Source organism: Thermodesulfobacteriota bacterium (genome assembly GCA_040754335.1).
Taxonomy (GTDB): Bacteria; Desulfobacterota_D; UBA1144; order Nemesobacterales; family UBA2774; genus 2-12-FULL-53-21.
The window spans coordinates 287,336-402,678 of the sequence record JBFMCV010000001.1; the positions used below are offsets into that span (position 1 = coordinate 287,336).

A 115,343-nucleotide genomic window follows, 5' to 3' on the forward strand; every position below is an offset into this window, starting at 1 on the left:
GGTCGTTTCCGCGGGGAGCTTCTTCAGCTCCGCCTTGCTCACCTCTTCGGGGTTCATGTTCTGCATGATGAGCCCCATGTTGGCGCACGAGGCTGATGCAAGCATAAGGAGAAAGAGCGCGATGGTCTCTATCTTCGGTCTCATAATCCGATACATAATATAACTCAACGGGGATTGATTGGTGAGGGGGATTCGGGTCCGGCATGAGGTAGATTATCAAGCGTCCTGTGCCTGGTGTAATATAGAATGTATATTCCCGGGCTCAATCCGATGGCCGGTCAAAAACTTGAAGTCAGCTCGTTCAGAAGGCTCCTCGCGTGGTTCGGCACCACACGCCCCGGCGCGTCGCATTATATATTATCCGTCAATTATTGAAGGAGTAGTGACTGATGGAAATTCTATTTTATTTGCAAGACTTATGCGTAGGAGGGGTATTAAGACAGCTCTCCCAACTCGTTGTCAACCTTGACCGCAGGGGACACGGCATATCGGTAGTCGCATTGTATACCTCAGATGCGGATTGGGAGCATCTGTGGAGCGCCAGGTCCATAAATATTGAAACTCTTTTTTCCATCAAGCCTTACACGGCCGTTCCCGGGCCCATAACATTAATTAAAGCCACATCGAGATTAAGAGAGATAATAAAAAGGGAAAAACCGGAAATTCTGTACTCTTTTGGCGGTCATGCTCCTAGGATTCTTTCGTGGCTTGCTGCGGGAACATTGCCGGATATTAAACTCGTCTGGAGGTACAGGGGCGCTGGTGACAAGCTCTTGCTTCGCAACAACGATCTCAATTATAAAGCCATGTTGTTCATCGAGGAATATATCTCCACCACTGTACCTCTGGCTGTATACAATTCAGATGCGAGTTTCTCTTTTGGTGAAGGGATAAACCATAATTTTAAAAAAAAGCTGGTGATCAAGAACGGATTCGATACCGATAAATTCAAACCCGATCCGGATGCGAGGAATCTGATACGTCGGGAGTGGGGAGTTGCAAAAGATGAAAAGCTTATAGGTATTGTGGGGCGCGTAATTCCCGTCAAGGGGTATGATGTATTTATCAAAGCCGCGGCCTCTGTTCTAAAAATGCGAAAGGATGTACGTTTCGTCTGCGTTGGTAGAGGTGATAAAAGTTATAAGAGGGTTTTGGAGGACTTGAGCCGGGAACTGAAATTGAGTACATATCTGGTATGGGCCGGGGTAAGGAGCGACATGACTTCTGTGTTTAATTCTATGGATATCCTTTGCTCCGCTTCTTATGCGGGGGGCTTTCAGGACGTAATAGGGGAAGCCATGGCATGCGGCGTCCCCTGTGTAGTGACGGATGTGGGGGATTCCGCGAAGATAGTGGGCGATACTGGAATCGTGGTGCCTCACGACAAACCCGAAATGCTCGCGAGGGGGATCTTGACTATGATCGATAGACTTCCGGAGATCGAGCCTCAAGACATACGTGCCAGAATAATGGAAAATTTCACTGTCGTAAGAATGGTCGATCAAACTGAAACGGCTCTTCGGGATTTGTTAGATGGGGCATAGAGCCGGATCTCTTGAAATCCGAACGGAAATAATATGGCAGCTCCGTCCGCTGAAGACAACTCGTTCAAAAGGCTCCTCGCGTGGTTCGGCTCCACGAGGGCGGGGGCGTGGACTATGATAAATGTTGCGTCCCACATCGATAGATGGCTGATAAGAGCATCGGGCGGTCGGCTTAACATGACGTTCGCCTGGCCGTGCTTGCTGCTGACCACTAAGGGAGCAAAGACCGGAAGGCCGAGGACGATGCCCCTCCTTTATTTCCGGGACGGAGATAACATCGTGATTATCGCGTCCAAGGGCGGAAACCTCCGCCATCCGGCCTGGTATCTGAATCTACGTGCCAATCCCGAAGTAGAAATCTTCGTAGACGGGAAATCGGGCCGGTACATCGCAAGGGACGCTATCGGAGAGGAGCGCGAGAGGCTCTGGAACAAGACCCTCGGGGTCTACTCGGGTTACGAGAAATATCAGAGAAGGGCAGGGGGGAGGGAGATTCCGGTCGTGGTGCTTGAACCTCAGTATCGCTGATAGAGCGTGCTGATTTAACCCCCGGTCACTTCTCCGGCAGGGTCGAGACGAAGTCCACGCACCTGTCGACCCACACTTTCAAATCCACGTCCTCCTTGTAGCCAGCGGGCTCGACATAGACGTACCCCTTCATCGGCTTCCCAGTGAAGTCCATAGGCCGCACGTTAGGCTGTGACAGCGAGGCCTCGTACTGGGCGGGTCCCACCCTGGCCATGAGCAGGTCGCCCAAGACGCCCAAGCACATGTTGCCGTTCAGCATGAATGCTATGCCCCCGAACATTTTCCTTTCTTTGAATTGACCGCTTCTGTTGATAATCTCCCGTATCCTGCCGGCTAGTTTTTCGTCGTATGCCATGAGCTGACCTCCGGAATCGATGCTAGGGGTTTAATTGTACACGGTTCTTCGGCGGTTTTTCCCCCAGAATCCTGCTTTTAGGGACCGCGCCGGACTTTCGGTTTATGAGATTTTGCATACGGTTGAGGGGGATGGGCTTCGAAGCTCGCGCATGTATTTACAAGATTTATAGTTGTAAATACATACCCGTTTATCCATCGTTGTTTTTCACGCTTAGTACCGTGTTTGCTGCGTCGGTTTATAACTTCCTTCATTAAGGACTAGGAGCTAACATCCTGTCTTTTCTTGACAATCCGGATGCCGCCCGATAATAACAATAATGATTATCATTATCAATATTAACGAACTGCTTCCCGATCCCCGAATATGGGGGAGGGGCCTTATATGCAATCAAAAAATCCGCCCGTGAACTTGCTCATCGGGCGCTGAAGGTGGAGGGGATTATGAGTATGTCGATTTGCCGTATAGCCGCACTGATGGCTGTCTCTTTATGGGTTTGCCAGGCGTTTCCCGCTATAGCGGATGAGTTGGAGTCTCTCTCGGGGTATCGGGTCTCCGATGCGGCCCCGACAGAGCCCGCTACATCGGATACCGGCGATAAAACCGGGTCAAACGGGTCTGAAGAAACCTCAGGCGAAGTACAACTCCCCGAAGTTACAGTCTCTGGCCAAAAAGAGGACGCCGGAGAAACAGAAGGTTATATAACTGAGGATGCAACGACCGCTACAAAAACAGATATGCCTATCTTCGATACACCTGTGTCGATTCAGGTAGTGCCTCAGGATGTGCTTCAAGACCAGCAGGCGATACGCGTGCGTGATGCCGTGAAAAATGTAAGCGGCGTATACGTGAGACCTGCGGGCGGCGATAATTTTGAGGACTTCTTCGTGCGGGGATTCCCTCTCAATTTCCAAATTTTCCGGGACGGTTTCAGGACGCGAGGCTTTAACTTGAATCTGTCCTCAGTCGAGAGGGTGGAGGTTCTCAAAGGACCCGCGGCTGTGCTCTACGGCAGAGTGGAGCCGGGGGGGCTTATCAATCTGATAAGCAAAGAGCCGCTCCCTGTCGCCCACTACTCGGTCGAGCAACAGTTTGGCTCCTATGAACTCTTCCGAACTACGGCTGACCTGACGGGACCGCTTTTGAAGGAAAACGCATTGCTCTACCGTTTCAACTTCAATTACGAGAACTCGGAGTCATTCAGAGATTTCGTGGATTCTGAGGAATTTTATATCGCGCCGACGCTTGTCTGGAATATCGGTGACAGTACTTATTTGCGATTCAGCCTTGAATACCTGAACGGTCATAGCGTTCCTGACCGCGGCCTGATCGCCCTCGGCGACCGTCCGGCTCCACTACCGATAAGCCGGTACTTGGGCGAGCCGTTCAATGGTGAAAAATTGGAAGACTTGCTCCTGACCTTTCTCGGAAAGCATGATTTTAATGAGAACTGGACGCTCCGCCTCCGCTTCAGCTTTGAGAAACCGGAGAACCACCCTGTTGAAGTTTTCCCCACTGACTTTTTTCTCGAAGACGGCCAGAGCGTTGAGAGGTTCTTTTTCGAAGAAGTCGATGACGGACGATTTTATTACGCCACCGCCGAGCTAGTCGGACGGTTTAATACGTGGTGCATCCGGCACAATGTACTCTTCGGCGTCGAGTACTATGACAACGATATAGATTTCAAATTCGCATTTACGGATTTTCCCCCTATCAACATCTATGATCCTGTATATGGCGCGCCGCGTCCGGATGTGACGCTCGCCCCGGGCGACAGGGGGCTTAAATGGTATGGCGTTTACGCGCAGGATCAGGTTTACATACTGGAGAATTTAATCCTGCTCGCGGGGATACGATACGACTATACTGAGTCGTTTTTCAACTGTTGCGGAGAGGATGCCGTAAAGGTGAAGGATAAGCCCGATGACTGGAGTCCTCGCGTAGGTTTGCTCTGGCAGCCCATGCCCTGGCTGTCGCTCTACGGCAATTACACCGATTCTTTCTCCGCTACCGATGTTTTCAACAACAGCTTCAGCGGCGAGCCGCTCGAACCTGAAACCGCTACGCAGTATGAGGCGGGCATGAAAGCGGAATTCTTCGAGAGCAGACTTATGGGCACGCTGGCGTTTTACCGCTTGACCAAGAAGAACATTCTGACGGACGACCCGGAGCATCCGGGCTTCCTGCTCAACATCGGCGAAGCCCGGAGCCAGGGCATAGAGCTCGACGTGACGGGAAATATCACTCCTGCGGTTAGCGTCATAGCTTCTTATGCATACACGGACACGGAGATTCTCGAAGACAACACCGGCAACGAGGGAAACCGCCTGCCGGGTGTGCCGGAAAACGGCGGCAGCGTATTCGGAAAGTACGAATTCCTGACGGGGGTCCTTCGGGGGCTTAGTCTCGGGAGCGGGGTGTTTTTCGTAGGCGAGCGCGAAGGGGACGCTGCAAACAGTTTTGAAGTGCCGAGTTACACTCGGATCGATCTGCTCGGGTCGTACAGATACTCCATCAAGAAATTCGGCGGCATCGACATCACCGCTCAGATCAACATCGAGAACCTCTTCGATGAGAGATATTTTCTGGGGGCGCAGGACAGGAGCTCTATACTGCCGGGCGCGCCGCGCACCGTTCTTGCCGCGGTAGGCGTCGAGTTCTGATTATGCGATCGGCTTCGTTTTGGGGAAGATGTGACGGTTTGAAGCTCACGGTGAATTCGACGAATCTCTTCGACAAGACGTCCGTCGCCCGCACCGCAGCCTATTGTTGTTCGTACGGGAGCAAGCTCAATGTCCTAGGGACTCTGAGCTACAACTGGTGATTGTTTGAAAAGAGGGAGGGACGGTCGACATGCTCAGCGCTAAGACAGTCAAAATCTGGTACGTCACTCACAAGTGGACGAGCCTCATATGCACGGCGTTCCTTCTTATGCTGTGCGTGACCGGGCTCCCGCTCATCTTCTATCACGAGCTTTCGCACCTGTTATGGGAGGAGATCGAGCCCGTAAGCATGCCTCCCGGTACGCCTAATGCGAGCCTCGACAGCATCGTCGAGGCGGGATTGAATAGATATCCGGATGAATTCGTGCGTTTCCTCATCTGGGACCAGGACGAGCCCGACCTGGTTTACCTTACGCTGGTCCCGTCACTCAACGCTCCTCCCGATGTATTCCGCTCGCTTGCGGTGGATGCACGCACGGCCGAGGTGCTCGCCGAGCCTAAATTCACGGAAGGGGTAATGTACTTCATCCTCAAGCTCCATACGGACATGTTCGCGGGCCCGTACGGGATGCTTTTTCTCGGATTCATGGGGTTGCTCTTCGTAGTATCACTCGTTTCAGGCGCCGTCGTTTACTTCCCCTTCATGCGGAAGCTCGATTTCGGCATCGTGAGGAAAGACGGGACGGCTCGTATAAAGTGGCTCGACCTCCATAATCTCCTGGGCATCGTGACGCTCATGTGGGTGTTCGTCGTGGGAGGGACAGGCGTCATCAACACTCTCTCCGACGTGGTGATCAAGGCATGGCAGTTCGGCCAGCTCGCCGAGATGACGGCACCTTATAAAGGGAAGCCGCTGCCCCAGAAATTCGCGTCCCTCGATAAGGCGATGGACGTCGCGAGGGAAGCGGTGCCCGGAATGACGCCCGAATTCGTAGCCTTCCCGGGCTCTCCGTTCTCGAGCAACCACCATTATGCGGTATTCATGAGCGGTACCACACCCCTCACGTCCCGGCTGCTCAGACCTGCGCTGATTGACGCCGAGACTGGGGAGCTTACGGACTCGCGGTATATGCCCTGGTACGTGGCGGCACTGCTCATATCCCAGCCCCTCCACTTCGGCGATTACGGTGGAATGCCGATGAAGGTCGTATGGGCTGTTCTCGACGTCATCACTATCGTTGTCCTTGCAAGCGGGCTCTACCTCTGGCTCACTCGCCGCAAGAAGCCGATAGAGGAGAGGATCGCCGAGCTCGAGATCGAAGAGTCCGGGTCGCGAACAATTGCGGCGGGGAGGCCCGTCGGATGAAGCAGTCAACACCAAAGAAGAGACCGATCTTTCTTCACGTATTCGGCATACCGATCCTGCTCGCGGCGCTGAGCGCATTTGGTCTTGTCTCCGCGCTGCTCGGGAACGGTATCTGGGACATGCTTTCGTGGATCACCCTTGGAATCCCTGTCGCAGTCATTGTGCGGCACGTATGGTTCGGCGGTTCACGGAAGAATCATATCAACTGGTTACGGATGAGGAGGTGATGAGTCGTAGAAAACATTATCGAAGTTATCCGGTACGACGTAGTTTCCCGCATAGCGAAATAAGCCGAATATCGAAAATCTGAAACGGATCAAAGCTATGTTCCATAAGGGTGAGGCTGACTCAAGAAGAATCTAAGTTGAGGAGGTCTTGACATGGAATTAGCAGTACGGTTTACCTTAGTCGTTTCAATGCTCGTTTTAATGTTGATCCCGCTTAGGGCGTCCGCGCAGGAGGTTCAGCAGAATGACAATTTGAAAGAAGCCGCTTCTCAGATGGTTGTGACGGATGGGGAGGGCGATAAGGCTCGGAGCGCGGAAAGCACAGGAGGAATCAAGCTCCCCGAGGTGGTGGTTGAAGACAGTGAAGAATCGGACGAGGGAGGCTTTACCGCGGAAGACTCCCAAAGCGGCACAAAAACGGACACGCCGCTCATCGAAGTCCCGCAATCGATATCGGTAGTGACCGAAGAGCAGATTCAAAAGCAGGAGGCACAGTCAGTAGGCGCTGCTCTCCGTTATACGCCGGGTGTAAATTCCGAAGCCTTCGGCTCTGATTCGAGGTATGACTGGATATACATACGCGGCTTTCTGGCGCCGAAGTTCCTGGACGGGCTCCAGCTCCCTTACGGTGTAGGTTACGGTGACCCCAGGGTCGAGCCATACGGGCTTGAGCGCATAGAGATTCTAAAGGGGCCTTCCTCCTCGCTTTACGGGCAGGTCCCTCCCGGCGGTCTTGTCAGCATGATAAGCAAGAGGCCGACACCAGTACCGCTCCGCGAGGTTGTGCTCCAGTACGGGAGCTACGACCGGTATCAGGGCGCTTTCGACCTCGGAGGGCCGATCGATGATAGGGGACAGCTCCTATACCGCTTTACGGGGCTTCTCAGGAGAAGCGATACGCAGATCGATTATACGGAGGACAACCGCATTTTCCTCGCCCCGGCGTTTACTTTCAGGCCTACATGCAACACGACGATCACGCTGCTCAGTTATTTCCAGAAAGATGACAACAAGGGGCTCGGTCTCGAGTTCCTTCCTTCGCAGGGCACACTCTTTCCGAACCCGAACGGTAAGATACCGACGAGCAGGTTCGTGGGAGAGCCCGATTTCAACAGGTTCGACAGGACGCAGTATGCGATCGGGTACGAGCTCGAGCACAGGTTCAACGATATATTCACGGTCCGGCAGAACTTCCGTTACCTGACGTCCGACGCCGACCCGGAGAACGCCGTTATCGGTGCGGGCCTACAACCCGACCTCCGCACGCTCAATCGCGCTATATATCAGATCGAAGAGGACCTGGATTCGCTCGCCATAGATACGGAAGGCATCGCTTCATTTGCGACAGGCCCTGTGAAGCACATCGTGCTGGCGGGGTTCGACTACTACTGGCTCAGGAGCGACTACAGCCTGGGCTTCGGCGCTGCGCCTACTTTAGACATATTCGACCCCGTCTACGGGCAGCCTTTCACGACCCCGCCCACCATAACGCGCACCATTCAAAAACAAAACCAGTTCGGCCTCTATCTCCAGGACCAGATTTTCTTCAAGGGGTTCGTCCTCACGCTCACGGGACGCGAAGACTGGGTAGACGACAACACGAATAATTTGCTCGCTGATACGAAAACGAAGCAGGACGACAGCGCTTTCTCCGGACGCGCAGGTCTCAACTACGTCTTCGATTTCGGTCTCGCGCCCTATATATCGTTCGCCCAATCGTTCCAGCAGGAGCTGGGTACGACGTTCGAGGGCGAACCTTTCAAGCCGAGCAAGGGGAAGGAGTACGAGGCGGGGATTAAATACCAGCCCGAGTGGTTCCCCGGCATCTTCGCCGCGGCGGTATACGAAATAAAGCAGAAGAACGTGCTGACGCCCGACCCGGAAAACGAGTTCTTCAGCGTACAGACGGGAAAGGTCCGCGTACGCGGATTCGAGCTCGAAGGCACAGCGAGCCCGGCGCCGGGGTTCAATCTCACGGGGGGCTATTCGTACACTGATGCTGTAATCACCGGCAGCACCGTGCCCGAGGAGAAAGGCAAGCAGCTCCCGCAGGTGCCTAAAGACCAGTGGTCGGTGTGGGCGGATTACACATTGCAGCAGACTGTGCTAAAAGGGTTCGGTCTCGGCGCGGGCGTACGCTACATGGGAGACAGCTATCCGGATGCGGCCAACTCCTTCAAGATACCGTCTTTTACTCTCGCCGACGCTGCGGTTTACTATAATTTCGGCGGTATCACGCCCAAATTAGGCGGCTTAAACCTGGCGGTGAATGCGCAGAACCTCTTTGACAAGGAATATGTGTCGTCCTGTAACGGCGTCGACTACTGTTACTACGGCTCGCGCCGTCTTATTCTGGCGACTCTCACATTCGACTGGTGATTTCTATCTTTGTGCGTTTGAGAACATCCGGCGCCGGTATCGAGCATTCCGGCACCGGATTTACGTTCAATACTTTCTCCGTCCTCTTTCCAAAAATTATTTGAGATGTGATAGTGGAGCGAGACGGGGATTTGCTTTAGTGTGTATGCCGGATTCTATCCGGCTCTCTTATGTCGCTGAAGGGTCCGGCTAGCCGTTCGTGAGGTCGAACCTTATCGGCACAACTACCCAGCTCGAAATTGCGCGGCCGTTCTTCTTTCCGGGGATGAATATCCATTCTCTGACCGCGTCGAGAGCGGAATTGTCGAGCACTTCGTATCCGGACGATTTGCGTATCTCTATCTTCCCCACATTCCCGCTCTCCATTACGAATACGTCGAGGACGACGAGCCCCTCGTACCCGTGCCGCTTGGCGATCCTCGGATAGGCTGGCTTCGGGTTGACGCCGTAGTTCGGGTATCCGATTTCGGTGCCCTGGCCCGTGCCCTTCGTGTCGAGCCCCGTGCCGCTGTCTCCGAGTCCGCTCTCACTAGCCTTGCCGTCGGGCGATACGTTTGCATTCTCGAATGCGTTTGCGGACGGAACTGCGCTTGTTATGGCCGTCTCTGTGTTGACAGGGTCTTTATCGAGGCTTATGATCTCTTTCTTCTCGGCTTTCGTTACGGGTTTTTTCTTTGCGGCTTTCTTTACGGTCTTCTTTTCAGGAGCCTTCTCCGTTTTCTTTTCGGGCTCGGGTTTTTTCATCGCCGCGGGCTCGAGAGAGTCCCCCTTTCCCTTTCCCGGGTCTTTATACTGCGTCGTTACGCCGACCATGAGAGGCCGGGCGATTTCGTCGGGTTCTTCCGGCGAGAGAGAAACGAATGCAGCGAAGACCGCGGCGTGCAGTATCAAAGAAAGTATGATGAATGTTCCTATCCGCGAAGAGGGCATACGGCTTTCTCCGGGCTCAGGGCGCTTCCGCTTTCTCTGCGGCTATGGCTATTTCTTTGGCCCCGGCTTCTTTCGCCTGGCTTATCAGTTTCACCGCGTCCCCGAGGAGCGCGTCCTTGTCTCCTTCGAGGATCACCACCTTGGTATTGCTTTCGGCGAGGGCCTTTTTGAGTTCCTGCTCGAAAGTGTCCCTGCTCGTTTCTTTCTGGTTTACGTAAGTCTTTCCGTCGGTCGTCAGCGTGACGACCACGTTTCTCGCTACCGTGTCGGTCTTGGATACCTCAGGGAGGTTGATGTTTGCGCCCGACTCGATCAGAGCCGAGCTCGTGATCATGAAGATTATAAGCAGCACGAGAAATATGTCGGTAAGCGGGGTGATGTTGATTTCCGCTACGATGTCCTCGTCCGTCTTTTCGTCAAATTTCCCGATCGCCATTTCCTGATCTCCCCTGCTTGTAAGCCTGCACGAATTTGGAGTGGTTGATCTTGAGCTCCGCGTTTATGGCGGCCACCCTGACCTGAAGGTAGTTATATGCGATTACCGCTATAATGGCTACCACGAGCCCTGCGGCCGTGGCGACGAGCGCTTCGGATATGCCGCCCGCGACCACGGAGAACCCCCCTGTGCCGGCTATCGACATATTGTGGAAGGACTTGATTATACCGACGACCGTGCCGAAAAGGCCGATGAAAGGGGCGCTGCTGCCGATGGTCCCGAGGAGCCAGATGTTTTGCTTAAGGTCCTGGACCTCTTCGTATCTGTTTTCTTCCAGCTTTTCTGAAACGTCTGCGGGATTGGCTGTTTTTTCATCCGCGAGTATGGAATGATAAATCCTCGCCTGAAGGCTCTTCCTGTGTTTGTTGCAGACCGAAAGCGCCGCGCCGAAGTCCCCCCTCGTCATCGGAGGGACTACGAGGCTCGTAAGCTTTCTTGTAGTGGACGCTACCCCGCTCAGGGCGAACATTCTTTCGCCGAGTATAGCTACCATTATTACCGAGCACAGTATGAGAGGGTAGGTCGCTATCCATCCCTGCTGTATGAGCTCAATTAAATTCATACTCTGCATAATCCGTCACCTCATAATTCCCGTTTCGTTTTGTTGGTGTTAATTCTCTGACGACATCCGGATACTATGATAATCATATCCGATACATCCTGTTCCTCAATCGCCCGGTCGTATTCTGTGAAATTGTTCGAGCTTCCATCTGCGGTTTCGGAGGCGGTATGTGATTGATCTGCGACTCCGCCGAGGGAGCGTTTTTCCGGCTGCCAGTACGCAATTCAGATCATGAATGTATCTATAATCAGGATGCATTATTTTGGAACGTATTATCTGATATTGAATATCATTATCGGTAGAATTAAGATACATGAGTGCGGACTTATGTCAATATCGAGTCCGGAATTTCGATAGACTGAAGTCATTTATTCCGGAGGCTGTTCGAGGACCGACAATGCCGGCCGTATCTATCACAACATTTCAGATCAATTTCACCCAGTTCCCCGAACGCGGAAAGGGATAGAACCCACTTCGATCATTCGAGATTCTTCACTAGACCGAGTGCTGGCATGCATGTTGCACGATAGACAATGCGTGGCTGCCGTTACTTAAAGTGCAATCGGCCGAGCCCGTTTAAAATCACAATTACAGGAGGTACAGAGATGCCGTACCGTAAAAGATCGGATTTGCCCGAATCGGTCAAGAGCAGTCTCCCGAAACATGCGCTCGATATATATATCGAGGCCTATAACAATGCATGGGAAGAATACGTTGACCCGGCGGATAGACGCGGCGATGACTCACGCGAAGAAGTGGCCCACAAGGTTGCGTGGGCGGCCGTGAAAAAGAAATACGAGAAAAAGAGCGGCCGGTGGGTCACCAAAGAGGCGTGATTATTTCATCCATTGAAGAACGGACGGCGATATTACATTGGAATTCGTCTTCTGCCTAACATTTATTCACTGTTTATATAGTTCGATTATATCCAATGTTTACTGTCCGATATTAAACAACCGGAGTTAATTCCGGGCGCCCGCGGCGTGTCGAAACTGGTTATAACTAGCTCTGCATATTAAATATTACATGCCACACCCGAACATTGGCATACATGTTGCGTCGAAGTATCGGCATGAGAAAGACAATAAGCATTAAGGACATGGCGGCGATTCTCGGTTTATCGATGACTTTTCTTGTGGCCGCACTGCTTGCGTTCACTTTCCTGATGATGACGCTCATTCTCGTAGTGCTGGGTTTTTCGGGATTAGGGGGAACTGTTTCCGGAATAGCGAAAGTTCTCCTGCTTGTATTCCCTGCGCTCTTTGTAATCTCAGTGATTCTCGGATGGCGAGGCGCTTGGAGCCGGAGCGCTTGGGGCAATGTAACGAATAACTTATCGAAGCCGAAGAAATGGGAGGTGAAATAGATGAACTGGAATCAGGTACAAGGTAACTGGAAGCAGATGAGATGGAAGGCGAAAGAGCAGTGGGGAAGGCTGACGGATGACGATCTCGACATCATTAACGGCAGACGCGATCAGCTCATAGGGAAGCTCCAGGAGAAGTACGGATACTCAAAGGAGCAGGCCGAAAAGGCAGCGGATTATTGGTCAAAGAAGCATTGAGCCCTATTTACCCCATACCTCTGGCCGCTCTTTCTCCCCAAACCCGGGGGAAAGGGCGGCTTCATTCGTTGAGGCATGGTCGATTTGCCCCTCGAATATTTTGATTTGCAGGCAGTGAGCTGAACCTATATGAGCGGAGTAAGAAATTCGTCCTCGCTGTTCACGAGATTCGCCAAATATGCATCAACGGCCATGGGCCATCCGGCGGCTTTCATGGTGGCCATCATCATAATCGCTGTTTGGATCCTGACGGGTCCTTTGCTCGGGTTCAGCAATACCTGGCAGCTTATTATTAATACAGGGACGACGATCGTCACTTTCCTGATGGTGTTTCTGATCCAGAATACTCAGAACAGGGATACTATCGCAATTCAGGTAAAGCTCGATGAGCTGATACGTGCGATAGAAAACGCTAACAATGCGCTTCTGGACCTCGAGGAATTGGACGAAAAGGATCTGGAACGGATCAGGGCGGACTACGAAGAGCTCGCAAGAATCGCAAAAGAGAAATTGAGCGACACAGGAAAGAAACAATAAACCGACGTACGACCGGACGGAGTGGAAAATTTGCGTGCCGTAACGAATACGCGGTATGCTGCCGCGGCCCTCGACTGTCGGATATACAACAATCCCCGCCGTTTGAATCCACACCGGAATTTAACCAACTTAAATTTCAATCTCGAGTCGGAATGATATATCCGCCCGGTATCACACAATATTAATCATATCTCCATTTCTGGTACGGATTTTGCCATAGGTATATTCCAGATATTGATCATAGGTTTTTCGCTCTGGACTCTGACCTGCTGCCGAAGAAGCGCTTCTCGCAATCGATTGGGAGAGCGGATGTTTCTTCCGCAGCACGGTCAAAGGCAAAAAGTACGGAGGTGCAATATGCTGAAAAAATATTTGCTCCTGATTGCGGCACTGATATTTCTGGCCGGGACAGCCGGATGCAATAACGGCGGTAATAAGAGTAGTGGGGAAGTTATAGATGACGCCGTTATTACATCCAACGTTAAAACGAAGCTATTTGCTGATCAGGATGTGAGCGGCTTCGATGTAGATGTTGATACGGATAAGGGTGTGGTCAAATTAAGCGGAGTTGTGGATTCTCAATTGGAGTCTAATAAAGCCGAAAGCATCGCACGAAAAGTAGAGGGTGTGGTCTCGGTCGAGAACAATTTGAAGATCAACACAAGCGGAGAGGAATAGAAGGAAACTGCGTGTGCCGGTCCCGGTCGAAGCCGGTTTCTAAGAGCTCTGCGCCCGAGATCGGTTTTCATGATTTAAAGCTTAGGAATTCGATATGCAGTTAAATCTGGAGTTGACCCCTCTCGTCTCGTTGGCAGCCGGGATATTGATACTGATATCCTCGAGGATATTGAATCAGGTGATAGCTGTTTACTTGATCGCAGTCGAGATAATGTGATTCATCAAGTGATATCGGCCGTCGGTCCGGTAGCTCCTTATTAAGATGAGGCAATGAAGTGAGGAATCTCGATTCCTTATTATGCTCGAAAAGGGAGGTGTTAAATATGTTGAGCTGGGCGGCAACATTTCTTGTAATCGCTATAATAGCCGCGGTTCTCGGGTTCACGGGTATTGCCGGCGCGGCGGCGGGTATTGCAAAAATATTGTTCGTAATATTCCTCGTGATCTTCGTAGTATCGCTCATATTCGGCAGACGCGCGGTCTAGAACGACTGTTTTATTTTTCCTAAGGTGCTCGGGAAAAGGCGGCCGCATGTGGCCTTAACCGTCCGGACGGAGCGTCGCAGAAAAATACCCCGCCGCGTTCGCAGCCTGTGAGAGCGCTATTAATAAAGATAGAAAGGTCTTGTTGCGGCACGGAGTATTCCAGGGATAAAATATCAGTCCGGTGTAAAAGCTCATAGGCTCGATCTTCATTCCCTCGGGGCTGCGGCTTGCACGGATATTGTGAAATCTGTGAGCGCCTTGTCCGTAATTAAAATGCTGCTTCACGAATTTGTCAAAAGTCAGCGGGTGGGCGTGGCGCACGAGAGCCTCAGGGGCATAAACAGTCTTGTATCCGAGGTGGAGGTACCTGTCGCAGAATTCCCTGTCCTCGGCTGCGGCGAGCGGGAAAGTGGTGTCGAATCCACCGACTTTATGGAACTGCTCACGGGAGAGCGCCATGTTGTTAGATGCGATAAATTTTGCGTCCTCTCTATTGTAGTAAGAATAGAGGAAGTCGGTAATAAGCTGGCTAGCCGTCGAATAGGTGTTGTCGGGCAGATCGTTTTCCGTGCGTCCCGCGACCAGCATTTCCGGATCCGGATTTAAGGCCTCTTCCAGTTTCGTGAGCCACTGCCGGGAGGGTTTGCAGTCGTCGTCCGTGAAGGCGAGGAATTTACCGCGCGACTCCCGGGCGCCCCTGTTTCGCGCCGCCGCGGGACCCGCATTATCCTGCCTTAGAAGTCTGATGTCTATCCTTTTCCGGAACGCATTGACGATTTCTTCAAGCGAGGTCTTGCTTCCGTCATCGACCACCACGACCTCGAAGCCGTCCTTGGGATCGGCGAGGTCCGCAACCGAATCGAGACATTCCTTGAGCTGCTTCGGACGTCCGTACGTAGGTATGATGACTGTGAACGAATATTTGTCTCGGATCATTGCCTCAACACAGTATGCGTGATGTACACTCTCGGGAAATGCGGCCTGGCAGAAGCTCTGTCGGCGCCGGCGCGGCTTCGCCCGCTTCTTCGAATGCCGAAACCCGCACGGAGTCCGCGCGATGCCGTGTATTCAGTGCCGGGTACTGTGTCCATTGCTCGTATACAGGAATTATAATTACTTTGTTGCTCATCTCAATTTCTTCCTCCAGCGGTCCCGTAGAACATTCCCGAGAATAAGGCCCGGAGCTCCCTGATAGTAAATTCGCCCGTGACGACGCAGAACGTAATTATGCCAGTGGATGCCAGTATTATCTTTACAACGACGAATATGCCCTGCGTGTCCCATAACCGGACGGCGTAATACGCCGCGCTCGAGATTATGATGCTCCTGAGTAAAGTCCTCGCAGGGGGGTGGATCCGCCAGAGATAATAAACGGCCGAAAGCGTTGCGATGGCGCCCGCCCAGGCAAGGAATGTGTAGACGCTCGATGCCCCTATCATGCCGAACCGCGGGATCACGAGAAAATAGAAGAGAATGGATACAGGGACTATCGGCCCCGCGAGCAGAAGCGGCAAGCCAGGTTTTCCGCTCGCGGTGAGCACCGCATAGTTTACGGATATTAAGACGGTCGCAACGGAGCCGAATATCAGGACCGACAAAATTTGAGCCGTGCCGCCGTACTCGTCGCCGAATATAAGTCTTACCAGCTCGTGTGAGCAGCCCGCGGTCATAGCTGCGAACGGTATTAGCAAGACTGCGATGCGGTGAGATGTCGTTATAAGGTGCGTAATGGTCTCTCTGTTCCCGGTGCCGATTGCCCTCGTTAGAGTCGAGAGAAGCAGAGGAGTGTAGGAGAGCGCGAACAGACCGGGTATGATTGCGAGGTTCTGTGCGGCCACATAAATGCCCGCCTGCTCGGCGGTGCCGCCGAGGGCCTTGACGAGAAGCAGATCCAGCTTGTCGAATAGCCTCATCCCAGCTGCGAATAAAAATAACGGTGTTACGTAACCCCACAGTCTCCCCGCCTGGAAGCTGGAATGCCCGAAAATCGGCGCTCTGACGTAAGAGCGTACGATTATCAATTCGATGAGTGAAGAAATTATAATACCGATAATCGCCCCCTCGACCGAGAGCCCGATGCTGACGAGTATCACGATCAGGACCATGCGGCTTATCCACCTTACCGAGCTTGTGAAGGCTCTCTCTTTGAATTTCCCTATTCCGATAAGGATTTGGCGGTGAGCGGTGGAGAGGACGAAAATTGGTATATCTATCGCCATGAGCGAAAGGTATGAGCCTAGCCTGGGTGCGTCGAGGAGTCCGGCAATTTCGTTTGAAAATATCCACAGCGCTGCTACAGCAGCCGCACTGACGAGTAAATATAACTTGAGCACCGTGGTTGCAATGGGCTCCCAATGCTCCGCCTCGCCTATGAACTTGATGCTGGTTCCCCCGAAGATCTGGCAGATGCTGTACTCGATCCAGATGACTATGCTTACGACCAGCCCGTAGATTCCGTAGCTCTCGGGTCCGAGGCTCCGGGTCAGGAAAATTGTCGTAATGAGTCCGGTGGGTATAAGAAGCGATTCCGCAAGAAACACGCGGATCGCGCCGTCGAGCATATGGTGAGTGCTTTTCGAGCGCTCTTTGTCATGGTCGTGGTTGCTCATAGACGGTCAACGTATCGTATTTGAGATCTGCGGCCGGGGCGAATGCGCCTGGCAGGGCACGCATTTCATTTGTTCGGTTATAAAAAAATAGAGAGGCTTCCCCCGTGCTGTTAGCAAATCCGTCCTCCGCATCGTCCGGTAATCCTGTCAGACATCGAGCTTGCGTCCTGTCATTGCGTCCGGGACCGGCTCTCCCAGAAGCGTAAGTAAAGTCGGAGCTATGTCCAGCACCTCGATGTCGCCCGCTTTTCCTCGCGTATTCACCGAAGGGCCCGCAAGGGCGAAAAATCCGTACGAGGAATGGTCGCTTCTCCTGAAGAATTCGGGTTTTTTCTGCCTCAGCTCTGCATCAGGATGCTTTACCCGCTCCATGAATCTCCCGGGCTTCCATTCGACGAAGATGTCAGGGAGGGACTCGTGGGGAGCGCAATTAAAAAGCTCGACGGTCTTATTGACAGAGGCAGCGGCGGGCTCGCCGGTAGCGGGGTCCGTGAGCCTGTATAATTCATGCACGATCCTGTCGACAAGGGCGTTGTATTCATCGCCGGGTTCGACGGTTCCCTGAGGATCCCGCCCTTTCAAGTTGATGCGTATGAAGCTCGTATACGAGACGGGTATGGAGAAGGCAGTGGTCCGCCCCCAGTCAGTTCCTTTTTTGAACATGTCGGAAACCAATTTTTCTCTCTCTTCCCTCGGCATACGCTTGCTTAACGCGATGCGGACCCGCTCCGGGAGCAGCTTGCGGGCTATATCCAGAGGGCTCAGGGAAAATTTCCCCGGCCCGGGTGAGACCTGATAGCCGAGCTCCCTGCAGAAGGCTTCCGCCAGTGCGGCGTTCGGGTAGTCGTCTTCCATGCCGACTGAAGAAACAATGCATATATTCGGGTTCTCATAACGGCCCGATATCAGACCTATTTCGGCGTCGATAGCCTTATATATTTCCCTGATGGCGTGTGTCAGCTCGCAGTCTCTGTCGCCGTTTGCTCTGTTTTTCGGATGGTATTTCCAGAATTGGTGGTTTGCCGCATGAGATTCGGCGAAGATCATCAGCGACAGGTCGAATTTATCCCGATCGATGAGATAGCGGCACATCTCGCCCTTTGTTCTTACATTGTGCAGCAGTCTCTTATAGATCTCCAGGTCCTGCTCATACGTGCTTACGTGATTCTCTCTCGTCGTCAGCTTTGATCCGAACTTGCTTCTTACATCGTCTATAATACCGGGCGGCTCGGATGCGGTGACGAAATGGTACGGGTCCCAGTTATGGTGGGTCGCCCAGTTCGAGACCTGAATACCCGGAAGTCCCTCGTATAGACGTGTGTCCGCGGCATCGATAATAAGAGACTTTTTGTGCTTCCCTTTCAAATGCGTCCAGAAAGGGGGCGCGTTGATATCCATCCCGGTAACGGATCCAAGCTCATATGTTCCGGGTTTTAATTGCCTGAAGTAATGATAACCGTGTCTGCTCCGGGACATGCCGCTCAGGAGCGAGATCCATACCCCGTGCTCCGTAACGAGCTCGGGCCCAGCCGTTCTGCCATAGACGCCGCTCTTCATCACTGAGGCGATATTCGGCAGGTGACCCTGACCTGACCACTCTTCGATGAATCCAGGGTCACCGGCATCGATGCCTATTATGACTAGCGGAGGGAGTTCCATATCGGACGTCATGTAATTGACCTCAATTATATATGTTTTTGATTCTCTTTCAATTTGTAATGTCTTGTGGTTATTAAGGCCCTTAATCAGTGCTGGCAAACGCCTTTTTTCCCATGCGGGACGGGCTTGAAGTAGAGGAGCTTGCGAAGAATGTATTTCTCGGGCTCGAAAAGCCCGGGGTCGCCGTTCCGGTCAGAAACCGATTTCACTGAGCCTTTTCTCACGTATTCGAGCCCGATGCCGTCACCGGCGGTGCTATGCTTCTCGCTCATATACCGTCTAAGCTCGAAATACGGGATCGAGTATCCTTTTTCCTTGAAAGTCCTCAGACGCGGGTCCGAGGAATTCTTTATTTCCACGAGGTCGGTTTGATAATCGGTCAGATAATAGGGATGATTTATCAGCAGGTGATTGGAAGTCCCGCCCTCCGTGCGCAAGTTGCTGAACATCGACCATGACGTCTGTGTCTTGAGCCCTATGTAGGGGCTTATCCCGTTAATGAGGACGAGGATGGGGAACAATGCTAATAGCTTATATCCGGGAACGAAATACCGGGTTTCATCCCAGACGGGTTTCTCCCTTCTCGACACAAGCAGAAATATCGCGATAATAAAGATGCCGTATATCCACCAGAGCCCGAGGAAAGCGTAATAAAGCCTCGTTCTCCCGAACGTCCCCAGCTCTCTCAGCTCCGGGTATTGCTCGACGCTCGGATAGGTGAGCCTTGCATATATAAAGAGGCCCAGGCACAAAGCGCCCGATATTATCAGGACCGGCAGGCGCGCCTTTTTAATCAGTCCACGCTCGAGCGTGTGTCTATATAATCCCGGAAACGGCGTGCCGTTCCACCACTTCCGGAGCTGCTCTGAAAAATTGTCGGGTGCGAACAGGAACAGCAATGCGTACATGACGGCCGAAAAGTTGTAAAATTCCCCCGTGCCGAGTATGAAGTGAAAGAAGAGGGCGATGATTATGCCGAGCGTCCGCGTCCTGCGTATTATAAGGGAAACGGGTATGATGAGCTCGACTGCGAGCGCACCGTAAATTGCGAAGTACTCTGTGAAGAGCGAAGATCGAAAGAGACCCGAAGCGCCTGTCATCAGCAGGTATAATTTGGTCCCGCAGCTGACACCTGGGTCGAGCCAGTCGGTATTGAGCTTGTGAAAGAAGGCAAGCAGGTAAAGCAATATGATCTCTAGCCGCACCGCCGGAGCGAACGTATCGAAGAGTTCGGATTTCTCGATATTTATTTTCCCCGATGAAATCATCAGTGTCAGCGCTGTAGTTAAAATTGTCAGGTTTACTATAGTAGCGAACAGCCAGTGGTTCGGGATCCACGGCATCTTTTCAAAAGCATCTGCAAGTTGGAGGAGGATCAGCACGCATAACCTGTACGGCGAGGAGGGTTTCAGAAGAACAATAACGGCTGAGACTCCTAGCGCGAAGGAGACAGTGGAGTCGAGCCAGATGTTCCATTTGCCGAGATGGAAGATTACGGCTGCCGCCCAGAGGAATGAAAATATTGCAAACCTGCCGTCCGGATGGGATTTCTCCGTCATCGCCGTATACGGCGCCGGTTTATTCATGAATGATCCGATCAGGCCCTCCCGTATGCCTCGAGGCTAAAATGAGTCCGGTTCAAACAAAAAAGTTATTTAGATGCCGCATATAGTCTCTCGTATATATCGAGCAGCTTGTTCAAAAAAGTCTGTTCGCCGAATCTTGATTCCGCTCTGATTCGTCCCTCCCTCCCGAGTGATGCGGACAGATCCTTGTCCTTGAGCAGGAGGAGCAGCTTTTCGGCAAGAGCGTCTACATCGCCCGGGGGCACCAGAAACCCGCTCTTTCCGTCCTCGACTATCTCTCTCAGTCCCCCCGAGCCGCTCGCGACCACAGCCGTCCCCCTCATAGCCGCCTCGACAGCCGTGATACCGAAAGGCTCGGCCCATAGTGATGGCACCGCCTGGACCCATGCACTGTTGAAAGCCTCGTCGATTTTAGGATTTGGCAGACGGCCAAGGAGTGTAACTTTCGAAGCCAGTCTCAAATCTGAAATCATGAGCTTTATTTTCTCTCTTTCAGGTCCCTCACCGGCGATCAGAAGCCTGGCTGATGGCACCATACCGGCTGTTTTCGCGAAGGCGCGGAGCAATACGTCGACGCCTTTTTCCCGCACGAGACGCCCGGCGAATGAGACGGTCGGTCTCTCGTCTAATGAGGCTCTATCGGGTTTTGACGGCATACCGTAGTGCAGCACCTCCACCCCGCCGATGCCGTTCTGTAATAGTGTATCCCTGACCGACTCGCTGTTGGCCAGTATTGCGTTGAATGAGCTACGCCATTGTCCGAATAGTTTCAGTTGAACCATAAGAGGCGCCCAGTCTCTCACGGGAAGGCATCCGTTCCTGTAGCACGGCATACCCGCCCTCACCGTACAGAGGCTTCCGTCAGGGAGTAGTTTCGTCCCCGTGGGGCAGACGGGGCGGTACCATGCTACGTGATAGAGGGACGGTATGTTTTTCAGGAGCGGCAGTATGAGCGGCGAGAGCTGGGTCAGGAATATCTTGACATGGATTATATCGGGCCTGAATTCTCTTATTACTTTCCTGAGCGAGAGATATGCCCAGGGATTGAAGGTCTGTAGCAGCGTGCGGAACGGGGAAGCGGTGCCGGGACATGTGTAGTCCGCTTCATTATTCATATACCCGTTCTTCACGCTGCTCGTGAATAATCTCGCGTCGTGTCCTCTTTCTCTCAGCACTTGACGGAGCCTCAACATCTGTATCTCTGCCCCGCCCAGAGGAATCCCGTAATCATTGACGAGCAGGATTTTCATATCCTGAATCCTGGGACTCTTTCTCATAGATTCGATACACGTTTTATATCCTGATCTGTGATGTATTTAAATCTGTCGAATTCAAAGCTGTTTATTCTCTTCTGCACGGTTCCGAACCCGGCGGCATAGCCCCATAACTTTCCGATGAAGTGAGCTGTGAGCCCCGTAATGATGATCGGCAGTGCTGCGGGAATGAGCTCGTTCCGCTTTCCCGCGCGCCTGATGGCGTGCAATGTGCCCTGGAAGTGTTTAAGGATGATCAGTGGCTCAAGGAGCGCGTAAAGAAACCGTTTCGCCGGCGACCATCTTTTATAATGGGCGAGGGCGGCCGTATATATCTGTCCGTTATAAAACAGGTCTAATAGAATGGATACGGTCTTCGATACGTTGACGTGATTGACCCCGGCTTTGCCCTCCATGTAGAGGCGGTAGCCCTGCGACCGGAGGTCCATGTTCATTATATTTGTTCTTATGAGCATATACCTGAGGTCGCTCCCGTATTCGAGGAGTATGGAGCGTTTGTACGAGACGTTGTGTCCAGGGAGGTCGTCGGTTTCGCCTGACTCCACAGGCTCGGAATAACGTCCATAGGTCATGTACTGCTGCGCACGGCTGTTTGTGCTTCCGGGGTTGGCGTTCTTGATGACGCTGCCCACGCCAGCCCAGGGCCCTTCGTGGGCTTCTATTAAAGCCTCGGCCCACTGCGGCTCGGGGAATGCGTGGTTCTCGCCGAAAGCGACGACAGGCGCGCCCGCCCGGTTCACGGCGCTCACCCAGGCGTCATAGAGACCGTGGTCGAGGTCGGCTTCCATGAGGATTACGTCGTAAAAGTCACTGAAACCAGCCCGATCCGATTCGGGCACGTCCATTTGCGGAGATATGATTATGACTTCCAGATGTTCCTTTACCGTTTGCCTCCTCAGGTATTTGACGGTCGTGCGTATGGATTCGTAGCTGCCTATGGTCGTGATTATTACCGACATCAGCGGGGACTTTTTCTGGCTCATTCCGTACCTCGCATATTTATTGCCACAATCCTAATAGCTGCTCACAGCCTTATTTCCGGTTTTCTCATAATGAAATCATGCGGCCCGACCTCGCTGATTCTTCCGCCGCTTCGAGTATTGTGATACACCTGAGTCCGTCGGAGAGGTCGGGACTGACGCCGCGGTTTTCCCTCACGGCGGACGCGAAATGACCGATCGCCGTCTCGAATGAAGGCTCTTTACCCGGGCACAGCAGCTTGTCCTTGAAGCTCACGGGGTTCCGGAGCAGAGAACGCGCCGCCTGTTTTAGATACGACAGCCTTCCCCGCCGGGCTGACTCGCCGGATTCTATTCTGACATTGAGCGAGCCGTACCTGTCGGCTGTGAGCTTCCCCCCTGTGCCGTATACCTTTATCTTGTCTTCGTCGACGGAATTGATGGAGAAGTAGGATTGGACATGGATACCGCCTGATGTTTTATATTCGAGCATTGCGTTATCGTCCTCGGTCCTGTGCGAGCTTGTACGGGCGAATATTTGGGTGATCTCGTCATTCAGTATAAACCGTACCAGATCGATATGGTGCGATGCGAGATCTAGGAGCGCCCCTCCTCCGGTGCTCCTGAGCTTTTTCCATTCCGGGAGCTCCCTGCCCGAAGACGTGAACACCGTCCGCATAAAGACCGCGTCCCCGATCGCCCCCGATCCGATGTCCTCCCTGAGAGCCCGGTATACGGGGTTGAAGCGGAGGTTAAATCCCGCCATGCCCGCGAGACCGCTCTTTTTCCATGTCCTCACGACTTCCTCGGCCTGGGTGCTGTTAATAGCGATCGGTTTTTCGAGATAGACGTGCTTGCCGTACTCAAACGCAGCCACCGCAGCCTCCGAGTGCAAGTGGTTGGGCAGGCAGATGATGACGGCGCTGATGTCCGGCTCGCGGAGGAGCTCTTTGTAGTCCGTGTGGAGCGCCGCCCCTGGGGCGGACACTCCGGCCTTTTCTCTCCTCACCGCGTCTGGCTCGGCGATCGCGGCCAGTCTCAGGCCGGGAATCTTGCTCAGAAAATTAAGGTAAACAAGGCTGGCGATACGCCCGCACCCGATGAGACCGACGTTCACGTTCTGCGTCATATATCTAAGCTGTCCCGATTTAATGAAATTATAAGCGCCGTCATTAATTAAGCCCGCTTTCATTCTACCTTAGTCGGGGTTTATTTTACAGGCTGCGCGGTCGCGGATGACATTGCGGATGCAAATAACAGAGGGGCAGGGCGGTTATGGAGCCGGCGAGAGGGTTCGAACCTTCGGCCCGCTCATTACGACGGCTGCAATAAGAGAGAATAGATTTATTTCCGGAACCTGTTTGTAACTCAGTCCACCATGAGCATGCCGCCGTTTACATGTATCGTCTGGCCGGTGATGAATGTGCTCGCATCTGAGGCCAGAAACACAGTCGTCCCGGCCAAGTCTTCAGCCATGCCCATGCGTCCCATTGGGATGTATTTTACGAATTGGTACAGCAGATCCCGGTGGTCTGCGTGCATAGGCGTGTCGACCGCTCCCGGGGCGATGTTGTTAACGCGAACTCCTTTGGGAGCCACGTCCTGGGCCGCAGCCCTGGTCAAGGTCTGAAGGGCCGCTTTCGAAGAGCAATAGTCCACACCTCCGCCGTCCTGGTTGAAAACCGAAGCCCGGGACGACCACGAGCTCCCGATATTAATTACGCTGCCCCGCCCGGCTTTCACCATCTCTTTAAGTACCGCCTTCATTATCCTCATCGGGGCCCGGACGTTTACCGAGTAAATATCATCCCAGGTCTTGTCGTCGACCGTGAGCATATCGGCGAAAGTCATGAACCCTGCGTTATTGATAAGCACGTCGATCCTGCGGCTCATATCCATAGCTGCGTTTACGATCAACTCAGGCGCGTCCTCAGCCGTCACGTCCGTAACGACAGTTCTTGCTTTGCGCCCTGTCGCGCGTACCGTATCCGCTGCAGCATCGAGATCGCCGGGACTCCTGCCCACAAGGACGAGGTCACTCCCCTGATAAGCGAGCGCCTGGGATAAAGTCAGGCCTATCCCCTTTCCTGCGCCTGTAACTATGCTGCAGTAACCGTTCAAGTCGAATAGATTCTTAGAAACGTCCGGTACGGGAAGGGCCATTATTGTATCCCCCTTGAAACGAATTGCGCATATGCAATTCGTAATTGGATTTTAGCGTTACATTATACAAGACTAAAATGAAATTTTTTCAAATTCTTGCTTGTTCTGAGACAGGATGTGGAAAAAAACCGCTTTAGTTGCTTAATGAATGTGTTGTAAATTCCTATGATAACTTGGAGCCGACGAGAGGATTTGAACCTCCGACCTGCTCATTACGAGTGAGCTGCTCTACCACTGAGCTACGTCGGCCTGGTTGTGAGCGTTATATTATACGGTGTAGCGGGATTTTTTCAAAAAAGGGAATGCGGATGTCGCGATCTTACTTGTCCTCGCATACCCATTGGTAGCTGTAAGAGATATCGTACATGTTGTTGCTCTTGTCCCTCGCGTGTCCGCATACGACGTCGGCGTCGAGAGTGAGCTCCCCGCCTTCGTCGGAGATAAAGAATTCATACTGCGGGCTGCACTGGCCGCTGCACCTCTTGTAAAGGTCCTGTCCGTCGGTGCCCTTGCCTCTCGAAAAGTTCGAGAACCAGTCCTGAACTTCGGACATCGAGCCGAACTTTTTGTCGTATTCGAACGGAGTCTTCTCCGTCTGCTCCAGTAAGGCCTGGCACTTGGCGTAGTCGGAATAGCTTGTCAGAAACTTCTGGGGCACGGCTTTAAAGACAATGACCGGCTTGGGCACGAGCTCGCATCCAGCCGGGCACATGTCGGCCGGCTTCTCGGCGTTGGGTATGCCGGCTTGCGCTTTTTGCAGTATGGCGCCGGATTCGTATCTCACGGACCCCGGTTTATTGCTTTCGTTTGCGAAGAGGGATGCAGTCGCGTGGGTTGTCTCTTCCACGATGTCCTTCTCAATATTCGAACACTTGGTTTCCTCCGCCACGGCGGTGTAAAGCTGGAAGAGGAAAGTGAAAAGGAGAGCCGGCGGAATGAATAACAGCGTTTTACTTATTCTGTATGTCATATAAGTTACTCCTGTGTTCTTATTATTTATGGCAGCAAGGATAGAAGGTAGCCACTTAATACCCACTAAATATACACCCAAAAAAACTCCATATTAATGTTTATTTTAATTGGGGGAGTCATTGTTTGTGCCTCGTTATTATCTTTTTCCAAGATGTCGTACTTTCTTAATGATGCGGCCCTGTCGAGTATTTCTTTCGGGAAGGCGAAATCGCTCGAATTATAGTACCTGCATGTCCGTACCCGACGCAGAGGCAAGCCCTTCTTACAGGGGCGCCGAATCATCGGTGCGATAAAGCGGGCTAGCTAACCTGAGTTCTTTTTATTGCGTCATTTAGTTTTATTCTCGTAACCCTGAGCGTCTGGAGTATGCGGCTTCTGATGTATGCGTATGAGAGATTGGCGACGATGTCCCATCTTTTCTTCTGCCAGGCGTAGCTCATAATCTCGTGTGCGAATGAAAAATCGCTCCTGTTCAAGTATCTGCAGCTTCGTATGAGACCGCCGGTCAGAGGACTCTGAAATGTGGAGTAGCGTTCCAAGACCCCGAGCATGTCGAGCGTCATCATCGTGCGGAGGCACTTCTCGCATTTGGAGCAGTTGAGTGCGCTGTCGTCGAGAGCGCAGACCCTCAGTTTGTCGCAGGCCTCTTCCCAATAGGCTATCGCCTCCGTTTTTTCTGTCCTGGTGAAGCCGCTGCCGTGGTGTATCACCTGCGTCGCTTCCGTCGAAAGGAGGTAGTCAATTCCTGGATCGGAGCCCCAGGGCATGAGACTTGTAAAGCTGTGAGACGAGGGTACGTGGAACATAGCGGTCCGTCGTCCTACTGCGTGCGCGGCGCCGATCAGGGCCGAGCCGTGGAATAAACCCCAGTTCCGCCGCGTGCCGAATTGCTGGCAGTTCGTTCTGCAGCTTATCAGCTTTATCCCGAGCCTGTCGCACATAGCCGAGTAGGCATCTCTCAGAAGCGGAAAGGATTTAGGGTGTTCCAGCTTTATGTCGAAGCCTTGTACGAATAGAAGGTGCGATATCTGTACGGATTTCGGAAGCTCGTTTCTCGGCAGATAAGACTTTAAGGTGAAAAAGGAATCCACTCCGCCGGAGAACGCCGACATCACAATATCCCGGCCGTTTTCAGTGCCCGGGGGGATCAGGGATTCGCACTCTATACGGATCGGTATGAATCTCCAGGGAAACCACATGCAGAAGGGCATTTGATATTCGTTGATCCCGAGAAGAAGACGCGGGGAGACTTCTCCTCTCACCTCTATATCCTCGCCGTACTGCATGGCCACGAGCAGCATCGTGGAAAGGAAGGGGTCGGCCCTGTCTGTAACGAGGTCCGACCATTCTTCGGGAAGCTCGAACCAGAGCCTTTCGGGCATGCCGGGGAGAGGGGTTTTGAACTCGATCCTGGCCGATACTGTAAGCATCCCGTCTTTAGAAGATATATCCGGATGATTGATTATCATTTTACGAGCCACACTCTCGAAAGCGAGCCGTTAATCATCTGTCTTCTTTCAACAGCCGATCTCCTCGCAAAGGTTTTCTTTTCGTGTCTCAATATATAATCGGCTTCCTCTCCGATTTCCTTGTGGTTAATCCTGTAATGGTAAAGCACATAAGGTATGCGTAAAATGTCGTATTTTTCGGTCACTCTCAGGACGATGTCGTAATCCTCGGCGTAGCTTCCGAGGTTGATTTCGTCAAAACCGTTCATCTCTTCGAGGACGGTTCGTCTCCATATGCGGGCTGCGCCGACTCCATCTGTCCTGAGGATGTTATTCCTGTCGTATTCCTCGTGTTTCACGACACGGTATTCCTCCAGCACATTGTCGTCGGGCCCAATGCAGTCGTAATAGGAAACGCCGAGTGCGAATCCGGGGTTGGATTCCATATAGTCATACATTATAGAAAGCGCATCGGAGGTGTAAAGGTCGTCCGAGTCGAGCTGACAAATATACTTTCCCCTTGCGTGCCTTATCCCCGTATTTAGGGCGGCGGCAGTGTTGCACGCGATTTCGCTCCTGAGGACGGTTATGTCGCCCCTTCCGGTGTACTTCGATGCGGTTTCGAAGCCGCCGTCCGTGGAGCCGTTGTCCACGATTATGATCTCGTATCTTTTCCACTCGCTCTTTAAAACGCTTTCGATAGTACGCCCAATATATTTTTCACGGTTGTAGAGAGGAATGACGACGCTTATCTCAGGCCCGGCCGGGTCTTTCGATGTGCCTTCCGTCGCGCGGACGGGCTGGCCGGAGAGAAACGCCCCGCGCCTTTTAAGCGAGGCGTAGCAGGCATCCCGGTACTCGCCTTCTTCCTCCTGACTATAATCGAGATATGAGCGGTCCGTATTTGCGGGACCTGTTAACCCCGTGCTCCCGGCGGTATGTAAAACCCTGTAAAGTGGTTCCTCGACCCGGGCTATCTCGAATCTCTCGAAAACCCTTAACCTGAGGTCATATTCGAAAGAGTATTTCAATCCGCTGTCGTAACAACCAACCGCATCGAACACCTCTCTCCTCATGGCGTGTACGGATCCTATCAAGGACGCTTCCGAGTAGTCGAAATTATCGGTTTTTGCCGTCACGGCTTCCTCGCCCTCCGCTCTTTCCTCGATGTAATTGCCGTATACGTAACCTATCGATTCCTTAGAATACAGATATTTCATATAGCTGACTACCAGGCCCGGAAGGAGAATCACCGGTTGGGTTATCAGGAAAATCGCATCACCTTCGGAGAGTGCGATTCCCCTGTTGAGGATGCTGCCTGCGTGCTCCGATTTGAAATCCGATTCAATAAACAACGCCAAGGCGTAATCTCTAGCTAGGGATTCTCTCAAAGAGCTATACACTGAGTTGTCAACGAGGCATATTGTCTGATCCTCTTCTCCACACTGAGCGAAAATGCTTTTTAGTGTTTCATCCAATCCTGCGGATGCGTTTGGGACCGGCAGTATGAAAGTCGCTTTCCTCATCGTGGGCACACAACCCGAATGTTATTACCTAATTCTCATGATCTGAAGACAGGAATTCCATCAAGTTATTCCTGAGCGCCTCCGATAATGCTCTCAAATCGAGGTATCTATCGTATACGCTCTTCTCATCCCGGTTCATTGCATTCTCCTTCACGACTGCAGCTTGAAGTGCTTCATAGGCCGGTTCGCGGATGTTAGCGACCTCAAAACCCCGCACAAGCCTCTCCGCATTGTTTCTGAACGATTCGTATCTTCCATAGTCCTCAAGGTTGCGGGGGCACCTCAGCTGCGGGAATATGGCGTATGTTCGGATCAATAAGCCGTCAGTGCAAAGCTTTCCCGTTAAGGTGAGCGGTTCCCCGTTCCTGATGTCGATGAACCTCACGCTGTCTTCAGGGAGGGTAAGGCAGAATTTTTCGAATCGATCCCTCGACATGACCCTTAAGCTCCGCTCTCTTTTCCCACTGTAATACCCTATGAGTTTTTCCGAGGTTTTATAGTACGCGGGGTCATAGAGATAAACGTCATCATACATCATGCGTGAGAACAATATGGAATGTGTTCGCACTTCGCGCTCGATGGCTTCGGGAACTCCCGTCATGAACTCTTTCGATCTATGCTTCTCGCTTTCCATATTAACTGGAGCCTTCATGGTTATATCTTCACGCTCCTCCTGCGGGGAATCCGGAAAGCAGATACCCGCCGAAATATCAAAAAAATGAAGGAGTCTGATTAGTATCATCTCATAAAGGGAGTCGGTTTTATCTGTTTTGCTCATTAGCTTTCTTATCTCATTTCTCAGGCTTACATATGGAGCGGGCGTTTCCTCGTCTTTCCGGGCCTCGCGGAAGCCGTTTTCTATCGATTGAAAGCTTCTTTCCAGCACTCTCTCCCTGAGCGCGCGCTCTAGTCCGTTATCGGCCTGATAACCTAAATTCTGCTGAATTGCCTCTAGCCTCCAGTGCGCTTTGTAAAAGTGGTGCAGCCCTTTCACGATTCTCCCGAAAGTGTGGCTGTAGATCATCTCATCCTTTTGAAATAACTTCCGCGGCCGTCCATAGCTTTTACCGGAAAAAAGATCACCCACGAGAGCCCATTCGCCGGCTGAGTAAATCAGAACGTGAGTCCCCAATTTGTCTTTTCCAAAGGGCGGCAGCAGATACCTGAGTTTTGTTTCGAGCCTATTAATGAGCCTGTATTCGTCAAGCGCGCTAAGGTCCTTAATCACGATAACAAAATCTATGTCGCTCAACCCGGGTGCGATGTCTCCGTTCGACATGCTTCCGGCGAGGTATACCGAGCGTATTTCGGTGGTCAGACGGAAAACCAGGGACACGAATCCCGAGCACAATATATATGCCCATCTTCCGATTACTCCGCCCCCTTTTGACCGGCTGATTTTAAATAAAAAAGCTTTGAGGCTCATATCACTGAAAATCGAATTGAAGATACGGTTCAACCGCTAATCCGCGACTGTGTCGGCTCGTATGAAGGTACGGTCTTCCGCGACTCCGAATAAAATCCCGCGTAATAAAAGATAAGGAAAAGAGCGACGAAAGGGGATAAAAGAAGATATTCGGCTCCTCTGCCTATCGCGCTCGACAGCTTTAACCAGGAATAGTATTTTTGGATTGTCGATTTGGAAATTCCGTATATTGTGGGCTTTCTCGTTCTTTCTCCGTCACGGGCCAGCACCGCCCTGTAAAAACTCCCGCCGTACCTGATCCTCTGGTCGAGGTAACCCTTAAGATCTTTTTCCTCGTGATGATCGATAAACTTCCTTGGGAAGAAATATACCGGTATGCCCCGGGATGCCATCCTCATGCCGAATTCTCCGTCCTCACCCGTAAGAAAATACTCGTTGAAATTCCCAAGTGCCTCGAATATCTCTCTCCTGAAAACCGCGCCTCGCGACGGCGGCAGGCTGAAGCTCGTGACAACGTCTTTGTTGAGGTCCCGTTCGTCCAGCATCTGAATCAATGTCATCTGAAAATATATACTCTGCACGTACCTGAACACGCTCGGACCCGTGGGTCTTATATTATGCGTGATTATCATCGCTTCCGGATGGTTCTCGAAAAACTCGATCACTTCCGTCAGATAACTGTCCGGCAGTGTGTAGTCATCGGCGATAAATCCTACGAGCTCTCCCCTCGACTTGCTAAGGCCGAAGTTCCTTGTCGAGGCGACGCCTTCGTTTGCTTTCTTGAAATATCTGATATCGAGGGAGTTCTTGAATTGATCGATAACGGGGCGATTGTCTGTTTCAGATCCGTCGTCGACTACTATCACCTCAAACGATGTATTCCCCTTTCTCATTCTGGATATCGAGTCGAGACATCTCCTCAAGGCTTCTCTGCGGTTGTAAGTTAGAACTACGAGTGATATATCGATTATCTGGTTATTCTTCGTCATAGCTCACATCCTAAGATTGACAATAAATTCCTCGAATTTTCTAAAATTCTTCTCGGTGTCCCTCGATAATAGTATGCGATATCCGGTAGTTTCTCTAGCGAATCTTATAGCCGAGACTGTCCTTTTATAAAAAACAGATAGAAGCGACAGGGTATCTCTTAGCGGGTTGTTGAAAACAAATTCCATTCCCTGATACAGGCCGAAGCCGATAATAGCCCCCCCGATCAGGCTTTTAAATATACCGTATCCGGAAATCTTTTCGATGCGCGGATCTCCGTTAATCAATCTCTGGGCGACAAAATAAATTTTTTTATCGAGCTCTCTTGTTTCCAGGCGTTTTTGCCAGTAATCCAAATCGACGAAGAATTTTCGTCCGAACTCCATCCTGTCTACCTCGTAAACGTAACTTCTGGGGATGGATTTGATCTTATTCTCGTCGAGCGTTCCGACTCGAATAGGAAGAGGCAACACACATCCGGAGCTATTCACCAGCGCTTCGTCGTCCGACATGAGCTTAAAGTTGTCGCTGCCGAGCAAGACGAACGCCATTGTTGATTTACCACCGCCTGCGCTCGCAGAAAGTATTACTGCGGTATCTCCGAATGAGAAGGTCAACGCATGAATCCTTAATATTCCGTTCTTGTCGCAATATTGTCCGAAACGGGATAAAACAAGGAGATAGACGGCCTCCTGAAGAAAATTCGGGTCTCTGCCGTAGACGGTAAATTTCCGCCCGCCGTTCTCTTCCACGACCACTCCCTTGCCGAAGTAGTCGATTATTTTTATCCCGTCCCCTCTGAACACTATGTTGCGGGGAGTAGAGAAGCTCGCCTTCATCTGCGGGAAGCTGTCATAAGGAGGCTCGGCCGGCTCGATGAAAATCTCTGCTGCGGGGACTCCGGAGTCCTTGATGAAATATTTGAAGGGCCTGATTACCTGCGCGGTAAGCTCTTCCGATTGGGAATGTATTTGTATCACAAGACCGTGTATGTCTATTAACATGATCCTTTCAAATACGAAAATTCACGCACGGCGTGTGCGATCGGAGATAGAACCTGATACCCGGGCAAGCTGCGGTTTGATTATATCATAAGTGCTCATGATTACAATTGATTATAGCGCCGGGAAGATTAAGAGAGCACCGGCTTCTTTGATGATTGAGAGAGGCGATGAGTTACACTCCGCGGCGTCGTCCGAATACGCTCTTTCTCTCTCGTGCCTCTCGAATGAATCCGGATTTTGTTTGAATGCTCCTCAGTACAAATAGTCTCCACACCAAATGATATCCGAGAAATCCTGGTTAGTCCCCCCATTCAATCTTGTGTTGTCTAATAACATATGATAATTTGTTTCAAGGGGAGAGGGACCCTTTCAATCTATACCTTAGAGAGACCTTATGGGAATAACAGTCAAGGGCATGACCGTACCGGCCTTACTGGTCAAGCTGGATGAAAATATATCCGTGGAAGAGAATATATCCCAGATAAAGGACAAGCTTTCGAGCGATTTTTTTAAGGGCTCCCTCGCCGTGATCGATTACGAAGGCACGAAGATTACCGAAGAGAATTTGAAGAAGATCGAGGATGCCGTCAGGAACTCGAACACGAAATTCCTCGGGTATAAGCCCGCTCTCAGGCTCGAAAAGCCGCAGAAGACGGCTGTCCCGGCGGATAAGCAGGACATCAAGACGCTCAAGCTGATAAACAAGAATATGCGGAGCGGGCAGAACGTGGAGCACGAGGGGGACGTGCTCGTGATAGGGGACGTGAATCCGGGCTCCTATATCACCGCGTCCGGAAATATCGTTGTCATGGGCACGCTGAGAGGGATCGTCCATGCGGGGGCGGGGGGGGACGACAGCGCTATAGTGATAGCGCTCAAGCTCAGGCCCCAGCAGCTCCGGATAGCGAGATGGATAACGAGGTCCCCTGACGTATCGGACGATCCGGAGTACCCGGAGAAAGCATATGTCAAAAACAACCAGATTTTTATTGAAAAAATTCGAAGCTGAGGGGTATGGATATGACCAAAGTTATTGTTGTAACGTCCGGTAAGGGAGGGGTCGGTAAAACAACCGTAACGGCTAACCTTGCGGCCGCCCTCGCGTCTCTGGGCAACAGGGTGCTGACCATAGACGCGGACATAGGCCTCAGGAACCTCGACATGATTCTCGGCCTCGAGAACAGGATCGTCTACGATATCGTGGACGTCGTCGAAGGGGTGATACCCCCTGAGAAGGCTTTCGTGAAGGACAAGAGGAGCGAATCGCTTTATCTCCTGCCGGCGGCCCAGACCAAGAACAAGGAATCGGTGAGCGGCGAGCAGCTTTCAGCGATCGTCGAAAGGGTTAAATTTAATTTCAACTTTATATTCATTGACTCGCCGGCCGGCATTGAGGGCGGATTCAGAACGGCCGCTGCACCAGCCGAGGAAGCCCTCGTCGTGGTTAACCCGGAGGTCTCTTCCGTAAGGGACGCAGACCGCGTGATCGGGCTCCTCGAATCGATGGGCAAGGACAAGCTTAATCTGATCGTGAACAGGATAAAATCCCACCAGGTTAAGAAGGGGGAGATGCTCTCCGTCGAGGACATCGAAGACGTGCTCAGGATCAAGAAGATCGGTGTAATCCCGGATGAGGAGAAGATGGTCGATTTCACGAATAAAGGCGAGCCGATAGTGTTGTCCGACAACTCGAGCGCCGGCACCGCGCTAAAGAACATAGCCAGACGGCTCATGGGGGAGGATATACCGTTTAATGAGCTCGAAGAAAAGAAAGGATTTTTCAGCAGATTGATAGGGGGATGATCAATGTCATTATTCGGATTTTTCAGACGGAAAAAATCGGCTAACGTTGCGAAAGAAAGGCTCAGGATGGTGCTTTCCTACGAAAGGAAGGACCTGCCTCCGAATTTTACCGACAAGATTCAGGGCGATTTAATCAACCTGTTTCAGAAATACCCTCAGTTTAACCTGACCAACATAGAGATTAAGGTAAAGGAAGGAAACCAGCGGGACGAGCTGTATATATCTATTCCGTTTGTCGATCACGGCCATCACTGACCCTTCCGCCGGGCTGTAAGGCCCTCGCAGGATAATTTTAGGCGGACAGCCCTGCTATGATTGGGGAAAAGGCGACGGTTTACGGCCACGCCCCAAATCTTCTCCTTTAAGCCCTACACAGAATAAGCCCTACTCAGAAAATCGGGAATTAATATACGCAGGATCGTGCGAGCGACTGCCCGGCGGTTACGTATATGTGTACGCAGAAGGGCTGCATAAGCGCCCCCCTCGCCCTGTCCTCGATCGTGTTCGCGAGCTCCGCAGCCCTCGATTTCTGGCTCGACGATATCTGGACCCACATCGATACGGGGGATTCCCATTCAACCGTTCTGAAAGTTTTGAGCTGGGAGATGATATGTGTGAAGTGGTCCTGAGACGGCGTTAACGGAAAATACGTGCTAAGAGCGTGACTGCTCAGCGTGAATACGGAAAAAAACATAGCTGCCGAAAGCGTAAGGGATGTGATAAACTTCATCCTTACCTCCTTTAATAAATTAGATTAACACCAATAATATATACCACTGAACCATGCCGATTGTCCAGTGGCCGTATCGTGTTGTTACTAAAATATAAACTTTTGGTTTAAGAAATCCAGCTACTTCGCTATCCATCCCCCGTCCACGGAAAGCATGGTCCCGGTCATAAATCCCACGTTGTCGTCGCATAGGAACAGCACCGAATGGGCTATTTCCTCGGCGGTACCGAAGCGTCCTACGGGGTGAAAGGACTTGAAGAGCTTCTCCGCCTCGGCCCTGTCGGGCATCTGCTCGAGGAGTCCGTCCACCATCGGCGTATCTATGGTCCCGGGGCATATCGCGTTCACCCGTATCCCCTTGTCGGCATATTCGAGGGCCATGCTGCGCGTGAGCTGCGTCACGGCGCCCTTGGTGGCGTTGTACGCGGCGACGCCGGGCACAGCCTTTAGCCCTAGCACCGATGAGTTGTTGACAATGCATCCGTAGCCCGCCTTGATCATATGGGGGAGCGCATATTTCGACATCATATACGTCCCTTTCACGTTAATAGCGAATATTTTATCCCACGTTTTCGAATCGGTCTCATGTGTAAATCCGGTCGGGAGTATCCCGGCGTTATTGAACAGAATGTCGATCTTGCCGTATTTCTTTATAGCGTAATCGACCGCTTCCTTGCAGTCGTCTTCGCTGGATACGTCGCTTACGAGGTATTCTATGTCGAACCCCTTTTTCTTTCCTTCCGCGACCGCTTCCTTGAGCGTCTTCTCAGTCCTTCCTGTGATGATAACCTTTGCGCCTTCCTCGGCAAAAAGGAATGCCGTCGCTTTTCCTAGTCCCAGGCTGCCGCCCGTTATGAGGGCTACTTTGTTTCCGAGCTTCATGATGTGAGAGTCTCCTTTGTGGTTTTTTTCCCTGGATGAGTATAAAGGAATCACTTTTTTTATTCAAGAATTCATACGGTTGTGTTATCATCTGGTCTCGGTTTACACGCATCGGGGCCGGGAATTCAGTCCCGGAACCCGCCGGAGTCGCAGAGCCGGGATCACGTACGGAGGTTCTTATGAGCAAAAAAGCCGAGCGCGGCGATGCAGTCACTTTTAATTACGAGGGCAGGATAGAGGACGGCTCCACGTTTCACACCTTCGAGGAATCACCAATTACCGTAGATCTCGGCTCGGGGAGCCTGGTCAAGGGCCTCGAGGAAGGGCTTATCGGAATGGCCGACGGGGAGGAGAAGGAATTCAGGGTTTCACCGGAGAACGGATATGGAGTCGAAAAACCCGAGCTTATTCACACGATTGATTCGAATCTCTTTGCCGGGACCGAGATCACGCCCGAGGTCGGCATGGTGCTTAAGACCCCTCACGGCAATTGCCACATCACCAGGATGGAGGAGGGGAAGATCGAAATAAGCTACAACCATCCCCTTGCCGGAAGGACGCTCGATTACAGGGTCAAGGTAATAAAGGTCGTAAAAAAATAACCCTGCGTAACCGTCCGTGATCTCAGGAATATCATGCCGCGCAAATACCGCTTGATAACGGTTCCCCCGCTTCATATACTATTAAGCGGAGGTGTGCGGAATGGACACACTGCTTAGTGTTTTCGTGGGGGTGGGCCTTAGCGCCGCCTGCGGTTTCAGGGTATTCGTCCCCTTGCTCGTAATGAGCATAGCGTCTATTACCGGGCAGATGACATTATCCCCCGAATTCGAATGGATCGGCACCTATCCCGCTGTCGCGGCTTTCGCGATAGCGACGATATTCGAGATAGCGGCTTACTACATTCCCTGGGTGGACAACCTCCTCGATACGGTCGCAATACCCGCGGCCACTGTGGCGGGCACTATCGTAATGGCTTCAGCGGTCTCGGAGATGAGCCCCTTCCTCAAATGGGCGCTGGCTGTGATCGTGGGCGGCGGTGTCGCGGGCACTGTCCAGGGTTTCACCACCATTACCCGCATCGCGTCCACTGCCACGACCGGAGGACTGGGCAACCCCGTCGTTTCCACTGTCGAGGCGGGCGGCTCTTTACTGATGTCGATACTCGCGATCGCGGTCCCGGTTCTCGCCGTCATAGGCGCGGCTGCGATTATTTTCGTCGCGTGGAGAAAGATCTACCTCTGGCTTGCCGGCAGACACAGGCTCCAGCCCCGCCACGAATGATCCGGCCTGTAACGTCCTCAGATATTGCCTGAGTAAAGAGACTGGAGCAGCCTTTCGGCCGCCCTCTCCCCGGAGTTTATGCAGTCCGGTATCCCGACTCCCCCGAATGCGTTTCCGGCGACCTCTACCCCGTCGAGCTTCTTTATCTCCCTCTGTATCCTCTCGACGAGCTCTCCGTGCCCGACGTGATACTGCGGCATTGCCTCGGGGTACCTTTTTATAATCGTGAATACGGGGTCTGATTTTATACGGAGGAGCCGGCTTAACTCACCTTCGACTGCCTCGATTATACGGGCGTCTTCCATCCTGTACATATCCGGTCTCACGGCTCCGCCGACAAAGACGCGGAGATACGTATAACCCTCGGGAGCCCTCCCGGGGAATTTCTCGCTGCTGAACGAGCAGGCGATCATGCTGCTGTTCTCGAGCCTCGGTACGACGAACCCCAATCCGTCGAGCGCGGCATCGATGTCGCCCTTATTGTATGCGAGTATCACGACGGCTGACGATGCGTATTCGATCTCTCTCAGGAGAGCCGCGCACTCTCCGGCCGCGTTCTCCAGAAGCCCGGCCGTGAGATAAGCCGGCGTCGTAACGACGACCCCGTCCGCGTTAAGTATTCCCTCCCCTGTAGTTACCTCCCAGCCGTCGTACGCCTCCTTGATTCCATCCACCGGAACACCGGTCTTTATTGACCCGTCCGGTATCTTTTTTACGAGGGCCTCTACGAGTGTTTTCATTCCGTTCCTGTACGAAACGAAGAGGCTGTACCTGGCTCCGCTCTCGACCCCGGCTGATTTCTTTCTGCTCCTGTAGCTTTGATACATGCCCTTGATGACGCTCCCGTATCTTTCCTCCATCTCGAGTATCTGGGGCATTGTGGCCCTGAGACTGAGTCTATCGGGGTCGGCCGTATATATGCCGCTTATCATCGGCTGGGCGGCCCGCTCCAGGGCCTCTCTGCCGAGACGCCTCGTAACGAAGGACGTGAGGCTCTCGTCGGGACGCGGGTTCTTCGGTAAAACGAGGTCCATGAGCATCCTAGCTTTCCCCCTCCACGTGAAGAGCGGGGTCCTGAGGAAGGGCATTATACGGGTAGGCGCGAGCATAAAGAACCCTTCGGGCAACGTGACGAGCTTCCCGCCTATGAGAATATACGTGCGTCTTTTTTCCCTGTTGGTCTCGATAAGCTCGCTTTCGAGTCCGAGCCTCGACGAGAGGTTGAGACCCCAGGGTTTCGAGGTTATGAACGAATCGGGACCTTCTTCGATCGTGAACCCGTGCCTCTCTACCGTGGAGATCACTCCGCCTAACCTGTCCGATCTTTCGAGGAGGGTGATTTCGAGGTTCAGGTTTTTGTCTCTGCCGAGCTCGGAAAGGCGGTGTGCGGCGCTTAGGCCGGTGATACCTCCCCCTATAACGATTACCCGCTTAGGCATGATGGTATTTAACCATGATTAACTGTCGATGGAAAGTGCATTAACCTGTCGGGTGAGGCTCCGGGATGTGGCCGAGACGAAGGGCGGAGGGAATTAAAAGAAAAGACAAGATATAGAGTTCTCGCTATTAGAATTTGATTCTGCATTTTCTGAGTGGTAATTCGCTTTTGTTATCTAAGCGAGGGCGGTCGGTTCTTGCGCACACTCTAAACCGTTGCTCGAAATGACAAATATTTGTAGGAGCGGCTTTCCTGAATCAAGCCAGTGCTGAACTTGATTCAGTGTTCAGGACGGCCAGCCGCGATTTGTGTTGAAATGACTGGATTCCAGATCAGTTTTCCTTCTGCTCCTTCAGCTTATAGAGGAGAGAGCGGCGGCTTATCCCCAGTATCTTAGCGGCCTTCGTGCGGTTGCCGCGGGCATCCGCTAGGGCCTTCTCGATGTACGACCTCTCGATCCTGTGCCTGGCTTCTTCGTAGGATAGCGTGTCGAACCAGGATTCGGGGCTCGGGCTTTTTTTCTGCTGAGCCTCGCCGAGCTCTATTTTCTGTATATATTCCGAGTCCGAGAGAATCATGGCCCTTTCTATTACGTTCTCGAGCTCTCTCACGTTGCCGGGCCAGTCATAATTCATTAAGACCGTCATCACTTCCGGTGCTGTGCCCGCGATCCGCCGTTTTAACCGTCCGTTGTATTTGGCGATGAAATGGCCGACGAGCGGGGGAATATCCTCCTTCCTCTCCCTCAGCGGAGGGATGGTGATCGGGAATACGCTCAGCCTGTAGTAGAGGTCGTTCCTGAACCTCCCGTCTTCCACATCCCGTACGAGGTCCCGGGAGGTGGCGGCGATCACCCTCGAGTCCGTCTTCATAAGCTTGGTGTCGCCGAGCCTCCTCATCTCTCCCTCCTGGAGGACCCGCAGCAGCTTCGACTGGAGCGATAACGGGAATTCTCCGATCTCGTCGAGGAACAGGGTCCCTCCGTGGGCCTCTTCAATCAACCCTCTCTTCGAGCTGTCGGCCCCGCTGAACGCCCCCTTCGCGTACCCGAAAAGCTCGCTCTCCATGAGCGTCTCGGGTATAGCGGCGCAGTTGACGGCGATAAACGGGCCTTCCTTCCAAGGGCCCCCGTTATGTATGGCCTTGGCTATGAGCTCCTTTCCCGTCCCGCTCTCACCCGAAATCAGGACGGTGGTCTTGAACTGACTCGCTTTTTCCGAGAGCTTTATGACCTCTTCCATCCGTTCGCTCTCGTAGACTATATCCCGGAACTCTCCCCGGGCTCCGATTTCCTTCTCGAGGTAGATATTTTTTAGCCTGAGGCGCTGTCTCTCTACCGCCATCCGCATCCTGAGGACAAGCTCTTCCGTGTTTATCGGCTTGTTTATATAATCGTCAGCCCCCTTTTTAATAGCCTCTATGGAGCTGTCCACAGTCCCGTAGGCGGAGATCATGATTATGACGGGTGAAAGGTCCCTCTCCCTCATCTCTTCCAGGAATTCCATACCCCCCATTCCGGGGAGCTTTATATCGCATATAATGAAGTCGAACCTGTTGCCCTCGTCGATAAGCGCAAGGCCGGACTTCGCGTTATCGACGCTCTCCGCTTCGTAACCCTCCATCTTGAATATCAGCGACAACGAATCCCGTATTCCCTTCTCGTCGTCAATTACCAAAATTTTCTGCATTCATGTAACCTCTCGCGGCAGGGAAAGTTATAGTGAACAGCGCCCCGCTCCCCTGGGCGCTCTCTACCTTGATCACGCCTTCGAACGCCTCCACTATCCTGGCCGAGACCGAGAGTCCGAGGCCTGTGCCGTGACCCGGGTCTTTCGTTGTAAAGAAGGGGTCGAATATCCTGTCGATTATATCTCCGGGTATTCCCTCGCCGTTGTCCCGCACCGATATCACCGCTCCGGTATCCCCTTCCCGCGACGTCGAGATAGCGATTTCCCCACGGCCGCGGAGTGCGTCACGGGAATTGAGCACGAGGTTGATTATTACCTGAGCGAGCTGCCCGGGGTCGGCGATTATCGCGGGCATGTCGCCTGACAGGTCGAGAGTGAGCGTGATATCCCTGAGCGCGCCCTGGCTCCTAAGTATCTCTGCTGTCTCCGAAATCACCGAGTTCACGTCTACGATCTGGGGCGAGCTTTTCCTCGGCCGCGAATAATCGAGAAGCGTCCTTATAATTCTGTCGACGCGGCTCACTTCTCTGAGTATATCGCCTACGATGCCGTCCCTTTTACCGTCGTCTATACCGGGCGCTCTCTTGAGCACTTCGGCATAGCCCTTTATCGCGGAGAGGGGGTTCCCTATCTCGTGTGCGATTCCCGCAGAAAGCTGTCCCAGAGAGGCCAGCTTCTCAGCCGCTATAAGCTCCTTCTGCGTCAACTTGAGCTCTGCGTTTATCTCCTCGAGCTCACTTATCTTGTCCCTGAGCCTCTTTTTTCCGTTCTCTATCTCGTCATACATCGCACGGAGCGAAGAGTAAAGCTGGTTGATTTCCTTCACCCTGCCGATATCGGCGGATTCCGGGAACCTGCCGGCGCCTATCTTCTCAGTCGTCTTTATGAGCTCGTGCACCGGCCCCACTATCCTCCTCGAAAGTATGTAGAAACCGAAGAGCGCGATAATAATCAGGAAAAGGATTATCCAGAGAGCGATGAGCCTCTGGCTCAAGACAAGGCTGTCCTCAAGAGACGAAAGCGGCTGGTAGATGAGGACCGTACCTCTCGTATTGCCCGGCATCCTTACCGGGGCTGCGACCTTGACCGCTTCATACGAAGATAATGGAGGGAAGTTAACGCCCTCGACCTCGGTCACCCTGCTCCCCGTCCTCATCGCTTCGAGTATCAGCGGGTCTCCGCTTCCTTCTCCGCTCTTTCCGCCGGTCGTGCTGGAATAGAATCTTTCGCCGTCCCCCGCAATAAGACCCCATCCGCCCGGATCGAGAGCGCCTTTCAGGAATTCCATTCCGCCCTCTATATCGTTGTTCCTGAGGTATGAGCCCTCGAGCGCCGTGATCATTATATCGACGCCGTCTATTTTCCCCTGGACGGCGTACCTCTCCGTCACCTTAAACGCGATCACGCCTATCAGGAACATGGCGACCGCAGTTATGAAGAGTATGTTGACGAGAATTTCCGCTCTGAGCCCTATCTGTCTCATTTTTCAGGCATACGGCACGAAGCCCCTTGGCACGGGAGGTGCGCAGCTGTCCCTTTATGCCTAAGTTTAGTTCTTTTTAGGCCGCCCGGGTAATTAATTTATGAGACTGAAGCCGCCCGTAAATACGTAAATTACGGCGGCGAGGGAAATGAAAGGGCCGAAGGGGAGGGCGTATTTAAGGTCTCCCTTCTTATAGAGGATTATGGAGAGCCCTGTAATCGTTCCGAGGAGTGAGCTCACGAGCATGACGAAAACGACGCCCTTCCAGCCGAGGAACGCCCCTATCATCGCGAGGAGCTTAACGTCCCCCATCCCCATCCCCTCCTGCTTCCTTACGGCGATGTAGAGAAAAGCGATCAGGAACAGGAGTCCACCGCCCGTGACGAGCCCGAATACGGAGTCGAGGAAGGGCACTTCGTTGAGAACCCCGAAAAAATTTTCGAGGCTCCAGCTGAACGCCCCCAGGAGATCCCTGCTCTTTCCCCAGTCAGTTACGAGCGCATTAAAGATTAATCCTACGACGGCGCCCGGTATAGTTATCGCGTTCGGGATTATCATGTGAGAGAGATCGATGAACGTGACTGCGATGAGAGAATACACTAGAAGCGCGTAGAATAAAGCATCGAGAGAGAGGCCGAATTTGTAGAATAGGCCCGTAAGGGTAATGCCCGAGATAAGCTCGACTATCGGATAACGGAGCGGTATACGCGAGCCGCAGTCGGCGCACTTCCCTCGGAGAATTATATAGCTGAGGATGGGGATATTGTTGTAGAACCTTATCCCCCTACCGCAGGACGTGCAGTGAGAGGGGGGGAATGCAATGGACTCCCCCCGAGGCAGCCTGTATATACAGACGTTCAAAAAGCTGCCGATTACGGATCCGAGTATGAATGAAAATACGTAAAGGAGTACCTCTCTTTCAGACACTCTCTTTTTCCGGGCGCATGTTGTTGGAATCTGCGTTCGCTATGGTCTTGCTCCTGAGCTCTGAAAGCGCCTCGTCGAAGTGCCCTTCCGTTATCTTTATTGCCTTTTTCCTGTTCCTCAGGTGCTCCCTGATGGCGATGATCGATGCCCTTTGGCAAAGTAGCTCTATATCGGCGCCCGAAAGCCCCGCGGTCTTGCGGGCGATTTCCCTGAGCATGGCTTCCTTCGCTATCGGCTTCCCGCGAGTGTGGATCTTGAGTATCTCGTGGAGCTCGTCCTCGTCGGGATAAGGGATATTGAATATGAGATCGAACCTGCCCGAGCGGAGTAACGCAGGGTCGACGATGTCTATCCTGTTCGTTGCTGCAAGTATGAGCACCTCTCTCAGGTCTTCGACGCCGTCCATCTCCGTGAGGAGCTGGCTCACTACCCTCTCGGATACGCGTGTCCCGTCTGACTCCCTCCTCGGGGGAGCCAGCGCGTCTATCTCGTCGAAGAAAACGATGCACGGGGCCACCTGTTTCGCCTTCTTGAACACGTCCCTCACGGCCTGCTCCGATTCCCCTACGTACTTGGACAGGAGCTCGGCCCCCTTCACGGAAATGAAGTTCGCCCCGCTCTGGTTGGCGAGCGCTTTCGCGAGGAGCGTCTTACCCGTCCCGGGAGGGCCGCAGAGGAGTATCCCCTTGGGCGCTTTCGTTTCCGTTATTTCGAAAAGGTCTTTATGTATTATCGGCCATATCACCGCCTCAACGAGCTTGTCCTTTATATCCTTTAGTCCTCCGATGTCGTCCCACGTGACCTCTGATATCTCGACGAAGATCTCCCTTATGGCCGACGGCTCCACTTCCTTGAGCGCTTCCATGAAATCGCCCATGCCCACCTTTATAGGCGCGAGGTTGCCGTTCTTGAACAGGAGCTCTTCTTCCCCGTCTTCGTAGTCGGGGAGTGTCTTCCTTAATGATTTCATCGCCGCCTCGCGGCAGAGGTTCTCTATGTCTGCCCCAACGAACCCGTGCGTGAGGTCGGCCAGGCGCTCGATGTCGATGTCGTCGTCAAGCGGCATGCCGCGTGTGTGGACTTCGAATATCTGCGCACGCCCGTTCCTGTCGGGCACTTCGAGCGCGACTTCCCTGTCGAACCTCCCGGGCCTCCTGAGCGCAGGGTCTATGGCAGAGGGCAGGTTCGTAGCACCGATGACCACGATATTTCCCCTGTGCTTGAGTCCGTCCATGAGCGAGAGGAGCTGGGATACAATTCTTTTTTCCACGTCGCCCGATACCTTGTCCCTCTTGGGCGCGATCGCGTCCAGCTCGTCGAGGAAGATTATCGACGGCTGGTTCCTCGCGGCTATCTCGAATATATCCCTGAGCCTGGCTTCGCTCTCGCCATAGAACTTGTGCATTATCTCGGGGCCGTTTATGACCTGGAAGTTGGCGTTTGTCTCGTGGGCTACGGCCTTGGCGAGGAGCGTCTTTCCGCTCCCGGGAGGACCTACAAGAAGGATTCCCCTCGGCGGGTCTATACCGAGCTTGTCGAAGAGCTGGGGGTACTTGAGAGGGATCTCGACGATCTCTCTCACCTTCGTTATCTGTTCTTTCAATCCCCCGATGTCCTGGAAGCTCACGCGGGAGCTGTCGAACTTTACCTTGGGCTTCCTTTTTATGTCCACCTTGGTCGTGGATCTTATCGTGGACGAATCGGACGGTATCACTCCTATGACCTGGAAGTCCTCGAGCCCCGAATTAGGCAGCTTGACCCGTATCTTGTCCCCCACCGTGATGGGGTAACCGTCGAGCCTGTCGAGGAGATACTTGTTTTCGTTCCCGTTGTAGAGTATGTCCATGTTCCTCGGCGCGAGAACCACCTTGGTGGCCGATTTGTTCTCGATCTTCTTGACGAATACGTGCTCGTCGAGCTCGACGCGCGCGTTTTCTCTGGTTACGCCGTCAATCTCTATTATCGATTTGTCGGTAAGGGACTTGTCGAGGGGCATGACGCGTACTATGGTTTTTCTTTTCCCGCCTATCTCTACGAGGTCCCACGGATCGACCCCGATCTCGCGCATATCCCCCGGATTAAGGCGGGCGAAGCCCTTGCCCGCGTCCTTCTTCGCCAACTCGCATATCTTGAGAGCTATCATGTGATGACCTATGAAGATAATACCGTTCACCCTTTTTAGGGTCAAGAAACATTTGGCAGCTGGAGATTCCGATTGAATAAACCTTTCTTCTTTATTATAATTTTTCTAACCTATATTCGACCAAGACTCCGTGATACTGAAATCCTTGACACTTAGAAACTTCAGGTCCTATGCGGCCGAAAATTTTTCTTTCCACGAGGGAATAAACCTTATATACGGGGACAACGCGCAGGGCAAGACAAACCTGCTCGAGGCCATACACCTGCTCCTGATGCAGAGACCATTCAAGCAGGTGAGGTTCGAGGAGCTCATCAGCTTCGGAGCCTCCGAATGCAGGATCAAGGGCGAGGTGGAATCGGAGGCGGGGATCGACGAGGTGCATGTTCTTCTGAACCGCGAGAAGAAAACCGTCACGCTCAACGGTAAGGTCGTGCACAAGCCGTCGAGGATACTGGGTAGGTATAACGTCGTATCCTTCCTCCCTTCTGACATCGAGCTCGTAAAGGGGAGCCCGCAGGGGAGACGCAGGTATCTGGACGCGCTCATCTGCACGCTCGAGCCCGCTCATCTCCGCGACCTCAAGCTCTACCACCGCTCGCTCCTCCAGAGAAACGCGGTCCTGGCTAAAGCGTCCGGCCTGACTCCGGGGATGCTCGAGGTGTGGGACGAGAAGCTCGCCGAAACCGGGAGCCTCGTCGTATCCAGGAGGCTCCGGTATATAGATAAGATAGTCCCTCACATGAGGCGCATATACAGGCTCACGTCCGGCGACGATGCGGATGTGGACATGCTTTACAGGAGCTCCGCCCTCATAACGGACGGCCTGGCAGAGGCGTTCAGAAGAGAGCTCGCTTCAAGGTTCGAAAGAGACAGGAGGCGGGGGCATACGACTTTCGGGCCTCACAGGGACGCTGTTGGGTTCACGATACGCGGTAAAGACACGTCCCTCTACGCGTCCCAGGGAGAGGCGAAGAACCTCGCGCTCGCGCTGAAGTCGTCCGAGATAGAGCTCGTGAGAGCATCGCTCGGCAAAACCCCGATCCTCCTCCTCGACGACGTTACGAGCGAACTCGACGAAAAGAGAAAGGGGTTTCTCTTCGGTCTCCTCGACGGGTTCCCTGGGCAGATATTCATCACTTCGACGAGCCTCGGGGAGATAAGACTTAAGGGTGAGATGAAGGCATTCCATATCAGGGCCGGAAGGGCGGAACAGAGGCAGGTAAAGCGGTGAGAGGCTTGCCGGTTAAAGAAAATTGATTTTCATTTGGAGGCTGCGTTATGAGCGGGAAAGCGTTTCAGGATTACTGGGAAAAGAACAAGTGCTGGGGTTGCGGCAGCGGGAACGAGCACGGCCTCCATCTGAAGAGCTTCTGGGAGGGCGACGAATCCGTTTCGGTCTTCCTGCCGTCTAGAAACCATAAGGCGGGCCCTGACGAGTATCTGAACGGCGGGATTATCGCCACGGTCATAGACTGTCATTCCATTTGCACTGCTATAGCGGACGCGTACAGGGTGGAAGGGAGGGAGCTAAACAGCGAGCCATTCATCTGGTACGTTACGGCTTCGATGAAGATCGATTATCACAAGCCTACTCCTATAGAAAAGCCCGTGACTCTCCGGGCGGGTGTGGAAAAGAGGGAAGGGAAAAAGACCGTCGTATCCTGCGGACTGTATTCGGACGGCGTCGAGTGCGCGCGCGGGGAAGTACTCGCCGTACGCGTATCGCCCGAGAAATGGTTTAAGTAGGATTTAAATAAGTACCGGGTGCGGGGTTTTCGCCGATTGAAACGAACGGGGAAAAAATGATAAGACTATTTCTAATACTTTTACTGATGTTTGCTGTAATTTCATTCGTCCGGACCGGGGTATCCGCAAACGAGCAGCCACAGCCTGTAAAGGCCCGTATACTGGCCGGCGTCTCCGCGGTCGCGCCCGGAGAACCGTTCGACGTTGCGGTGCTGCTGGAGGTGGAGCCTCACTGGCACGTATATTGGAAGAACCCCGGGGATTCCGGTCTCCCCACGTCCGTCGAATTCGCGCTCCCTCCAGGCTTTACTGCGTCCGGGCTCAGATGGCCTGTGCCTTCGGTATTCAAAGGATCGGGAGGTCTCACCGATTACGGATACGAAGACTCGCTCCTGCTCTCGGCCCGCGTCACGCCGCCCCGCGATCTCAAGCCCGGCTCGTCAGTCGATATCAAAGCGATGGTCTCGTGGGTCAGCTGCAGGGATATATGCATACCCGGCAGGGCCGAGCTGGTGCTTACGCTCCCCGTTTCAAAGAGCGCAGGGCGGGTAAATACCGAATTGTTCACCGAGTGGAACGCCCGCTTGCCCGTGAATTATTCGGGCCGGAAACCGCCATTCGATATAGAGCTTGAAACGGTCTCTAAAGGTGAGAACGAGTACTCGGTCGTAATACTCCTCGATCCAGAAGACGCGCTCGCCGGTGTCGGGCTATACCCCGCGCCAGGCAGTTCGTTTATTGTAGACGGTATTGCCGTCGGGAGCGGCGGGGGCGGTAAAACATCGATCTCCTTCGACGTAAAAGCCCTTCAGCCGCACGGCGCATCGCAGAATCAGATCGAGACCCTCGTCGTTTATAAGGACAAGAGCGGCAGTATATCGGGGTATGAATTCCCCGTGACGCTGTCCCGATAAAAAAAGTTAAACCGAAGAATATTTGCGGCCTTATCCTTAACGTAAAATTCATATCACACGGTTATTCTCAGCAGAGGGAGCGTATAGATGGTCAGGAAACAGATTATTATAATCGGCGGCGGATTCGCGGGCGTAAAATGCGCAAAGACGCTGCGTGCCAGTCTCTCGAGGGAAGAGGCGGATGTAATCCTGTTCAACGGTGAGAACTACATGGTTTTCCAGCCCCTGCTCGCCGAGGTCGTGGGAGCCTCGATAAGCCCTGAGCCCGTGGCGGTACCGCTCAGGCAGATGCTCCCCGGGGTTTACTGCAGGACCGAGGACGTGATACACATCGATGTTAACGATAATTACGTCGAGTTCCTTGGCGACCGCGGGCGGAAGGGGATGATGTATTACGACCACCTGGTGATAGCGTGCGGCTCGGATGTCAACCTGGGCCTCATACCGGGGATGGCGGATCACGCCTTTCCACTGAAGACCGTGGGCGATGCAGTAGCTCTCCGTTACCATGTCCTCCAGCAGATGGAGAACGCGGAGATCGCCGACAACGTCGACCTCCGGAAGTGGTACCTTTCGTTCGTTATCGTGGGGGGAGGGTTCAGCGGGGTGGAGGTAGCCGGGGAAATAAACGACCTCGTCAGGGAAACCCGAAAGTATTACAGAAATATCCCTAAAGAGGAGATAAAGGTCACGCTCATCCATTCGAGGGACCAGATCCTGCCCGAGGTCACTTCGGACCTCCGGGATTTCGCAAGGATAAAGATGGAGCAGGCGGGCGTGAAAGTGGTGCTGAACAAGCGCGTCTCTTACGTGACGCCCGAATGCGTCGGATTCTCAGACGGTGGAACTGTCGAGGGCGCTACCATCGTATGCACGGTCGGCAACGCCCCTTCCCCTATGGTCGAGAAACTCGATGCGCCAAAGGACAAGGGCAGGCTCCTCACCGAGCCCGATATGAGGGTGAGTGGGATGAAGAACGTGTGGGCGGTGGGGGACTGCGCGTTTATAATGAACGACTACGACAAGAAGCCGAGTCCTACGACGGGACAATTCGCTGAAAGGCAGGGGAGGCAGGCGGCGAACAACATAGTCAGGGTGCTTAAAGGTCAGGAGACCAGGCCCTTCAGGTTCAAGATGATCGGGCAGTTGTGCGCTATAGGCGGACACAACGCCGTTGCGGAGTTCCTGGGGCTCCATATCTCGGGCTTCCTGGCCTGGTTCTTATGGCGCTCCGTCTATTTGTTCAAGCTTCCGTCGCTCTCCCACCAGCTCAAGGTGGGGTTCGACTGGGCGTGGGAAATATTCTATTCACGTGACCTGGCGCACCCAAAAGGGGACAAGACTGAAAGGATATCCAGAGCCCATTTCCAGCCGGGAGATTATATCTTCAGGGAAGGGGATCCTTCGATGGGCTTCTACATCATAGAATCGGGTGAGGTCGAGGTAGTGAGGTCGGTGCCCGATAGCGGGAAGGAGACCGTGGTGGCCGTCCTCGGGCAGGGGGACTTCTTCGGCGAGATGGCGCTGCTAGAGAACAGGAACAGGAGCGCGAGCGTCCGGGCGAGGACGAACGTCGAGCTGACTATCATGGGCAGCAAGGTGTTCCAGCAGATATCGGGCACGCTTGCGCCTTTCAAGGAATTCCTCGCCGATGCCGTGAAAAGGAGGAGCGTGGATATATGGGAGCGGATCCCGGCCGCTTACAACATACTGCACGCCGAGCCGCTCGCCACTTTTGTCAAGCCATTTACAGACAGGCTTTCGCCCTCCGATACCTTTCAGACCGCGGTCAGGAAGCTGAGCGGGAGCGACCTCGAATTCTGCTGTGTCGCGGACGACTCGGGCAAGCTCCTTGGAATAGTCACTCGTACCGATATCTTCCAGGCCGTCGACGCCGGTGTGAGACCGGAAACGAACGTCTCCGCATTCATGAACAAGAACCCCGTCGTCGTGACCGCCGGGGATTCGAGCACCGTCGTCGCTGGGACCATGCGGGTGCGCGGGCTCAAGTGGGTACCCGTCGTTGAAGACCTGTCGTCTCTTCATGTAGAGGGTTATGTCAGGAGAGACGGTATGATAGGGTTCGTGCTCGAAAAGCTGAGCGTGATAGGAATCTGATTTCAGCTCTTTCCTATGAGTATGCCCGTCGCGAGGACTATGAGACCGCCCACTATTACCTGGAAAGCCGCCGATAGAAATGGCGTGTCCATATATCTCTTTCTTATATAAGCGATCGTTATAAGCTCGGCGCCGACCACGACGGATGCTGCTGCCAGAGCGGTTTCGAACCTGTCGATCAGGAAGGGGAGCGCGTGCCCAATCGCGCCCATGAACGTCATGAAGCCCTCGACCATACCCCGGAGCCACGGGCTCCCTCTCCCGCTTATCTTCCCGTCGTCCGAAAGGGCCTCAGAGAACGCCATGCTGATACCGGCACCCACGGCTGTTGCGAGACCTACGAGGAACGCGGTCCTGCTGTCCCTCGTAGCGAGCGCCGCTGCGAATAGGGGCGCGAGCGACGACACGGTACCGTCCATGAGCCCTGCCAACCCGGGCTGGACTACCTGTAGTATGAACCGCCTCCTTTCGTCGTCCCGCTCCGGGGCTTTGCCGGTTTCACTTAAATTTTCTGCTCCCATCCGCTTTATTATACATCTGTTTTTAATCAGATTTTTCCCATGTTCCGTAGGAGATGTATTGCTTGAATTGAAATATTTTTGGGGTTAGAATGGTTTTATAAAACCGGATAAAAGATAAATTCAGGGAGGTAGAGATGGGTAAAATCACACGGCTCGCGGCTTTTTTTCTGATTCTTCTTACAGGAGGACTCAATGTCGGCGCCGGCGAGGCGGACATAACGATCGCCGAGTTCCGCCAGATGTACGACAGTTTACTCGCGGGAAAAACGCTCGTCACGCAATCCAAGGAAGACGGGATGGATATAATTAAGGAAAGCAGGTTCGGCCAGCCGGTAGGTGTCGGGGACAGCGACTTCGAAGTTCCGATAGAGACCGTGATAACTAAATCGAAAGACGGGGCCCCGGTGGAGAGCATTACTATCAAAATAATCGACAGGGTCAACGACATAGGCGGTCAGCCCATTATCTACGAGGAGGCGAGGAGGATGTCTGTCGTGAGCGCGGGCGAAGAGGCCCAGGCGACGGAAGAAGTGGAATTCATCGGTCTTTTCCGCGCCTCCAAGAACGCAAAAGGCGGGTTCGATGTCCATAACTTCGGACTCATACCGTCCGTGGTGGTCGACGGGAATACGAACAAGATCGCGGGGTCGAATATCTCTTATTCATGCTACCCCGAAGGCGGCCTGACCAAATGTGTTTTGACGGTCAGGGACTACAAGCTCGGCAAATACACTCCGCTCGTCGGTTACAAGCTCAAGGACCCCATCGGTGGAGATTTCGTAGAAATTTCTCAGGAAATGAGGAAATAACGGTTATTATATTGGTAGTGGCCGGATAGATGAATTCGAAGAAATAACACGGAGGTTAAAGAGTTGAAAAAAATTGTGTTTCTTATAGCTGTGGTTGCGATCGTTGGGTGCCAGACTTATAACCCGGTCGTAGATCCTAGGAGCGTCGGAAATGACGACGCTTATTACAGGGACCAGGCGGAGTGCAGGGCCATAGCCCAGCAGGGGGCGCCCGGCTGGAAGAATACGGCTAAGGATACGGTCGTCGGCGGAGCGGTAGGCACCGGCACCGGCGCGCTCATCGGCACTATAGCGGGGAATACTGTAGCGGGGCTCGCATACGGCGCCGTAATAGGCGGACTTGCGGGAGGTGCCAAAGGGGTTTATGATTCGGAAAAGGGCTATGAACAGATATACAGGAACTGCATGATCGGAAGGGGCTATAACGTTCTTAACTGATTGCAATCGAGGGTATGGACGACCGTAAGATCGGGAGATTCCTGGAACTCTTCGACCTCGGCCGTAATTTCACGGACGAAGAGCTGAAGGCCGCTTACAGGGACTTGGTGCAGGTATGGCACCCGGATAAGTATTCCAATAGCGAGCGGTTGAGAATCCGAGCGGAATCCAAGATAAAGCTTATCAACGAGGCTTACGGGACTCTTGAGGAAATCCTCAGGAGAAAGGAAGTACGTTCGGACTCGCAAAGCGGTTCCGACGCCGCTTTTGCGCAGGGTCCGAATCCTAATATCTATTTCGGCAGCATATTCCACACGACCGACTTTTCCGAATTGAGCGACATCGCGTTTGCGCATGCTCTAAGGCTGGCGCTGTCATCGAACGCGAGGCTCGAGCTGTTCCATGTGCTGCCGACACACGGCAAGGACGTCATATCGGAATTCCCCAGGATAAGGGACACGCTCGTGCGCTGGAACATTATTTCGAAGGAGAATGCAGAGGACGACCTCCGCTCGCTCGGTTTCTCCTATTCAAAAGTGGTGGCAGTTCACAAGGACCCCGTGGCCTCGATACTCAATTACTTGAGGACTCATCCGTCTGAAGTAAACGTGCTCGCCGCCCACACGAGGTCGGGTCCAGGAAACCTTCTCCACAGGTCGGTCGCGGGAAAGGTCTCCCGCGATTCGGGCGGCTGGACGCTCTTCATAAAGGACAACGAGCGCGGTTTCGTGTCCTCGCAAGACGGAACTATAAGTCTCAGGAATATTCTCATACCTATTGACTCCGAGCCCGATCCTATGCTCGGCGTTTACGCCGCGTCGCGGCTCGCGCAGGTGTTTGGAAATAAAGCCTGCGTGTTCACTCTCTTATACGTCGGGGAGCCTGCGGATATGCCGGTCGTACGGCCACCCGGAAACGCCGGATGGGTGTGGAACACCGTAGCGCGCCGTGGGAGCATTGTGGAAAACATACTCGGCGTCGCGGATGAGGTCGCTGCCGACGTTATAGTTATGGGGACCAAGGGCAATCAGGGGTTTCTCGACGCCCTCAGGGGGAGCACTACCGAGCAGATACTCCGCAGGGGCCTGACCCCGCTGCTGACCGTGCCCGAGCGCCGTATACGGAAGAGATAATCAAACGTGTGTTTTCCATTATATCAATTTCTACCGGAAGCCGTTCATGCAATTCCCCCCTGCTGCTCCGGGAGCCGTTAACCCCGGCCCGCGCTCTTAACCCAGATACCAGAAGCAGAGGAATATTATGACAGTCGGAAGAAGAGCCGCTGTGAACAGGCCTATGGGGGATACCGCGTCGTCGAAGTGTTTCTTCAGTATCGACTGCCCCGCGGGGTTAGGCGCGTTTGCGATAACTGTAAGCCCTCCGCCCGTGACGGCCCCCGCGACGACTGCGTATTTCAGGCTGTCCGTGAAATCGGGGACGAGAGTGCTCAGGTATGTAATCGCAGCGTTGTCGTTGAACCCTGTGAGTATTGTTGCGCCCAGCATTAAGGGGAACTCGCTCAGTCCCCCGAGCACGGGCTCGATCCACCATCCCTGGAGTCCCCCGTGAATTACGAGGCCCGCCAGGAAAAACCCCACGAGCATCGCGGGCTGGAGATTGATCCTGTTCTGATACGGAGCCGTTATCTGGGCGAAGCCCAGGAAGAACAGGAGCCCCAGTACGAAGAGCTGAGTGTGGTGCGCGTTGATTATCGTCCAGGCCATGAACAGGATGTGCACGGCCGTTACCCAGGTGGGCACGGGGTCCTCCCGCTTGTCCCAGTCGGGGTCGACGAATTCGGGTCGCATGCTCTCGGGCAGGACGCCCGGAAGGAATCGCCTTATTTTTCTAAGCTTGATCTCCTGAAAGCGTTTTTCGAAAGCCTCCCTTATGAGCCGCTCGTCTATGCCTTCCGCCATGAGCTTGGGCAGGGACTCGGCTTCCATCCTCTCTCGTATCAGGCTTGAAAGGAGTTCTGTCTTCTCGTTTATCGACTCGATTATCCTTCTCTCTTTCTCTACCGCCGCCTTGACCCTGTCGAATTCCTTTTGTATGCGCGCCTGTGTGACGTAGGTCGCCTCGATCTTGTCTTTCAACGTGCGTAAGGCGAAAGACTCCTGCAGCTTGGCCAGTTCCGTACGGAAGACCGCGAAATAGATGCCGTTTGAGACCAGGATGCCTATGAGTGCCTTCCATCCGAAGTGAGTGAGCATGAAGTCCGTCCCCCAGTTCCAGGGACCGGATACCATAAGCACGGGAGGCGCCGCGAAGTGCGTCAAGGTGCCGCCGACGGAGATATTGACGAAAAGGAGTCCCATTGTCGCGTATTTGAGCTTCGCGCTCGGCTTGAGGTCGTAAAATTTATTCGAGAGCACGAGCGCGGATATGGTGATTGCGGCTGGCTCCGTAATGAACGAGCCCAGAAGCGGGCCGATGGTCAGGATCGTGAACCAGAGCGCGGCGAGAGAGCCGCCGATGAGGCCCGCGACCTTCCACATCATGGACTCCGCGAGTTTTAGTATCGGGCGCGTCGCCGCGAGGGTCATAATAACCACCACGAACGCGGGCTCTGTAAAGTTAACGCCGTGACTGAAGTAATTGACGACGGTGGGCCATCCGAATTCCAGCAGTATCGCAACTATTAAGACTAGCGCCCAAAAGCCGAACACCACCTCTACCTCGCCGAGGAAATGAAACAGCTCAGCGCCGAAGTGCACCGAATTCTCGTCGGCTTCACCTCTCTTTATTCGCTCCTCATGCCTGTGCTCCCATTTATGCGCTATGGTCATGAATTTGCTGGCCAGGAAAGTGTGGACAATGGCGCAAAAGAAGATGAGAGTCGCCACGAGGTTGAACGGCTCCTGTCTTATCCGGTCTTTTAATATCGCGGGGATGCTCCCGAGGTCAGAATCGTTATAGCTCTCGAGCGCAGGTGGGAACTTGGAGTTTTCGGATGCGGTATTCACGGAAGCCCACGCCGTGTAAGCGGATACAGCCAGGAATCCCAGCACGGCTAACAGATACAGGTATTTTCTCTGCATGTCAGTGACTCTGGATCTTCGGGAATCAGGCGTACGGGCCGTTATAAGAATGGATTTCCATAAACCCGTAACGAAGTTGCGGGATTTATTCTACACAATCCCGCGCCGATAATAAAGGCCTGTACTAGTCGTCCTCGGGTGAGGCTTTCCGGTCGTAGATCTCTTTTTGATGCTCGAGCGGGACGTCGCCGAGGTTGTTCGTTATATGGACGTTGCCCTTGTCGTCGACCCATTCGTAGAACTCGCTTTCTTTTGGGCTCTCCGGCGGAGCTTCATCCACGGAGACGCTTTCGTTCCCGGTCTCATCAGGAGGGAACAGCTCCGTGTCCTCTTCCTCTTGCGCGGCCCCCGTTTCCCCGTCTTTATCCCCTTCCTGTGTCGGAGGCTCTTTCGGCGCGTTTACCTCGATATTGCTCTTCCGCTGGAGGCTCCTGCCGAGCGTGCTTCCGCCCTGGCCCTGACCCAGTGTCGAAAGGCCGAAGTTGTCGAGGTTTTCCTCCGGCCAGTAATAGTATTCGTAAGGCTGCTGCTCGATAACCACAGGCTCGCCTGAGCCCTGGCCTGTGCTCTGACTCTCCTCCTCGGGCATGGTTTCCTCTCCTCCGGGTTCGCTGTCCTCATACTGTGCGAACGCCGGATACGCAGGAACTAGTAACAGTAATGCCGATAAGACTAAAAGAACATCTTTCATCTTGGCGCTCCCTCTCTTTCAAGCCTGTTTAATTATAACCCGTGCCGGGGCGGGATGTGTTACATTATTTAGATGAATTTATCGGGAGGTATATAAATGAAAATGCTGACTGCTCTGCAGCTCTTTTTAATTATGATACTGCCTGCGGTTTACACTTATTCGAACGCTGCAGGTGCGGAAGGCTTGTCGACCGTAAGCTCCGAGTCTGAAACCGTATCAGCCGCGCCCGGGAAAGCCGTCTCGGCCAGGTGTACGTGTCCCGCGGGTATGGAGCTCATCGGCGGGGGAGGGGAATGCACTGGATTTCTAGTGACGGACGGCTGGGCGAGCCTTGCGAAAAGCGCCCCTGTTCCTGACGGCTCTTCATGGTATGTCGAATGCGCTAACACCGGAACGCGCCCTGGCGAGATACAGGCTAAAGCCTGGGCGATATGCGCCGACCCTGCGGTCTTCGATACGAATAAAAGGAAATGAATAGCCTTCCCGTCACCTGGACGGGTTCGGTATCTTGAAGAAGATCGTATAGAGGACGGGGACCACGACGAGCGTGAGCACGGTAGCTACGAGGAGACCGAACATGATAGTCACCGCCATCGACACGAAAAACGCGTCCTGGAGAAGCGGTATCATGCCGAGTATCGTTGTCGCCGCGGCCATCATCACGGGGTTCAGCCTGCTCACCCCCGAATCAACGACCGACTGGTAGCGGTCCTTCCCGCTTTTTATCTCCGTGTCAATCTGGTCTATAAGCACTATTGCGTTCTTGATTAGCATTCCCGAGAGGCTGAGAAGGCCGAGGAGGGCCATGAACCCGAAAGGCTGCTTGAACAAGATGAGCCCGACCGTGACGCCTATGATCGAGAGAGGTACTGTGAGCCATATAATCAGGGGCTGCCTCACCGAGTTGAAGAGGAACACAACTATGAGCACCATCATAGCGAAGAATACCGGAATGCTCTTTTGGAGTCCGGCGTTCGCCCTGGCGGAGTCCTCCGCCTCTCCACCCCAGGCTATATAGTAGCCGGGCAGTCCCTTTAGCGGCAGCTGGTCGGAATCGCGTATGGGTATAACCTCGTGGTCGAAGTCCTGAAAGGGGTTGTCTTCCGGACCGAAATCCTGGCCCGTCACCCTGCCTACGTCCACGTTAAGCGCTTTTTCTATCTCGGGCTTCACGCGCGCGAGAAGCTCGCTCGGGAGCTCCGTCCTAGGGTCGGCGTGTATTTTTATCATCGTCACTCTGTCCCTTCTTCCTATATTAGCGTCCTCGGTCTCTGTGTTGAAACCCGATATCACCTGTCCTATAGGTATCATTCTGCCGGCGGCCGTGCTCCATATCTGGAGGCTCTGCAGAGTGTCCAGGTTCATCCTCTCGTATTCAGGTGCCCTGGCGATTATAGGCATCAGCTGCGGCTCGAAAGTGCTTTTGTCCCTGTATATGCCGGTCGTCGTGCCCGAGAACGATTCTTCGAACGCCCTCGCGACCTCGGGCCTGGATATTCCGAGCTGGCTCGCCTGGGCCTCCTCCATCTGCGGCCTGACGACCTTCACCTTCTCCTTCCACTCGTCCCTCACGGCTTTAGCCTGCGGGTCTGCGTTGAGGATCTCCTTGACCTTACCCGCGAGCTCCCTGAGCACCATTCTGTCGGGCCCGCTTATGCGGAGCTGTATCTTCCCCCCTTCTCCGGGACCGAGGAGGAATTTCCTCACGTTCACGACCGCATTGGGCAGGAGCTTTTCGAGGTCGTCCTGCGTCTTCTGAAATATAGGGTCGATGACGTTGTAGTTTTCAACGGTTGCAAGGATGACGGCGTAACTGGACGATGACTTCCCCGGCACATACGTGAGCAGGAACCTCGGGTCGCCGCCTCCGATCTCCGTGATTACGTCCGTCACGCCTTCCACGCCCCTGAGGTATTTCTCCGCTGCGTCGAGCTCCTTGGCGGTGTCCTCTATCCTATATCCCTCGGGGAAATATAGCTCGACGAAAAACTGCGGCCTCGTCGCCGTAGGGAAGAACATGGTCTTCACGAACCCGAACCCGATGATGGACAGGATAAAAATTCCGACCACGATGCCGACAGTTACGTATCTCCGGCTGATCGCGGCTATGAGCAGTTTTTTATAAGTCTGAAAGAATCTCCCCGCGTAAGGGTCTTTCGCGTTGGAATCAACCTTCCCGGGCTTCTTTTTCCCTATCAGGAAATGTTTACAGAGGAGAGGCGTTATCGTCACCGCCGTGACCCAGCTGAACATAAGCGAGATTAAAATGACCTGAAAGAGTGATCGGCAATACTCCCCTGTGCTGTCCTTGGATGTGCCTATCGCGGCGAACGCCAGGACCGCCACCACGGTCGCCCCGAGAAGAGGCATTGCCGTCTGTCCCACGATATCGTTAGCCGCGCTTATAGCGTCCTCTCCCTGCTCCATCTTTATCCTCATGCCGTCTACGACCACAATCGCGTTGTCTACTAGCATGCCGAGCGCGATTATAAGCGCACCTAGCGAGATCCTTTCGAGCGTTATGTTCCACATGCCCATAAAAACAAAAGTTCCGCATATCGTGATGAAGAGGACGGCTCCGATGATAAGACCGCTCCTGAGCCCCATAGCGAAAAGCAGGACGACCACGACAATTACGATTGCTTCTATGAGGTTTATTACGAACCCGTTTATCGACTGGGTTACCGATTCCGACTGGAGAGAGATGACTTCAAGCTCCATCCCAAGCGGCGCGAGCGGCTCGAGCTCCTTTACCTTCTGCTCTATGCCTTCCCCCATTGTCACGACGTTTCCGCCGAGGACCGTCGATATAGCGAGGCCGATCGCGGGTTTCCCGTTGTACCGGAGCATGTTTTTCGGCGGCTCCCTGTAACCTCTCCTGACGTCGGCCACGTCCCTCAGATACACGAGGTTCTTGCCCCCGCGGCTGCTCACCAGGAGGTCCCCGAACTCTTCCTCGGAAGTAAACTCGCCCGTCGGGCTTATAGGGTATTTCTCCGTTCCCACGTCGATGTCGCCGGCGTCTGAGGGAAGGTTCTTGGCCCGGAGCGCGTTGTAGATATCCATCTGCGATATCTCGAGCGCCGCCATCTTGGGGCGCGACATCTCTACGTAAACCGCCTCGGGCTGCTCGCCGTAGAGGATTATTTTCTTGACGTCCTTGACCAGGAGCAGCTCCCTCTTGAGGAGGTCGGCGTAGTCCTTTAGCTCGGCATACGTGTATCCTTCTCCCGTGATCGCCAGATAGACGCCGTATACGTCGCCGTAGTCGTCGTTGACCAGGGACGGGCCCGCGCCCGGGGGCAGCTGGGACTGGTAATCGTTAACCTTCCTCCTGAGCTCGTCCCATACCTGGGGCAGGCTCTTCTTGTCGTATTCGTCCTTGATCACGGCCTTTACCGTCGAGAGTCCGCGGGACGAAGTGGACTCGACCCTCTTCAGCTGCCCAAGCTCCTGGACTGCTTTCTCGATCACGTTGGTTACTTCCTTTTCGACTTCCGAGGCGCTCGCGCCGGGGTAGGGCGTAGTTATTATGGCTTCTTTGATTGTGAACTCGGGGTCCTCCAGCCTGGGCAGGCTCTGGAACGATTTAAACCCCGCGTAGACGACTACGATTGTGAGCGTGATCGTGATTACGTTTTTTCTTATGGACAATTCGGCTATCTTCATCCGGGGGAGACCTTCATGCCTTGAATTCTACTCGAGGAGCGTAACCTGCATTCCTTCCTTGAGCTGCGCGATGCCGGTAACGGCTATCATCTCGCCTACTTTAAGCCCGCCGAGTATTTCTATTTCCTTTTGTCCGGTTACCGCGCCGACTTTTACAACCCTCTTGTGTACGGTCATGTCGTTCTGGTCGACCACCCATACGTACTGGTCGGCGCCGTCGCCTGTCACGACCGCTATCGCCGGGACGATGAAGTAGCTTCCGTTGCCGGTTTCGCTGGCTTTACCCACAACGTGCACCTGAGCGGTCATTCCCGGAAGCACCCTTATCGTTCCGGGCTGGTCCATGCTGAGTGTGGCCCGGTACGTCTGTGTTCTCGGGTCGGCCTGTGCGCTTATCTCTTTTATCGTGAGGGGGAATTCTTCCCCCGGAGCGGACTGAAAAGTGGCATAGAGCTGCGCAACGTCCCCTTGCTTCGAGGACGCCAGTATATTCTCCGGCAGGTCGATAACGATCTCTACTTTTGACAGGTCCTGCAGGCTCAGTATATCGTCGAAGGAGTTTACTTCCTGAAAGTTCTCTACGAATTTCGCGCCGACGTATCCGCTGAAGGGCGCTTTCAGATAGGTGTATTCGATATTCGCCTTCGCGTATTCGAGCTTCGCTTTGGCCGTGTCGCGCTTCGCCCTTCTGACGTCCAGGTCGGCCAGCGGCACGGCATTACGTTCATAGAGGTCTTTATATCGCTTGTAATCCGCCTGGGCCTCGACATACTGCGCGTAAGCCTCGTCGTACGCGATCTCGTAGTCCCTCGGGTCGAGCCTCGCAAGGAGCTGGCCTTGTTTGACCTCGTCGCCCTCGTTAACGGGGAACTCTATCAACGGCCCCCTGACCCTGAAGGCGAGGTTCACTCTTTGAGACCCCTGCACCTTGCCGGGGAAGCTCCTGCCGAAACCCTGGCCGCCGCCGAGTGTGATGGTCTTTACAGGTCTTATTACCTGCACGGGCGTTTCGTCCTTTTCCTCGCCGCCGCACGAGCAAAGGATCATGATGAGAGCCAGTATTGCTATTTTTCTCAGCGGAGAGCCGCTCGTTCTATGTTTCATGTTTCGTCCCTCTATAATTGCATAATTCTTACATTCGGCCTATTCCTCGGGCGGACCTGCGGGCCCGGCGTCTGTCTTGTTGTCCGTTTCAGCGGGTTTGTTATAGAAATCGTCGAGCATCCTGAACAGCTCGTCACGCTCCTGGGGCGATGTGAAGAAATCGAACCTGCCCGACGCGCGCTGCACGTTCATCAGGTCGATGAGGAAGTTATATACCGAATTGGCCGCGTTGAGGTCCGCCGAGAGCGCGGCGTTCTGAGCGTCAAGAAGGTCTAAGATGGACACGACGCCTCGGGAATAGGAATCGGTGACGAGCTCGAGGTTCTTATGCGCTGCCTCCGCCGCGTCGAGCGCGAACCCGATGCTCGGGTACGACGCCCCTGAGGCGTTGAGCGAAGTCCTTATCTGCTCTTCGACCTTTTCCGCGGTCGAGTCCCTTTCGTATCTGAGACGCGACAATTCGCTCCTGGCTTTCTTGTAGTCCGCTATTTTTGCTCCGCCCCTGAATAGCGGGAACGACGCCTGTATCTGTACGGTCCATTCGGTATCGTCCGCTGTCGCTATGTCTATCGGGAAATCGGGAGGGATATTTACATCGGAACCCGCTCCTCCTTCGTAGAGGAACTGCCTCAGCTCTCCGAACGCGAAGATGGTAGGCGACCAGAACGCCCTCTTGGTCGACGTGAGAATCCTGTCCTGGGCAGCTATCTCGGAGTCTATCGCTGCGATTGCGGGTGATAGCTTGAGTCCGAGGTTGACCATGAAATCCATGAAGACCTTGAACGATTCGGGATTGTCTACGTATTTCTCGAGCCTCGGGTCGCTCACTAGGAGCGACGGGTCTTCGAGACCCGTCTCCACCGTTGTGTATTCCTCTCCCTGCGGCCTGTGCAGGAGCCTGTTGACTAGTATCTCCGTATTCTTCCTGTCGGCTTCGGAGTTCACCACGTCTATCCTGTCTGACGATATCTGGCTTTCCCACCTGTACACCTCCGCGGGACTCGCTACCCCTATGTCCCGCCTGACCTTGGCTATCTCGAGATTGGACTTGGTAAGCTTCAGGTTCTCTTTCTGTATCCTCTCTATAGTCTTGGCCCGGAGCACGTTCAGGTACCCGATCGCCGTCGCGGCTATAATATCGAGCCTCACTTCGTCGCGCGTGAACTCCCTAGATTCCTGGAGCCGCTTCTGCACGGTGAGGTTCGACCACGCCCTTTCGGAATATATGAGCTGGCTTACGTTCCCTCCGACGCTGATGTCGCGCTGCGGTTGTGTGCCGAGACTCGCCTCCGCCCTGTCCTTGTCTATGTATGTATTTGCGGCGAAAATGTCCGATTGGGGAAGGAGCTCGGCCATCGCGAGCCTGATATCCTGGGCCCCGGCAGCGACGAACTGGTCGGCGGCCAGGAGGTCGAGGTTGACTTCAACCGACTCGTTCACCGCCTGCTCGAGAGTGAGCGTCCTACCTTTCTCGGCGGGTTCTTCGTTTATGAGAGAGGCTTCCGTGAGTATGCTCCACGAGGGAGAAAACTTTATGGCGCGGGCTGTGGCCATATTGACCGTGAGCAGCTCTTCTTCCGAAAACTCGACGGGGAAATCCCCCGCCTGATCGCCGAGCAGTATGCTCTGCACTACGAGCGCTACGCGGCGCGCCTCTCTGGTAATATTGTGCTCCGGCGTGAGGCCGATGAGGGCTCCCGTTTCGACTTCCCTCTTTCCCATCATGGAAAAAGAGGGGAGGTTCTTTTCTATGAGACCGTCATAGAGCTCCGCCATCTGGGACCCGGTATAGTTGATTATCGGCGAAACGAAGACGGCCTCGGCGTCGGCTGGTATGGCCGAGAGAGACTCAGCGACAGACGCTCTCGCCGGCACGAGCTCTATGATTATATCGTTCTCGGCCGATATTTTTTTTACCGAGTTCTCGAGCGCCGGTATGAGCTCTGTCATGAGCGGCATGTAGAGGAGGGCCATCCTTTTAAAACCGACTATGTCCCTGAATCTTTTGATGTCCCTTCCGATTGTCACGGGCCTCGACAGGTAATAGAGGTTCCCGACGCCGCTCCCCCCGCCCTCGGCGGGCGTGAGCCCCATTAACACGGGATCGATGACCCACGGGGCGATCACCGGCTTCGGGAAAGCGGTCCTGCCCGCGGCTTCCGTCGAGCCGATTATCCCCAGAGTTATCAGAATATCGACTCCGGGGTCTGAGAGCTGCCTCTCTATCGCGGCCTTGACTCCCGCCGATGTCCAGTCGGAGGTTATTATCTTGTCCTCGGGAAACAGGACAGTGAATTCCCCTTCGGTAAGGTCTCCGATTTCCTTCTTGTAAGCCTCCAGCACCCTGTAATTCAAGTCGGAAGGGCCGTCGAAAACTATGCCGATATTGACCCCGCGGGCTTCCGGCGAAGCGGATATAATAGTGAAGATCAAAAGTGAAAGGAACGATACTAGAGTTTTGACTCCTGCCGGGGTCATTCAAATCTCCTCTGTAGGGCTGCCGGAAACTTGATTATACATGAGTTGATTTTGTTAAAAAAGGAACATTTGTCAATTTGCTGCGGAGCTTAAATACCCAACGTGCGTCAATCTCAGGGGTTCCTTGTTTTTAAAACTTTACGTGGTGTATAATTTGGGCAAAACTGTGATCGATTGCGATAAGGGAGGACTTGTATGAACTCGACTTCGCCAGTGAAACGCATAGCCGCTTTGTCATTCGCATTAATGATTTGTTTTATTATTTCAAACGTATATGCAAACGCGCAAAACCTCCCTCCCGGGAGCTATAAGGACACCTGCAGGTCTATCAACGTGTACGGCGGTAACCTCACGGCCCAGTGTCAGAAGGCGGACGGGAGCTGGAAGAATACGTCAATTCAGTACTACGACTGCGAGGGGGGTATCACGAACGAGAACGGCAACCTCACCTGCAAGCACAAGCCTAAGCCCGATAAGCCTCTTCCCAGGGGAAGCTACAAGCAGAGCTGCAAGGATTCTTATGTAGAGGGGAAGTGGCTATATTCCAAATGTAAGAGGACGAACGGCAACTGGAACAATACTTCGATCAAATACGCCGACTGCGGCAAGGACATTTGGAACAACAACGGTGTGCTCACATGCGGCGGCGGTACCTCTAACCTTCCGAAGGGGAGTTACAAGGAGACCTGCAAGGACGCCTACGTCGACGGGAAATGGCTCTACGCCAAGTGCCGGAAAAATAACGGGAGCTGGTACAGCACGTCGATAAAGTATACGGACTGCAATAAGGACATCTGGAACGATAACGGCGTGCTCACATGCGGCGGGGGAGGGGGCTCCGGTCTTCCCAAGGGGAGCTACAAGGAGTCTTGCAAGAACATATATGTAGAGGGTAACGTACTGGAGGCGGATTGTCTCAACAGGAACGGGAAGTATTCGCACACGAGCATCAAGTACAAGAACTGCAACAAGGGCGTCTGGAACGATAAAGGGACTCTCAGGTGTAACTGATCCCGGCGCGGTTCGTCTTCGCGGCCTGTATTCGTACTTCTAATCCCTGTTTTCCGTTTTGGAGACCACAAGGTCCCTGAGCGAGGTCCCGCCCAGCGCTGCGCTTATCGCGTTCTCGACCTCGCCCGTGACAGCGTCAACCTCGGGCATCGAAAGATACTTTTTTTCGATCAGGTCGGTTTCGAAATTCGTCCTGGTGGCATCGATTATTTCCTTCAGGCTTATTTTTTCAAGCGAGCGCGACGGGACAAAGCATGGCGGGTCGTCCGCTGTTTCTATGACCAGGTTATTCTGCGTGAGGTCGCCGAGGGTCTCCTCGACCGGCTCATGAGGCAGGCGCAGTCGTTCCGTGAGCGATTCCATGGTCCACTTGCCGAGGTCGTAGTAGAAGTTATAGCCGATGAGATACATTATGATGAGCGAAAGCTTCTCCTTGAGCTTAGTGCTCAGGTTGAACACTTCTTTCCTGAGGGTGATGAACCTCAGGTTTTGATGGCAGAACGTGAGCTCCGCCCCTACGAGGACTATGAGCCAGTTGAGGTAGAGCCAGATCATGAAAATTATAAGCACCGCTAGGCTCGAATAAACGGCGGCGTATCTCGTCGAGGACGCGACCGCCAGATGAAAAAACCAGCTTGTCGCGTGCCACGCGATACCTGCAGCAACTCCTCCGGCGAGAGCGGACTTAATATGCACCTTCGTATTCGGGATGATGATGTAGATGACCGTGAATACGATTATCACGAAAAGAAACGGTATGACTTTTCCGAATGCGAAGAATATCGTCCCGACCGGCTCTATATCTAGGAGCTTTCCTACTATCGTGTTGCTCGAAAGCGTGGCCGTCACGCCGAATACGGCGAACAGGAGCACGGGCCCTATTATCAGCGTGGTTATGTAATCGCTCAGCCTCCTGGCGATGCTCCTCCCTTTCCTAATCTTCCAGATTATGTTCATCGAATCCTCAATCTTCGTGATTACGGATATCGAGGTGTATATGAGCATGACAAGTCCCGCTACTCCGAGGACGCCGAAGTTGATCTTTCCTATGAACTCCATGATCCTGTGGGTAACCTCTATTCCCTTTTCCCCGAGAGGTTCGAGGAACTTCAAAAGGAAGGGCTCGAGCTGGTTATCGACGACTCCGAATGCCTTCAGGATCGATATTACGAACGCGAGGAGAGGGACGAGGGAGAGGAGAGTAGTGTAAACGAGGCTCATCGCCCTTAAAGCAAGCTCGTTTTCCCTGTATTCCCTGAGAGTTACATATGATAACCTGATAAGGTTTATGAAGATCGAATCCCGTTTCTTGAGTGTGTCGGTGTCGATCCGCCAGAGCTGACGCGAAAAGAAATAGTTAATTTTTTTGACCAGTTCCGGCATATGCTTTCACTATTACTATAATATCATTTTACACCCGGATTTTGAATCTTAAGCTAAAGTTTTAGAGCCGGGCTGCTTAATATTCCTTTTTTTATCTGTTATTTCGAGGCGCAGCCGAGAAATCTGTCTTTTGCTTTTCCGACATTCACAGAATCCGGCGGCACACAATGTGTGCTCATATGCTATCCTTCCGAATCTCCTCTGCCTAACCTGCATCTGATTCCTAGCCGTTCGCCCTGAGCCTGTCGAAGGGCGGTGCTTTTCGATGACATTACAGAATTGGCGTTAAGAAAATCAGCTGTTAACGCGTCAAAATCTATCACGGGACGATTCCGAGCAAGTGAGGATTCGAACGCCCTCGCTTATGGGCAACAATGTCAATTAAATCGGGGCACATATAAGCTACTACGCTGCTTATTGGGTGGAATTGATAGATTTTAGCGTTAACTTGGGATTTCTAGTCAATTCTGTACAGTCTTGATTTTTGCTTCTTTGTATCAAGACAAAGAAGAAAGAACGATAACCTTTTTTCAACCTCAAGAGCATCACGAGACAAAGCCCGGCGATGAAAATATGGGTCCCCCGCGGTCGTCTAATCGAGATCGAAGCAGATCTTCCTGAAGCTGCACGTCTCGCACAATCTTTCGTTGTTGGTCCTCGGGAAGTCCTTCATGACCGCGATATTCTTATCCGGGTCTCTGAGCAGGCTCTTCATTCCCGCGATGCTGTCGTTTATGTATTCTACACCTTCATTCAGCTCACCGGCGCTGAACCTGTGCGCTCTCGGGCCGTCCCCGAGAAGGCTGTATTCTGTGAGCGAGACTTGATCTAACGGGACCTCGAGCTCTTCGACGGCGAATATCGTATATACGAGGAACTGGAGCCTGTCCGCCTCACCGGCTCCGGTCTTCCAATCTACGATTTCCACCGTATTTCCCTTTTCATAAGCGAGGTCGAGCTTGACGAACACCGTCTCTGGAGTGAACGAAAAAGCTGAAGCGGTCATGCTCTCTATCGATATTATTTTCTCTTTAGGCAGATTTTTTACGACTTCCAGGACTTGTGAATCGTAGAAGCTTTCAAGACACCGTATCGCTTCGTCGTAGGTCTGCCTCCATACTTCGTCCGGTACTTCTGTATTGTACTCGTGCTCGAAGAGCGCTGTCACGTTTCTGAGACTCCCGTTCTTTTGCCAGTAAAGGCCGTCCCTGGAATACCTGAAATCGCTCCTCATCAGCTCGGTCACCCTTTTCTTCGATTTCTCAGGCGGGGTCAGACTGCCCGTGGATACGAGCTCCGTCAGAACCCTTTCGATCTCGTGATGTACCGTGGAGCCTTTCCACTGCCACCTGTTCTGGAGGTTCTTGAGCACATAAAGTGTTCTCGTCGTCTCATCCTGGTGGTTCTTGTCCCATCCGCCCCAAGAGCCGTAGTAGTTGTAGTAGTACTTCCGTTTGCACTCCTTGAAAAGGGAGTCCCTGGAAACCGACCAGCTGAATTCATTCTTGAAATCACTCATTAAGGTTTCCGCTTAAGGCAGCACGAGCTCCATTATCAGCGTACGAGGGGCGGGCCCCCGGACGCTTTCGGAAGCCGTCCTGCCCGAGAATCTGAACCCGAATTTCCTGTAGAGGCTTATCGCGGGCCCGTTGCCCCTGTCGACTTCAAGCACTATGTTTCTGCAGCTTTTGTCCATTGCGGCTTCTATCGAGCGGTCGAGCAGCTGTGAGCCTATTCCCTTCCTCCTGTGCTTCTCGTCGACGGCCAGTGCGCTAATATAATATTCATCGTCTCCGATGTCGGGAGTGAAGCTTCCGTGGAGGAGCCTCGCTGTGAGAGTGAGGTAGCTTACGAACTCGCTCAGCCTGAGCGATATGAGCAGCCTGAGCAGCGTCGCGAGCTCGTCTTTCCCGCTCCCCCTGTAGCCTATCGCGAGGCCCGTAATTTCACTCCCGGAGCACGATACGAGGATGTTCTCGTGGCCGAGGAAATTGTTCCCGGCCCTGATGAGGTCGATCACCATTCCGTGTGATCTCCTCGGGTCGGCGTCTACGTCTCTCTGTGCATTCACGATGAGATCGGCGACCCTGCTGACGTCATGCGTGTTCAGATCGAATTTCAGGATCTCCGTCAAATTCAGCCCGCCCCGATAATTTTTGTTTTTGCAGCATTAACTCTAGGTTATAATATTTCCACCCCGGATTCAAAGTTCGGTGCGCTATGGCCGAGATAAAGGTGAGGGAAGCAGGCTCGGGAGAAAGCTCGTTCGATTTCGAAGTCGAGATCATTGAGGGCGGCGGCAGCACCCGGCACAGGGTTCGGGTCGGGAAAGAGGATTACGAGAAGCTCACCGGCGGACGTGTCACCCCGGCCGAGCTCGTGGAGAAATCGTTTGAGTTCCTGCTCGAAAGGGAGCCCAAGGAATCGATCCTCCGCAGCTTCGACCTGAACGTCATCCCGGCTTACTTCAGGGATTATCCGAGGCTGATAAAGAATTATTTCTGACGGCGGCGGGCGTATTACGGCTGCGGCGTATTTTAAAATAGCGGATATAATAAATTCAAGGAGACTTAATCAAGCGATATGGGCAGGTTCTTTACTCTACTTATTCTCATACTCATCATAGGCGGCGCCGTTTACATCTACCCCGACGTAGAGTGGCATTCCCCCGAGATCGATATCAAGCTCGATTCCGGCGACGTGGGCGTGAAGCCGTTCGACATCGCGGTCAGCGACAAGGGCAAGGGACTCAAGAACGTCTCTGTGCTGCTCGTGAATCAAGACGGCGAGACGGTGGTGATCGACAGGGATTACCCTGAAGGGGTAAAAGGAGACACGCTCAACATTAAAATAGACGCGAAGAAGCTCGGCATCAAGAACGGCCCTGCCGAGCTCCGTGTGACCGCTGTAGATTACTCGAAGCTCAGGTTCTTCTCCGGCAACAAGACCGTCGCTAGCAGGAATATAAACCTCGACCTCGTCCCGCCCGCGGCAGACCTCCTAAGCACCGAGAACTACATCAACCACGGGGGCTCGGCACTCGTAGTATACAAGGCCTCTCCAGACGTAGTGAAGAGCGGCGTCACGATAGGCGGTTATTTCTTTCCCGGCTTCAAGGGCGATTTTGCCGAAGACGACGTCTACCTCGTATTCTTCGCCTATCCTTATAATGTCCCCCCAGGCGAGAAGATCACGCTCGTCGCCGAGGACGGGGCCGGGAATTCGAAAAGCGCCAACGTCCCCTACACGCTCAAAGACGTCGCGTACAGGCAGAGCAACCTCAATATAAGCACCGATTTCATAGAGAACATCATGAAGCCTCTTTCGGGCGAGACCGGGGAGACCGACTACAAGAAGATATTCCTCATGGTGAACAGCGACCTCAGGAAAAAGAACGACGCGAAGATAAGAGAGGTGAGCGCCGGCACCAGGGGCGAGATATTATGGAAGGGGCCGTTCCATCAGCTATCCAATTCGCAGGTAGAGGCTAATTTCGCCGACGAGAGGACGTACATATTCAACGAGGAGCCGATCGACAAGCAGTACCACCTCGGATACGACCTCGCCGTGACGAAGAGGTACCCGATAGAAGCGGCCAACAGCGGAGTAGTCGTCCACGCGGGCGAGCTCGGCATCTACGGGAACACGGTGATAATCGACCACGGTATGGGTGTCATGACGCTCTACGGCCACATGAGCACAATAGACGTGAAGGTCGGCGACGAGGTGAAGACGAATCAGATTATAGGCAAGACCGGGCAGACCGGCCTCGCTGCGGGCGACCACCTCCACTACGGCGTGTACGTTAGCGGGGTCGCGGTGCGCCCCGTCGAATGGTGGGACGACAAGTGGATAAAGGACAACGTGATATTGAAAATAGACCAGGCAAAATCCGAGTTCGGGACCAAGAGCTCGGATACTACCCAGAATTAACCCCGGGGAGCGTGAAGATTGATCATATACGGAAGGAACCCCGTCAAGGAACTGCTCTCCGCCCCCGATTCCGAGATTGAAGAAATCCTCATACTGAAAGACGGCAGTAAGGAAGGTACTGCCGACATCGTCTCGCTCGCGAGGGAGAGGGGGATAAAGATTCTCTTCCTTCCGAAAGACGCTATTACGAGGATTTCGGGGACTACGTCCCATCAGGGTGTCGCAGCCCGCATCTCCGATTTCGAATACTCGAGCGTAGAGGGTATCCTGGACGTTGCAGAAGGGAGGGGGGAAAAGCTCCTCCTAGTCCTCCTCGACCACATAGAGGACCCTCAGAACCTCGGGGCGATAATAAGAACTGTGAACGTGCTCGGCGCGCACGGAGTCATAATCCCGAAGGACAGGGCGGCGTCCGTTACGCCTGCCGTAGTCAAGGCTTCGGCCGGCGCAGTGAACCACGTGCTTATCGCCAGGGTCGTCAACCTCTCGTCGATTATAGAGGTGCTCAAGAAAAAAGGGGTCTGGATCGTGGGGGCCGACCCCGGGGCGCCTGTGCCTGTCTTCGGGGAAGACCTCGGAAAGTTAGACATCGCTCTTGTAATTGGCAGTGAAGGCAAGGGGATAGGACAGAAACTTAAAGAACAATGCGACTTCCTCGTATCCATCCCGCAAGCGGGAAAAGTGACCTCTCTCAACGCATCCGTCTCAGCCGGGATACTCATTTACGAGATTTTGAGGCAGAGAGGAAATTTTAAATCGCGGTAAGCATCATCCGTCAGGATCGAACCCGAACCATGTAGGAGCGGCTTCCAGCCGCGATCTCATTTTATCTGTCATTCTGAACTACGGTTCTGAACACGTGCAAGAACCGGACATCATAGGTGGAATGCAATGAAGCACATATCCCTTGGATATTATTGGTTAACCCAAAATATTCAGAATCTCGTCTTTTAAACCCGTTCGTCCTGCCTGCCGGGCGTAGCTTTAGCGTAGACGGGAGCCTGTCGATAGGCGTCTGCTTCAATTCCCTCTCCCCTTTTTGGGAGGGAGAGGGCCAGGAGCCTGTCCTGAACTTGATTCAGGATGAGGGGGTACATCAATTATCGGCCTGTCTTTGCGAGCAACGATTTCAAGCGTGCGAGGAATCGGTCGCCCTCGGCTGATTGCAAACAAGCACATTCATCAACACACATAAGTAACTAAAATCAAATTATGAAGCAAAGCGCGGCAATCTAATCCTTCATACGCCTTGAATCAGATAGAGCGCCAGCGTAAATCGTAGTATATTCATTAGGTGAACAAAGAGCCGAAGGACGAATACAGGGAAGAGGACGTAAGCGAGGAATCAGTAAACCACCTGATAGAGCACCGCATCCCGTGGCTCCTGGTGGGGCTCCTGGGGGGACTGCTCGCCACCCTGATCGTTTCCAAATACGAGGCTATACTCGCCTCGGACGTGAGGCTCGCTTTCTTCATCCCGATAATCGTCTACCTGAGCGACGCCGTAGGCACCCAGACGGAGACCATATACGTTAGGGCGCTGTCCACAAAGAAGAATCTCTCGTTCTGGAAATATATATTGAAGGAAAGTTTCGTAGGGGCGGGACTTGGGTTAATCTCAGGGGCGGTCTTGGGGATTTTCGCCAATTACTGGCTTAAGTCTTACGCGATAGGGCTGACGATAGGGCTCACGATGCTGATAAACCTTACACTCGCGCCTGTCCTCGCCGTTGTTATACCGAACTTGATATATAAGAGGCACCTCGACCCCGCTCTAGGCTCCGGCCCTGTGGCGACGATAATTCAGGACCTTATAAGCCTGATCGTCTACTTCCTTGTCGCGAGCGTTTTTCTCTTGTGACTGATTAAATAAGATTGCGGGTCTCTTTCCGGGTTTTTTATCGAGTTAAAGCTCCCCGATCATCTTTTTGAACTCATCCTCGCTCAGAATCTGGATACCCAGTGATACCGCCTTGTCGTACTTCGACCCGGGGTCGCTGCCGACGACGACATAGCTCGTCTTCTTCGTGACGGACGACGTCGCACGCCCGCCGTGCTCTGCTACGAGCCTCTCGGCCTCGTCCCTCGTCATGGATTCGAGCGCGCCCGTGAATACGAACACCTGCCCCTTGAGCTTATCGCTCACGGCCGCTTTTTTTCTATACTGTATCTTCACGCCCGCGTCGAGCATCTTCTCTATGAGACGCCTGCTCTGCTTTAACCCGAAGAAGTGCACGATGCTCTCCGCGATCTCCGTGCCTACGGTGTGTATGTCCATAAGCGCATCGACGGTCGTATTCATGAGCGCGTCTACGTCGTGGTAGTTCTCGGCCATGATCTGGGCCACCCTCTCGCCCACGTGGGGTATGCTGAGCGCGTTAATGAACCTGTCGAACGTGACATTCTTGCTCTTTTCTATCTGCGCTTCCAGGTTCGAGGCCGATTTCTCGGCGAAGCGCTCAAGCGGCTCCAGGTCTTCCTTCTTCAGATAAAATACGTCCGCCGGGTCTTTGACCATCCCCTTCGCCATCAGCTGCTCGACTATCTTTTCGCCGAGGCCCTCAATGTCGAACGCTCTCCTCGATGCGAGGTGCAGTATCCTCCCCTTGAGCTGAGCCGGGCACGAGAGGTTTGGGCAGTAGTAATATGCGCCTTCCTTCTCGACGTGAGTCCCGCATACGGGGCACTTGTCGGGCATCCTGAACGCCTTCTCCTTCCCCGTCCTCTTCTCGATGATAGGCATGACGACTTCCGGTATGACGTCCCCGGCTCTCTCAACCAATACTGTGTCACCGATCCTTATGTCCTTTGCCCTGATTATGTCGTCAGTATGGAGAGAGGCGCGTTTTATAGTTATACCGCCGATGCTCACGGGCTCAAGCTCAGCGACGGGCGTCAGCAGCCCGACGCGGCCCACCTGAACTATTATGTCCTTGATCCTTGTCGTCCCCTGCCTCGGTTTGAACTTGTATGCGATGTTCCATCTCGGGTGCTTCGCCGTAGTCCCGAGCTCCTTCTGATAGTCCCTCCTGTTCACCTTTATGACTATCCCGTCCGCTTCATAAGGGAGGTTGTCCCTGGCGCTCTCCATCTCCTTCTGATAGGAGATCGCTTCGTCAATATTGGCGCACTTCATCATATGGTCTTCGACCTTGAACCCCCACTCGCGGAGTCGCTCGACGAGCTGCCACTCCGTTTTTATATCTGTCCCTCTCACTTCGCCCACTCCCCAGCCATAGAATGTGAGGGGCCTCGACGCCGTAATGCTGGAATCGAGCTGCCTTATCGCTCCGGAAGCGGCGTTCCTCGGGTTCGCGAAGAGGGGCTCTCCAGCTTCGGCGAGCTCCCTGTTGAGCTTCCTGAACGCCTCGATCGGATAGAGCACCTCGCCCCTTATCTCTATTAGGCCGGGTATGTGGTCTTTACCTTTGAGCTTCAGCGGAATTGTTTTAATGGTCTTTAGGTTGTTGGTTACGTCCTCGCCGACGAGTCCGTTCCCGCGGGTCGCCCCCTTGGTCAATATCCCGTCGTCGTACCTGAGCGATGCTGACACCCCGTCGAACTTGGGCTCGGCCACGTACTCTATGTCGCCGTCGGTCCCGAGGAGCCTCTTCACGCGCTTGTCGAACTCGTAGGCCCCGTCTATACCGGATACATTGTCTATGCTCATCATCGGGACGACGTGGCTCACGGACGCGAACCCTTCGGCCACCCAGCCGCCCACGCGCTGTGTGGGGGAGTCGGGCTTCACGAGGTCGGGGAACCCGGCTTCGAGCTCCTTCAGCTCGTTCAGCATCGAATCGAATTCGTAGTCCGATATCTCCGGGGCGTTCTTCACGTAGTAGAGATAGTTGTGGTATTCGAGCTCCCTCGAAAGCTTCTCTATCTTCTTCTCCGCTTCTTTCTTCGTGAGTTTCATCTTCACCGTCGCTGTAATCTGTGATGCGTCATTTCGAACGCACGAGAGAAATCTATTTTTAACAAATTGATAGGGCAAATAAGGAAAAATCCCCCTGAATCCCTCCTTCGACAAGCTCAGGACAGGCTCTTTTACAAAGGGAAAATGCTTTTAATTCCCTCCTTTGAAAAAGGAGGGATAGGGAGGATTTGTCTTTTTTGCATTTTTTTAATCTGTCATCCTGAACTACGTTTCTGAGCGTGCGTAAGAAACGGACGCCCCAGGCTGAATCCAATGATGTAACTATTCTCCGCTTATTCATTTATCAAACCAAAATATTCAGGATCTCATCTTGTTCTCTTAGTTATTCCTTCAGAATCCGGAATCCTCCTCTACTTCCTCATCTTCCTGAGCCTTTCCATCAATTCTTTATAAGATAGCGCGTTAAGCACGTCCTTTTTCTCCACCCACCCCCTCCGGGCAGTGCCCACGCCGTACCTCATGAATTTGAGCTGGTCCGTGCTGTGGGCGTCCGTCGAAATGATTACCTTCACTCCCGCGTCGATCGCCTTCTTCGCGTGGAGGTCGTTCATATCGAGCCTCCAGTAAGAGCCGTTCACCTCGAGCGCCTTCCCGTACTCTAAAGCGGCCTCGATCACCTTGTCTATGTCTACGTCGTAGGGGTCCCTTTCGCCTATGAGCCTCCCCGTCGGGTGTCCTATCGCATGGACGTATGGGTTCTTCACGGCCCTGATGATACGGTTCGTCATTGTCTCCCTTTCCATCTTGAAGCCGCTGTGGACAGACGCTATGACTACGTCGAGCTCCTTGAGCACGCTGTCCGGATAGTCGAGGGTGCCGTCGCTCTTTATATCGACTTCCGTCCCCATGAGGATTTTTATGTTCCTGAATCTTCTGGCGACTGATTCCAGCTCTTTCTGCTTCGCTCTCAGCCTGTCGATCGAAAGACCGTTCGCTATTGTCTGGGATGGCGAGTGGTCCGTGATCGCGATGTACTCGTACCCGAGCTCCAGCGCGCTTTCCGCCATTTCCTCTATAGTCGCCTTGCCGTCGCTCCATTTCGTGTGCGTGTGGAGGTCGCCCCTGATATCCCCGAGCTCTATCAGGTCGGGGAGCTTTCCTTCAATCGCGGCCTCAATCTCGCCCCTGTCCTCTCTTAATTCGGGAGGTATGAACGGGAGTCCGAGCGTCTTGTACATCTCCTTTTCCGTCTCTCCGGCGATCCTCTTCTCGTCCCTGTATAGTCCGTACTCGTTCAGCTTTAGGCCTTTTTTCACGGCGAGCGTCCTCAGCTTCACGTTGTGAGACTTCGACCCCGTGAAGTACATTAGGGCTGCGCCGTAAGATTCGGGCCCTACCACGCGGAGGTCGGCCTGCATCCCTCCCTTGAGTATCACGCTCCCCTTCGTTCCGCCCGATGCGAGCACGTCCTTGACGGACTTCATTCCCGTGAAAGCGTCCACTACAGGCTCCGTCTTGTCCGCGATAGTGAGTATGTCCATGTCGCCGATCGTCTCCCGCATGCGTCTCAACGAGCCCGCGATTATCGTCCCCTCCGTGCCCGGTATTTTCGCGATCTCTCTCACGACCTCTTCAGCGAGAGGCATGGCTGCCCCGAGGAGAGTCCTCTCCTTGCTTTCCTTGAATATCTCGACCCCTCTTTTGATGTCGTCTATTTTCTTCTTCCCCATCCCCTTGAACTTGAGTATCTCTTCCCCTCCGAGCGCCTTCTCGAGGCCGGCGAGGTTCCTGACGTTGAGCTCCTTGAAGAGGAGGGCGAGCGTCTTGGGCCCAAGCCCTTGAATATGGAGCAGGTCTACCAAGTCGAGCGGCACCTTCTCCCTGAGCTTGTCATACTCCTTGATCTTCCCCGTCTTGATATACGCGTTTATCTTCTCGGCGAGGTCCTTTCCCACCCCCGGTATCTCCGTGAGCTCATCGCGGGCGGCTATTTCCTCAATGTCCTCTCCGAGCTCGAGTATGTTCTCGGCGGCGTTCCTGTAAGCCCTTACCTTGAACGGGTTCTCGCCGAGCACGTTGAGCATATCGGACATGTGCCCGAATATTTCCGCTATTTCCGTATTCTTGCTCATGACAATTCAATTATACATTGGAGAGGATTATGAATAATAACATTTTCACGCGCTCGTTTTTAGCGCGGATTAATAGCCGGCCTGCCCTGATCGGGTAGTATAAACGGTTGATTATAACCGGCTCCGGAAGGTGATCACGGGGCACGGTATGTTGAATTAGACACGGTCGTTATGGATATCGATGACCTCCTCGGTAAGAAGCTCATTGTTGTCACGGGTAAGGGCGGCGTCGGGAAGACGGCTGTCTCCCTCTCGCTTTCCTATCTGAATGCCAGGCACAAGAGACGCCCGCTCTACGTAACACTGAAAAAGGTCGATCGTGGCTCCTATTTCTTCGGCCTTGACGGCGGCTTAGATAGCGTCGAAAGGCCCATAGATAAGGGGATAAACGCGGTGTATATCGACCCCAACGCGGCCCTCAGCGAGTACATACGCGAGAATTTCGTGAGGCTCTATCCTGTCTATTCGGCGATACTCAAATCCAGGACACTACAGACGTTCTTCGAAGCTGCCCCCGGACTGAAGGAGCTCATAACGATAGGAAAGGTCTGGCACCTGGGGACGAGGGGCGGGCGGCACAAAGCCCCCGCACAAGGATACGACCAGGTGATATTCGACGCCCCTTCGACGGGACATGCGATCCCTGTCCTCGACCTGCCGACGAAAGTCCTCCAGATGGTAAGGGGCGGCGCATTCAGGAGCCACATAGAATGGGTGGAGGGGTTTCTCAAGGACCCGGAGAAAACTGCGGTCGTCGTCGTTTCCGCGCCCGAGGAAATGGTCGTAGGAGAGACTCTAGAGCTTATAGATGCAGTCAGGTCCATAGGCATATCCGTCCTCTTTACGGCGGTCAATAAGGTCTACGAAAACCCGTTCACGAAAAGCGAAGAGGAAACTATTCTCGGACTCTTCGGCTCGGACGAGTTCCCAAATGCGGAGCGAATTCTGAATATTGCGAAAAAACACATCGAGAGGGCGAATACGTCGGACAGGCACATAAAAAAACTTAGTGCCGGTTTAAAGGACGGCGTCCTCGTGGTGCCCAAGATTTTTAAAAAAGACCTGACGCCGGCTGATTTGAAACACATGGCTTCGAGTCTCGAGGCGCAGACGGGCGGTGGCAACCGATGAATCTCGGCCGTATTGTGGAAGAAAAACGGATAGTCATCTGCATCGGATCGGGAGGTGCCGGCAAGACCACGATCTCTTCGGCGGTCGCGCTAGAGGCGGCATCGATGGGGAAGAGGACGCTCGCCCTGACCGTAGATCCATCCAGGAGGCTCGCGCAGTCCCTCGGCTTGTCGCCGGGAGCCATGACCGGGAAGGTCTCTGCAAGACGCATGAAAGAAGCGGGGTATAACGGGAAGGGTGAGCTTACTGTCAGGCTCCTCGATGTGAAAAAGACTTTCGACGAGCTGATTATCAAGGTCTCCGGGTCCGAGGACGCCGCATCCAGGATACTCGCGAATAATTATTACAGGAGTGTCGCAGATTCGATCGCAGGCGCGCACGAGTTCATGGCCATGGAAGCCCTCTACTCGTCGTACTCGGAAGGGAGCTACGACCTGATTGTCGTGGATACGCCTCCCTCCGAGCACCTGTCCGATCTCCTCACGGCTCCCCTCAGGTTAAGCGCCATTCTGGATTCCCAGGGGTTCAGGTCTTTTTTCCTGATGGACAGGATGAGCTTCGGCCTCACGAGGATGGTCACGTCGCTATCGCTCAGGTTCATACAGAGGGTAGTCGGGATCGAGGTCATCCACGATATGTGGGAGTTCTTTTCCGAATTCGAATCGGTGAGCGAGGGGATAAAGACGAGGGCGGAGAAGACTTACGGCCTATTGAAATCCCCTTCCGCGTCTTTCCTTATAGTCACTAACCTGAGCGAGGCTTCGATGGAGAACACGCTCGGGTGGGAGAAGGATCTGAGCTCCGGGGATTACCCGGTCGGGGCTGTAATCGTAAACAGGACAAGCCCGGACCTCGACCTCCCTGCTGTTAAGGATATCAAAGGCCTAGAAGTCGTCGCCTCAGACGGGCTCCGGGAGAAGCTCGTCCGTCTCTACAAAGAGCACGGGAACGAAGCGGACGCCGAGAAAAAGGCGCTGAAAAAGCTCGGGTCAAAATTCCCGTGCATACCGGTGCCGGAGATAGATTCAGAGGTTATAGGTTTGAGAGAAATCCGGAGACTCGGGGAGTACCTGTTCGGCTAGGCACTGCTTATTCGAGCGATGCGGTCTGGACTTCCGAGGAGAACTTTACTATCCCGCTGAATATCCCGTCCGCCATCTCGTCGATGTAGTCGTCCGACTTGAGCCTCTGCTCGTCCCTCGGGTTCGTGATGAAAGCTGTTTCGACAAGTATGCTCGGGATGTCGGCCCCTATGAGGACGACGAATGGCGCCCTTTTTACGCCCTTGTTTTTGACAGGTTGGTATTTCCCCGACATGTTGCTCACTACGGAATTCTGGACGTGGCCCGCCAGGCGCTGTGATTCCTCGATCTTCGCGCTCAGGAGATACTGCTTTAAGACCTTCGACATCTCGCCGCGCGATATGCTGGTGGTCGCGTTCTCACGTGCCGCCACGGCGAGAGACCGCTGGTCTTTAGTAAGGCTCAGGAAGTAGGTCTCAGTCCCGTACGCCTGCTTGTCCCTGGCGGCGTTACAGTGTATGGAGATGAAAAGGTCGGCCCCCTGCTTCTTGGCGATGCCCGTCCTTTCCTCAAGCGGTATGAACCGGTCGTCGCTCCTCGTGAGATAGACGTTCGTGATACCGTATTTCCTCCCGTCCCTGTCGAGCTTTTCCTTGAGCGCCTTCGCGATGTCGAGCGTTACCTGCTTTTCCTTGAGTCCGGAAGGGCCGATCGCCCCGGGGTCGTGCCCGCCGTGACCGGCGTCTATAACGACCGTCCTAATCTTGAGACCGAGCGCCTGTGAAAGGCTAGATACCTGGTCTTCGGGCAGGCCGGCTTCGTATTTATAGTCCTCTGTATTCTTTTTTACGGCGTAGTACTCGTCGTGCCCTTTTGGGTTCCCCTGTATGTCCATCACAATTCTGAAGGGATCTTTCAAGGCGAAGACCTTGTAGTCCTCGAAGCTCTTTATGTAAAGCACCACCCTCACGCGGTCGCTCGTGTTCCTGGCGAACCTTATCTCTTCCAGGAGCCCCTTGGTGATGGGCTCGACGTAGAGGTTCTTATCCACTTTCGTGCCGTATATATCGACCAGCAGGCGAGGGGGCTTCCCGTTCGCCTTGTCTTCCTTGAGGAACATCGATTTAAATGGCGTCTCCTCGTCCACGTGTATGACGACCCTCGTGAAATTATCCGTTGACCAGTGCCGTATCTGGCTCACGCTCGCAAGGCCGCTCGTCTCTCCAGATTTATCCGTTTCGGTCTCGCCGGTACTTGCGGCTGTTTTCCCCGCAGCCGGCTTGAAAGGCGAGAGCTCTGCGGTCTTGTTCTTCGCGATTGTCTTCATATCGCCGTTAGGGAATTCGACCGTGATTTTCTCGTATTCGACGTAAGCCGCGCTCTTGCTCTCTTTCTCGACTATCCTCGCTACCCGGAGCTGCGCATCGTCCGCGAGGCTGCTCTCTGGGTATCTCGTTACAAAGAGCCTCGAATAATCGACGGCTCTTTCGAGGTCCTCCTCGGAACCGAACCTTTCCCCCATTTCCTCGTACATTTTTCCTGAAATGAACAGTGAATTGGGGGCCTTCTCGCTATCGGGATAGTTGATGTAAATGCTGTAAAAGGCCCGCGCTATGGTCTCCCAGATCTCTTTATTGTTTACCTTTTCTTCGTTTCCTGCGAGGGACTTGTAGAGCGTGAACGTTTCGGCGTATAATTTCTCGCCCTTGTCGGCGGCGTAGGAATAGTGTGAGAACAGGATAATGACGAAAATGGAAACTACGATTGCGGAAAATCGCGGTTTTGCGCTCACTTTACTATTTATAATTATATTAGCTCCATGGTTATTTGTAAATGGTATTTTATAAAGTACTTTAACATTTTACCGGATTTTCTTTCATTTTAAAGTGTAAATCTTTTGAAATAATTGGTTCTTGATGATAAATTTCTAATGATGAAGGTCACTATACTCGGCTCGGCCACCTCGACGGGCGTTCCCATTATCGGATGCTCCTGTCCAGTGTGCACTTCTGCAAATCCCCGTAATAAAAGGACAAGGTGCTCGGTCTTCATTGAGGTCAGGGGCAGGAATATTCTCATCGATACGTCCACCGATCTCAGATGCCAGGCCCTGAGACACGGGATAACGAAGCTCGACGCCGTCCTTTACACCCATTCCCACGCCGACCACACCCACGGGATAGACGAGCTAAGGGTTTACAATTTCGTGAACAAGAGCCCGATCATGTGTTACGGGAACCCGCAAACAATAGACAACATTAAAAATAACTTCAAATACATTTTCGACGGCGTGGAATCGGCCGGCGGAAAGCCCATGCTTACGCTGACCGAAGTCTCGGAAGTGTTCAGTCTCGGCAGCGTAGAGATCATACCCGTAGATGTGTTTCACGCCGACTGGACGATACTCGGCTACAGGATAGGGGGCATGGCGTACCTCACAGACTGCAGCGGGATCCCCGACTGGTCGTGGGAGAGGCTCCGGGACCTCGACGTGCTCATCATAAGCGCCCTAAGGTATAAGCCCCATCCGGCCCATCTCAACGTGGAGCAGGCGGTCGAAGTCGCCCGGAGGTTAAAACCCGGCCTCACCGTATTCACGCACATGGGCCACGAGCTCGACTACGATACGCTCTCGAAAGAGCTCCCTCCCTCCATAGTCCCTGCATACGACGGAATGGAGCTCGAGCTCCCCGACCCGCTCACTTGATTCCCCGCGCAGGTAAGGGAAAATGTTGTATCGGATAAGAGAGGTGTGACTATGCAGGAAGTGATAAGGAAAATCCTTCAGCCCAACGATACCAAGATCGTCCTCTGCGTGTTAGACGGTCTCGGCGGGCTTCCCAAAAACGGGAAGACCGAGCTTGAGGCCGCCTCGACCCCCAACCTCGATGAGCTTGCGAGAAAAGGCGCGTGCGGGCAGCACCTCCCGGTCGCGATAGGCATCACGCCCGGAAGCGGCGCCGCTCACCTGGGACTCTTCGGCTACGACCCTCTCAAGTATGAAATAGGCCGAGGGGTGCTCGAAGCTTTGGGTCTCGGGCTCGAGCTCACGCCGAACGACCTCGCGATAAGGGGGAACTTCGCGACCGTGAGATACGAAGGGGATACTCCTTTCGTGACGGACAGGCGCGCGGGGAGGATTCCCACTCAGGAAAATATACGCATAGTCGCACGCATCGCGGAGAAGGTGAAGGAGATTGACGGCGTAAAGGTCTCCATAACGTCGGGCATGGAGCACAGGGTGGCCGTCATATTCACTTTCCCCGAGCCTATACCTCCGGGCGGAGACGACATACACGACACGGACCCCCAGCTCGAGGGCAAGAGCCCTCTCATACCAAAGGGAAACAACCCCAAGGCGGCGAAGGTCGCGAAGGTCATAGAGAAATTCATAAATCAGGCGGCGAAAGTAATCCGCGACGAGGAGAGGGCGAATTATCTTCTCCTGAGAGGGTTCGCCGTTCACCCCAACCTGACCTCTTACAAGGATGCATACGGACTCAACGCGGCGTGCATTGCGACGTACCCGATGTATAGAGGCGTCGCGAAGCTCGTGGGCATGGACGTTCTCGAGGTCGAGGACATGACGATAAAGAGCGAGGTCGAGACGCTGAAGAGGGACTTCGACAAGTACGACTTCTTTTACCTCCACGTGAAGAAGACGGACAGCTACGGGGAGGACGGGAATTTCGACGCGAAGGCAAAGGTCATAGAGGAGTTCGACAGCCTCCTTCCCGAGATCACCGCGCTCAAGCCGGACGTCATAGTCGTCACGGGCGACCACTCGACCCCTGCCGCCATGAAGTCCCACAGCTGGCATCCCGTGCCGATCCTCATAAGCTCGAAGTATGCGAGGGGAGGGGGGTCTCAGGGTTTCGGGGAGCACGACTGCGCGAGAGGCGAGCTCGGCACATTCAGGGCCGTCGATCTCATGACACTGATACTCGCCCACGCCGGCCGGCTCCAGAAATACGGGGCTTGATTTCTTTTCTTTCAATTTCCCCCTTAGAAAAAGGGGGATTAAGGGGGATTTAATTTTTGTCATTGCGAGGTTCCAAAGGAACCGCAGCAATCTCGTCTTTTCCTTTTTGTCATTCCCGACACCGGTCGGGAATCCAGTTCCTTATTCTGTCATTGCGAGGGAGCATAGAATGCGAACGCGGCAATCTCATGAAAAGACTATATGCTGAAACAAGTTCAGCATGACGGAAAAAAGAACGGCAAGTTCGTTTCAGTATCTCATCTTTTTTTCAATTCCCTCCTTTTGTAAAGAGCCTGTCCTGAGCTCGTCGAAGGGAGGGGTAGTGTGGATTTGTTTTTTATCTGTCATTTCGAACGAATGTGAGAAATCTATTTTTTTACCCGTTCGTCCTGAGCCTGTCGAAGGACACACAATGTGTGTTGACGTACGGTCCTTCCCATTCATCTCTGCCCTACCAACATATCGTATGTCAGAGGCGACTCGCCGCCCCTTGAAATCTCCCGCCTTTGTGCTAACTTATCTTTTCCCTCGACTTATGCTAGTCTTTATCTGACGAGTGCCGAAGTGGCGGAACTGGCAGACGCGCCATCTTGAGGGGGTGGTGCCTTCCGGGCGTGTGGGTTCGACTCCCACCTTCGGCACCAATTTCCCTCGTTTCTTTCCCCTTAACACTCCCTTAACATTTCTTCTTTATAATCGGTGATTCTAATTTTATAATAGGTGTGGAGGAGAGACACTCATGGATCCGAATTCCGGAGCTAAACGGCTGATGGGGTACGCATATCTGGTGGTATTCGCGAACGACGATACCATCAGCGAGGGGGAGCTTCAGATGCTCGAGAAGATCGCGCTCGAGGACAAGGTTATCGACGAAGACGAGAAGAGGATATTGAGGATGATATTCTCCCGCGTCACGAAAGAGCAATTAGCCGATGCCGTCTGGAAAGAGATTTCCAAATTCCGGGAAGAGAACGATATCTAGCCAAGGTTAGGTCGTATGTAGTCTCTCATTATGTTGCACACGCCTCCTGTGGGCACCTCATACCTGCAAGTTACAGCTTAATCATCCATTACGTCTGCGGCTAGTCGCTATAGACTTATGAACGTACAACCCGTTCATACTTCGACATGCTCAGCACGAACGGGTTAGGCTTGGTTGTTGGTTTATATTGAAGAGGGCAAAGTCCTGATTACTTTATATACAAAATGTTGCATTTATGTACAGCTATTTTCGGTCAAATTCAGCGCGTGATATCGTGCTGTACGCAGCCTGTGGTGATTAATCCTGCGATTGCGGATGATTAGCGACTGTAGATTCCACCGGCCTGCATCTGGTACGATATTTGCACTACTTTTGGAGGATGAGGCGCTGGATTTGCGTAAATGCCCATCAGTATATAAAATAAACATAAAACCGCAGTGCTCGTTAACAACCACAACTACATACGTAGGGAGAAGTCATGGAGGTTAAGGTAAAGAAGAAATCTATGAAAGAAATAAAGGCGGGCCTGCCCCCGGTAGTCAGGGAGGAGCTCGACCTTTTCGATAACCAGATTCAGGACTACCTGTCCGGGCTTACCGGGGAAATAAAGTTCCAGAAGATTCGCCTCCAGCTGGGCACTTACGCCCAGCGCCAGGAAGGCGTCCAGATGCAGCGCATCAAGATACCCTTCGGCGGACTCACTTCCGACCAGCTGAGGAGGCTCGCGGACGTTTCCGATAAATACGCGAGCGGTTTCATGCACCTCACGACGAGACAGGACGTCCAGCTTTATTACATCAAGCTAAGCACAGTGCCCAACATGATGCGGGAGCTCGCGGACGTGGGTATCACCACCCGAGAGGCCTGCGGAAACACGGTCAGGAACGTTACCGCGTGCCATCAGTCGGGCGTCTCGCCGACTGAGACCTTCGACGTCACTCCCTACGCCGAGGCGTTCAAGAATTTCATGCTCAGGAACCCGATCTGCCAGAACATGGGGAGGAAGTTCAAGGTATGTTTCGAGGGCTGCCAGGACATAGACCACGCCGGGGTCAGGATACACGACCTCGGGTTCCGCGCGCGGGTCAAGATGATAGACGGCGAGCTCAGGCGCGGCTTTCAGGTCCACGTAGGCGGCGGTTTAGGCGCCTCTCCCTCGCTCGGCTACCTGTGGACCGAATTCCTGCCAGTCGAGGACATGATTCCTTTCTCTGCGGCGGTAGTACGCGTATTCGACCGTTACGGGGAGCGCAAGGTGCGTATGAAGGCGCGCATGAAATTCCTCGTCAGGAGCTTGGGCTGGGACGAATTTAAGAAGAGAGTGGAGGAAGAATGGCTCAACCTCAGGGTCGACCCGTCGTGGAATAATTATCTGAACGAGATAAAAGAAGACAATACGCCTCCGGATTTCCCGGCCTCTATTCCTCCAGCTCCTCAGGGGATCGAATCCGACCCTGAATACATAAAGTGGAGGGAATCGAACGTACTTCCCCACGCGAAAGAAAACTACTCGATGGTGAATGTCAGGATTCACCTCGGTGACCTCAAATCCGGCAAGGCGAGGGAGCTTGCAGACATCGTGGACGTCTATTCGGCGGGCGAGCTTCGCATCTCGATACTACAGAATTTCATACTCCGCTGGGTCCCGAAGACTGCGCTTCCGTCTCTCTACGCGGCGCTTAAAGAAGCCGATCTCGCCTACACGGGGGCAGACACGTTCGGGGACATCACCGCGTGCCCCGGCGCGGACACGTGCCGCCTCGGGATAACCTCGGCCAAAGGCCTCGCAGATCACCTCACCGGCGGTATGCAGAACGGCCTCGGGGAATTCAGGGAGCTTGCCAAAGACCTGAGAATAAAAATATCCGGCTGCCCGAATTCATGCGCGCAGCACGTCACCGCGAGCATAGGCTTTCAGGGTGCGTCGCTATCCAGGGACGGGCGGAACGTCCCGGCAGAGCAGGTGTTCGTCGGCGGGGGTTTGTACGGGGACGACACGAGGCTCGCTACCTCTATAATCAAGGTTCCCACGAGGAACGCTCCCAAGGTCGTAAAGAGGCTCCTCGAGATCTACCGCGACGAGCGGGAGGGCGACGAGCACTTCGACCTGTTTATGGAGAGGATCGGAAGGGACCGTATTAAGGACGAAATAAACCATTTCACCGAAATCCCATCGTTCGAGGAAGACCCCTCTTTCTACGACGACTGGGGACACGAGCAGGAAAATTTCGAGCTCCTTAAGGGCATGAAAGGGGAATGCGCCGGCGCGACCGTCGAGGAGAAGATACCGACGTTCTCGGACGCGCAGAAGCGTATCCAGCAGGCCGAGGCGCTGCTTACACACGGCGAGTACGCTACCTCGATCATGGAGTCCTATCACTCCTGCGCATCGAGCGCCCACGTCCCTCTCTATACGAAGCTCGTCGACCCGTTCACTTCCGAGCAGACCATGTGGGAGTTCGAGAACCTGCTCGTGAGGACTGGCGAAGCCGACGGCAGGTGGATGGACATAAGCTCGACCCTTAAAGACAAGATAAGCCTTGAGCCCACGGCTGAGCTCGCTTCGGAGATGCTGTCTATCGCGAAGGATATATACGCCGAGTGCGAGAGGCTCCAGGCCGAGCTCGCGAAATCGTCCAAGAATTAACGGTGTCTGCGCCCCGGGATCCGTCGGAGAGAATCAGCCATGTACATGCCGGGTACGAAATTCAGGGTCGTCCTGAAGATAAAAACGGGGGAGCAGGTTTTCGAGCCGGGGCTTGTAGGCGAGATCGTCGGCAGCGTGAGCAAAATGGTCGGTAAATCTTACAAGGTCAAGTTCGAAGACGGCAGGACCGCCGAAATACACATGGTGATAATGAACAACCAGACCCAGGTGTTGAAGGACAGCCTGAATTAGCATCCCCTCGTACGAGCTTCATACTCTGCGGGATACATTTTGACGTCTGTTGAACTATCCGGAAGAAAATAGTGGGATCAATTGGCGAAACTCTGGAATACGAGAGAGGGCGGAGCCTGCGTTATTTTACATCCTTCGCTGCAAGGTCCGTCTTTCTCGATCCCGACTGCAGGAGCGCGTTCTGGAGCACCTGATCGAGACCGTAGATGTCCTTGTGGAAGCTCACCGAGCCGTCCTCGTTGGCCCAGGCCGTGAAATACATGATATAGACCGTCACTGGGACGGGCAGATCGACGGTCCGGGTACTGCCCCTGTTTATTGCGGAGCGTAATGTCTCGTCGGTCCATCCCGGGTCCGAAGCGAGCACGAACTCCGCAAGCTCAATCGGCTTTTCCACCCTGATGCAGCCGTGGCTGAAATTCCTCTGCGCCCTCTGGAAATACCCCCTGTTCGGCGTATCGTGCAGGTATACGGAGTGCTTGTTCGGGAAGAGGAATTTCACCCTGCCTAGAGGGTTGGAAGGGCCCGGGTTCTGGCGGAGCCTGTAATTACCGGTAAGCACCTTTGACAGATATTCCTCCTTGGCCGAGGCTATCACGGTCTCGTCCGCGCTTTCCGTCTCCTCCATTTCGAGTCCGACTGCCTGTATGTTCCTGTTGGCCATGTAATCGGGATCCGACTTGATCATCGGGGCTATGTCGTCCCTGAAAATGCTGGGAGGAATGTTCCAGTAAGGGTTGAGGACGATATGGGTCATCTGCTCGCTGAAAATAGGCGTGTTCCATTTGGGCTTGCCCACGACGATCCTCATATTTATAGAGTCCTTATTATTCTCTACCGCATAGAGGTGGTAGTTCGCGATGTTGACGAGGACGAATTTCTGCCCGAGGCTCTTGGGCAGAATGCGCCAGCGCTCGAGTGTCAGCTCGATCTGGTTCACTCGTTCGCTTGCCGGCACGTTCAGCGATTCGAGAGTTGAATCTCCTACGACTCCGTCAACGTAGAGTCCGTTCGTCTCCTGATATTTCCTCACGGCCTCTTCGAGCGTCTGGTCGAAAACGTCGCTCCCGAGCGCCTGTCCGTCGAGCTCCCCGGTAACAACTAGCCTCTCCTTAAGCGCTGTGACCCTCTCGCCCCTCGCTCCTTTTCTCAGCTTCTGTCCCCCGGGTACGGGTTTCCATCCGCCCGCGGCTTCATATTCCCTGTATTCGACGAGCGCGGTCTTCAATCTGCCGTAGACCGGATAATCCGGAAGGAGACCGTTCAGCGTTTCGTCGATCTTGTTTTCGTTCACCGCCGTGACGAGCAGCCCGTTCAGGTCGACGGGCTTTTCCCCGAAAACGAGCTCGAGGTTGATCTGCTCGGGGCTTATTTGCCCGTATAGCAGGTCGCTCGCGTATTTAAGGAACGAGTTCGAGAGCAGTATGTCGAGCTCGGCGAGCAGTTCCGGAGTGGGCAGTTTGCCCGATCCGCTTACAGCTTTTATTCTCGAAAGCGTATGATCGATCTGTTTGATGTTGTATTTATCGGGGTTGAGGCCTTCCCTGTAGCTGTCCTGGATCGCCTCCACCATATCGCTGCACTGGGGCTTGGGGCCGTCGTCTCCGACCCAGACCGGCTGATAGCTCAGGCTCCGGTATAAGGCGGGTAAGGAGCCGTAGAATTTCACGCTCTCGTTATCGATGACGATTGACTTGGGAGCCTCCGGATTATCCACCTTCTGCCTTATTATGCCGCTTGTAAGACTGAGCAGCGTTTCCGGGGACTGCGGGGACGAAACGCCTGTTTTGTCGGACGTCTTTTCCTGCGGCTGAATGCAGCCCGCCATTATCATGCCCGAAAGCGCGAGCGCAGCTATGACTGCCGCCAGTCTTTTTCTTCTGAATACAGTCATTTTATTCATTGCCGATTATCAGATTTCAGCCGAATTGTCATTCAGCCCGCGTACATAACCCCGGTTTAATCAATAATCAAGAATAGCTGAAATTTCCGTGCGTGTTAACGAAATTTCAGTCAATTCGGCATTTTTATTATAATGCCAAACTTATATATTGGCTATCCCGGATAGCACAAATTTCTGTCGGTTTTTACAATACCCTGGTATCCTGGGAAAGACATAATCCCCTGAAAAGATAGCGTTTTATTTTACGCGTAGTCGTTTTGGGGAACTCTTCGAGCCTCAACGCGAAATGTCTTATCTTCTTGTAGGGTTCAAGCTCCCTGTTGGTTTTCCTGATCTCTTCGCGGAGAAGCTCCCATATTTTCTCAGGTGTCGGATGCTCTCCCATCTGCCCGAGCCTCTTCTCCGCTTCTTCCATCTGGGGGTAGATAAGGGCCTGTATATTCACGTCGTCCGGACTGAAGACAAGAGCTTCTTCTATCAAGGGGGATTTCGTCAGCTTCTCCTCGATTTCTTCGGGAAACACATTCTTTCCTCCCCTCGTCACTATTACGAATTTCTTCCTCCCCGTTATGTAGAGGTACCCGTCCTCGTCGAAATAACCCATGTCGCCCGTAAGCAGCCACCCGTCGGGAGTTATGGTCTCGTCCGTGGCCGATTTGTTTTTGTAATATCCGATCATGATGTTCGGCCCCCTGGCCGCTATCTCTCCGTTCCCTTCACTGTCAGTGTCCCTGATTTCGACGTCGCCGCTCGGTATCACCATCCCGATGCTTTCGGGCTTGGGGTTTGAAGGCGGGTTCACCGCGATGAGCGGAGACGCTTCCGAAAGTCCGTAGCCCTGAATTACCTCGAGCCCGTAACCGGAGAGCCCGGAAGATACCCACCCGGGCAATGCCGCGCCGCCCGACACGATGAGCCTTATATCGTCGAATCCCAGGCTCTGCCTGATCTTCCTTTTTATGAAGCTCCTGGGCAGGATGTTCGATACGAACGCTTTAACTCCCTTTTGACCCGACACCTCTTTGTGTATCCTGAGATAGAGCTTTTCCAGTATGAGCGGCGCGCTCAGCCATACGGTCGGCCTAGCGAGCTTCATGTCTTCCAGCAGCTCCCTCGGCTTGAGTCCCCTCCCGTAAAAGACGCTCATCCCGCTTCCGAAAGTAGCGATGAGCCCTCCCGTGCATTCGTACGAATGGTGTACGGGGAGGATGGAAAACGCCCTGTCCCGAGGGCCGTAGTTTATCGTCCTGTGCACGTCGTCGACGTTCGACATTATGTTCCTGTGACTGAGCATTACGCCCTTCGGGTCTCCCGTCGTCCCTGAGGTGAAGAGTATCTCGAGGAGGCTCTCCGGGCCCACGTTCTCCATTGCCTGCCCCGATGCGTATCTTTCGCATATATCCTCTATATTATCCATAGGGATAATATGCCTCAAGTCCTTGAGTCCGGGCGCGATCGAGAGGATATCCGCGTAGTATGAGCCCGAGACGATTACCGCTTTCGCGGACGAGAAGGATAGTATGAATCTATGGCTGTCGAGCGGCGCGCGCGCGTCGAGCGGTATAGCGACTGCCCCTATCCAGGAGACGGCGAAGAGGGATATTCCCCACTCGGGCCTGTTCTCCCCGAGTATCGCCACGTGGTCCCCTTTTTCGATTCCGAGCTCTTTTAGGTGCCTCGCCAGTTTCTTCACCCGTTCGAGCACCCCGCCGTACGTGAGCTCGAACAGGGTATTCCCTCTCGGCGTGCGGTATGCGACGTTGTCCGGGTACTTGTCCGTGCTGAACTCGATCAGCTCCGGAAGCGTATTGATTCCGAGCGTGTCCCTGAACGTCGGTATCTTCCTTGACGGCTTCGTATATTTCTTCATCCGGGCCCGGGTTCCTGCATTTCCTGCATACATCAATTCTACTTCGAAAAGGGTGCTCCGTTCAATCGGCTATATCGGCCCGGGATCACTTTTTGAATATGAAGTAAGCCCCCGCCGCGAGAAGTGCGAATCCGAGTAAATAGTTCCACTTCATCTGCTCCCCCAGGTAAAGCACGCCGAAAAATGAAAACACGGAGAGCGAAATCACCTCCTGGATCGTTTTAAGCTCGACTGCCGTGAACTCCCCATAGCCCCACCTGTTGGCCGGGACCTGGAAGCAGTACTCGGCGAAGGCAATGAGCCAGCTTACGAGAATGACTTCCCAGAGGGGGAGGTACCGGAACTTGAGGTGGCCGTACCAGGCGAAGGTCATGAAGACGTTGGAAAAAATGAGAAGTACTATCGTTACCATATATAATGCGCTCCTTGAGTGTATAGTGTTTGGACACCGCCCGGGGTGATGAACGTAGAGAGACCGGGATTAAAATGGAGAGAATTATAAAAGCCCTGTAAATAAATTCCAATAAGTCGCCGCGACGGGGATAGGGGAGGGGGAGAGAGGGGCTATTCCGGAACCGGCACCGGACGGATCGGTCCGCGGTGATTTTCTCCCGGTATGCCGGAATCATCGTAAAGCAATAAAAATCTGCTTGACTTTTCTAAGAAATAAACTATACCTCGTGATATATGTGCATATGCCATTATAAAAAGGGGGGTAAGGCTATGAGGTATGTATTCTATATTTATGTCGGCAGAACGGTGCTTGGATTACTCCTGTTATTATTCTCGTTCGTGAGCTCCGATCTTTCACTCGCCCAATCCGCGGGCGGCTCTTCCGGGGCCAATATCCTGTTTATACTGGACGCTTCGGGGAGCATGGCGGGGCAGATGGAAGGCAAGGCCAAAATGGACGTGGCCAAGAGCGTCATGGCCGACCTGATCGACGGCCTGCCCGACAACGTGAACGTGGGCCTCGAGGTCTACGGACACAGGAGCAAGGGCGACTGCGACGATATAGAGACTATGGTCGAGGTCGGGGCGCTTAACAAACAGGCGCTCATCGACAGGATAAACTCCATACAGCCAAAGGGAAAGACGCCGATCGCCAAATCACTCGCGATGGCCGGTGACAAGCTCGGAGCTTCCGAGGACCAGACCACCATTATACTGGTGAGCGACGGGGAAGAGACCTGCGAGGGGAACGCCTGCACCTACGTGAAAGACCTCAGGGAAAAGGGCATCAACGTAAAGGTGCACGTCGTTGGATTCGATGTAGGGCAGAAGGAAAAGGAGCAGCTGAGCTGCATAGCCGAAGCGGGAGGAGGTAGGTACTACACGGCGAATAACGCTGATCAGCTGAAACAGGCGCTTACGGAAGTGAAAGAGGAAGTGGTCGCCGAGGCCGAGCCCGCTCCTCCCGCCGTCTCTAAGCTCAAGATACTTCCCAAGGGAGGAGACAGGCCCGAGACAGCGGTCCCTGTGGAGCCGGGTGATTACGAAATTGACCATGCGATAGCCAAAAACGCGAGGGAGTATTTCTCGGTCAAGCTCAGAGCCGGACAGACGCTCAGCGCCGGAGTAAGGACGCCCGACAGCGAAAATCCCTATGCCGGTGTCGGTATATATAACGACTCCGGGGCCCTCGTCGTTCACGAAAATATCATTGGAAGCGAAGGGGTGCTAAAAACCGTAAGCTGGATGACGAATTCGGAGAAGGATGAATACACATACTATTTCAGCGCCGGGAACGAATATGATCCCACACCTGTTGGCACCTCGTACTATATAAAAGTCGAGGACAATTTCGATATCGGAAGCACGACCGATGCCGGTGATATATTCGATAAGGCGATGGAAATGGAGCCGGGGAAATATGCTGGGTACCTGACCGGGGACTGGGGTTACGACAAAAAGGATTACTACGCGCTGCCGATGAAATCGGAGCAGAAGCTCAGTATAAAAGTAACGCCCGCCACGGACACGGGGTTTAACCTGACTGTTCTCGATCAGGACCGTGTGATCGTGGCTCAGAAGTCGTCGGCGAACGCCGGGGCTATAACGAGGCTCTCCTGGACCGCAACCGAGGACCAGGAAGTCGTTTATGTACTCGTCGAGCCCGCGAGCTTCCCGGGAAAATCTTCGGCCCTGAAATACGACATAAGCGTCACGCTCGAATGACGGATTGAGCCGGAGTTCTACTTTCGATAATCGGGGACGGGACACCTGAGCATACAGCCGGGGTCCCGTTTCTTATTTTAAGGAGGGGAGTATAGCCGCGATGTCGGGGAATGACTGAATTATAAAGTCGGGCTCGGGGATTAAATCATCCTCGGCCTCCTTCTTGTTGTTGAGCCATACTGCGTCCATGCCGACTCCCTTCGCCCCGCATATGTCCGCCCTGAAATTATCGCCGACGTAAAGCGTTTCCTCAGGCCTTACGTCCATGAGCTCCATCGCCGTCGTAAAGATAACGGGCTTGGGCTTCCTCCACCCTACTTCCTCCGATATTACTATCTTCTCGAAAAATCGCCCTATACGGAATTTCTCGATCAGCGAATACGCCGTCGGGGCGTAATCGAAGTTGGAAATGATGGCCATGCGGTAGCCTTTGCTCCTCACGCTCTCGAGAGCCCTCTCGTTCTCTTCGGGGAATTCGACCGCCTTAGCTAAACCTTCCATGTGGGCGGTCACCATGGCGTCCGCAGCGAAGTCGGCGTCCGGGTCGGCGGGGATGCCCATGTTTCTGAGCATCAGCTTGAACCTCACGCGGTTCGGATACTCTCTGTATTCCGCGCGCTTCATCTCCTGGAACCGGTGATAGCTGTCGACGAAATAAGGATAGAACTCCTCGAAGGTTATGCCGGGATAGTATGTGGCGAAGGCGGCATATACCTCGCGGCTTGTCGTCCTCGATCTCAAGCCCATAAGCTCTATCGAGGGCAGGTGCCTGAAATTGAAGTTGACTATCGTATCGAAGAGGTCGAATATGACTGTCGTGTAGTATTTCATTTGCCGGTCTTGAGTTCGGGGTGTAAGCGTAGTTAAGCGTTCGGGTCCAGCGCCGGCGCCCGGTACGTACTATATCATCTTATCTGCTGACGCCCGTTCTAGAATCACCTCTATAATTTTTTCGTGGACTCCGAGCGGTTCCGTTACGTTATAGCTCACGCCCTTATGCCTGCCCGCGGCTTCTGCCACCATTCTGGGTATGTCCTGTTTCGAGTGCTTTCCCGGGACGAGGAAATAGGGGTGTACCACGATGTGGCTCGCGCCTTCGGCGACGCACGCGTCAAAGGCCTCTCCGATCGTGGGCTCCGCCAACTCCATGTGGCAGTACTTTACGATGCCGAAGCCGCTTTTCCCGCTCGACCTGACAAGCTCGGCGACCCGAGCGAGCGTGTCGTTCGCTTCCTCGACCGAGCTTCCGTGATCCACGATGATAAGGGCTTTCTTCTTCAATGGCGTCGTTTCCGGTAAGCATGGTTGATTCGCGTTCGGTGTCAGCCCCGGCGCGTATCGATAGCGTTCAGTTTTAGCGACTCGAGGACGATCTCGGAGCAGCGGAAAAATTCATCTAGCACGAGATACTCGTTGACCGTGTGGAGATCGTACATCCCCGTTCCCAGGTTCACGCATTCTATCCCCATCTTGTTGAAGTAGTTCGCGTCGCACCCGCCTCCGCTCGTGTGGTGCTCGATCTTGTGTCCCAGGTTTGTGACGGCCGTCTCCACAAGGCGCGCCGGTACGGATCCAGGAGCGACGTCCATCCTGTCGTAGCTCCTCTCGATCTTTTCCTCGAGCGTCGCGACGCGCGTCGTACCCTCGACCGAGAGGTCGTCGTGAATCGTGACTTCATATTTGGAAACCGCGTCGTGGAAGCAGGCACGCATGTGATCGACCTGTGCTTTGAGCGCCTCCTCGCTGTGGCTCCTCGCTTCCCCCGTGACCTTGACCAGGTTGGGGATGATATTGGTCGCTCTGCCTCCCTGTATGATGCCGATATTCGCGGTCGTGATCTCGTCGATCCTTCCGAGGTTCATCCGCGATATCGCTTCGCTTGCGATCTTTATGGCGCTGAGCCCGTTCTCGGGACAAACTCCGGCGTGTGCTTCGAGACCATGCACCGTGAACTCCATCTTCACGGCGGAAGGGCACCTGAGTACGAGCCTCGACGGGGTGCTGCTGTCGAGCACGATTCCGTACCTGGAATCGAATTTGGAAATGTCTATGTATTTCGCTCCGAGGAGGCCTACCTCCTCGCATATGGTGAAAGCGACCTCGATGTCCCCGTGCGGTATGTCTCTTTCTTTCAGCGTCCTCAGCACTTCCACGATGACGGCTACTCCGCTTTTATCGTCGCTCCCCAGGATCGTCGTCCCGTCGCTCTTTATTATGCCGTTCTCGATCCTGGGCTTAATCCCTTCACCGGGTGCGACGGTGTCCATGTGCGCGGACAGAAAAAACGGCGGGACGCCGGATTTGTTGCCTTTGAGCTTAACGATCAGATTCCCGACGTTACCGTTTACCTTATCCCCAGCGTTGTCGTAGAAGCATTCCGCCCCGAGCTCCTTCATTTCCTTCTCAAGCCTCAGTGCGACTTCCCTTTCTTTTCTCGACGGGCTGTCTATTCTGATGATCTCCATTACGTGCTCGGTCATTCTTTCGGTATTGATCATAAAAGCTCCCCGCCTGGCATACAATCAACAGGAAAATATATTTTATATTATTTGTTCGAAACCCGGACCCAATCATTATAACTCAAGCTGGCGGGATTAGGAATCGGGCCGGGTGCGGGCGCATAGAGCGTAAACGCTATGGGAACATCGGCCGTATCGGTCGGTAGAACTGTTTTAAGTTTATCTTTGTGGAAATATCGAGTTTTAATTAGCGGCTAAAATTCTCCCGGATAGCAAGTAATACGGTGGCTTTCGTTTTTCCCGACATTCACGGAATCGGCGGCGGGTGAGCACCCGCGGGCATACGGTTCTATTCACCGGCTCTGCTCAACCCTACCCGTTCGCCCTGAGCAGGAGCCTGTCCTGAGCTTGTCGGAGGGTCTAATGACTGAGCGTTCTCCTATATACACATATTCGTCGGCTCACAGGCCCGCATGCATCATCCGTTCATCAATTCCTCGATCCTGTCTATGAGTTTCCTGAGCTCCGTTCTATTCAGAGAATAGATGCGGTTTTGTTTTATTTTTTGCTCTTTGATCAATCCCGCTTCTTTCAGGATCTTCAGGTGGTTCGAGACAGTCGGCTGAGAAATGTTGAATTTGCTCGCTATTTCCCCGGCGCTTGCGTCGTTCTTCCCTAAAATTTTGAGAATCGTCCTTCTCCGTTCGTCGCTTATCGCTTTGAAAGCACAGCCCATCTCATCCCCCGTCGGGTTCGTAATTAGTAAATTATGAAAATTCATTTTATATGATAAGGTTTGTAAAATCAACTGGGCACACAATAAATTTTTTATAATTTATTGTGATGCGTTTTTTTGCGGGATATGGGGATCCTGTTGAAATTCGCGTTCTGATCTGCGGCAGGGGGGCTCGTTCAGCGACAATTATTTTGGGAATGAGCCTCTGATAACGAAATAAATATCGTTACGTCTGATGCTTTTGGCGCGTGAATCGGTCGTCCCTGCATGATAAACGCCCTTGGAACCGGGCCTGCGCTCTTGCAGCGTTTGGATAAAACCAGCTGCCCGGGGTTTCTATGCTTGACAGGCGGGGAAGGTATGCCGATGCTTTCGGCCCGCCGGGCCTCGCATTCCCGAATCGGATGCCGATACGTCTCCCGCGTCCCGTCAACTCGCAGCTTCCGCTCCTTACCCGGAGATCGCACGGTCTACCGACCAGATGCCTCCGCCCTTGATCAGCACTATCAGTCCAAGTCCGACGGCCAATAGGTGGAACTCAAAACCTTCTCCGGCCTGTGTGCCCGCCCAGTTCATGAAGAAGCCGTTCTGGAGGTGAACAGTAACGATTGCACCGAGCATGATGATAGTTATTCCCAGTGCTGCCAGCCGGCTGAGAAATCCCACTATGAGACCGAGGGCGCCGAACGATTCTCCTATGATTATTAGAATCGCGACGAATGCCGGGATACCGCTGCTCACGAAGAATTCGACAGTACCCGAGAATCCGGCCCCACCGAAAAGTCCGAGGAGTTTTTGCATACCGTGCGGGAGCATTACTATACCGAGAGTGATTCGAGCTATAAACGCGCCTGTATCGTCGCTTGTACGGAATATTGAGCCTACCATACTTCACCCCCTCAAGTTATTTAGCCCTTACGGATCATATTCTATCTTATTGAAAGGCGTATGTTCAATACCGCATTTTTCGTACTATCGTCCCGGTTCGTCCCTTACCGCTCACATACCGAGAGAGCCGATTCGCGTTTGAACAAACGGGCGTTTTTTCGGCGTGTAATGCGGTATAGAATATATCTGATAGCTCATAATACTTACCTATATAGTATATTTGATATCACAAAGTATTCCGTATGCTGGGGTTGCCGACAACAGTTGCGCTCGGCCTTCCGGTTCCGGCTCAGGATGGTTAAAGTAGCGCTTGAAGATACGGCATATAATCATATATGACATTATATATGTATTGTAACCACCCGTATTCATAGTATAATAAAACTTAATTATAATGTTTAACTGTTTTTTTGCTCCTTCAGGTTTTGATCTTTAAAGATTTAACTTCTAAAGGATAAAGGCAGGTACCGGTATTAACCTGCCGTAATCAATGTAAAACACCTTCCTAATGTGAATTGTCAGTTTTTAAGAAAAACTTAAAGAAAAAATACGGCGGGATCGCCGTTTCCTTCCGTTCATTTATATAGAAGGCATATAAAAGCAATAAAAGCATAAAAAGCATATTGAAAATACATATATATTCCCGCTATCGGATATATTGCTCCTATTTGTATGAATCTGTATATCAGAGCTATTTTTATGACGTTATGCGGGGCGGAGCAATGTTTTCGGATTGAAAGAAGTTCTGTGCCGGCCGGGTTTACGGCCTGTGCTCCGGACGACGCCCCCTTAAGGCCGACTCCTCGATTCTTATCCTCCTCCTGAGCGCGATCATGTTAAGGACGCTGAACACAGCGCATGTGTAGTAGCAGGAGAACATGAGCGGCACGACTGCTATCTCTATCACCACGGCGAGGTAGTTCGGGTGCTTGATATATTTATATGGACCCGAGCTCACGGCGGGAGACCCCGGCACGACGAGTATCTTCGTATTCCAGAATTTCCCCAGGCTTGCGATAGACCAGTACCTGAGCCCTTGTGTCAGTAGGAAGATCGTCAGCAGCGCCGGCCAGTAACCGTTAAGGGTTCTCCCCAGCAGGAAGTATTCGGCTGCCAGGGACACGAAGAATGCGGCGTGCATCAGAACTATCGCTTTGTATCCGCGCCTGTCGTACTCGAGTGCCCCCATTTCCCTGACGACGCGTTCGTTCCGCCTTGCCAGGAGCAGCTCGGACACGCGCTGAATAATCAAGATGGATATAAAAAGGAGGAAAACTTTCATTCTGTCCTGAAGAGCAGCAGCTCCGAGCTGAACCCGGGCCCGAGCGCTGAAATAATACCGTATTCGCCTTCGTCCTGGGATTTACTGTCCATGAACTCCTTCAACACATAAAGCACCGTAGGAGATGACATGTTCCCGTGCTCTCTCAGGACCTTCCTTGAATGCACGAACGTCCCTTCACCGAGGCCGAGGGACCTCTCGTACTCGCTCAGCACCTTCGGCCCGCCCGGGTGGACGATGTAGTGTTTCAGATCGCTTATCTTGATGCCGTAGCCAGTTGTGAGCTCTTCGATATTCACCCTCACTCTCTCTCTCACGATCGACGGGATGTCCTTGCTGAATATCGCTTTAAACCCGTCGTCCACGATTTCCCAGCCCATGACACCGAGCGAATCATAATAGGTCGTGGAGAGGGAATCCAGTAAGCTCGGGCCCCGGCGCCCGTAGAGCCTGTTTTCCTTTCCCGCTACTACGACGGCCGCGGCGCCGTCCGAAAACAGCGCGAGCGACACCAGGTTGCTTTTCGAAAAGTCGCCGCCGTGGAAGGCAAGACTGCATATTTCGGTCGCGATAAGGAGCGCCGCGCTCTTCGGACGGGCTTTCGTGTATTCGAGCGCACGGCTGAGCCCAGCCACTCCCCCGGCGCATCCGAGCCCCCAGATCGGGGTGCGTCTCAAATGATTGTCCAGCCTGAGCTCGTTCACGAGGACGGCATCGATTGTGGGTGTGGCGACGCCGGTGCTTGATACATAGAAGATGTGGTCGACGTCCCCGGGGTCCCCGCCGAATCTATCGAGGCAGTCTGTGAGTGCGGAACGGGATAACGTGAGCGCGCCCGACAGATAGTGCTCGGAGCGCTCCTTGAAGCTCTTTTCGTTTTCGAACCACTCTTTCGGGTTTACGAATCCCCGGTATTCGATGAGAGAGCTGTCGAACACATCGAGCATCCTGCCCGGGTCGTGGCCGTTTCTTGAAAGCAGGGTGTGCGCGAAGCTTTTAAGCTCGCTCTGCCGGAATTCATACGGCAGCGAGGCGGTTCCAACCGAAATTATTCTCGACATTACGTCTCAACCCTTTACCCGTTATATATCAGGAAAATGGAATCCGGGATTTTATCGGGCACCGCGCGCGGATCCTGAGACAATAGGCAGCATCCGGAAAGATTATATGGATAAAAAGCCGTTTCCAGTAAAAGTATACCGGAAACGGCTTTCTTTGATTTTGCAACCGAGCGATGCGATCACATTCGCGTCGGAAAAATGACTAATGCTGAATAGCCGTGATTATTGAGCCCTCATCGGATGGTTATCTTTTCCCGTTAAAGAGGCAAGGAAAAATTTCATATTCTCTATCTTGCTGTTGTTGAGGGAATAGAGACGGTTTTGTCTCACTTTGCGCTCATTAACGATCTCGGCTTCCTTGAGTATCTTGAGGTGATTCGAGATAGCTGGCTTCGATATGTCGAACTTGCTTGCGATATCACCGGCCGCACTCTCCCCCTGGCTCAGGAACTCCAGGATTTTCCTTCTTGTATCATCTGCAATTGCTTTATACGGGCAACCCATTTCGATTTCCTCCTTGGTTTTCTTATACGATTTTTTAGTGTATTAATTTACCTTATCTTTGTCGATACTTCTACTAAAAAGTGCGCGCATTTGTTTTAAATAAATTCTTTTGTATTTAGAGATTTTGAATTCCATCTCACGAATAGTATACCATAAAATGTAAAGAAAATTAATTCTGATAGTCAATTAACCGAAAATTCCTCCGGTTTCAATTTCGAGTCTGTATGCTAATCTAATCCCAATATCTCAAACTCAAGGAGGAGCGGTCACTTGGACTTCACTTACAGCAGCGAAAATTTGTTAAAGATCAAGACGGATCTTCTGGTAGTGGGCTTGTTCAAAGGTGAAAAATTCTCCGGATCTCTCAAGAGTGTCAACGATGCTCTGGGAGGCGTTCTGAAAAGTTTGTCGGAAGACGAAAAGTTCGAAGGGGAGCTCGGGAAGAGCGTGTCCCTTAACAGCACGTTCGGGAAGATCGGGGCAAAACGGGTGCTCCTGCTCGGGCTCGGGGACAAGCCGAGATTCTCACCCGACACGGTGAGAAAAGCGGGAAGCCTGACTGCAGGGAAACTGAAAGCTGCATCTACACATGTAACGTTCGCACCGGAGTTCAACGGTGGAAAGGGATATATCGCGGCGCTTGCGGAAGGGGTTATGCTCGGTGCGTACGATTTCGACAAATACAAGACTAAAAACGGAGCGGAGAGCGAGATAGACGCCGTGGTGATAATATCGGAGGAAATCAAGGACAGGAGGTTCGAGGAAGAGATCGGAACTGCAAAGGCGATCTCCGAATCCGCTTGCCTCGCGAGGGATATGGTGAACGAGCCTCCGGTCTATATGACCCCATCCAGACTCGCCGACATAGCGACCGTCATCGCAGACGAAGGGGGGATGAAGTGCGAGATATTCGACCTCGATGAGATAAAGAGGAGGGGAATGGAGGGGCTCGCGGCCGTCTCTAAAGGCAGCGACGAGCCGCCCAGGTTCATCCATCTCACTTATGAGCCTTATAAGAAACCTAAGGCGACGCTTGCGGTCGTAGGGAAGGGTATTACGTTCGATTCGGGCGGCCTCTGCCTGAAGCCCGCAGACAGCATGCGTACGATGAAAATGGATATGGCCGGCGCCGCGGCGGTGCTCGGAGTCATGAAGGCGATTGCGCGACTCAAGCCCTCGGTCAAAGTCCACGGGCTCATATCTTCCTGTGAGAATATGACCGGTCCGGGCGCTTATAAACCGGACGACGTGATAAGGGCATATAACGGAAAAACGATCGAGGTGATAAACACGGACGCCGAGGGCAGGATCGTGCTCTCTGACGCCCTATCCTATGCCGTGCACCTCAGGGTGGACGAGATAATAGACCTCGCGACGCTCACGGGGGCATGCATGGTCGGCCTCGGTACCTATACCGCGGGCTTGATGGGCAATAACCAGAAGCTTATCGACAGGATTAAAAAGGCCGCCGACGGAGCGGGCGAGAAAATCTGGCAGCTTCCCATGGATGACGAGCTCCGTCAGGAGATTAAGAGCGATGTCGCCGATATGAAAAACACGGGCAGCAGATGGGGAGGGGCAATCACGGCGGCGATGTTCCTCGAAAACTTTGTCGGAGATACGGCCTGGGCCCACATCGACATAGCGGGCCCCGCATACAACGAGAAAGAAAGCAGCTGGAGCCCCAAGGGCGGCACCGGGTTCGGGGTCAGGACCCTGGTATCGTATATTATGAACAGATGACACTGCCCCCTCGGTCCTGAATGATTATTCATTTTCCTGGTACAGGACTGCGTGATGAAACCAATGTCGATGAACGGCCTTTTAGAGTCCTTTCGAAAATATAACTTTGTAAAATTCGAGCTCAGAGGCGAGATACCCGAAGAAGAGGAAAAGGGTTTTCTCCCTTTTCTCGGCGGCGAAAAAAAACTCACGGTCGGAGAGATAGAGAAAATCCTCGCATCCGTCGAGCGTTCGGATAATATCACCGGGGTATTAGTCCTGATAAGCGAGCTCAGGATCGGTCTCGCCCGCGCGAATTCCCTGAGGCGCCGCCTCCTGGCATTGAGGAGAAGCGGCAAAAGGGTCTTCGTTTATATAGAGAGCGGGGGGAACATCGAATACCTCATGGCCTCTGCGGCCGATCGCATCTATCTGCCGCCGTGGGCGATGCTTAACCTGATAGGCCTCGGCGCGGAGGTCACTTTCTTCAAAGACCTCCTCGACAAGCTGGGCATATCCGCGAGGCTCAAGGGCTATGGCGAGTACAAGAGCGCCGCGGAAACGTTTACGAGGGATTCCATTTCCCGGGCTCACAGGGAAATGGTCGATTCCATTTTGGGGAATCTCGAAGGCGAGCTCGAGGAATCCATTTCCGATGGGAGGGGCATAGAACGGGCTCAAGTACGAGCACTCATCGACAGGGGCCCCTTCGTGCCTTCATCGGCCCTCTCCGAGGGTCTCGTTGACGGCACGGCTTACGAGTCCGAGATAGAGGACAGGGCCTCCGGGGTTACGGGCGTCAAGGTCAAATCCATCAGCGCCCGGCATTACAACAGGATTCTTAAAATCAGGGAAAAGCTCGGATCGATCGGTGTGAGAATATGGGGAGACGCGGGCACGATCGCAGTAGTCGCGGATTCAGGCTTTGTAGTGCTCGGAGAGAGCCTTGGACGCGGGGCGATGAAAACCATGGGCTCGGATTCCGTCCTGGCACAGCTGGACAGGGTCTCGAAAGACAGGGACGTGAAGGCGCTCGTGTTCAGGATAATGACGCCCGGGGGCTCGGGGGTCGCCTCGGACCTCATCAGGAGGCGACTGAGATCGATTTCGGAAACAATGCCTGTGATTGTCTCGATGTCGGACGTTTCCGCCTCGGGAGGCTACCTGATAGCTCTCGGGGCAGGGAAAATCGTTGCCGACCCCGCGACTCTCACGGGCTCGATAGGGATCGTATACGGCAAATTCGAGCTCGGGGAGCTGTACCGGAAACTGGGCGTGAAAAGGGAGCTGATACCGCTCGGGAAAAAGTCCCTCATGTTTTCCGCGAGCAGGGACTTTTCGGAGGATGAGGAACAAAAGCTCGACGAGCTCATGAAATTCTATTACGGAGAGTTCGTGAGGATGGTCTCTGAATCAAGGGGTCTGGACGCGGCCCGCGCCGAGAAAGCCGCGAAGGGGAGGGTGTGGACGGGAGCACAGGCCAAGGAGCTGGGTCTGGTCGACGAGTTAGGCGGCTTCTGGGACGCGGTAAATATCGCAGGACGCGAGGCCGGTCTACCTGAAGACAAAATCCCCCGTCTCAGGTTCTACTCTCCGCAAAGGGGTATCAGGCTCTCTTCTCTCTTCGGGGATGCCGGATATTCGGAATTCTTGAGGGTACTGATCGAGAACGCGCCTCTTCCCGGATGCGAGGGCTGCCTCCCGGTCATGCCATTCCGCATCAGTGTGAAATGAAGCCCGGACTGATATGGATCGAATACCGCACCTGAGTATATTGCGCCGGATGTGATGATAAGAACGACGCGAGCGGGGGGTTTTATATAAGCTGACGGACAGCCGCAGTGCGCCGTTTATAGAGACTCGTTTTTGACTTTCAGTGTAGAGACTACGGGAAAGAATTCGAGCCATTCGGTGAATTTCGGGTCGCGCCCTTCGACGATATCGAAGAACCTCGATTGCAGCCGTTTGGTTATCGGCCCCGGCTTTCCTTTCCCGATGACCCTCTTGTCGACATCCCGGATAGGGGTTATCTCGGCCGCGGTCCCCGTGAAAAAGGCCTCGTCCGCTATGTAGAGCTCGTCCCTCGTGAAACGCTCCGTTTCGAGCTCGATCCCTTCGTCTTTTGCTATCTCGATGACGGAGTCCCTGGTAATACCCTCGAGTATGGACGTGAGCGGCGGGGTTTTGAGCACGCCGTTCCTGACAATGAAAATATTCTCACCCGTCCCTTCGGCTACATAGCCTTCCGTGTCGAGCAGTATGGCCTCGTCGAAACCGAGGGAAGTGGCCTCTAGCTTTGCGAGGACGGAGTTTGCGTAATTACCGCTGACCTTGGCCTTCGTCATAAACGAGTTTACGCCCATTCGCGTAAAGGACGATATTTTCGCGCTTATTCCCTTCGACAGAGCGCCTTCCCCGAGATATGTCCCCCAGGGGTACGCTGAGATCGCGAGCGTGATTGGATTATCGCCCGGGTGAAGGCCCACTTTACCCCCGCCAATGAACGCTATGGGTCTTATATAGGCTTCTTCCAGGTCGTTAACGGTGAGAAGGTCCAGGATGGCGTCGTGGGTTTCTTCCTTGGAGTAGGGGATCTTGATCTGGGCTATGTGCGCGGACGCGTACAGCCTGTCTATGTGCTCGGGAAGCCTGAACACCGCCGACCTGCTGTCCCCGCATTTATATGCCCTGATGCCTTCGAAAACGGCGAGTCCGTAGTGCAGCGTATGTGTCAGGACATGGACCGAAGCGTCGTCCCAGGATACAAATTCACCGTTGAACCATATCTTATAAGGCTTGCTGCTCATCCCCGAAACTCCTGTTTACGTGAGGCTTGATTCGTATAATCTATAAAATATTCCTTTTTTTCCTCTAGATTGTCAAGTGCTTAATTTATAAAATTCTTGACTCGCGAAGGTTTCTTTGAATAATTATAGTACCTATGCCGAAAGAAGAGAAAGAGGGCCCGGGTCAGGTTATTATAAAAAAGTATAGTAACCGCAGACTCTACGACTCCACAAATAAGAAATACGTCACCCTCGATGATATTGCCGCGCTAATACGCGAAGGGAACGAGGTGAAGGTAATTGATTCCCAGACCGGAGCCGATATATCAAAGGTGATACTCATTCAGGTCGTCCTTGAGAGCGAAAAGAACAAGGAGGACATCCTCCCTGTCTCGTTCCTGCATATGCTTATAAAATACGGCAACAAGGTCGCGAAGGACTTCTTCGAGAATTATTTCCTGATGATGTTCCAGCCTTATTTCTCGGTACAGGAGAATTTCAAGAAGAACATGCGCCTCTGGCAGGAAATGGGGTGGTTCCCTCCGGGGGTAAAGCTGCCTCCCAACCTGGAAATGCTGAGCTCCGCCGAACCTCCCGGTGCGGATGCGTTCACCGCACCTGCGGAAGGACCGGAGACGGGTAAACCGGTGCCTCCGACTGCCAAAGAAGTCGAATACCTCATGGAGAAGATAAAGGAGCTTGAGAAAAAGGTTAAGTCCCTCGACGAGGAGCAGAAGTAACGCCCGGGCGCTGTATCAACTCCGGCATCACCTGATATTTGCCAATTGCTTAATCTATCTCGACCCTGTCCGCGTCCACTGTATTTGCGCTCGGAAAATCTCCCTGGACCTGTACATTGCGTCCGAGTAAAAAGTCTTCACATACGGCGTCTTCGCCGTTTATTATGAGATCGGTCGATTCCGCTATCTGAACTATGATCGTCTCCTGCCCCTGGTCGTTTTCGGCGTCGACTTCGATAAAACCCGAGTTCCCTGTGCAGTTGTTGGACGATACGTCGCCGTTGAATGTTACCTCGGCTACATTCGGCCTGTTGACGTTGCCGTTCTCGAGACTTATATTCCCGAGATCGATCTGGGCGGTCGGGAACACGCTTATACTTATAGCACCCAGCGAATCTAATTCCTCGTCAAAGAATTCGATTATCGGGTCGCCGACAAGCGGGCCTTCTATCGAGAAGAAGCCCCCGGCGTCTGTTACGTCCGTCTCGGGCGGGCCGTCGTCGACTGTAATTTCAACTGTGATACCTTCGATGTCCTGGTCAGGTACTATGAGTACGACTGTTCCCTGGACGGTCTCCACTTCATCACCGCCGCCTCCCCCGCCTCCCCCTCCGTTATCGCCGCTGCTTCCGAACTCGACGTCACAGCCCCCGATTAAAAAGAACCACAGAAAAAGAAGCGATACGATGCCACGTAAAATCATCCTGAGATTGCAGCTCATTAATCCTCCTGTATCCTCGCAACAACTCATCAATGCCTTAGTTTAATATTATACCCGCGGCTTTCTGATTTTCATTAAGAGCAGGATTAGCCTATTAATAGTTATCATGGTACGATTGCATAGCTCAAAAAAGGGACGGGTATGGATTCTTTACCGCGTGTGCTTTTCATCAACCACTCGATCAGGGACGGCGGACCGGGAAAAAGCCTTTTTTACATACTCAAATTCCTCGACAGATCGAAGCTCACTCCCTATGTCCTCATTCCGAAGGACGATGTCTTTTCCGACTGGCTCAAGTCAGAGGGCATATATGAGAACGTAATCACGGATTCGAGGTTCCCCGAGAATCTGAAAAGGCCTTTCTTCGGCCAGTCCGTGAAGGACCATAATGGAATAATATCATTATTTACAGATAAATTAGCACACATTGTTTCAGTGTTTCTTAATGTTCTCGATCTCCTCTCGCTCATTGTTACGTCGCCCTTTCTCATAAGAAGGAACGGGATAGGCATCATATACTGTAACGGCACACAGGCAAAGATAGTAGGCGCGCTCATTGGTCTTATCAACGGGCGCCCGGTCGTATGGCACGTGAGGAACATACAGCAGACGCGGCTCCTCGGCTCCATAATCAACGGCCTCGCCGGACTGCCCGCCGTGAGAAAGATCATATGCGTATCGGGCGCGACGGCGGCACAGTTCACCAGGGGAAGGGAGAAGCTCGTCGTCATACATAACGGCATAGACGTCCGGGACTACGACCCCGTCTCTACGAGCGGGGAAATTAGGTCGGCCTATGGTCTCGCGGTCGATACGGTGATTGTGGGGAGCACGGGGAGGATAGTCCCGAGGAAGGGGTATGAATTATTCATAGAAGCCGCCGGTATCGCTCTCGGAAAGCTCGGCGGAGGACGATACTCCGTGAAATTCGTCATAGTGGGAGACACCCCCTATTTTTTTCAGGATGACCACCTCGGTAAATTAAAAAGGACGGTTATTGATAAGGGACTCGGCGACTCCTTCATATTCACCGGCTTCAGGAAAGACGTGAGACCGTGCCTAAAGGATTTCGATATATTCGTGATACCGTCGAGCTACCCGGACCCGTTCCCCCGGTCTGTGATCGAGGCTATGTCGTTCTCGCTCCCCGTTGTGGGTTATAGGGCAGGGGGGATAGTGGAGTCGGTCGAGGACGGGGTTACGGGCATACTGAGCGAGCCCGGCGATGCAAGGCAGCTCGCCGAAGCGATCCTCAAGCTCATCACCGACAAGGGACTCCGCGAATCCATGGGCAGAGCCGGCCTGGAGCGTGTTCGGGAGAAGTTTTCGGCTCAGGCTGTCGCCTCGGAGATAGAAAAAAACATTCTCGAAGTCTGCGGCGGGTGAGCACCCGCGGGCATATGATCCTCGGCACCGGCTCTGCTCAACCAAACCCGTTCGCACTGAGGCGCAGAACCTGCGCTAGTATATGATCCCAATGTCGCAATTCAGCTCCGGCCAGATAATAGAGCCGGCCCTTAACTGCGCGCCTGTCCTGAGCGAAGTCGAAGGATCGAAGTGCGTATATCTAGCCTGGATTCTGTGCGGGTGAGCACCCGCGGGCACACACATAGTGTGTTTTAATATTCTTTCCGACTCCTCTTGTTAATCCAGCAACGAAGCCCGGCCCGTTGTCCGCGGAGTACTTGACATCTACACGTACGACTCCGACCTCTTGACCTTGTCCTTTTTTCTTTCGGACCTGAAAAGTATTTTCACCGGCGTCCCTTCGAGCGGGAACTCCTCCCTGAGCCTGCTTTCGAGAAACCTCTTGTAGTTCTCGGGCACTCCCTTTATCTCGTTCGTGAATATGACGAACGTCGGCTGTTTCGTGAGGGGCTGTGATATGTAATAGAACTTGATGTCCTTCCCCCTGTAAACAGGCGGCGGGGTCTTGGCGATCACGCGCTTCAAGAAATTATTGAGCCTCTTGGTGGGTATCCTCTGCGAGAAGTTTTCGTAAACCGTATCTATCTTCCCGAATATTTTTTCAACGCCCCTTCCGGTGAGGGCGGAAATGATCATTACCGGCGCGTAACCGACCGCGAGCAGGCTTTCTTTGAGAATCCCCTCTATGTTGGGCGTTTCAGCGGCCTCCTTCGGCACGAGATCCCACTTGTTGAGGAGAATTATGCACGCTCTCCCCTTGTCGCTTATGAGCTCGGCGAGGCGCGCGTCCTGGTGTGTCGGCCCCTCCTCGGCGTCTATCATGAGGAGCGCGATGTCGGCCCTTTCCATAGACCTTATCGCCCTGAAAACGCTGTGCCTTTCGACGGAAAAGGTGATCCTGGCTTTCCTCCTGATGCCGGCCGTATCGATGAGGAGATAGTTTTTGCCGTCCCTGGTTACATATGTATCTATCGAATCCCTCGTCGTACCGGGAACTGGGCTCGTGATGAGCCTCTCCTCGCCGATGAGCTTGTTGACGAGCGTCGATTTGCCGACGTTGGGCTTCCCGAGGACGGCGATCTTAATTACGTCTTCCTCTTCTTCCGCTTCCTCTTCCCCGTCAGTGCTCCTCTTGGGGAGCAGATCCACTATTTTGTCGAGCAGGTCGTTGATCCTCCTCCCCTGGAGCGCCGATATGTCTATGATCTCCTCGATCCCGAGCGCGTGGAACTCGAGCGCCCTCGACTCGTGCTTCCGGTCGTCTATCTTGTTGACGGCGAAGATGACGGGTTTTTTAACCTTCCTCAGCATGCTCACGACGTCCCTGTCGTGGGGCATGACGCCCTCTTTCCCGTCCATGACGAACAGTATGAGGTCGGCCTCTTCGACGGCGATCTCTATCTGGTTCTTTATGAGAGAAGGGTAAATTTCCTCCTCATCCGGGTCGAACCCACCCGTATCCACGAGGCTGAACTCCACCCCGTCCCATTCGGTGTCTGCGTAGATCCTGTCCCTCGTGACGCCGGGGATGTCTTCGACTATGGATTTCCTCTCCCGTATGAGGCGGTTAAACAAGGTCGATTTGCCGACGTTTGGCCTGCCTATTATGGCAACGAGGGGTTTACCCCGCGGTTGAGTGCGCTTGACGATTTTATTCATGTTTTCAGGAATGATTCCGGGTTTTTCTAATGCCGCTATTGCATATCTTCTCTAATTCTCGAAGATTAATATAACCACTTTTGAAACCTTATCCATTTCCCCGTCACTTATAATTGAAATATTCCCTCGCGCTCTTGAGTACAAACTCATGGTGATGCGCTATCTGCTCCTCTCTATACGTATGCTCCTTCCCATACGGGCACGCGAGCCTCGATGCGCACTTAGCGGAGCACGTATCCGCGCCGAGCCTGTACCTCATGCACGCCTCCCAATCCCAGCCCCTGTCGGAAATCGTATGAGCCGGGCACGCCGTTATACACGGCTTCCAGCACGATGGACACGGATCGAAACCGCCGAGAGGCTCATCATACGTTTCAAATTCGATTGTCGTTATTATCGCTCCCCTGAGCGAGATCCAAGTCCCGTATTCGGGATGTAGCAGAATTCCCAGAAGGCTCGGGACGCCGACACCTCCCAGAATCCCGAGCCTGACGAAGTCGAGGTCGAGCGCGCCTTCCCCGAAAGGGAAAACTGTCTTATACGGTACTCCGCCCGAGTCTTCCAGTACCGCTGTAATTTTTCCGAATATTAACCTCGTATAATCGTCTATAAGATTTTCGTGTTTTTCCTTGAAGCCCGGGTTTTTGGTGAGAAAGCGGCTGAAGGTTTCCCAGAAGGTTCTACCGGCGAATCCGGTGAGGACTATCGACCTCGCCCCCGGGACTAGCTCGCCCGGCTTTTTCTTTCTCGCCGCCTGTTCGTAATCAGAAGCCCTGATTTTTACGGTGAGGTTGAACCCGGCTTCCCTGAAATGTTCTCTAATCCCTTCGAAGATTTTCTCGGAGCTCATCTTTTTTCCACCTCGGGAATTATTGATGATCCGGGAGACGGCTAAGACAGCTCTTCCGGTAGGGTCGATATGCCGGGGTCGAGGTTCTTGCTTATTTCGTCTATTTCCTTGAGCGTAGGGAGGTCGGTCAGGCTCTTGAGGCCGAATACCTCGAGGAATTCACCGGTCGTGCCGTAGAGGAAAGGCTTTCCGATGACTTCCTTCCTCCCCTTTATCTCGAGTATCCTCCGTTCGAGAAGCGCGTTTATGACGCCCGAGGAATCGACGCCTCTTATGCTCTCGACCTCTACCCTGGTCACGGGCTGTTTATAGGCTATTATCGCCAGCACCTCGAGAGCCGCTCGGCTCAGTCTGAACTTTTTGACGCGCTTGTTGAAGTTCGTTATGTATTCGCTGTAAGCGGGGTCAGTCCTGAACTGATAACCTCCCGCCACTTCTTCGAGTACGACACCTCTTCCGATCGCGCTCCAGTCCTGAACGAGCTCTTTCAGATATTTCCTTATGTCCCCCTTTTCGAGCTCCGTGAACACTTGCTGCAGCTTGTCGACGGAAACAGGCTCGCCGGATATGAAGATTATGCATTCGATCGCTTTTTTGATATCAGTAGGTTCCAATATTCGGTTCTCCCGCGTATGAGATGAGTATCGGCGAGCCTGGCGCTTCCTGAACCACCCGGACGTTCTCCATCCTCGCGAGCTCGAGGAGCGCGAGGAAGGTCACGACGAGGTCGAATTTGGAAGCGCATTCTTCGAGGAACTCTTCGAATTTGATAATTGCCTTCACCTTTAACTTCTCCAGCACCTCCGTGATCTTATCCTCTATCGTTACGCTCTCCACTTCGTATACTATCTGCTCCGCCCAGAGATGGCTCCTCTTCCTGTAAAAATCGCGGAACGTCTCGATGAGAGCCCACAGGTCGACAGGGACGAGCTCGACCTCCTCTTCGGTCTCGAATACGGACATATCGAATTCCCTCTTGAACACGTCCCTCCCTAGTATCTCCCTTCCGAGGAGCTCGTTGGCTGCGTCCCTGTAGCGCTGGTACTCGATTAGCCTCCTGACGAGCTCCGCGCGCGGGTCCGCTTCCTCTTCCTCTATTACGGGCTTTGGAAGGAGCATCTTCGACTTAATCAGGCTCAGCTCGGCGGCGATGACCAGGTACTCGCCCACCACCTGGAGGTCGAGCTCCTTCATGAGCTCGAGGTACTCTATATACTGCTCGGTTATCACTGCTATCGGAATGTCGTATATATCGACTTCGTTTTTCTTTATGAGGTGGAGCAGCAGGTCGAGCGGCCCCTCGAAGAGCCGTGTCTTGATCAGGCAGGGCTCGTGTGGGGAGAGGGCTTCCGCATCGTGCGTGGTCTCGTTCATCTCAGCAGCGTTCCTATTATATCCCAAAGATTGCCGTAATTGTATCCCGAAAACGCGACAGTCAGATATGAGACGGGGTAAAGGAGATAGTGAAATACCCCCCCTCCGAATATGAAAAGACCGAACAGCAGCAGGACACCGTAGGGCTCGAACCTGCTGTAGGCGTAAGCGTATTTATCGGGCAGGAGTCCGTAGAGCACCCTCGATCCGTCGAGAGGAGGTATAGGTATCATGTTGAAAACGGCGAGAGCGATCCCGTATACGAGGGTGAGGATGAGTATTATCGTGATGATCGAGTAAATGCCTTCGGGCTTTATCTGTCCTCCCATCATCTGCGGGATAATGTATCTGAGAAGCACGCCCGCACCGATCGCCATCGCCAGGTTCGAGAGAGGTCCGGCTATGGCGACAAGTATAGTGTCCTTCTTCGGGTCTTTGAAGTTGCGCGCGTTTATCGGGACGGGCTTAGCCCAGCCGAAGCCGACCAGGAACATGAGTATAGTCCCCAGAATGTCCAGGTGCGCAATGGGGTTGAGCGTGAGCCTCCCCTGGAGCTTTGCCGTCGGGTCCCCTAGCTTGTTCGCCGTCCATCCGTGAAAATATTCGTGGACGGTGAGAGATAACAGGATCACCGGCGCCTGGATCAAAAGGAAGTCTATGTTCTTAAGGAAATCGAAGCTCATATAGTGTTATAAATCTCCGTTTTTTCTAAATAATATACTTGATATGAAGAAGTTTTACGATCTCGGGTGATACTTTTTGTGTATCACCTTGAGCCTTTCGCTCTCGACGTGCGTGTAAATCTGCGTCGTCGATATGTCCGAGTGGCCGAGCATGATCTGTATCGTTCTCAGGTCTGCGCCTCTCTCCAGAAGGTGCGTCGCGAACGAGTGCCTGAGGGTGTGAGGGCTTATCTTCTTCGCGATACCGGCTTTAAGCGCGTGCTGCTTGATTATCTTCCAGAAGCCCTGGCGCGTCATCCCCTTCCCGAGCCTCGTGACGAAAAGCGCCTTCGCTTCCCTCGATTTAAGCAGGGTCGGCCTCGACGAGCCCAGGTATTCGAGGAGCTTCTGGCGCGCCTTGTCACCCATCGGGACTATCCTCTCTTTCGAGCCCTTGCCGTAGACGACGACGAAGCCGAGCTCGAAGTTCACGTCGTTGAGCTTGAGCCCGATCAGCTCGGACACCCTGATCCCCGTTGCGTATAGGGTCTCCAGCATGGCGGAGTCCCTTAACCCCTCGGGCGTGGATTCGTCGGGCGCCTTGAGCAGCGACTCCACTTCGTCGAGGGCGATAACGCCCGGAAGCCCCTTTTTCATTCTCGGGGTGCCTATGCGGGCGGCGGGGTCCTCCTCGATTATCTTCTCCATAAGCAGATACTTGAAGAACTGCCTTATAGATACGATGCTTCTTACTACCGTGGTCGCGTTAAAGCCCCTCTCCTTGAATTGCGAGAGGTAATCGAGAATGTGGCTGTATCTAATTTCCCCCGCAGAGCGAAGGCCCGTTTCTTCCGCGAAGCGGATGAACTTCCTCAGGTCCCGGCCGTAGGATTCGAGCGTATTTTCGGATAGCCCCTTTTCAACCGCGAGGTAGGAGAGAAAGGAATCGAGGTGAACGTCCATTACAGAACATTCTACAACATCACGTGCCCATTTCCCACGAGCTCAGGTATTTCTTCTGCTCTGGTGTGAGCTTGTCTATCTTCACGCCTCTCGCTTTTAGCTTGGTGCGTGCGACTGACTGGTCGACTTGGGGCGGTACGTCGTAGACCCTCTTTTCGAGCTTCTTCGCGTTCTTTACGACGTACTCGGCGCATAGCGCCTGGTTGGCGAAGCTCATGTCCATGACGCTCGAAGGGTGCCCTTCGGCTGCTGCAAGGTTGATGAGCCTGCCTTCGCCGAGCACGTTTATCCTCTTCCCGTTCTTGAGTGTGAATTCCTCGACGTACTCCCTGATAATGCGTTTTTTGGACGATATCAGCTCCAGGCCCTTGAGGTCGAGCTCGACGTTAAAATGCCCCGAGTTGCACACAATCGCGCCGTCTTTCATAGTCCTGAAGTGCTCTCTCCTTATGACGTTGATGTTCCCCGTCACCGTGCAGAAGAAATCGCCAATTCTGGCTGCGTCGGCGATAGGCATAACCCTGAAGCCGTCCATGACCGCCTCGAGCGCCGCAAGCTCATCGACCTCGGTCACGACAACGTTGGCGCCCATCCCCCTCGCTCTCATGGCGAGCCCCTTTCCGCACCAACCGTACCCGCATACTACGAACACGGTCCCGGAGACGAGCCTGTTCGTGGCTCTCACTATACCGTCAAGCGTGCTTTGCCCTGTGCCGTAGCGGTTGTCGAAGAGGTGTTTCGTGTTTGCGTCGTTCACCGCGATAATCGGATATTTGAGGACGCCGTTCTCCGCCATGCTTCTTAGACGTATGACCCCTGTGGTAGTCTCCTCCGTGCCGCCGATGACGCCCCTTAGCTTCTCTGTCCGCGACTTGTGGAGAGTCGATACGAGGTCGGCGCCGTCGTCCATAGTAATGTTAGGCGAGAGGTCGAGCGTGCTGTTGATATGGCCGTAATACGTTTTCGTGTTCTCACCCTTTATGGCGAAGACGGATATGCCGTGGTCTTTTACGAGATAGGCAGCCGCATCGTCCTGCGTGCTGAGAGGGTTAGACGCGCATAGCACCACGTTCGCTCCCCCCTCCTTGAGGGTGATCGCGAGGTTCGCGGTCTCGGTTGTAACGTGGAGGCAAGCCGCTATCGTCACGCCTTTTAAAGGCTTTTCCTTCTTGAACCTCTCGGCGATCAACGCGAGAACAGGCATTTCCTCTGCCGCCCATTCGACTCTGAGCTTACCCTGCTTCGACAGTTTCAGGTCTTTTACGTCGTATTTCATTCTTGCCTCCGTATGATTTGATTATGTATCCCGGGGGAACAGTGTCAGGATACCGCTCTCAGCAGGTCATTCACCCTGTCCGTCTTTTCCCAGGTGAACCCCGAGCCAAACCTGCCGAAATGGCCGTAAGCGGCCGTTTCACGATAAATGGGTTTCAGGAGATCGAGCGTGCTGATGATTGCCGAAGGGCATAGGTTGAACACTTCTCTTATGGCGTTCGATATCTTTTCTTCGGGTACGACTCCGGTGCCGAATGTCTCGACCATAATGGACACGGGCTCGGCTATCCCTATCGCGTAAGCGAGCTGGACCTCGCACTCCTTCGCGAGACCCGACGCGACAACGTTCTTGGCCACGTACCGCGCCATGTAAGCGGCGCTCCTGTCGACCTTGGACGGGTCTTTCCCCGAAAAGGCCCCTCCGCCGTGCCTCGCCCAGCCGCCGTACGTGTCTATGATTATCTTTCTTCCGGTGAGCCCCGAATCACCCATCGGGCCGCCCGTAACGAACCTTCCCGTCGGGTTGATGTATATCTTGGTCCTGTCGGAAATTAAATCGCCGTTTATGGAGTGCTTTATCACTTCTTCCATTATGCCTTCGTGTATTGTCTTGTTCGAGACTTCCGCCGAATGCTGCGAGGAAACTACTATTGCGTCTATACCGACCGGAATGCCGTTCTCGTACCTGACCGTAACCTGGGTCTTCCCGTCGGGCCTCAGGAACGGGAGTATTCCTTCCTTCCTCGTGTCCGTCAGTCTCTTGGCGAGCTTGTGTGCGAATATTATGGGGGAGGGCATGAGCTCGGGCGTTTCTGCGGTCGCGTAGCCGAACATGAGGCCCTGGTCTCCTGCTCCCTGCTCCTTTTCGGCGCTCGAATTCACACCCATAGCTATATCGGGCGACTGCTTGTCCACGGCGATCACGAGCCCGCACGTGTTAGCGTCGAAGCCCATGGCGCTGTCGGTGTAGCCTATGTCCGTGATCGTATTCCTGACTATGTTCGAGAGGTCGACGATCGTATTGGCAGTTATCTCTCCGGCGACGACGACAAGCCCCGTCGTAAGGAGCGTTTCGCAGGCTACCCTGCTGTGAGGGTCGCCGCCGATCATGGCGTCCAGCACCGCGTCAGATATTTGATCGGCCATCTTGTCCGGGTGCCCCTCGGTCACGGATTCCGAGGTAAATATGAAATTCCTTTGCGGCATTATAATGTCCTTCTTATGAGCGGGAATTGTTCAACAAAAGCGGATATGGTAAATCGTTTTGGGGGGTCTGTCAAGAAAACAACACCGATGCCCCGGCGCCTGGCTCATACGTAAAAAGGGACATATGTCCCCTTTTTCACGAGCGCGCGCGCATGGTATAATCCGTACCCTGAATTTTATTTAAACGATACTGCCCACTAAGGAACGGAATATATGAAGAAATTGATCGCGCCTTCCATAATATCCGCCGATTTCACGAGGCTCGGGGAGGAAGTAGGGGCGATTAAGGGGGCGGGTGCGGACTGGATACACGTGGACGTTATGGACGGCCATTTCGTACCCAATATAAGCATCGGGCTCCCCATAGTCGAGGCTCTCCGGAAAGCAGGCACGCCGCCTATGGATATTCACCTCCAGATATCGAACCCCGAGGATTTCGCCGAGAGGTTCATAGACGCGGGCGGGGACGCCGTCGCGGGCATCACTGTACAGTACGAGACATGCAGGCTCCTCTACAGCACGATATCGAGGATAAAATCGAGAGGCGTGAATGCGGGGGTCGCGGTAAGCCCGATGACTCCCCTGTACGTCCTCGAAGAGGTGATTGATCACGCCGACATGATACTCGTCATGACGGTCGAGCCCGGCTTCCCGGGTCAGAAGTTCATACAATCCATGGTCCCTAAGGTAAAGATGCTCCGGGAAATTATAGACGCCTCCGGGCACAAGCCCTTGATCGAAGTGGACGGCGGCATAAAGCTCGACAATATAAGGCTCGTCGCCGAAGCGGGTGCGGACGTGATAGTTTCGGGCTCGGGCATTTTTCAGACGGAGAGCTACTCCGAGACCATAAAACTCATGAGGAAAGAGATTAAAGGTCATTGAGCTTTCCGCATATCGGTTGCCGCGGCTTCTGGTGTCCGGGATTTACCGGATTGAATTGACCGGGACGGCCTCGAGCCCCGGATTGTAATAATCTCCAAATATCTATACTCTATTGGTAATGGATAAGAACAGGGTCCCCTTCCGGGGAGTCCAGGAAAACGAGGCTATAAGGGCCATCCTGGAGGGCACTTCGACCGAGACAGGGAGGAGCTTTTTCGGCTCGCTGGTCGAGAACCTTTCGAAAGTGCTCAACACCCACGGGGCTATGGTCACGGAGTTCCTGGAGAAAGAAGGCAGGCTCAGATCCATTGCATGTGTAATGGGGGGCCAGCGTATCAAGGAATTCGTTTACTCGGTCACGGGCACTGCGTGCGAATTGGTGGTTCACGAGAAACGCCTCGTGCACGTACGCGAGAAGCTCTTCAGCAAATACAAGGGCAACCCCGACCTGAAGGATTTTCCATCCGAAGGAATGGTCAGTTACCTCGGTTACCCGTTCGTGGACGTGGACGGAAAGATACTGGGACATATATCTGTCTTGGATAAAGACCCGATCCCCGAAGACCTCCGGGTTTTCAACATATTCAGGATATTCGCCAACCGCGGGACCGCGGAAATGCAGAGGCTCCGCGCTGAAAAGGAGATCCTCGAGCGCGAAGAAAAGCTGAGGAGGCTTTTCGACAGCGCCATGGACACGATAGTCGAGTTCGACAAGAACTTCAAGGTGACCAGGATCAATCCGGCGGCGTCCCGCCTCTTCGGATACGAAGGCGACAGGGTGCTGGGCAGGCTGGTGGCTCTCCTGCTCAATAAGGAAAGCGGCGTGAAACTCGTGAAGCTCTCGGAATTCCTCGACGAAAAACCCGAAGGAGAGAAGTTCATCTGGATACCGGAAGGCCTCCGTGCGGTAAACGAAAAGGGGGAAGAGTTCCCGGCTGAAGCGACGCTCTCAGGCTTCGAGATGGGACACGAACGCTTCTACACGCTCATTTTAAGGAACGTGAACGAGAAGCTCCTTGCCGAGAAGAAGATAAAGTCTCTGACGCTCGAATCGGAATACCTCAAAGAAGAATTGAAATCCCTCACGGAACCCGAGGGCATAATCGGCGACAGCGAGCCCTTGAGAAGGGTCATTGAGGACGTGAAGAGGGTCGCCGGAACCGAGACGACTGTCTTGATTCTCGGTGAGACTGGTACGGGAAAGGAGCTCATAGCCAGGTCAATACATTCCTCAAGCCGCCGCTCGGAGAAGCCTTTCGTAAAGGTGAACTGCCCGGCAATACCAACTAACCTCATCGAGAGCGAGTTCTTCGGTCACGAGAAGGGCGCTTTCACGGGGGCTACGGCGAAGAGGGATGGACGCTTTTCAATCGCTGACGGGGGCACTATTTTTCTCGACGAGATAGGAGAGCTTTCGACAGACCTGCAATCAAAACTCCTCCGCGTGCTCCAGGAGGGCGAGTTCGAGCCCGTAGGCAGCTCCAAAACTGTAAAAGTCGATGTCCGCGTGATAGCGGCGACGAACCGGGATTTATTGAAAGAGGTTAAAGAGGGCAGGTTCAGGGAAGACCTCTACTACAGGCTGAATGTATTTCAGATCAAGCTCCCTCCGCTAAGGGAGCGTGCGGGGGACGTAGAGAAGCTCGCTCGCGCGTTCGCGGACAAGTATGCGAAGCGGAACGGGATCGCGCTTAATCCGCTCACACAGGAAGACATCGCCAGTCTCGAATCATACTCCTGGCCCGGAAATATCCGGGAGCTTCAAAATGTCGTTGAGCGTGCCGTGATAACCGCAGCGGACGGCAGACTGAACCTCGAAAGGGCGCTGCCCGAGTTGCGTGATGGTATTGGAAAACGGGAAACATCCGCCGTTACAGATTACGATGGACAGAAAGTTCTGTCGGACGGGGAATTGAGAGAGCTCGAAAAAAATAATATAGTTCGCGCCCTCGAAAAGGCGGGTTGGAAAGTTGCGGGTAAAAACGGCGCCGCCGCGATACTC

The 115,343-nt window shown here is 53.5% G+C and carries 103 protein-coding genes, 2 tRNA genes and 2 pseudogenes (2 of these 107 running past the window's edge); 47 read left to right on the top strand and 60 right to left on the bottom strand.

Features of this window, described 5'->3' with window-relative positions; translation table 11 throughout:
- A protein-coding gene (locus AB1598_01415) for a hypothetical protein (protein MEW6143654.1) crosses the window boundary here: on the bottom strand, positions 1–144 show its beginning. 360 nt of this gene lie to the left of the window's left edge; only the first 144 of its 504 coding nucleotides appear in the window; it begins with the start codon at positions 142–144; the stop codon falls past the left edge of the window.
- 245 nt (positions 145–389) lie between these two features.
- On the opposite strand from AB1598_01415, the gene AB1598_01420 reads away from it, so the two are divergent.
- Together AB1598_01420 and AB1598_01425 are read left to right on the top strand one after the other, a co-directional pair.
- Positions 390–1,544 (top strand): glycosyltransferase, encoded by a 1,155-nt coding sequence (locus AB1598_01420; GenBank protein ID MEW6143655.1) that lies wholly within the window; start codon positions 390–392, stop codon positions 1,542–1,544.
- A 33-nt stretch (positions 1,545–1,577) separates the two neighbouring features.
- Entirely contained in the window at positions 1,578–2,072 is a 495-nt protein-coding gene (locus tag AB1598_01425) for a nitroreductase family deazaflavin-dependent oxidoreductase (protein ID MEW6143656.1), read from the top strand.
- A gap of 25 nt (positions 2,073–2,097) precedes the next feature.
- Here the strand turns inward: AB1598_01425 and AB1598_01430 are convergent, their stop codons facing one another.
- On the bottom strand, positions 2,098–2,427 hold the full coding sequence (locus AB1598_01430; GenBank protein ID MEW6143657.1) for a TfoX/Sxy family protein: 330 nt from the start codon (positions 2,425–2,427) through the stop codon (positions 2,098–2,100).
- Positions 2,428–2,870: 443 nt separating this feature from the next.
- On the opposite strand from AB1598_01430, the gene AB1598_01435 reads away from it, so the two are divergent.
- The 5 genes from AB1598_01435 (at position 2,871) to AB1598_01455 (ending at position 9,062) form a co-directional block, all read left to right on the top strand.
- Positions 2,871–5,090 (top strand): TonB-dependent siderophore receptor, encoded by a 2,220-nt coding sequence (locus tag AB1598_01435; GenBank protein MEW6143658.1) that lies wholly within the window; start codon positions 2,871–2,873, stop codon positions 5,088–5,090.
- 38 nt (positions 5,091–5,128) lie between these two features.
- Entirely contained in the window at positions 5,129–5,251 is a 123-nt protein-coding gene (locus AB1598_01440) for a hypothetical protein (GenBank protein MEW6143659.1), read from the top strand.
- A gap of 29 nt (positions 5,252–5,280) precedes the next feature.
- Positions 5,281–6,456: a PepSY domain-containing protein gene (locus tag AB1598_01445; protein ID MEW6143660.1), complete on the top strand. Its 1,176-nt coding sequence runs from the start codon at positions 5,281–5,283 to the stop codon at positions 6,454–6,456.
- Positions 6,453–6,683, top strand: coding sequence for a hypothetical protein (locus AB1598_01450; protein MEW6143661.1), 231 nt, complete (start codon positions 6,453–6,455; stop codon positions 6,681–6,683). The genes AB1598_01445 and AB1598_01450 overlap by 4 nt, the downstream gene beginning before the upstream one ends.
- Before the next feature lie 153 nt (positions 6,684–6,836).
- The gene (locus AB1598_01455; GenBank protein MEW6143662.1) at positions 6,837–9,062 is read left to right on the top strand and encodes a TonB-dependent siderophore receptor; all 2,226 of its coding nucleotides are present in this window, start codon (positions 6,837–6,839) and stop codon (positions 9,060–9,062) included.
- A gap of 189 nt (positions 9,063–9,251) precedes the next feature.
- Here AB1598_01455 and AB1598_01460 read toward each other — a convergent pair whose 3' ends face one another.
- The 3 genes from AB1598_01460 to AB1598_01470 are packed head-to-tail and all read right to left on the bottom strand — an operon-like array spanning position 9,252 to position 11,050.
- On the bottom strand, positions 9,252–9,992 hold the full coding sequence (locus AB1598_01460) for an energy transducer TonB (GenBank protein ID MEW6143663.1): 741 nt from the start codon (positions 9,990–9,992) through the stop codon (positions 9,252–9,254).
- A gap of 16 nt (positions 9,993–10,008) precedes the next feature.
- Positions 10,009–10,428, bottom strand: a complete 420-nt coding sequence (locus AB1598_01465; GenBank protein ID MEW6143664.1) for a biopolymer transporter ExbD — start codon at positions 10,426–10,428, stop codon at positions 10,009–10,011.
- The gene (locus AB1598_01470; GenBank protein ID MEW6143665.1) at positions 10,409–11,050 is read right to left on the bottom strand and encodes a MotA/TolQ/ExbB proton channel family protein; all 642 of its coding nucleotides are present in this window, start codon (positions 11,048–11,050) and stop codon (positions 10,409–10,411) included. Before AB1598_01470 ends, AB1598_01465 begins: the two co-directional genes overlap by 20 nt.
- Positions 11,051–11,655: 605 nt before the next feature.
- Between AB1598_01470 and AB1598_01475 the strand changes: the two genes are divergently transcribed.
- The 7 genes and pseudogenes from AB1598_01475 to AB1598_01505 all read left to right on the top strand — a co-directional run bounded on the left by AB1598_01475 (position 11,656) and on the right by AB1598_01505 (position 14,314).
- A complete protein-coding gene (locus tag AB1598_01475) occupies positions 11,656–11,886 on the top strand; it encodes a ChaB family protein (protein ID MEW6143666.1) in 231 nt (76 codons plus the stop codon).
- 287 nt (positions 11,887–12,173) lie between these two features.
- Positions 12,174–12,323 (top strand): annotated as a pseudogene (locus AB1598_01480) (DUF1328 family protein).
- 93 nt (positions 12,324–12,416) lie between these two features.
- Positions 12,417–12,614, top strand: coding sequence for a CsbD family protein (locus tag AB1598_01485; GenBank protein MEW6143667.1), 198 nt, complete (start codon positions 12,417–12,419; stop codon positions 12,612–12,614).
- A gap of 129 nt (positions 12,615–12,743) precedes the next feature.
- Positions 12,744–13,151, top strand: coding sequence for a low affinity iron permease family protein (locus AB1598_01490; protein ID MEW6143668.1), 408 nt, complete (start codon positions 12,744–12,746; stop codon positions 13,149–13,151).
- 357 nt (positions 13,152–13,508) lie between these two features.
- Positions 13,509–13,829 carry a BON domain-containing protein gene (locus tag AB1598_01495; GenBank protein MEW6143669.1) on the top strand — a complete coding sequence of 107 codons (321 nt, stop codon included), beginning with the start codon at positions 13,509–13,511 and terminating at the stop codon, positions 13,827–13,829.
- Positions 13,830–13,923: 94 nt separating this feature from the next.
- Positions 13,924–14,046: a DUF3096 domain-containing protein gene (locus AB1598_01500; GenBank protein ID MEW6143670.1), complete on the top strand. Its 123-nt coding sequence runs from the start codon at positions 13,924–13,926 to the stop codon at positions 14,044–14,046.
- Between the two features lie 106 nt (positions 14,047–14,152).
- A complete protein-coding gene (locus tag AB1598_01505; GenBank protein ID MEW6143671.1) occupies positions 14,153–14,314 on the top strand; it encodes a DUF1328 domain-containing protein in 162 nt (53 codons plus the stop codon).
- Positions 14,315–14,368: 54 nt separating this feature from the next.
- Here AB1598_01505 and AB1598_01510 read toward each other — a convergent pair whose 3' ends face one another.
- The 15 genes from AB1598_01510 to AB1598_01580 form a co-directional block, all read right to left on the bottom strand.
- Positions 14,369–15,250, bottom strand: coding sequence for a glycosyltransferase (locus AB1598_01510; protein MEW6143672.1), 882 nt, complete (start codon positions 15,248–15,250; stop codon positions 14,369–14,371).
- A 194-nt stretch (positions 15,251–15,444) separates the two neighbouring features.
- A complete protein-coding gene (locus tag AB1598_01515) occupies positions 15,445–16,923 on the bottom strand; it encodes an oligosaccharide flippase family protein (GenBank protein ID MEW6143673.1) in 1,479 nt (492 codons plus the stop codon).
- A gap of 147 nt (positions 16,924–17,070) precedes the next feature.
- The gene (locus tag AB1598_01520; GenBank protein ID MEW6143674.1) at positions 17,071–18,582 is read right to left on the bottom strand and encodes a hypothetical protein; all 1,512 of its coding nucleotides are present in this window, start codon (positions 18,580–18,582) and stop codon (positions 17,071–17,073) included.
- An 86-nt stretch (positions 18,583–18,668) separates the two neighbouring features.
- Positions 18,669–20,168 (bottom strand): HTTM domain-containing protein, encoded by a 1,500-nt coding sequence (locus tag AB1598_01525; protein ID MEW6143675.1) that lies wholly within the window; start codon positions 20,166–20,168, stop codon positions 18,669–18,671.
- A gap of 65 nt (positions 20,169–20,233) precedes the next feature.
- Positions 20,234–21,418, bottom strand: a complete 1,185-nt coding sequence (locus tag AB1598_01530) for a glycosyltransferase family 4 protein (protein MEW6143676.1) — start codon at positions 21,416–21,418, stop codon at positions 20,234–20,236.
- A 23-nt stretch (positions 21,419–21,441) separates the two neighbouring features.
- Complete coding sequence (locus AB1598_01535) at positions 21,442–22,425, bottom strand: glycosyltransferase (protein MEW6143677.1); 984 nt, start codon at positions 22,423–22,425, stop codon at positions 21,442–21,444.
- A gap of 64 nt (positions 22,426–22,489) precedes the next feature.
- Complete coding sequence (locus AB1598_01540) at positions 22,490–23,530, bottom strand: Gfo/Idh/MocA family oxidoreductase (GenBank protein MEW6143678.1); 1,041 nt, start codon at positions 23,528–23,530, stop codon at positions 22,490–22,492.
- Between the two features lie 239 nt (positions 23,531–23,769).
- Complete coding sequence (locus AB1598_01545) at positions 23,770–24,564, bottom strand: SDR family oxidoreductase (GenBank protein ID MEW6143679.1); 795 nt, start codon at positions 24,562–24,564, stop codon at positions 23,770–23,772.
- A gap of 174 nt (positions 24,565–24,738) precedes the next feature.
- Positions 24,739–24,813, bottom strand: a tRNA-Thr gene (locus AB1598_01550).
- A 70-nt stretch (positions 24,814–24,883) separates the two neighbouring features.
- The gene (locus AB1598_01555; protein MEW6143680.1) at positions 24,884–25,534 is read right to left on the bottom strand and encodes a hypothetical protein; all 651 of its coding nucleotides are present in this window, start codon (positions 25,532–25,534) and stop codon (positions 24,884–24,886) included.
- Positions 25,535–25,835: 301 nt separating this feature from the next.
- Positions 25,836–27,005, bottom strand: coding sequence for a hypothetical protein (locus tag AB1598_01560; protein ID MEW6143681.1), 1,170 nt, complete (start codon positions 27,003–27,005; stop codon positions 25,836–25,838).
- Positions 27,002–28,345, bottom strand: a complete 1,344-nt coding sequence (locus tag AB1598_01565; protein MEW6143682.1) for a glycosyltransferase — start codon at positions 28,343–28,345, stop codon at positions 27,002–27,004. The genes AB1598_01560 and AB1598_01565 overlap by 4 nt, the downstream gene beginning before the upstream one ends.
- Positions 28,346–28,538: 193 nt before the next feature.
- Positions 28,539–29,936: a nucleotidyltransferase domain-containing protein gene (locus AB1598_01570; GenBank protein MEW6143683.1), complete on the bottom strand. Its 1,398-nt coding sequence runs from the start codon at positions 29,934–29,936 to the stop codon at positions 28,539–28,541.
- 29 nt (positions 29,937–29,965) lie between these two features.
- On the bottom strand, positions 29,966–30,925 hold the full coding sequence (locus tag AB1598_01575; protein ID MEW6143684.1) for a glycosyltransferase family 2 protein: 960 nt from the start codon (positions 30,923–30,925) through the stop codon (positions 29,966–29,968).
- A 3-nt stretch (positions 30,926–30,928) separates the two neighbouring features.
- Positions 30,929–31,927, bottom strand: a complete 999-nt coding sequence (locus AB1598_01580; protein ID MEW6143685.1) for a hypothetical protein — start codon at positions 31,925–31,927, stop codon at positions 30,929–30,931.
- Between the two features lie 394 nt (positions 31,928–32,321).
- On the opposite strand from AB1598_01580, the gene minC reads away from it, so the two are divergent.
- From minC to minE, 3 genes are read left to right on the top strand one after another with little or no spacing between them, the layout of a single operon-like run.
- Positions 32,322–32,936 carry a septum site-determining protein MinC gene (gene minC, locus AB1598_01585; protein MEW6143686.1) on the top strand — a complete coding sequence of 205 codons (615 nt, stop codon included), beginning with the start codon at positions 32,322–32,324 and terminating at the stop codon, positions 32,934–32,936.
- 11 nt (positions 32,937–32,947) lie between these two features.
- A complete protein-coding gene (gene minD, locus AB1598_01590) occupies positions 32,948–33,730 on the top strand; it encodes a septum site-determining protein MinD (protein ID MEW6143687.1) in 783 nt (260 codons plus the stop codon).
- Positions 33,731–33,733: 3 nt separating this feature from the next.
- Positions 33,734–33,985 carry a cell division topological specificity factor MinE gene (gene minE / locus AB1598_01595; protein ID MEW6143688.1) on the top strand — a complete coding sequence of 84 codons (252 nt, stop codon included), beginning with the start codon at positions 33,734–33,736 and terminating at the stop codon, positions 33,983–33,985.
- Between the two features lie 148 nt (positions 33,986–34,133).
- On the opposite strand, the gene AB1598_01600 is transcribed toward minE, so the two are convergent.
- Together AB1598_01600 and AB1598_01605 are read right to left on the bottom strand one after the other, a co-directional pair.
- The gene (locus tag AB1598_01600; protein ID MEW6143689.1) at positions 34,134–34,460 is read right to left on the bottom strand and encodes a hypothetical protein; all 327 of its coding nucleotides are present in this window, start codon (positions 34,458–34,460) and stop codon (positions 34,134–34,136) included.
- A gap of 120 nt (positions 34,461–34,580) precedes the next feature.
- Positions 34,581–35,342, bottom strand: coding sequence for an SDR family NAD(P)-dependent oxidoreductase (locus AB1598_01605; protein MEW6143690.1), 762 nt, complete (start codon positions 35,340–35,342; stop codon positions 34,581–34,583).
- A 179-nt stretch (positions 35,343–35,521) separates the two neighbouring features.
- Here AB1598_01605 and AB1598_01610 point away from each other — a divergent pair, with 179 nt between their 5' ends.
- The gene (locus AB1598_01610) at positions 35,522–35,944 is read left to right on the top strand and encodes an FKBP-type peptidyl-prolyl cis-trans isomerase (GenBank protein ID MEW6143691.1); all 423 of its coding nucleotides are present in this window, start codon (positions 35,522–35,524) and stop codon (positions 35,942–35,944) included.
- A 100-nt stretch (positions 35,945–36,044) separates the two neighbouring features.
- The gene (locus AB1598_01615) at positions 36,045–36,626 is read left to right on the top strand and encodes a DUF4126 domain-containing protein (GenBank protein MEW6143692.1); all 582 of its coding nucleotides are present in this window, start codon (positions 36,045–36,047) and stop codon (positions 36,624–36,626) included.
- 17 nt (positions 36,627–36,643) lie between these two features.
- Here the strand turns inward: AB1598_01615 and hemG are convergent, their stop codons facing one another.
- The 5 genes from hemG to AB1598_01640 form a co-directional block, all read right to left on the bottom strand.
- Positions 36,644–38,065 carry a protoporphyrinogen oxidase gene (gene hemG, locus AB1598_01620; protein ID MEW6143693.1) on the bottom strand — a complete coding sequence of 474 codons (1,422 nt, stop codon included), beginning with the start codon at positions 38,063–38,065 and terminating at the stop codon, positions 36,644–36,646.
- A 331-nt stretch (positions 38,066–38,396) separates the two neighbouring features.
- Complete coding sequence (locus tag AB1598_01625) at positions 38,397–39,752, bottom strand: sigma-54 dependent transcriptional regulator (protein MEW6143694.1); 1,356 nt, start codon at positions 39,750–39,752, stop codon at positions 38,397–38,399.
- A complete protein-coding gene (locus AB1598_01630; protein MEW6143695.1) occupies positions 39,730–41,235 on the bottom strand; it encodes an ATP-binding protein in 1,506 nt (501 codons plus the stop codon). The genes AB1598_01625 and AB1598_01630 overlap by 23 nt, the downstream gene beginning before the upstream one ends.
- A 93-nt stretch (positions 41,236–41,328) precedes the next feature.
- Positions 41,329–42,162: a prepilin peptidase gene (locus tag AB1598_01635; protein MEW6143696.1), complete on the bottom strand. Its 834-nt coding sequence runs from the start codon at positions 42,160–42,162 to the stop codon at positions 41,329–41,331.
- A complete protein-coding gene (locus AB1598_01640) occupies positions 42,155–44,305 on the bottom strand; it encodes a CDC48 family AAA ATPase (protein ID MEW6143697.1) in 2,151 nt (716 codons plus the stop codon). The genes AB1598_01635 and AB1598_01640 overlap by 8 nt, the downstream gene beginning before the upstream one ends.
- 145 nt (positions 44,306–44,450) lie before the next feature.
- Between AB1598_01640 and AB1598_01645 the strand changes: the two genes are divergently transcribed.
- From AB1598_01645 to AB1598_01660, 4 genes are all read left to right on the top strand, one after another.
- Positions 44,451–45,536 carry a DNA replication/repair protein RecF gene (locus AB1598_01645; GenBank protein MEW6143698.1) on the top strand — a complete coding sequence of 362 codons (1,086 nt, stop codon included), beginning with the start codon at positions 44,451–44,453 and terminating at the stop codon, positions 45,534–45,536.
- A gap of 47 nt (positions 45,537–45,583) precedes the next feature.
- Positions 45,584–46,051, top strand: a complete 468-nt coding sequence (locus AB1598_01650; GenBank protein ID MEW6143699.1) for a PaaI family thioesterase — start codon at positions 45,584–45,586, stop codon at positions 46,049–46,051.
- 56 nt (positions 46,052–46,107) lie between these two features.
- Positions 46,108–46,965 (top strand): protein-disulfide reductase DsbD domain-containing protein, encoded by an 858-nt coding sequence (locus AB1598_01655; protein ID MEW6143700.1) that lies wholly within the window; start codon positions 46,108–46,110, stop codon positions 46,963–46,965.
- Between the two features lie 87 nt (positions 46,966–47,052).
- Entirely contained in the window at positions 47,053–49,083 is a 2,031-nt protein-coding gene (locus tag AB1598_01660; GenBank protein MEW6143701.1) for an FAD-dependent oxidoreductase, read from the top strand.
- A gap of 2 nt (positions 49,084–49,085) precedes the next feature.
- Here the strand turns inward: AB1598_01660 and AB1598_01665 are convergent.
- Positions 49,086–49,565 (bottom strand): annotated as a pseudogene (locus AB1598_01665) (rubrerythrin).
- 173 nt (positions 49,566–49,738) lie between these two features.
- Between AB1598_01665 and AB1598_01670 the strand changes: the two are divergent.
- The 3 genes from AB1598_01670 to AB1598_01680 all read left to right on the top strand — a co-directional run bounded on the left by AB1598_01670 (position 49,739) and on the right by AB1598_01680 (position 51,984).
- On the top strand, positions 49,739–50,413 hold the full coding sequence (locus AB1598_01670) for a hypothetical protein (protein ID MEW6143702.1): 675 nt from the start codon (positions 49,739–49,741) through the stop codon (positions 50,411–50,413).
- 63 nt (positions 50,414–50,476) lie between these two features.
- Entirely contained in the window at positions 50,477–50,851 is a 375-nt protein-coding gene (locus AB1598_01675; GenBank protein ID MEW6143703.1) for a glycine zipper domain-containing protein, read from the top strand.
- A 14-nt stretch (positions 50,852–50,865) separates the two neighbouring features.
- On the top strand, positions 50,866–51,984 hold the full coding sequence (locus AB1598_01680) for a universal stress protein (GenBank protein ID MEW6143704.1): 1,119 nt from the start codon (positions 50,866–50,868) through the stop codon (positions 51,982–51,984).
- Between the two features lie 96 nt (positions 51,985–52,080).
- On the opposite strand, the gene AB1598_01685 is transcribed toward AB1598_01680, so the two are convergent.
- Complete coding sequence (locus AB1598_01685) at positions 52,081–53,892, bottom strand: putative Na+/H+ antiporter (protein ID MEW6143705.1); 1,812 nt, start codon at positions 53,890–53,892, stop codon at positions 52,081–52,083.
- Positions 53,893–54,016: 124 nt separating this feature from the next.
- Positions 54,017–54,583: a hypothetical protein gene (locus tag AB1598_01690; protein MEW6143706.1), complete on the bottom strand. Its 567-nt coding sequence runs from the start codon at positions 54,581–54,583 to the stop codon at positions 54,017–54,019.
- A 96-nt stretch (positions 54,584–54,679) separates the two neighbouring features.
- On the opposite strand from AB1598_01690, the gene AB1598_01695 reads away from it, so the two are divergent.
- Positions 54,680–55,057, top strand: coding sequence for a hypothetical protein (locus AB1598_01695; GenBank protein MEW6143707.1), 378 nt, complete (start codon positions 54,680–54,682; stop codon positions 55,055–55,057).
- Between the two features lie 12 nt (positions 55,058–55,069).
- On the opposite strand, the gene AB1598_01700 is transcribed toward AB1598_01695, so the two are convergent.
- The 3 genes from AB1598_01700 to AB1598_01710 are packed head-to-tail and all read right to left on the bottom strand — an operon-like array spanning position 55,070 to position 61,834.
- Positions 55,070–58,252 carry an efflux RND transporter permease subunit gene (locus AB1598_01700; protein ID MEW6143708.1) on the bottom strand — a complete coding sequence of 1,061 codons (3,183 nt, stop codon included), beginning with the start codon at positions 58,250–58,252 and terminating at the stop codon, positions 55,070–55,072.
- A gap of 27 nt (positions 58,253–58,279) precedes the next feature.
- A complete protein-coding gene (locus AB1598_01705; protein ID MEW6143709.1) occupies positions 58,280–59,356 on the bottom strand; it encodes an efflux RND transporter periplasmic adaptor subunit in 1,077 nt (358 codons plus the stop codon).
- A 39-nt stretch (positions 59,357–59,395) separates the two neighbouring features.
- Complete coding sequence (locus AB1598_01710; GenBank protein MEW6143710.1) at positions 59,396–61,834, bottom strand: TolC family protein; 2,439 nt, start codon at positions 61,832–61,834, stop codon at positions 59,396–59,398.
- A gap of 195 nt (positions 61,835–62,029) precedes the next feature.
- Between AB1598_01710 and AB1598_01715 the strand changes: the two genes are divergently transcribed.
- Positions 62,030–62,845, top strand: a complete 816-nt coding sequence (locus AB1598_01715; GenBank protein MEW6143711.1) for a CVNH domain-containing protein — start codon at positions 62,030–62,032, stop codon at positions 62,843–62,845.
- A gap of 39 nt (positions 62,846–62,884) precedes the next feature.
- Here AB1598_01715 and AB1598_01720 read toward each other — a convergent pair whose 3' ends face one another.
- The 3 genes from AB1598_01720 to AB1598_01730 form a co-directional block, all read right to left on the bottom strand.
- Positions 62,885–64,228, bottom strand: a complete 1,344-nt coding sequence (locus tag AB1598_01720; GenBank protein MEW6143712.1) for a YihY/virulence factor BrkB family protein — start codon at positions 64,226–64,228, stop codon at positions 62,885–62,887.
- 592 nt (positions 64,229–64,820) lie between these two features.
- On the bottom strand, positions 64,821–65,747 hold the full coding sequence (locus tag AB1598_01725; GenBank protein ID MEW6143713.1) for a PD-(D/E)XK nuclease family protein: 927 nt from the start codon (positions 65,745–65,747) through the stop codon (positions 64,821–64,823).
- 12 nt (positions 65,748–65,759) lie between these two features.
- Positions 65,760–66,362, bottom strand: coding sequence for a GNAT family N-acetyltransferase (locus tag AB1598_01730; GenBank protein MEW6143714.1), 603 nt, complete (start codon positions 66,360–66,362; stop codon positions 65,760–65,762).
- An 86-nt stretch (positions 66,363–66,448) separates the two neighbouring features.
- Between AB1598_01730 and AB1598_01735 the strand changes: the two genes are divergently transcribed.
- The 4 genes from AB1598_01735 to AB1598_01750 all read left to right on the top strand — a co-directional run bounded on the left by AB1598_01735 (position 66,449) and on the right by AB1598_01750 (position 70,022).
- Positions 66,449–66,733 carry a hypothetical protein gene (locus AB1598_01735; GenBank protein ID MEW6143715.1) on the top strand — a complete coding sequence of 95 codons (285 nt, stop codon included), beginning with the start codon at positions 66,449–66,451 and terminating at the stop codon, positions 66,731–66,733.
- A 78-nt stretch (positions 66,734–66,811) separates the two neighbouring features.
- Complete coding sequence (locus AB1598_01740) at positions 66,812–68,161, top strand: M23 family metallopeptidase (GenBank protein ID MEW6143716.1); 1,350 nt, start codon at positions 66,812–66,814, stop codon at positions 68,159–68,161.
- Between the two features lie 18 nt (positions 68,162–68,179).
- A complete protein-coding gene (gene rlmB, locus AB1598_01745; GenBank protein ID MEW6143717.1) occupies positions 68,180–68,926 on the top strand; it encodes a 23S rRNA (guanosine(2251)-2'-O)-methyltransferase RlmB in 747 nt (248 codons plus the stop codon).
- A gap of 529 nt (positions 68,927–69,455) precedes the next feature.
- Positions 69,456–70,022: a magnesium transporter gene (locus AB1598_01750; GenBank protein MEW6143718.1), complete on the top strand. Its 567-nt coding sequence runs from the start codon at positions 69,456–69,458 to the stop codon at positions 70,020–70,022.
- A 45-nt stretch (positions 70,023–70,067) separates the two neighbouring features.
- Here AB1598_01750 and ligA read toward each other — a convergent pair whose 3' ends face one another.
- Complete coding sequence (ligA, locus tag AB1598_01755) at positions 70,068–72,080, bottom strand: NAD-dependent DNA ligase LigA (GenBank protein MEW6143719.1); 2,013 nt, start codon at positions 72,078–72,080, stop codon at positions 70,068–70,070.
- Positions 72,081–72,451: 371 nt separating this feature from the next.
- Positions 72,452–74,173, bottom strand: coding sequence for a DNA polymerase/3'-5' exonuclease PolX (gene polX / locus AB1598_01760; protein MEW6143720.1), 1,722 nt, complete (start codon positions 74,171–74,173; stop codon positions 72,452–72,454).
- A gap of 171 nt (positions 74,174–74,344) precedes the next feature.
- On the opposite strand from polX, the gene AB1598_01765 reads away from it, so the two are divergent.
- Together AB1598_01765 and AB1598_01770 are read left to right on the top strand one after the other, a co-directional pair.
- Positions 74,345–75,304 carry an ArsA-related P-loop ATPase gene (locus AB1598_01765; GenBank protein MEW6143721.1) on the top strand — a complete coding sequence of 320 codons (960 nt, stop codon included), beginning with the start codon at positions 74,345–74,347 and terminating at the stop codon, positions 75,302–75,304.
- A complete protein-coding gene (locus AB1598_01770; protein MEW6143722.1) occupies positions 75,301–76,386 on the top strand; it encodes an ArsA-related P-loop ATPase in 1,086 nt (361 codons plus the stop codon). Before AB1598_01765 ends, AB1598_01770 begins: the two co-directional genes overlap by 4 nt.
- A 7-nt stretch (positions 76,387–76,393) precedes the next feature.
- On the opposite strand, the gene AB1598_01775 is transcribed toward AB1598_01770, so the two are convergent.
- Positions 76,394–78,118: an N-acetylmuramoyl-L-alanine amidase gene (locus AB1598_01775; GenBank protein ID MEW6143723.1), complete on the bottom strand. Its 1,725-nt coding sequence runs from the start codon at positions 78,116–78,118 to the stop codon at positions 76,394–76,396.
- A gap of 138 nt (positions 78,119–78,256) precedes the next feature.
- Between AB1598_01775 and AB1598_01780 the strand changes: the two genes are divergently transcribed.
- The 6 genes from AB1598_01780 (at position 78,257) to AB1598_01805 (ending at position 84,189) form a co-directional block, all read left to right on the top strand.
- A complete protein-coding gene (locus AB1598_01780) occupies positions 78,257–79,033 on the top strand; it encodes an MBL fold metallo-hydrolase (GenBank protein MEW6143724.1) in 777 nt (258 codons plus the stop codon).
- Between the two features lie 51 nt (positions 79,034–79,084).
- Positions 79,085–80,308, top strand: a complete 1,224-nt coding sequence (locus tag AB1598_01785) for a 2,3-bisphosphoglycerate-independent phosphoglycerate mutase (protein MEW6143725.1) — start codon at positions 79,085–79,087, stop codon at positions 80,306–80,308.
- Positions 80,309–80,866: 558 nt separating this feature from the next.
- Positions 80,867–80,952: transfer RNA gene (locus AB1598_01790), tRNA-Leu, on the top strand.
- Between the two features lie 95 nt (positions 80,953–81,047).
- Positions 81,048–81,290 carry a hypothetical protein gene (locus AB1598_01795; protein MEW6143726.1) on the top strand — a complete coding sequence of 81 codons (243 nt, stop codon included), beginning with the start codon at positions 81,048–81,050 and terminating at the stop codon, positions 81,288–81,290.
- Positions 81,291–81,768: 478 nt separating this feature from the next.
- Complete coding sequence (locus AB1598_01800) at positions 81,769–83,937, top strand: nitrite/sulfite reductase (GenBank protein MEW6143727.1); 2,169 nt, start codon at positions 81,769–81,771, stop codon at positions 83,935–83,937.
- Between the two features lie 39 nt (positions 83,938–83,976).
- Positions 83,977–84,189, top strand: a complete 213-nt coding sequence (locus AB1598_01805) for a hypothetical protein (protein ID MEW6143728.1) — start codon at positions 83,977–83,979, stop codon at positions 84,187–84,189.
- A gap of 121 nt (positions 84,190–84,310) precedes the next feature.
- On the opposite strand, the gene AB1598_01810 is transcribed toward AB1598_01805, so the two are convergent.
- The 3 genes from AB1598_01810 to AB1598_01820 form a co-directional block, all read right to left on the bottom strand.
- Positions 84,311–86,092, bottom strand: a complete 1,782-nt coding sequence (locus AB1598_01810; protein ID MEW6143729.1) for a L,D-transpeptidase family protein — start codon at positions 86,090–86,092, stop codon at positions 84,311–84,313.
- 184 nt (positions 86,093–86,276) lie between these two features.
- Positions 86,277–87,962 carry an AMP-binding protein gene (locus AB1598_01815; protein ID MEW6143730.1) on the bottom strand — a complete coding sequence of 562 codons (1,686 nt, stop codon included), beginning with the start codon at positions 87,960–87,962 and terminating at the stop codon, positions 86,277–86,279.
- An 85-nt stretch (positions 87,963–88,047) separates the two neighbouring features.
- The gene (locus AB1598_01820) at positions 88,048–88,374 is read right to left on the bottom strand and encodes a DMT family protein (GenBank protein ID MEW6143731.1); all 327 of its coding nucleotides are present in this window, start codon (positions 88,372–88,374) and stop codon (positions 88,048–88,050) included.
- A gap of 311 nt (positions 88,375–88,685) precedes the next feature.
- On the opposite strand from AB1598_01820, the gene AB1598_01825 reads away from it, so the two are divergent.
- Positions 88,686–90,140, top strand: a complete 1,455-nt coding sequence (locus AB1598_01825) for a VWA domain-containing protein (GenBank protein MEW6143732.1) — start codon at positions 88,686–88,688, stop codon at positions 90,138–90,140.
- Between the two features lie 72 nt (positions 90,141–90,212).
- Here AB1598_01825 and AB1598_01830 read toward each other — a convergent pair whose 3' ends face one another.
- The 8 genes from AB1598_01830 to AB1598_01865 form a co-directional block, all read right to left on the bottom strand.
- Complete coding sequence (locus AB1598_01830; GenBank protein ID MEW6143733.1) at positions 90,213–90,971, bottom strand: HAD family hydrolase; 759 nt, start codon at positions 90,969–90,971, stop codon at positions 90,213–90,215.
- A gap of 69 nt (positions 90,972–91,040) precedes the next feature.
- A complete protein-coding gene (locus AB1598_01835; protein ID MEW6143734.1) occupies positions 91,041–91,421 on the bottom strand; it encodes a CbiX/SirB N-terminal domain-containing protein in 381 nt (126 codons plus the stop codon).
- A 41-nt stretch (positions 91,422–91,462) separates the two neighbouring features.
- Positions 91,463–92,638 carry a M20/M25/M40 family metallo-hydrolase gene (locus AB1598_01840; protein MEW6143735.1) on the bottom strand — a complete coding sequence of 392 codons (1,176 nt, stop codon included), beginning with the start codon at positions 92,636–92,638 and terminating at the stop codon, positions 91,463–91,465.
- Between the two features lie 439 nt (positions 92,639–93,077).
- The gene (locus AB1598_01845) at positions 93,078–93,335 is read right to left on the bottom strand and encodes a metalloregulator ArsR/SmtB family transcription factor (GenBank protein MEW6143736.1); all 258 of its coding nucleotides are present in this window, start codon (positions 93,333–93,335) and stop codon (positions 93,078–93,080) included.
- 450 nt (positions 93,336–93,785) lie between these two features.
- Positions 93,786–94,223: a DoxX family protein gene (locus AB1598_01850; GenBank protein ID MEW6143737.1), complete on the bottom strand. Its 438-nt coding sequence runs from the start codon at positions 94,221–94,223 to the stop codon at positions 93,786–93,788.
- A 760-nt stretch (positions 94,224–94,983) separates the two neighbouring features.
- Positions 94,984–95,505, bottom strand: coding sequence for an isoprenylcysteine carboxylmethyltransferase family protein (locus tag AB1598_01855; protein MEW6143738.1), 522 nt, complete (start codon positions 95,503–95,505; stop codon positions 94,984–94,986).
- Complete coding sequence (locus AB1598_01860; protein MEW6143739.1) at positions 95,502–96,566, bottom strand: 3-oxoacyl-[acyl-carrier-protein] synthase III C-terminal domain-containing protein; 1,065 nt, start codon at positions 96,564–96,566, stop codon at positions 95,502–95,504. Before AB1598_01860 ends, AB1598_01855 begins: the two co-directional genes overlap by 4 nt.
- A gap of 222 nt (positions 96,567–96,788) precedes the next feature.
- Positions 96,789–97,070, bottom strand: coding sequence for a metalloregulator ArsR/SmtB family transcription factor (locus AB1598_01865; GenBank protein MEW6143740.1), 282 nt, complete (start codon positions 97,068–97,070; stop codon positions 96,789–96,791).
- A 270-nt stretch (positions 97,071–97,340) separates the two neighbouring features.
- Between AB1598_01865 and AB1598_01870 the strand changes: the two genes are divergently transcribed.
- Together AB1598_01870 and sppA are read left to right on the top strand one after the other, a co-directional pair.
- Entirely contained in the window at positions 97,341–98,813 is a 1,473-nt protein-coding gene (locus tag AB1598_01870) for a leucyl aminopeptidase (protein ID MEW6143741.1), read from the top strand.
- A 69-nt stretch (positions 98,814–98,882) separates the two neighbouring features.
- A complete protein-coding gene (gene sppA, locus AB1598_01875) occupies positions 98,883–100,526 on the top strand; it encodes a signal peptide peptidase SppA (GenBank protein MEW6143742.1) in 1,644 nt (547 codons plus the stop codon).
- A gap of 116 nt (positions 100,527–100,642) precedes the next feature.
- On the opposite strand, the gene AB1598_01880 is transcribed toward sppA, so the two are convergent.
- A complete protein-coding gene (locus AB1598_01880; GenBank protein MEW6143743.1) occupies positions 100,643–101,599 on the bottom strand; it encodes a branched-chain amino acid transaminase in 957 nt (318 codons plus the stop codon).
- A gap of 134 nt (positions 101,600–101,733) precedes the next feature.
- On the opposite strand from AB1598_01880, the gene AB1598_01885 reads away from it, so the two are divergent.
- Positions 101,734–102,318, top strand: coding sequence for a polyhydroxyalkanoate synthesis regulator DNA-binding domain-containing protein (locus AB1598_01885; GenBank protein MEW6143744.1), 585 nt, complete (start codon positions 101,734–101,736; stop codon positions 102,316–102,318).
- A gap of 49 nt (positions 102,319–102,367) precedes the next feature.
- On the opposite strand, the gene AB1598_01890 is transcribed toward AB1598_01885, so the two are convergent.
- Positions 102,368–103,039 (bottom strand): hypothetical protein, encoded by a 672-nt coding sequence (locus AB1598_01890; protein MEW6143745.1) that lies wholly within the window; start codon positions 103,037–103,039, stop codon positions 102,368–102,370.
- A gap of 141 nt (positions 103,040–103,180) precedes the next feature.
- Between AB1598_01890 and AB1598_01895 the strand changes: the two genes are divergently transcribed.
- Positions 103,181–104,425, top strand: coding sequence for a glycosyltransferase family 4 protein (locus AB1598_01895; GenBank protein ID MEW6143746.1), 1,245 nt, complete (start codon positions 103,181–103,183; stop codon positions 104,423–104,425).
- Between the two features lie 306 nt (positions 104,426–104,731).
- On the opposite strand, the gene der is transcribed toward AB1598_01895, so the two are convergent.
- The 8 genes from der to metK all read right to left on the bottom strand — a co-directional run bounded on the left by der (position 104,732) and on the right by metK (position 112,456).
- Complete coding sequence (gene der / locus AB1598_01900; GenBank protein MEW6143747.1) at positions 104,732–106,126, bottom strand: ribosome biogenesis GTPase Der; 1,395 nt, start codon at positions 106,124–106,126, stop codon at positions 104,732–104,734.
- A gap of 103 nt (positions 106,127–106,229) precedes the next feature.
- Positions 106,230–106,976: a hypothetical protein gene (locus AB1598_01905; GenBank protein MEW6143748.1), complete on the bottom strand. Its 747-nt coding sequence runs from the start codon at positions 106,974–106,976 to the stop codon at positions 106,230–106,232.
- Between the two features lie 41 nt (positions 106,977–107,017).
- The gene (scpB, locus tag AB1598_01910; GenBank protein ID MEW6143749.1) at positions 107,018–107,590 is read right to left on the bottom strand and encodes an SMC-Scp complex subunit ScpB; all 573 of its coding nucleotides are present in this window, start codon (positions 107,588–107,590) and stop codon (positions 107,018–107,020) included.
- Positions 107,577–108,350 carry a segregation/condensation protein A gene (locus tag AB1598_01915; protein ID MEW6143750.1) on the bottom strand — a complete coding sequence of 258 codons (774 nt, stop codon included), beginning with the start codon at positions 108,348–108,350 and terminating at the stop codon, positions 107,577–107,579. Before AB1598_01915 ends, scpB begins: the two co-directional genes overlap by 14 nt.
- Positions 108,347–109,033 carry a site-2 protease family protein gene (locus AB1598_01920; protein ID MEW6143751.1) on the bottom strand — a complete coding sequence of 229 codons (687 nt, stop codon included), beginning with the start codon at positions 109,031–109,033 and terminating at the stop codon, positions 108,347–108,349. The genes AB1598_01915 and AB1598_01920 overlap by 4 nt, the downstream gene beginning before the upstream one ends.
- Before the next feature lie 54 nt (positions 109,034–109,087).
- On the bottom strand, positions 109,088–109,975 hold the full coding sequence (xerD, locus tag AB1598_01925; GenBank protein MEW6143752.1) for a site-specific tyrosine recombinase XerD: 888 nt from the start codon (positions 109,973–109,975) through the stop codon (positions 109,088–109,090).
- A 19-nt stretch (positions 109,976–109,994) separates the two neighbouring features.
- Complete coding sequence (gene ahcY / locus AB1598_01930) at positions 109,995–111,251, bottom strand: adenosylhomocysteinase (protein MEW6143753.1); 1,257 nt, start codon at positions 111,249–111,251, stop codon at positions 109,995–109,997.
- Positions 111,252–111,295: 44 nt separating this feature from the next.
- Positions 111,296–112,456, bottom strand: coding sequence for a methionine adenosyltransferase (gene metK / locus AB1598_01935; protein ID MEW6143754.1), 1,161 nt, complete (start codon positions 112,454–112,456; stop codon positions 111,296–111,298).
- Between the two features lie 213 nt (positions 112,457–112,669).
- Here metK and rpe point away from each other — a divergent pair, with 213 nt between their 5' ends.
- Positions 112,670–113,341, top strand: coding sequence for a ribulose-phosphate 3-epimerase (gene rpe / locus AB1598_01940; protein ID MEW6143755.1), 672 nt, complete (start codon positions 112,670–112,672; stop codon positions 113,339–113,341).
- Positions 113,342–113,459: 118 nt separating this feature from the next.
- Positions 113,460–115,343 carry the 5' portion of a sigma 54-interacting transcriptional regulator gene (locus AB1598_01945; protein ID MEW6143756.1) on the top strand. It continues 66 nt past the right edge of the window, so only the first 1,884 of its 1,950 coding nucleotides appear in the window; its start codon is at positions 113,460–113,462; its stop codon lies beyond the right edge, outside the window.

What these genes read in the sequence shown, in the direction of transcription:
- AB1598_01465 (MEW6143664.1), bottom strand. Translation starts at nt 10,428, where the DNA reads ATGGCGATCGGGAAATTTGACGAAAAGACGGACGAGGACATCGTAGCG.
- AB1598_01600 (MEW6143689.1), bottom strand. Translation starts at nt 34,460, where the DNA reads ATGAAGTTTATCACATCCCTTACGCTTTCGGCAGCTATGTTTTTTTCC.
- AB1598_01905 (MEW6143748.1), bottom strand. Translation starts at nt 106,976, where the DNA reads ATGAGCTCCGAGAAAATCTTCGAAGGGATTAGAGAACATTTCAGGGAA.
- AB1598_01490 (MEW6143668.1), top strand. Translation starts at nt 12,744, where the DNA reads ATGAGCGGAGTAAGAAATTCGTCCTCGCTGTTCACGAGATTCGCCAAA.
- AB1598_01880 (MEW6143743.1), bottom strand. Translation starts at nt 101,599, where the DNA reads ATGAGCAGCAAGCCTTATAAGATATGGTTCAACGGTGAATTTGTATCC.
- AB1598_01615 (MEW6143692.1), top strand. Translation starts at nt 36,045, where the DNA reads ATGGACACACTGCTTAGTGTTTTCGTGGGGGTGGGCCTTAGCGCCGCC.
- AB1598_01860 (MEW6143739.1), bottom strand. Translation starts at nt 96,566, where the DNA reads ATGTCGAGAATAATTTCGGTTGGAACCGCCTCGCTGCCGTATGAATTC.
- AB1598_01740 (MEW6143716.1), top strand. Translation starts at nt 66,812, where the DNA reads ATGGGCAGGTTCTTTACTCTACTTATTCTCATACTCATCATAGGCGGC.
- AB1598_01785 (MEW6143725.1), top strand. Translation starts at nt 79,085, where the DNA reads ATGCAGGAAGTGATAAGGAAAATCCTTCAGCCCAACGATACCAAGATC.
- minE (MEW6143688.1), top strand. Translation starts at nt 33,734, where the DNA reads ATGTCATTATTCGGATTTTTCAGACGGAAAAAATCGGCTAACGTTGCG.
- rpe (MEW6143755.1), top strand. Translation starts at nt 112,670, where the DNA reads ATGAAGAAATTGATCGCGCCTTCCATAATATCCGCCGATTTCACGAGG.
- AB1598_01475 (MEW6143666.1), top strand. Translation starts at nt 11,656, where the DNA reads ATGCCGTACCGTAAAAGATCGGATTTGCCCGAATCGGTCAAGAGCAGT.
- polX (MEW6143720.1), bottom strand. Translation starts at nt 74,173, where the DNA reads ATGAGCAAGAATACGGAAATAGCGGAAATATTCGGGCACATGTCCGAT.
- ahcY (MEW6143753.1), bottom strand. Translation starts at nt 111,251, where the DNA reads ATGAAATACGACGTAAAAGACCTGAAACTGTCGAAGCAGGGTAAGCTC.
- AB1598_01505 (MEW6143671.1), top strand. Translation starts at nt 14,153, where the DNA reads ATGTTGAGCTGGGCGGCAACATTTCTTGTAATCGCTATAATAGCCGCG.
- AB1598_01560 (MEW6143681.1), bottom strand. Translation starts at nt 27,005, where the DNA reads ATGATAATCAATCATCCGGATATATCTTCTAAAGACGGGATGCTTACA.
- AB1598_01780 (MEW6143724.1), top strand. Translation starts at nt 78,257, where the DNA reads ATGATGAAGGTCACTATACTCGGCTCGGCCACCTCGACGGGCGTTCCC.
- AB1598_01800 (MEW6143727.1), top strand. Translation starts at nt 81,769, where the DNA reads ATGGAGGTTAAGGTAAAGAAGAAATCTATGAAAGAAATAAAGGCGGGC.
- AB1598_01570 (MEW6143683.1), bottom strand. Translation starts at nt 29,936, where the DNA reads ATGAGCCTCAAAGCTTTTTTATTTAAAATCAGCCGGTCAAAAGGGGGC.
- AB1598_01540 (MEW6143678.1), bottom strand. Translation starts at nt 23,530, where the DNA reads ATGACGCAGAACGTGAACGTCGGTCTCATCGGGTGCGGGCGTATCGCC.
- AB1598_01535 (MEW6143677.1), bottom strand. Translation starts at nt 22,425, where the DNA reads ATGAGCCAGAAAAAGTCCCCGCTGATGTCGGTAATAATCACGACCATA.
- AB1598_01430 (MEW6143657.1), bottom strand. Translation starts at nt 2,427, where the DNA reads ATGGCATACGACGAAAAACTAGCCGGCAGGATACGGGAGATTATCAAC.
- AB1598_01855 (MEW6143738.1), bottom strand. Translation starts at nt 95,505, where the DNA reads ATGAAAGTTTTCCTCCTTTTTATATCCATCTTGATTATTCAGCGCGTG.
- AB1598_01825 (MEW6143732.1), top strand. Translation starts at nt 88,686, where the DNA reads ATGAGGTATGTATTCTATATTTATGTCGGCAGAACGGTGCTTGGATTA.
- xerD (MEW6143752.1), bottom strand. Translation starts at nt 109,975, where the DNA reads ATGGACGTTCACCTCGATTCCTTTCTCTCCTACCTCGCGGTTGAAAAG.
- AB1598_01920 (MEW6143751.1), bottom strand. Translation starts at nt 109,033, where the DNA reads ATGAGCTTCGATTTCCTTAAGAACATAGACTTCCTTTTGATCCAGGCG.
- sppA (MEW6143742.1), top strand. Translation starts at nt 98,883, where the DNA reads ATGAACGGCCTTTTAGAGTCCTTTCGAAAATATAACTTTGTAAAATTC.
- AB1598_01510 (MEW6143672.1), bottom strand. Translation starts at nt 15,250, where the DNA reads ATGATCCGAGACAAATATTCGTTCACAGTCATCATACCTACGTACGGA.
- AB1598_01630 (MEW6143695.1), bottom strand. Translation starts at nt 41,235, where the DNA reads ATGAGACAGATAGGGCTCAGAGCGGAAATTCTCGTCAACATACTCTTC.
- AB1598_01680 (MEW6143704.1), top strand. Translation starts at nt 50,866, where the DNA reads ATGGACGACCGTAAGATCGGGAGATTCCTGGAACTCTTCGACCTCGGC.
- ligA (MEW6143719.1), bottom strand. Translation starts at nt 72,080, where the DNA reads ATGAAACTCACGAAGAAAGAAGCGGAGAAGAAGATAGAGAAGCTTTCG.
- AB1598_01555 (MEW6143680.1), bottom strand. Translation starts at nt 25,534, where the DNA reads ATGACATACAGAATAAGTAAAACGCTGTTATTCATTCCGCCGGCTCTC.
- AB1598_01850 (MEW6143737.1), bottom strand. Translation starts at nt 94,223, where the DNA reads ATGGTAGGCTCAATATTCCGTACAAGCGACGATACAGGCGCGTTTATA.
- AB1598_01530 (MEW6143676.1), bottom strand. Translation starts at nt 21,418, where the DNA reads ATGAAAATCCTGCTCGTCAATGATTACGGGATTCCTCTGGGCGGGGCA.
- AB1598_01705 (MEW6143709.1), bottom strand. Translation starts at nt 59,356, where the DNA reads ATGAAACATAGAACGAGCGGCTCTCCGCTGAGAAAAATAGCAATACTG.
- AB1598_01710 (MEW6143710.1), bottom strand. Translation starts at nt 61,834, where the DNA reads ATGACCCCGGCAGGAGTCAAAACTCTAGTATCGTTCCTTTCACTTTTG.
- AB1598_01525 (MEW6143675.1), bottom strand. Translation starts at nt 20,168, where the DNA reads ATGAATAAACCGGCGCCGTATACGGCGATGACGGAGAAATCCCATCCG.
- AB1598_01495 (MEW6143669.1), top strand. Translation starts at nt 13,509, where the DNA reads ATGCTGAAAAAATATTTGCTCCTGATTGCGGCACTGATATTTCTGGCC.
- der (MEW6143747.1), bottom strand. Translation starts at nt 106,126, where the DNA reads ATGAATAAAATCGTCAAGCGCACTCAACCGCGGGGTAAACCCCTCGTT.
- AB1598_01865 (MEW6143740.1), bottom strand. Translation starts at nt 97,070, where the DNA reads ATGGGTTGCCCGTATAAAGCAATTGCAGATGATACAAGAAGGAAAATC.
- AB1598_01725 (MEW6143713.1), bottom strand. Translation starts at nt 65,747, where the DNA reads ATGAGTGATTTCAAGAATGAATTCAGCTGGTCGGTTTCCAGGGACTCC.
- AB1598_01435 (MEW6143658.1), top strand. Translation starts at nt 2,871, where the DNA reads ATGAGTATGTCGATTTGCCGTATAGCCGCACTGATGGCTGTCTCTTTA.
- AB1598_01690 (MEW6143706.1), bottom strand. Translation starts at nt 54,583, where the DNA reads ATGAAAGATGTTCTTTTAGTCTTATCGGCATTACTGTTACTAGTTCCT.
- AB1598_01655 (MEW6143700.1), top strand. Translation starts at nt 46,108, where the DNA reads ATGATAAGACTATTTCTAATACTTTTACTGATGTTTGCTGTAATTTCA.
- AB1598_01545 (MEW6143679.1), bottom strand. Translation starts at nt 24,564, where the DNA reads ATGGCCCTTCCCGTACCGGACGTTTCTAAGAATCTATTCGACTTGAAC.
- AB1598_01885 (MEW6143744.1), top strand. Translation starts at nt 101,734, where the DNA reads ATGCCGAAAGAAGAGAAAGAGGGCCCGGGTCAGGTTATTATAAAAAAG.
- AB1598_01520 (MEW6143674.1), bottom strand. Translation starts at nt 18,582, where the DNA reads ATGGAACTCCCTCCGCTAGTCATAATAGGCATCGATGCCGGTGACCCT.
- AB1598_01890 (MEW6143745.1), bottom strand. Translation starts at nt 103,039, where the DNA reads ATGAGCTGCAATCTCAGGATGATTTTACGTGGCATCGTATCGCTTCTT.
- AB1598_01485 (MEW6143667.1), top strand. Translation starts at nt 12,417, where the DNA reads ATGAACTGGAATCAGGTACAAGGTAACTGGAAGCAGATGAGATGGAAG.
- AB1598_01460 (MEW6143663.1), bottom strand. Translation starts at nt 9,992, where the DNA reads ATGCCCTCTTCGCGGATAGGAACATTCATCATACTTTCTTTGATACTG.
- AB1598_01685 (MEW6143705.1), bottom strand. Translation starts at nt 53,892, where the DNA reads ATGCAGAGAAAATACCTGTATCTGTTAGCCGTGCTGGGATTCCTGGCT.
- AB1598_01580 (MEW6143685.1), bottom strand. Translation starts at nt 31,927, where the DNA reads ATGTTAATAGACATACACGGTCTTGTGATACAAATACATTCCCAATCG.
- AB1598_01650 (MEW6143699.1), top strand. Translation starts at nt 45,584, where the DNA reads ATGAGCGGGAAAGCGTTTCAGGATTACTGGGAAAAGAACAAGTGCTGG.
- AB1598_01575 (MEW6143684.1), bottom strand. Translation starts at nt 30,925, where the DNA reads ATGACGAAGAATAACCAGATAATCGATATATCACTCGTAGTTCTAACT.
- AB1598_01515 (MEW6143673.1), bottom strand. Translation starts at nt 16,923, where the DNA reads ATGAGCAACCACGACCATGACAAAGAGCGCTCGAAAAGCACTCACCAT.
- AB1598_01915 (MEW6143750.1), bottom strand. Translation starts at nt 108,350, where the DNA reads ATGAACGAGACCACGCACGATGCGGAAGCCCTCTCCCCACACGAGCCC.
- AB1598_01715 (MEW6143711.1), top strand. Translation starts at nt 62,030, where the DNA reads ATGAACTCGACTTCGCCAGTGAAACGCATAGCCGCTTTGTCATTCGCA.
- AB1598_01845 (MEW6143736.1), bottom strand. Translation starts at nt 93,335, where the DNA reads ATGGGCTGTGCTTTCAAAGCGATAAGCGACGAACGGAGAAGGACGATT.
- AB1598_01795 (MEW6143726.1), top strand. Translation starts at nt 81,048, where the DNA reads ATGGATCCGAATTCCGGAGCTAAACGGCTGATGGGGTACGCATATCTG.
- AB1598_01765 (MEW6143721.1), top strand. Translation starts at nt 74,345, where the DNA reads ATGGATATCGATGACCTCCTCGGTAAGAAGCTCATTGTTGTCACGGGT.
- AB1598_01805 (MEW6143728.1), top strand. Translation starts at nt 83,977, where the DNA reads ATGTACATGCCGGGTACGAAATTCAGGGTCGTCCTGAAGATAAAAACG.
- minD (MEW6143687.1), top strand. Translation starts at nt 32,948, where the DNA reads ATGACCAAAGTTATTGTTGTAACGTCCGGTAAGGGAGGGGTCGGTAAA.
- AB1598_01815 (MEW6143730.1), bottom strand. Translation starts at nt 87,962, where the DNA reads ATGAAGAAATATACGAAGCCGTCAAGGAAGATACCGACGTTCAGGGAC.
- AB1598_01640 (MEW6143697.1), bottom strand. Translation starts at nt 44,305, where the DNA reads ATGATAGCTCTCAAGATATGCGAGTTGGCGAAGAAGGACGCGGGCAAG.
- AB1598_01470 (MEW6143665.1), bottom strand. Translation starts at nt 11,050, where the DNA reads ATGAATTTAATTGAGCTCATACAGCAGGGATGGATAGCGACCTACCCT.
- AB1598_01455 (MEW6143662.1), top strand. Translation starts at nt 6,837, where the DNA reads ATGGAATTAGCAGTACGGTTTACCTTAGTCGTTTCAATGCTCGTTTTA.
- minC (MEW6143686.1), top strand. Translation starts at nt 32,322, where the DNA reads ATGGGAATAACAGTCAAGGGCATGACCGTACCGGCCTTACTGGTCAAG.
- AB1598_01810 (MEW6143729.1), bottom strand. Translation starts at nt 86,092, where the DNA reads ATGAATAAAATGACTGTATTCAGAAGAAAAAGACTGGCGGCAGTCATA.
- AB1598_01720 (MEW6143712.1), bottom strand. Translation starts at nt 64,228, where the DNA reads ATGCCGGAACTGGTCAAAAAAATTAACTATTTCTTTTCGCGTCAGCTC.
- AB1598_01770 (MEW6143722.1), top strand. Translation starts at nt 75,301, where the DNA reads ATGAATCTCGGCCGTATTGTGGAAGAAAAACGGATAGTCATCTGCATC.
- AB1598_01610 (MEW6143691.1), top strand. Translation starts at nt 35,522, where the DNA reads ATGAGCAAAAAAGCCGAGCGCGGCGATGCAGTCACTTTTAATTACGAG.
- hemG (MEW6143693.1), bottom strand. Translation starts at nt 38,065, where the DNA reads ATGCCTAAGCGGGTAATCGTTATAGGGGGAGGTATCACCGGCCTAAGC.
- AB1598_01695 (MEW6143707.1), top strand. Translation starts at nt 54,680, where the DNA reads ATGAAAATGCTGACTGCTCTGCAGCTCTTTTTAATTATGATACTGCCT.
- metK (MEW6143754.1), bottom strand. Translation starts at nt 112,456, where the DNA reads ATGCCGCAAAGGAATTTCATATTTACCTCGGAATCCGTGACCGAGGGG.
- AB1598_01735 (MEW6143715.1), top strand. Translation starts at nt 66,449, where the DNA reads ATGGCCGAGATAAAGGTGAGGGAAGCAGGCTCGGGAGAAAGCTCGTTC.
- AB1598_01670 (MEW6143702.1), top strand. Translation starts at nt 49,739, where the DNA reads ATGGGTAAAATCACACGGCTCGCGGCTTTTTTTCTGATTCTTCTTACA.
- AB1598_01420 (MEW6143655.1), top strand. Translation starts at nt 390, where the DNA reads ATGGAAATTCTATTTTATTTGCAAGACTTATGCGTAGGAGGGGTATTA.
- AB1598_01625 (MEW6143694.1), bottom strand. Translation starts at nt 39,752, where the DNA reads ATGCAGAAAATTTTGGTAATTGACGACGAGAAGGGAATACGGGATTCG.
- AB1598_01895 (MEW6143746.1), top strand. Translation starts at nt 103,181, where the DNA reads ATGGATTCTTTACCGCGTGTGCTTTTCATCAACCACTCGATCAGGGAC.
- AB1598_01830 (MEW6143733.1), bottom strand. Translation starts at nt 90,971, where the DNA reads ATGAAATACTACACGACAGTCATATTCGACCTCTTCGATACGATAGTC.
- AB1598_01450 (MEW6143661.1), top strand. Translation starts at nt 6,453, where the DNA reads ATGAAGCAGTCAACACCAAAGAAGAGACCGATCTTTCTTCACGTATTC.
- AB1598_01605 (MEW6143690.1), bottom strand. Translation starts at nt 35,342, where the DNA reads ATGAAGCTCGGAAACAAAGTAGCCCTCATAACGGGCGGCAGCCTGGGA.
- AB1598_01500 (MEW6143670.1), top strand. Translation starts at nt 13,924, where the DNA reads ATGCAGTTAAATCTGGAGTTGACCCCTCTCGTCTCGTTGGCAGCCGGG.
- AB1598_01840 (MEW6143735.1), bottom strand. Translation starts at nt 92,638, where the DNA reads ATGATCAATACCGAAAGAATGACCGAGCACGTAATGGAGATCATCAGA.
- AB1598_01445 (MEW6143660.1), top strand. Translation starts at nt 5,281, where the DNA reads ATGCTCAGCGCTAAGACAGTCAAAATCTGGTACGTCACTCACAAGTGG.
- AB1598_01820 (MEW6143731.1), bottom strand. Translation starts at nt 88,374, where the DNA reads ATGGTAACGATAGTACTTCTCATTTTTTCCAACGTCTTCATGACCTTC.
- AB1598_01425 (MEW6143656.1), top strand. Translation starts at nt 1,578, where the DNA reads ATGGCAGCTCCGTCCGCTGAAGACAACTCGTTCAAAAGGCTCCTCGCG.
- AB1598_01660 (MEW6143701.1), top strand. Translation starts at nt 47,053, where the DNA reads ATGGTCAGGAAACAGATTATTATAATCGGCGGCGGATTCGCGGGCGTA.
- AB1598_01700 (MEW6143708.1), bottom strand. Translation starts at nt 58,252, where the DNA reads ATGAAGATAGCCGAATTGTCCATAAGAAAAAACGTAATCACGATCACG.